This is a genomic window from Psychrilyobacter piezotolerans (assembly GCF_003391055.1).
Lineage (GTDB): Bacteria > Fusobacteriota > Fusobacteriia > Fusobacteriales > Fusobacteriaceae > Psychrilyobacter > Psychrilyobacter piezotolerans.
Genome location: NZ_QUAJ01000003.1, coordinates 1 through 115343, shown reverse-complemented (window position 1 = coordinate 115343; position 115343 = coordinate 1). Strand labels below are relative to the sequence as shown.

At 34.3% G+C, this 115343-nt stretch carries 109 protein-coding genes and 1 riboswitch (1 of these 110 running past the window's edge); of the genes, 31 read left to right on the top strand and 78 right to left on the bottom strand.

Annotated features, from left to right (window positions below; all coding sequences use genetic code 11):
* The 13 genes from DYH56_RS02835 to DYH56_RS02775 form a co-directional block, all read right to left on the bottom strand.
* A protein-coding gene (locus DYH56_RS02835; protein WP_114641341.1) for an ABC transporter permease crosses the window boundary here: on the bottom strand, positions 1-501 show its start. The gene continues 1005 nt to the left of window position 1, outside the view; the window shows 501 of its 1506 coding nt (coding positions 1-501); its start codon is at positions 499-501; its stop codon lies beyond the left edge, outside the window.
* 324 nt (positions 502-825) lie between these two features.
* A complete protein-coding gene (locus tag DYH56_RS02830) occupies positions 826-1782 on the bottom strand; it encodes a thiamine ABC transporter substrate-binding protein (protein ID WP_114641340.1) in 957 nt (318 codons plus the stop codon).
* Between the two features lie 10 nt (positions 1783-1792).
* The gene (locus tag DYH56_RS02825; protein ID WP_114641339.1) at positions 1793-2521 is read right to left on the bottom strand and encodes an ABC transporter ATP-binding protein; all 729 of its coding nucleotides are present in this window, start codon (positions 2519-2521) and stop codon (positions 1793-1795) included.
* A gap of 13 nt (positions 2522-2534) precedes the next feature.
* Complete coding sequence (locus tag DYH56_RS02820) at positions 2535-3488, bottom strand: ABC transporter substrate-binding protein (protein ID WP_114641338.1); 954 nt, start codon at positions 3486-3488, stop codon at positions 2535-2537.
* A gap of 31 nt (positions 3489-3519) precedes the next feature.
* Positions 3520-4284, bottom strand: coding sequence for an ABC transporter permease (locus DYH56_RS02815; RefSeq protein ID WP_114641337.1), 765 nt, complete (start codon positions 4282-4284; stop codon positions 3520-3522).
* Entirely contained in the window at positions 4253-4552 is a 300-nt protein-coding gene (locus DYH56_RS02810) for a thiamine-binding protein (RefSeq protein ID WP_114641336.1), read from the bottom strand. Before DYH56_RS02810 ends, DYH56_RS02815 begins: the two co-directional genes overlap by 32 nt.
* Positions 4553-5213: 661 nt before the next feature.
* Positions 5214-5447, bottom strand: coding sequence for a hypothetical protein (locus tag DYH56_RS02805; RefSeq protein WP_114641335.1), 234 nt, complete (start codon positions 5445-5447; stop codon positions 5214-5216).
* Positions 5448-5496: 49 nt separating this feature from the next.
* Positions 5497-6198: an NAD-dependent protein deacylase gene (locus DYH56_RS02800; protein WP_114641334.1), complete on the bottom strand. Its 702-nt coding sequence runs from the start codon at positions 6196-6198 to the stop codon at positions 5497-5499.
* Between the two features lie 154 nt (positions 6199-6352).
* Positions 6353-7225, bottom strand: a complete 873-nt coding sequence (locus DYH56_RS02795) for a radical SAM/SPASM domain-containing protein (protein WP_114641333.1) — start codon at positions 7223-7225, stop codon at positions 6353-6355.
* 104 nt (positions 7226-7329) lie between these two features.
* Positions 7330-8169, bottom strand: coding sequence for a sugar ABC transporter permease (locus DYH56_RS02790; RefSeq protein ID WP_114641332.1), 840 nt, complete (start codon positions 8167-8169; stop codon positions 7330-7332).
* Positions 8169-9458: a carbohydrate ABC transporter permease gene (locus DYH56_RS02785; protein ID WP_114641331.1), complete on the bottom strand. Its 1290-nt coding sequence runs from the start codon at positions 9456-9458 to the stop codon at positions 8169-8171. The genes DYH56_RS02790 and DYH56_RS02785 overlap by 1 nt, the downstream gene beginning before the upstream one ends.
* A 59-nt stretch (positions 9459-9517) precedes the next feature.
* Positions 9518-10795 carry a sugar ABC transporter substrate-binding protein gene (locus tag DYH56_RS02780; protein WP_114641330.1) on the bottom strand — a complete coding sequence of 426 codons (1278 nt, stop codon included), beginning with the start codon at positions 10793-10795 and terminating at the stop codon, positions 9518-9520.
* A 300-nt stretch (positions 10796-11095) separates the two neighbouring features.
* Positions 11096-11974: a DMT family transporter gene (locus DYH56_RS02775; RefSeq protein ID WP_114641329.1), complete on the bottom strand. Its 879-nt coding sequence runs from the start codon at positions 11972-11974 to the stop codon at positions 11096-11098.
* A 162-nt stretch (positions 11975-12136) separates the two neighbouring features.
* Here DYH56_RS02775 and DYH56_RS02770 point away from each other — a divergent pair, with 162 nt between their 5' ends.
* The gene (locus DYH56_RS02770; protein ID WP_158539026.1) at positions 12137-12589 is read left to right on the top strand and encodes a SoxR reducing system RseC family protein; all 453 of its coding nucleotides are present in this window, start codon (positions 12137-12139) and stop codon (positions 12587-12589) included.
* Between the two features lie 197 nt (positions 12590-12786).
* Here DYH56_RS02770 and DYH56_RS02765 read toward each other — a convergent pair whose 3' ends face one another.
* Positions 12787-13995, bottom strand: coding sequence for a tetratricopeptide repeat protein (locus tag DYH56_RS02765; RefSeq protein ID WP_158539025.1), 1209 nt, complete (start codon positions 13993-13995; stop codon positions 12787-12789).
* Positions 13996-14254: 259 nt separating this feature from the next.
* Between DYH56_RS02765 and DYH56_RS02760 the strand changes: the two genes are divergently transcribed.
* Positions 14255-14653, top strand: a complete 399-nt coding sequence (locus DYH56_RS02760) for a hypothetical protein (protein ID WP_114641326.1) — start codon at positions 14255-14257, stop codon at positions 14651-14653.
* A 122-nt stretch (positions 14654-14775) separates the two neighbouring features.
* On the opposite strand, the gene DYH56_RS02755 is transcribed toward DYH56_RS02760, so the two are convergent.
* The 3 genes from DYH56_RS02755 to DYH56_RS02745 all read right to left on the bottom strand — a co-directional run bounded on the left by DYH56_RS02755 (position 14776) and on the right by DYH56_RS02745 (position 17410).
* The gene (locus DYH56_RS02755) at positions 14776-16062 is read right to left on the bottom strand and encodes an NCS2 family permease (RefSeq protein ID WP_114641325.1); all 1287 of its coding nucleotides are present in this window, start codon (positions 16060-16062) and stop codon (positions 14776-14778) included.
* A 123-nt stretch (positions 16063-16185) separates the two neighbouring features.
* Positions 16186-16283: riboswitch (purine riboswitch) on the bottom strand.
* 185 nt (positions 16284-16468) lie between these two features.
* Positions 16469-16969, bottom strand: a complete 501-nt coding sequence (locus tag DYH56_RS02750) for a calcium:cation antiporter family protein (RefSeq protein ID WP_114641324.1) — start codon at positions 16967-16969, stop codon at positions 16469-16471.
* Between the two features lie 219 nt (positions 16970-17188).
* Positions 17189-17410, bottom strand: a complete 222-nt coding sequence (locus DYH56_RS02745) for a calcium:cation antiporter family protein (protein WP_114641323.1) — start codon at positions 17408-17410, stop codon at positions 17189-17191.
* 472 nt (positions 17411-17882) lie between these two features.
* Between DYH56_RS02745 and galE the strand changes: the two genes are divergently transcribed.
* Complete coding sequence (gene galE, locus DYH56_RS02740; RefSeq protein ID WP_114641322.1) at positions 17883-18890, top strand: UDP-glucose 4-epimerase GalE; 1008 nt, start codon at positions 17883-17885, stop codon at positions 18888-18890.
* A gap of 1 nt (position 18891) precedes the next feature.
* The gene (gene yfcE, locus DYH56_RS02735; protein ID WP_114641321.1) at positions 18892-19428 is read left to right on the top strand and encodes a phosphodiesterase; all 537 of its coding nucleotides are present in this window, start codon (positions 18892-18894) and stop codon (positions 19426-19428) included.
* Between the two features lie 44 nt (positions 19429-19472).
* Here the strand turns inward: yfcE and DYH56_RS02730 are convergent, their stop codons facing one another.
* The 25 genes from DYH56_RS02730 to DYH56_RS02610 all read right to left on the bottom strand — a co-directional run bounded on the left by DYH56_RS02730 (position 19473) and on the right by DYH56_RS02610 (position 46831).
* On the bottom strand, positions 19473-19760 hold the full coding sequence (locus tag DYH56_RS02730; RefSeq protein WP_147269585.1) for a hypothetical protein: 288 nt from the start codon (positions 19758-19760) through the stop codon (positions 19473-19475).
* Positions 19761-19829: 69 nt separating this feature from the next.
* The gene (locus DYH56_RS02725; RefSeq protein ID WP_158539024.1) at positions 19830-20453 is read right to left on the bottom strand and encodes a thiamine diphosphokinase; all 624 of its coding nucleotides are present in this window, start codon (positions 20451-20453) and stop codon (positions 19830-19832) included.
* Between the two features lie 4 nt (positions 20454-20457).
* A complete protein-coding gene (locus DYH56_RS02720) occupies positions 20458-21318 on the bottom strand; it encodes an endonuclease/exonuclease/phosphatase family protein (RefSeq protein ID WP_114641318.1) in 861 nt (286 codons plus the stop codon).
* Positions 21319-21452: 134 nt separating this feature from the next.
* The gene (gene efp, locus DYH56_RS02715) at positions 21453-22025 is read right to left on the bottom strand and encodes an elongation factor P (RefSeq protein ID WP_114641317.1); all 573 of its coding nucleotides are present in this window, start codon (positions 22023-22025) and stop codon (positions 21453-21455) included.
* 111 nt (positions 22026-22136) lie between these two features.
* Positions 22137-23678 carry a Tle-like phospholipase domain-containing protein gene (locus DYH56_RS02710; RefSeq protein ID WP_114641316.1) on the bottom strand — a complete coding sequence of 514 codons (1542 nt, stop codon included), beginning with the start codon at positions 23676-23678 and terminating at the stop codon, positions 22137-22139.
* A gap of 12 nt (positions 23679-23690) precedes the next feature.
* On the bottom strand, positions 23691-24404 hold the full coding sequence (locus DYH56_RS02705; RefSeq protein ID WP_114641315.1) for a diacylglycerol kinase: 714 nt from the start codon (positions 24402-24404) through the stop codon (positions 23691-23693).
* Positions 24405-24422: 18 nt separating this feature from the next.
* Positions 24423-24893, bottom strand: coding sequence for an rRNA maturation RNase YbeY (gene ybeY, locus DYH56_RS02700; protein ID WP_114641314.1), 471 nt, complete (start codon positions 24891-24893; stop codon positions 24423-24425).
* Positions 24894-25497: 604 nt separating this feature from the next.
* The gene (locus DYH56_RS02695; protein ID WP_114641313.1) at positions 25498-27570 is read right to left on the bottom strand and encodes an HD family phosphohydrolase; all 2073 of its coding nucleotides are present in this window, start codon (positions 27568-27570) and stop codon (positions 25498-25500) included.
* A 20-nt stretch (positions 27571-27590) separates the two neighbouring features.
* Positions 27591-30026 (bottom strand): ATP-dependent DNA helicase, encoded by a 2436-nt coding sequence (locus tag DYH56_RS02690; protein ID WP_114641312.1) that lies wholly within the window; start codon positions 30024-30026, stop codon positions 27591-27593.
* A gap of 153 nt (positions 30027-30179) precedes the next feature.
* A complete protein-coding gene (locus tag DYH56_RS02685) occupies positions 30180-30845 on the bottom strand; it encodes a tRNA1(Val) (adenine(37)-N6)-methyltransferase (protein ID WP_114641311.1) in 666 nt (221 codons plus the stop codon).
* Complete coding sequence (locus DYH56_RS02680) at positions 30845-31702, bottom strand: PSP1 domain-containing protein (protein ID WP_369927793.1); 858 nt, start codon at positions 31700-31702, stop codon at positions 30845-30847. The genes DYH56_RS02685 and DYH56_RS02680 overlap by 1 nt, the downstream gene beginning before the upstream one ends.
* Positions 31703-32112: 410 nt before the next feature.
* Positions 32113-32796 carry a RadC family protein gene (gene radC, locus DYH56_RS02675; RefSeq protein ID WP_114641310.1) on the bottom strand — a complete coding sequence of 228 codons (684 nt, stop codon included), beginning with the start codon at positions 32794-32796 and terminating at the stop codon, positions 32113-32115.
* Positions 32797-32809: 13 nt separating this feature from the next.
* Positions 32810-33859 carry a nicotinate-nucleotide--dimethylbenzimidazole phosphoribosyltransferase gene (gene cobT, locus DYH56_RS02670; protein WP_114641309.1) on the bottom strand — a complete coding sequence of 350 codons (1050 nt, stop codon included), beginning with the start codon at positions 33857-33859 and terminating at the stop codon, positions 32810-32812.
* Positions 33846-34448, bottom strand: a complete 603-nt coding sequence (locus DYH56_RS02665; protein WP_114641308.1) for a histidine phosphatase family protein — start codon at positions 34446-34448, stop codon at positions 33846-33848. The genes cobT and DYH56_RS02665 overlap by 14 nt, the downstream gene beginning before the upstream one ends.
* Positions 34441-35178 carry an adenosylcobinamide-GDP ribazoletransferase gene (gene cobS, locus DYH56_RS02660; protein WP_114641307.1) on the bottom strand — a complete coding sequence of 246 codons (738 nt, stop codon included), beginning with the start codon at positions 35176-35178 and terminating at the stop codon, positions 34441-34443. The genes DYH56_RS02665 and cobS overlap by 8 nt, the downstream gene beginning before the upstream one ends.
* Positions 35179-35199: 21 nt before the next feature.
* Positions 35200-35754: a bifunctional adenosylcobinamide kinase/adenosylcobinamide-phosphate guanylyltransferase gene (gene cobU, locus DYH56_RS02655; protein WP_114641306.1), complete on the bottom strand. Its 555-nt coding sequence runs from the start codon at positions 35752-35754 to the stop codon at positions 35200-35202.
* 65 nt (positions 35755-35819) lie between these two features.
* A complete protein-coding gene (locus tag DYH56_RS02650) occupies positions 35820-37313 on the bottom strand; it encodes a cobyric acid synthase (protein ID WP_114641305.1) in 1494 nt (497 codons plus the stop codon).
* A gap of 157 nt (positions 37314-37470) precedes the next feature.
* Positions 37471-38016 carry a ribosome hibernation-promoting factor, HPF/YfiA family gene (gene hpf / locus DYH56_RS02645; RefSeq protein WP_114641304.1) on the bottom strand — a complete coding sequence of 182 codons (546 nt, stop codon included), beginning with the start codon at positions 38014-38016 and terminating at the stop codon, positions 37471-37473.
* A gap of 169 nt (positions 38017-38185) precedes the next feature.
* Positions 38186-39253, bottom strand: coding sequence for a butyrate kinase (gene buk, locus DYH56_RS02640; protein ID WP_114641303.1), 1068 nt, complete (start codon positions 39251-39253; stop codon positions 38186-38188).
* Between the two features lie 150 nt (positions 39254-39403).
* The gene (locus DYH56_RS02635; RefSeq protein ID WP_114641302.1) at positions 39404-40309 is read right to left on the bottom strand and encodes a phosphate butyryltransferase; all 906 of its coding nucleotides are present in this window, start codon (positions 40307-40309) and stop codon (positions 39404-39406) included.
* Between the two features lie 95 nt (positions 40310-40404).
* Complete coding sequence (locus DYH56_RS02630) at positions 40405-41094, bottom strand: ABC transporter ATP-binding protein (protein WP_114641301.1); 690 nt, start codon at positions 41092-41094, stop codon at positions 40405-40407.
* A 109-nt stretch (positions 41095-41203) separates the two neighbouring features.
* Positions 41204-42370: an FtsX-like permease family protein gene (locus DYH56_RS02625; RefSeq protein ID WP_114641300.1), complete on the bottom strand. Its 1167-nt coding sequence runs from the start codon at positions 42368-42370 to the stop codon at positions 41204-41206.
* A gap of 97 nt (positions 42371-42467) precedes the next feature.
* A complete protein-coding gene (rpsO, locus tag DYH56_RS02620; RefSeq protein WP_114641401.1) occupies positions 42468-42725 on the bottom strand; it encodes a 30S ribosomal protein S15 in 258 nt (85 codons plus the stop codon).
* A gap of 133 nt (positions 42726-42858) precedes the next feature.
* Entirely contained in the window at positions 42859-45684 is a 2826-nt protein-coding gene (gene uvrA, locus DYH56_RS02615) for an excinuclease ABC subunit UvrA (protein WP_114641299.1), read from the bottom strand.
* Positions 45685-45799: 115 nt separating this feature from the next.
* Entirely contained in the window at positions 45800-46831 is a 1032-nt protein-coding gene (locus DYH56_RS02610; protein ID WP_114641298.1) for a TetR/AcrR family transcriptional regulator, read from the bottom strand.
* Positions 46832-46982: 151 nt separating this feature from the next.
* Between DYH56_RS02610 and DYH56_RS02605 the strand changes: the two genes are divergently transcribed.
* The 7 genes from DYH56_RS02605 (at position 46983) to DYH56_RS02575 (ending at position 52457) form a co-directional block, all read left to right on the top strand.
* On the top strand, positions 46983-47390 hold the full coding sequence (locus DYH56_RS02605; protein WP_114641297.1) for a hypothetical protein: 408 nt from the start codon (positions 46983-46985) through the stop codon (positions 47388-47390).
* A gap of 94 nt (positions 47391-47484) precedes the next feature.
* Positions 47485-48744, top strand: a complete 1260-nt coding sequence (locus DYH56_RS02600; RefSeq protein ID WP_114641296.1) for a phosphopentomutase — start codon at positions 47485-47487, stop codon at positions 48742-48744.
* 15 nt (positions 48745-48759) lie between these two features.
* A complete protein-coding gene (gene deoD, locus DYH56_RS02595; RefSeq protein WP_114641295.1) occupies positions 48760-49458 on the top strand; it encodes a purine-nucleoside phosphorylase in 699 nt (232 codons plus the stop codon).
* A gap of 166 nt (positions 49459-49624) precedes the next feature.
* Complete coding sequence (gene cdd / locus DYH56_RS02590; RefSeq protein ID WP_114641294.1) at positions 49625-50020, top strand: cytidine deaminase; 396 nt, start codon at positions 49625-49627, stop codon at positions 50018-50020.
* A 198-nt stretch (positions 50021-50218) separates the two neighbouring features.
* On the top strand, positions 50219-51124 hold the full coding sequence (locus DYH56_RS02585; RefSeq protein ID WP_233499985.1) for an RluA family pseudouridine synthase: 906 nt from the start codon (positions 50219-50221) through the stop codon (positions 51122-51124).
* Between the two features lie 24 nt (positions 51125-51148).
* Entirely contained in the window at positions 51149-51742 is a 594-nt protein-coding gene (gene ruvA / locus DYH56_RS02580) for a Holliday junction branch migration protein RuvA (protein ID WP_114641293.1), read from the top strand.
* A 79-nt stretch (positions 51743-51821) separates the two neighbouring features.
* Positions 51822-52457: a deoxynucleoside kinase gene (locus tag DYH56_RS02575; RefSeq protein WP_233499984.1), complete on the top strand. Its 636-nt coding sequence runs from the start codon at positions 51822-51824 to the stop codon at positions 52455-52457.
* Positions 52458-52524: 67 nt separating this feature from the next.
* Here the strand turns inward: DYH56_RS02575 and DYH56_RS02570 are convergent, their stop codons facing one another.
* On the bottom strand, positions 52525-53469 hold the full coding sequence (locus DYH56_RS02570) for a tRNA 2-thiocytidine biosynthesis TtcA family protein (protein WP_233499983.1): 945 nt from the start codon (positions 53467-53469) through the stop codon (positions 52525-52527).
* A gap of 44 nt (positions 53470-53513) precedes the next feature.
* Entirely contained in the window at positions 53514-54287 is a 774-nt protein-coding gene (locus DYH56_RS02565) for a tRNA 2-thiocytidine biosynthesis TtcA family protein (RefSeq protein ID WP_114641398.1), read from the bottom strand.
* A gap of 236 nt (positions 54288-54523) precedes the next feature.
* Between DYH56_RS02565 and DYH56_RS02560 the strand changes: the two genes are divergently transcribed.
* Positions 54524-55309 (top strand): APC family permease, encoded by a 786-nt coding sequence (locus tag DYH56_RS02560; RefSeq protein ID WP_199532958.1) that lies wholly within the window; start codon positions 54524-54526, stop codon positions 55307-55309.
* Positions 55219-55512 carry a hypothetical protein gene (locus DYH56_RS16095; protein WP_199532954.1) on the top strand — a complete coding sequence of 98 codons (294 nt, stop codon included), beginning with the start codon at positions 55219-55221 and terminating at the stop codon, positions 55510-55512. Before DYH56_RS02560 ends, DYH56_RS16095 begins: the two co-directional genes overlap by 91 nt.
* Positions 55513-55578: 66 nt before the next feature.
* Here DYH56_RS16095 and DYH56_RS02555 read toward each other — a convergent pair whose 3' ends face one another.
* From DYH56_RS02555 to DYH56_RS02515, 9 genes are all read right to left on the bottom strand, one after another.
* A complete protein-coding gene (locus tag DYH56_RS02555) occupies positions 55579-56721 on the bottom strand; it encodes a glycosyltransferase family 4 protein (protein ID WP_158539022.1) in 1143 nt (380 codons plus the stop codon).
* A gap of 174 nt (positions 56722-56895) precedes the next feature.
* Positions 56896-57528: an NUDIX hydrolase gene (locus DYH56_RS02550; RefSeq protein WP_114641290.1), complete on the bottom strand. Its 633-nt coding sequence runs from the start codon at positions 57526-57528 to the stop codon at positions 56896-56898.
* 73 nt (positions 57529-57601) lie between these two features.
* On the bottom strand, positions 57602-58207 hold the full coding sequence (locus DYH56_RS02545) for a class I SAM-dependent methyltransferase (protein WP_158539021.1): 606 nt from the start codon (positions 58205-58207) through the stop codon (positions 57602-57604).
* Positions 58194-58682, bottom strand: coding sequence for a DUF2147 domain-containing protein (locus DYH56_RS02540; RefSeq protein WP_114641288.1), 489 nt, complete (start codon positions 58680-58682; stop codon positions 58194-58196). Before DYH56_RS02540 ends, DYH56_RS02545 begins: the two co-directional genes overlap by 14 nt.
* Positions 58642-59628: a hypothetical protein gene (locus DYH56_RS02535; RefSeq protein ID WP_114641287.1), complete on the bottom strand. Its 987-nt coding sequence runs from the start codon at positions 59626-59628 to the stop codon at positions 58642-58644. Before DYH56_RS02535 ends, DYH56_RS02540 begins: the two co-directional genes overlap by 41 nt.
* A 25-nt stretch (positions 59629-59653) precedes the next feature.
* The gene (locus tag DYH56_RS02530; protein WP_114641286.1) at positions 59654-60238 is read right to left on the bottom strand and encodes an FMN-dependent NADH-azoreductase; all 585 of its coding nucleotides are present in this window, start codon (positions 60236-60238) and stop codon (positions 59654-59656) included.
* Positions 60239-60460: 222 nt separating this feature from the next.
* The gene (upp, locus tag DYH56_RS02525) at positions 60461-61084 is read right to left on the bottom strand and encodes a uracil phosphoribosyltransferase (RefSeq protein WP_114641285.1); all 624 of its coding nucleotides are present in this window, start codon (positions 61082-61084) and stop codon (positions 60461-60463) included.
* Positions 61085-61157: 73 nt separating this feature from the next.
* On the bottom strand, positions 61158-61367 hold the full coding sequence (gene rpmE, locus DYH56_RS02520) for a 50S ribosomal protein L31 (RefSeq protein ID WP_028856419.1): 210 nt from the start codon (positions 61365-61367) through the stop codon (positions 61158-61160).
* Between the two features lie 107 nt (positions 61368-61474).
* Positions 61475-62176: a DUF547 domain-containing protein gene (locus tag DYH56_RS02515; RefSeq protein WP_114641284.1), complete on the bottom strand. Its 702-nt coding sequence runs from the start codon at positions 62174-62176 to the stop codon at positions 61475-61477.
* A 240-nt stretch (positions 62177-62416) separates the two neighbouring features.
* On the opposite strand from DYH56_RS02515, the gene DYH56_RS02510 reads away from it, so the two are divergent.
* Positions 62417-63199, top strand: a complete 783-nt coding sequence (locus tag DYH56_RS02510) for a ribonuclease H family protein (protein WP_114641283.1) — start codon at positions 62417-62419, stop codon at positions 63197-63199.
* Positions 63200-63874, top strand: a complete 675-nt coding sequence (locus DYH56_RS02505) for a YwaF family protein (protein WP_114641282.1) — start codon at positions 63200-63202, stop codon at positions 63872-63874.
* Positions 63875-63937: 63 nt separating this feature from the next.
* Here DYH56_RS02505 and DYH56_RS02500 read toward each other — a convergent pair whose 3' ends face one another.
* The 7 genes from DYH56_RS02500 to DYH56_RS02470 form a co-directional block, all read right to left on the bottom strand.
* Positions 63938-64843 (bottom strand): YdcF family protein, encoded by a 906-nt coding sequence (locus DYH56_RS02500; RefSeq protein WP_114641281.1) that lies wholly within the window; start codon positions 64841-64843, stop codon positions 63938-63940.
* 9 nt (positions 64844-64852) lie between these two features.
* Positions 64853-65428, bottom strand: coding sequence for an outer membrane beta-barrel protein (locus DYH56_RS02495; protein WP_114641280.1), 576 nt, complete (start codon positions 65426-65428; stop codon positions 64853-64855).
* Between the two features lie 654 nt (positions 65429-66082).
* Positions 66083-67804 (bottom strand): proline--tRNA ligase, encoded by a 1722-nt coding sequence (locus DYH56_RS02490; RefSeq protein ID WP_114641279.1) that lies wholly within the window; start codon positions 67802-67804, stop codon positions 66083-66085.
* 183 nt (positions 67805-67987) lie between these two features.
* Complete coding sequence (locus tag DYH56_RS02485) at positions 67988-68752, bottom strand: DUF4344 domain-containing metallopeptidase (RefSeq protein ID WP_114641278.1); 765 nt, start codon at positions 68750-68752, stop codon at positions 67988-67990.
* A gap of 36 nt (positions 68753-68788) precedes the next feature.
* Positions 68789-69493, bottom strand: coding sequence for a metallophosphoesterase family protein (locus tag DYH56_RS02480; RefSeq protein ID WP_158539020.1), 705 nt, complete (start codon positions 69491-69493; stop codon positions 68789-68791).
* Positions 69494-69503: 10 nt separating this feature from the next.
* The gene (gene recG, locus DYH56_RS02475; protein WP_233499981.1) at positions 69504-71555 is read right to left on the bottom strand and encodes an ATP-dependent DNA helicase RecG; all 2052 of its coding nucleotides are present in this window, start codon (positions 71553-71555) and stop codon (positions 69504-69506) included.
* Between the two features lie 898 nt (positions 71556-72453).
* Positions 72454-72801: a toxin-antitoxin system YwqK family antitoxin gene (locus DYH56_RS02470; RefSeq protein ID WP_114641275.1), complete on the bottom strand. Its 348-nt coding sequence runs from the start codon at positions 72799-72801 to the stop codon at positions 72454-72456.
* A gap of 347 nt (positions 72802-73148) precedes the next feature.
* Here DYH56_RS02470 and trpS point away from each other — a divergent pair, with 347 nt between their 5' ends.
* Positions 73149-74111, top strand: coding sequence for a tryptophan--tRNA ligase (gene trpS / locus DYH56_RS02465; protein ID WP_114641274.1), 963 nt, complete (start codon positions 73149-73151; stop codon positions 74109-74111).
* Positions 74112-74293: 182 nt separating this feature from the next.
* Here the strand turns inward: trpS and DYH56_RS02460 are convergent, their stop codons facing one another.
* The 3 genes from DYH56_RS02460 to DYH56_RS02450 form a co-directional block, all read right to left on the bottom strand.
* Positions 74294-75721, bottom strand: coding sequence for a carbon starvation CstA family protein (locus DYH56_RS02460; RefSeq protein ID WP_114641273.1), 1428 nt, complete (start codon positions 75719-75721; stop codon positions 74294-74296).
* 200 nt (positions 75722-75921) lie between these two features.
* Positions 75922-76638 (bottom strand): LytR/AlgR family response regulator transcription factor, encoded by a 717-nt coding sequence (locus tag DYH56_RS02455; RefSeq protein ID WP_114641272.1) that lies wholly within the window; start codon positions 76636-76638, stop codon positions 75922-75924.
* Positions 76638-78311, bottom strand: coding sequence for a LytS/YhcK type 5TM receptor domain-containing protein (locus DYH56_RS02450; protein WP_114641271.1), 1674 nt, complete (start codon positions 78309-78311; stop codon positions 76638-76640). Before DYH56_RS02450 ends, DYH56_RS02455 begins: the two co-directional genes overlap by 1 nt.
* A gap of 322 nt (positions 78312-78633) precedes the next feature.
* On the opposite strand from DYH56_RS02450, the gene DYH56_RS02445 reads away from it, so the two are divergent.
* Entirely contained in the window at positions 78634-79512 is an 879-nt protein-coding gene (locus DYH56_RS02445) for an acyl-ACP desaturase (protein WP_114641270.1), read from the top strand.
* 41 nt (positions 79513-79553) lie between these two features.
* Here DYH56_RS02445 and DYH56_RS02440 read toward each other — a convergent pair whose 3' ends face one another.
* Positions 79554-80411 carry a MurR/RpiR family transcriptional regulator gene (locus DYH56_RS02440; RefSeq protein WP_114641269.1) on the bottom strand — a complete coding sequence of 286 codons (858 nt, stop codon included), beginning with the start codon at positions 80409-80411 and terminating at the stop codon, positions 79554-79556.
* 188 nt (positions 80412-80599) lie between these two features.
* Here DYH56_RS02440 and DYH56_RS02435 point away from each other — a divergent pair, with 188 nt between their 5' ends.
* The 4 genes from DYH56_RS02435 to DYH56_RS02420 all read left to right on the top strand — a co-directional run bounded on the left by DYH56_RS02435 (position 80600) and on the right by DYH56_RS02420 (position 84646).
* Positions 80600-80911 (top strand): DUF496 family protein, encoded by a 312-nt coding sequence (locus tag DYH56_RS02435; protein ID WP_114641268.1) that lies wholly within the window; start codon positions 80600-80602, stop codon positions 80909-80911.
* Between the two features lie 455 nt (positions 80912-81366).
* Positions 81367-82974 (top strand): ATP-binding cassette domain-containing protein, encoded by a 1608-nt coding sequence (locus DYH56_RS02430; protein WP_114641267.1) that lies wholly within the window; start codon positions 81367-81369, stop codon positions 82972-82974.
* Positions 82975-83137: 163 nt separating this feature from the next.
* Positions 83138-83755 carry a non-canonical purine NTP pyrophosphatase gene (locus DYH56_RS02425; protein WP_114641266.1) on the top strand — a complete coding sequence of 206 codons (618 nt, stop codon included), beginning with the start codon at positions 83138-83140 and terminating at the stop codon, positions 83753-83755.
* A gap of 90 nt (positions 83756-83845) precedes the next feature.
* Positions 83846-84646, top strand: coding sequence for a class I SAM-dependent methyltransferase (locus DYH56_RS02420; protein WP_114641265.1), 801 nt, complete (start codon positions 83846-83848; stop codon positions 84644-84646).
* A 531-nt stretch (positions 84647-85177) separates the two neighbouring features.
* On the opposite strand, the gene DYH56_RS02415 is transcribed toward DYH56_RS02420, so the two are convergent.
* Complete coding sequence (locus DYH56_RS02415) at positions 85178-85405, bottom strand: cyclic nucleotide-binding domain-containing protein (RefSeq protein WP_114641264.1); 228 nt, start codon at positions 85403-85405, stop codon at positions 85178-85180.
* A gap of 255 nt (positions 85406-85660) precedes the next feature.
* Between DYH56_RS02415 and recR the strand changes: the two genes are divergently transcribed.
* Positions 85661-86254: a recombination mediator RecR gene (gene recR / locus DYH56_RS02410; protein ID WP_114641263.1), complete on the top strand. Its 594-nt coding sequence runs from the start codon at positions 85661-85663 to the stop codon at positions 86252-86254.
* A gap of 92 nt (positions 86255-86346) precedes the next feature.
* On the opposite strand, the gene DYH56_RS02405 is transcribed toward recR, so the two are convergent.
* Both DYH56_RS02405 and DYH56_RS02400 read right to left on the bottom strand, forming a co-directional pair.
* Positions 86347-87249: a hypothetical protein gene (locus DYH56_RS02405; RefSeq protein WP_114641262.1), complete on the bottom strand. Its 903-nt coding sequence runs from the start codon at positions 87247-87249 to the stop codon at positions 86347-86349.
* 186 nt (positions 87250-87435) lie between these two features.
* Complete coding sequence (locus DYH56_RS02400) at positions 87436-88248, bottom strand: MerR family transcriptional regulator (RefSeq protein ID WP_114641261.1); 813 nt, start codon at positions 88246-88248, stop codon at positions 87436-87438.
* 116 nt (positions 88249-88364) lie between these two features.
* Between DYH56_RS02400 and DYH56_RS02395 the strand changes: the two genes are divergently transcribed.
* On the top strand, positions 88365-89702 hold the full coding sequence (locus DYH56_RS02395) for an MATE family efflux transporter (RefSeq protein WP_114641260.1): 1338 nt from the start codon (positions 88365-88367) through the stop codon (positions 89700-89702).
* A 129-nt stretch (positions 89703-89831) separates the two neighbouring features.
* Here DYH56_RS02395 and nifJ read toward each other — a convergent pair whose 3' ends face one another.
* The 5 genes from nifJ to DYH56_RS02370 all read right to left on the bottom strand — a co-directional run bounded on the left by nifJ (position 89832) and on the right by DYH56_RS02370 (position 99572).
* Positions 89832-93356 (bottom strand): pyruvate:ferredoxin (flavodoxin) oxidoreductase, encoded by a 3525-nt coding sequence (gene nifJ, locus DYH56_RS02390; RefSeq protein ID WP_114641259.1) that lies wholly within the window; start codon positions 93354-93356, stop codon positions 89832-89834.
* A gap of 505 nt (positions 93357-93861) precedes the next feature.
* Positions 93862-95055: an acetate/propionate family kinase gene (locus DYH56_RS02385; RefSeq protein WP_114641258.1), complete on the bottom strand. Its 1194-nt coding sequence runs from the start codon at positions 95053-95055 to the stop codon at positions 93862-93864.
* A 99-nt stretch (positions 95056-95154) separates the two neighbouring features.
* Positions 95155-96150: a phosphate acetyltransferase gene (gene pta, locus DYH56_RS02380; protein ID WP_114641257.1), complete on the bottom strand. Its 996-nt coding sequence runs from the start codon at positions 96148-96150 to the stop codon at positions 95155-95157.
* A gap of 230 nt (positions 96151-96380) precedes the next feature.
* A complete protein-coding gene (ftsY, locus tag DYH56_RS02375) occupies positions 96381-97487 on the bottom strand; it encodes a signal recognition particle-docking protein FtsY (RefSeq protein ID WP_238387363.1) in 1107 nt (368 codons plus the stop codon).
* A gap of 933 nt (positions 97488-98420) precedes the next feature.
* Positions 98421-99572 (bottom strand): MalY/PatB family protein, encoded by a 1152-nt coding sequence (locus tag DYH56_RS02370; protein ID WP_114641255.1) that lies wholly within the window; start codon positions 99570-99572, stop codon positions 98421-98423.
* 237 nt (positions 99573-99809) lie between these two features.
* Here DYH56_RS02370 and DYH56_RS02365 point away from each other — a divergent pair, with 237 nt between their 5' ends.
* Positions 99810-101156: an MATE family efflux transporter gene (locus DYH56_RS02365; RefSeq protein WP_114641254.1), complete on the top strand. Its 1347-nt coding sequence runs from the start codon at positions 99810-99812 to the stop codon at positions 101154-101156.
* Positions 101157-101180: 24 nt separating this feature from the next.
* Here DYH56_RS02365 and DYH56_RS02360 read toward each other — a convergent pair whose 3' ends face one another.
* The gene (locus tag DYH56_RS02360) at positions 101181-102464 is read right to left on the bottom strand and encodes an L-cysteine desulfidase family protein (protein ID WP_114641253.1); all 1284 of its coding nucleotides are present in this window, start codon (positions 102462-102464) and stop codon (positions 101181-101183) included.
* A 259-nt stretch (positions 102465-102723) separates the two neighbouring features.
* Between DYH56_RS02360 and DYH56_RS02355 the strand changes: the two genes are divergently transcribed.
* Complete coding sequence (locus DYH56_RS02355; protein WP_114641252.1) at positions 102724-103032, top strand: thioredoxin family protein; 309 nt, start codon at positions 102724-102726, stop codon at positions 103030-103032.
* Positions 103033-103174: 142 nt separating this feature from the next.
* Here DYH56_RS02355 and DYH56_RS02350 read toward each other — a convergent pair whose 3' ends face one another.
* From DYH56_RS02350 to DYH56_RS16325, 5 genes are all read right to left on the bottom strand, one after another.
* Positions 103175-103447, bottom strand: a complete 273-nt coding sequence (locus DYH56_RS02350) for a hypothetical protein (protein WP_114641251.1) — start codon at positions 103445-103447, stop codon at positions 103175-103177.
* 160 nt (positions 103448-103607) lie between these two features.
* The gene (locus DYH56_RS02345) at positions 103608-105389 is read right to left on the bottom strand and encodes a TIGR03960 family B12-binding radical SAM protein (protein ID WP_114641250.1); all 1782 of its coding nucleotides are present in this window, start codon (positions 105387-105389) and stop codon (positions 103608-103610) included.
* A gap of 206 nt (positions 105390-105595) precedes the next feature.
* Positions 105596-106015, bottom strand: a complete 420-nt coding sequence (locus DYH56_RS02340) for an HD domain-containing protein (RefSeq protein ID WP_114641249.1) — start codon at positions 106013-106015, stop codon at positions 105596-105598.
* Positions 106016-106031: 16 nt separating this feature from the next.
* Positions 106032-106886, bottom strand: coding sequence for a tRNA pseudouridine synthase A (locus DYH56_RS02335; RefSeq protein ID WP_114641248.1), 855 nt, complete (start codon positions 106884-106886; stop codon positions 106032-106034).
* Positions 106876-108132 carry a thymidine kinase gene (locus tag DYH56_RS16325; RefSeq protein WP_147269584.1) on the bottom strand — a complete coding sequence of 419 codons (1257 nt, stop codon included), beginning with the start codon at positions 108130-108132 and terminating at the stop codon, positions 106876-106878. The genes DYH56_RS02335 and DYH56_RS16325 overlap by 11 nt, the downstream gene beginning before the upstream one ends.
* 376 nt (positions 108133-108508) lie before the next feature.
* On the opposite strand from DYH56_RS16325, the gene DYH56_RS02325 reads away from it, so the two are divergent.
* From DYH56_RS02325 to DYH56_RS02300, 6 genes are all read left to right on the top strand, one after another.
* Complete coding sequence (locus DYH56_RS02325) at positions 108509-109345, top strand: undecaprenyl-diphosphate phosphatase (protein WP_114641246.1); 837 nt, start codon at positions 108509-108511, stop codon at positions 109343-109345.
* A gap of 26 nt (positions 109346-109371) precedes the next feature.
* Positions 109372-110214 carry an AraC family transcriptional regulator gene (locus DYH56_RS02320; RefSeq protein ID WP_114641245.1) on the top strand — a complete coding sequence of 281 codons (843 nt, stop codon included), beginning with the start codon at positions 109372-109374 and terminating at the stop codon, positions 110212-110214.
* A 424-nt stretch (positions 110215-110638) separates the two neighbouring features.
* Complete coding sequence (locus DYH56_RS02315) at positions 110639-112141, top strand: TolC family protein (protein ID WP_114641244.1); 1503 nt, start codon at positions 110639-110641, stop codon at positions 112139-112141.
* Positions 112142-112185: 44 nt separating this feature from the next.
* Positions 112186-113358, top strand: coding sequence for an HlyD family secretion protein (locus tag DYH56_RS02310; RefSeq protein WP_114641243.1), 1173 nt, complete (start codon positions 112186-112188; stop codon positions 113356-113358).
* Positions 113359-113375: 17 nt separating this feature from the next.
* Complete coding sequence (locus DYH56_RS02305) at positions 113376-114899, top strand: DHA2 family efflux MFS transporter permease subunit (RefSeq protein WP_114641242.1); 1524 nt, start codon at positions 113376-113378, stop codon at positions 114897-114899.
* Positions 114900-114973: 74 nt separating this feature from the next.
* Positions 114974-115343, top strand: a 370-nt coding sequence (locus tag DYH56_RS02300) for a transposase zinc-binding domain-containing protein (RefSeq protein WP_199532953.1), incomplete at its 3' end; no start/stop codon positions are given.

Here is a 115343-nt window from a genome sequence, read left to right as displayed (position 1 = left end):
TAATTTTATCTTTGTAAAAATAACCCACTTACTGGCCCCGCACTCTAAACCGGCTTCTATTACTTCATTGGGTATCCTCTTCATTCCCAGAGACAGATATTTTACAAATATAGGTGCATTGTAAAATACATTTGCAATTAAGATGGCTTTCAAACTGTATAAAATCCCTAAATCTTTCAACAGGGGCAGGTTGAATACCAATGAAAATGTTATTACTGTAGATATTACAGGAAAAAAGAAGGGGATAAATATAGTCCCCTCCATGAGAGTACTAAGTAATCCCCTTCTATAAGTCACATAATATGCAGGAAGGATGGCTGCGATAAAAGCTAGAATTGAAGATAAGATCCCCTGCTTAAAAGACATGAGGACGAGACCTGCGGTCTCACCATCCATTACCCCCATCAGATCTTCTAAGAAGAAGAAATCTCTTCCAAATATGTAGACAGGAAATATCCACAATATCAGGTATCCTATATTCAAAATTCCACCTTTTTTCATCTTTTTCTCCTCATTTTTTTACTATTTTTTGCCACTTTTTTTGACGCAGACTAAAATCTGACTTTTGAAGTTTATAGTCGTCTAACTCCACAATAAACACCTTACTAGTTTCGTTGCCACCAATCCACACCAATTAGATATACAATTATTAATTATTCATCCCAAAGAAAAGAGACAAAGAGTACCACAAAGTTAAATAAACCTGTATTAATCTATTTTCGATCTGTGTTATCTGTGTCCATTTTTTTCCATTGTCAATAATTGGTACTCATTGGTGGCTAATTTTTTTCTTCGTATCATTAGTATAATTCGCGGTTACTAATTTTATTTCTTCAATAATTTAATTAATTCTTTTTTATATTCTTCTATCTTCTCTAAATCACTAGGTTTCACTTTTACTAATTTAGCCGATGTCGGAACTCTGCTGTATTCGTCTCCTAATTTTATATCTGTTACAGGAAGCATATAGTTTTTTTCTGCCATGGCTCTCTGGAATTTATCCTCCAGGATATAGTCCATAAACAGCTTTGCCCCATCCTTTATATCTTTTTTAGCCACAATAGAAGCTCCCTGTACATAGATATATCCCCCTTCAGCTGGAATAAAACTTTTGTATGAACTTTTTTCGTCAAAATAAAGGTCGCTGGTTGCATAACCTACCATAAGAGGTGCTTCGTTGGTTGTAAACTTTGCCCATCCTTCACTCCATCCCGGAGCTACTGTTTTGATGGCAGGTTTCAATTCTTCCCAGAATTTCAGCCAGTTTTCACCATAGACTGCAACTGTCCACATCATGAATTCCTGACCAGTAAATGAATTAGGAGATAAAACTATCAACTGTTTTTTTAACTTCTTCAAATCTTCAAAAGATGCCGGCATCTTCTTTAACCCGTCTTTATTTGCATTTATAGCCAATGACCCGAAATCAAATGGAGTGGAATACCACTGGCTGTCTATGAGATACTCCTTTTTCATTATCTTTCCGGCTGTTTTAGGTTTATAGCTTGCTATTGTACCTTCTTTTTTAGCCTGAATCACATTTATCTCTGACAACCCCAAAACTATATCAGCTTTTGGTCTTCTTTTTTCTAATTTTAATCTGGCAGGGATTCCTTTTATTCCTACTATTTCTGCTTCTACCCCTGTTTTTTCATAGAAATCCTGTCCTATTTCATCCTGCAGAAAGGTCATAGAACTAGGTACATAGACCACTATTTTTTCCTTTGAAAAACTTGTTACTCCTAATAATACCATTAAAATCCATAAAATACTTTTTTTCATCTTCTTCCCCCTATTTTAATTTTTCTAATATTCTTCCCTTATATTCTAAAAAATCCTGTGACAGGATAACTTCTTTTTTTCTCGGCCTGGGAAATTTGATCTCCAGCTCATCTAAAAATCTGCCTGGTCTGGCTGACATAATATATACTCTGTCTGAAAGATAGACAGCTTCCTCTATATCATGGGTTATAAACAGGATAGAATGGTTATGTTTTTTCCAAATCTCCAAAAGCCAGTCCTGCATAGATGACCTGGTCAGAGCATCCAAGGCTCCAAAGGGTTCATCCAGTAACATTAAGTCGCTGTCGATTAAAAAACTCCTGAGAAGCCCTCCCCTCTGTCTCATCCCCCCGGACAATTCATGGGGATATCGGTTTTCAAATCCTGACAGTCCGAATTCTTCCATCAATGGAGTTATAATTTCTTTCCAACGTTCTTTTTTTACCCCGCTTATTTCCAGGGGGATAGCGGCATTTTCATAGAGGGTCTTCCATGGCAGGAGGAGATCTTTTTGAGGCAGGTAGGAGATAACCTTATTTTTCACCATACTTCCATCTATCCTGACTCTGCCTGTATATTCCGTCAAAAGCCCTGTAATTATCTTAAAAAGAGTACTTTTCCCGCACCCGGAAGGCCCCACTATGGAGATAAATTCACCCTTTTTTATATGTAAATTTAAATCCTTTATTATCTCTACATCCCCATACTTTTTCGATAGTTTTTCTATTTCTAATATCATAGCTCTCCTATTTTTAGTTTTTCAAAAATTTATTGGTGAAAGCTTTTTTCATATCTGTAGTCCCATCTATCAAATTGTTTTTATAGAGCCATTTTTGATATCTTTCCCATACTTCCAGCTTTTGATGTCCCCAGTAAGGAGCATCGTCGGTATATTTAGAAGCCAGATATTTTTGACTTTCTATAACTAAATTTCTATCCAATTCCGGGACCTCTTTTAAAAGAAGTTCTCCGGCTTTTTCCGGGTTTTTTACACTGTATTCATATCCTTTTTTCACAGCTCTCATTACTTTTTTTACCAATTCCGGATTTGTTTTTATAAGTTTTTCACTACTTGCAAATATCGGAGTATAATAATCTAAATCTTCTGAATAATCTCTAAGTCTGATATAGTTCAATTTCTTCCCCTGTAATTTAGCCTCTATATTTGTCCACCCTTCAAATACCCAGGCAAAATCTACATCATTTTCACTGGATTTGAAAAAGTCCATAGACCCGGTAGTAAGAATATTTATATCTTTAATCCTTCCTCCATCTTGTTCTATCAGTTCCTTTAAAGTGGCTTCCTCTACCGGTGATCCCCACCCCCCATAGTTTTTACCTTTAAAGTCAGCCGGGCTTTTTATTCCTTTTTCCTTCAGTGATGCAAAACCAGATGTATTATGCTGGATTATTGCTCCCAATGAAACTATAGGCAGACCTTCTAATCTGGCGAAAGTTACAGCTTCCTGATAGGTTACACCAAAATCAGCTCTTCCTGTGGCTATTAACTGGGTAGAAGTTCCATTGGCCGGCTGTAATATATCCGCCTCTATCCCCTCTTCTTTAAAATATCCCATCTCTTTAGCTGCATAGATCCCTGTATGATTGGTATTAGGTGTCCAATCCAAAACTATATCCACCTTTTCCAGTGCAAATATACTTACAATATTTAAAACTAACAATAAACTTATCACTCTTTTTCTCATCTTTCCCCCTATTTTTTTTAAAATTTCTTAATTACGATTTTTTATTTTTCCACGGCATAGCTGCTTTTTCTATATATTCTATTCCCTTAAAAATTGCCAGACTAAGGACAACTACCACTATTATGGCGGCAAAAAGATAGTCTGTTTTAAACGAGCTGATGGCTCTAGTCATATATATTCCCAGTCCGCTTTTGGCTCCCAGCCACTCCCCTATTACTGCTCCCATGATAGAATAAGTCGCTGCAATTTTTACTCCTGAAAAAAAACCAGGCAGACTTGAGGGCAGGATAACTTTAAAAAATATATACTTTTTACCGGCTCCCATAACCTGGAACAGATCCAGTATCTCCCTGTCCACTTCCTCTAATCCCCCTAAAAAACTTAGAAGCATAGGGAAGGTACAGATTAATATCACTATTATTATCTTAGGCAGGACCCCAAATCCAAACCAGATCAATATGACAGGTGCTATGGCTATCAACGGAATCGTCTGACTGATCAACAGATATGGATATAGCAATTTTTTTACCTTCTCAAAGGGATATACAATCCCTCCTATGACTAGAGCAAAAAAGATCGACAGGATAAATCCCGTCAGGGCTTCAAACAAAGTCACCAGAGAATGGCTGAATAAAACTTCTTTTTGGCTGTACAATGCCGCAATTACCCTTGTAGGAGTTGGCAGAATATACCCGGGTATCTCCAAGGCTCTGATTATCACCTCACAGCCAACCACCAATACCAATAAACTTATTAAAAATAAATTATTTTTTTCTGTATTTACCGACTTTTTCATCTATGGTTATCCCTTCTTTTTTATGATCAAATTTTGCTATAGTTGTTACCCTTTCAGCTCCTTCATCGAAACAAATTTCCTGGGCTTTTTCCAATATACTCAAAAGATCTTTAAACTCTCCCTCTATAGTTGTTCCCAGTCCTCCTACCTCATATTTTAACCCTGTCCCTATGATGTGTTCTATCACCCTGTCTATCACAGTATATTTTTCCTTTTCTCCCCCCTCTATGGTAGGCAGTATCTGAATATCCATGTTTGCCAATGCCATTTCCTTCCTCCTTTTAATCGCCTTTTGCGAAATTAATAATAATAATAATAATAATAATACGTATGGGTAATTCATGAATTGCCTTTAAACAAAAAAAAAGACCTCCCGAAGGAAGCCTTATTAAATATAAATATACTTATTCATACCCTATAAAAATTCATCCTACGCTAGCATTATCTAGATCAGGTTAACAGTCGAGACTATAACATCTCCTCTCAGCAAAAGCTCCTGCAATATTTATTTGTACTTCATTGTATCAGAATACCAAAAAATTACAACTAATTTTTTTTAAATAATATCTTTGACACTGATACACAGATTTTCTCTGATTATTAAATTCAAAACTTTTAATCCATAGAACGCGGATCAAATCTGATAATAGCTATGGTTATCACTGATATAAACCCTCTAGAACTCTGTCACGAATTACACGAATGATATACTTTAACGCTGCAACACAGAAGTCTTAAAAGACTTTCATTACTAAGCAACCGCTAGGGTTATCACCAAAGAACTATTAGTTTATTACATAAACATAGAACTTTGAGAAAAAAAGATAAAGAGCTGCACTAAGAAATTCTTTTTCTTTAGGTTTTAAAAACGAAGTTTATAGTCGTTCCACTTCGGCTGTACTATTTCTCTTTTCATTGTCAATTATCAATTATTGGTTGTGCCTTTTATACTGTGCCTTGGTTCCCTCTCTCCAGCTTTCACCTAGAATCTCTCCTGTTTCCTTGTTACAAGTAAGCATATAACTTCTTTTATCATAATCAAAATTCCAATAATAGTTATCTTTTTCTTCACTCATATCAATATCTATTTCACCATCTATCCCTGGTAATAATTCCTCTAAATATTCATTTAATTTTTCAACACATTCCTGTAAATCGTACATATTTTTCCTCCTATTATTTTAAAACTATTTTTAAATTTTCTCCAGCCTTTTATTTGATGGCCTTTAAAACTTTTCCTATTTTATCCGAGATAACCAGATCTGCTCTGGTGTCATACCTTGTGGAATCTTTATTTATCAGAATCAATTTGTCTCCCCTGTAAAGGTCTACCAGGGAAGCTGCAGGCTGGACTACCAGTGAGGTTCCACCAATTATTAAAACATCTGCAGCAGAAATATAGTGCATGGCTCTATCATAACTATCCATGTCCGGAATTTCTTCATACAGGGTAACATCCGGTTTTATTACCCCGTTACACTTGGTACAATGGGGTACACCTTTTCTAGCCATAATTTCATCTAAAGTATAGAAGGTTCCGCAGTCCATACAGTGATTTCTGTGGATACTGCCGTGAAGTTCTAAAACATTTTCACTTCCTGCCATCTGATGCAGTCCGTCTATATTCTGGGTAATAACCGCCTTTAATTTACCATTTTTTTCTAAATGTGCCAAGACCTTGTGGGCATCATTTGGTTTAACACCTGGATATACCAGATGTTTCTTATAAAATTCAAAAAAACCCTCTTTATTTTTATCAAAATATGTTCTGCTGACCAGATATTCAGGGGTATGGGAATATAAACCTGTTGCACTCCTAAAATCAGGAATTCCACTTTCTGTAGAAACACCGGCTCCTCCAAAGAATACAATATTATCACTTTCATCTATTATTTTTTTCAGTTTTTCATACATAGAGTTTCCTCCCCTTCGCCTTTGGCGAAATAACTTCATTCGTGTTCATTCACGTAATTCGTGGTTCAGTTTTGAATTTGTCAATATTAGTATTTATCCATGGCTAAATTTTTTAAGTCTGATTTTTTAATTTTTAATTTGCTTTTTTCTCCATTTAAAACTTTCCTTTAAAGGTACACTTTTTACACAGTTCCTCTACAGCCTTTTTATTGCTGAATCCATCATAGATAGCAGTGGCTCTTTTCCCCTCTATTATCTCCTTAAATGGCTTTTCAAAGATATTCCCGAGATTTACCACCCCTTCACCGTCTAAACAGCAGGGAATCACCGTCCCATCTACTAAGATCCCTATCTGAGTCCGGAGTCCGTAGCAAAATCCATCTTCATTTTCATCTTTGTCACAGAGTTCCGGCCATTTAAATTCCATATCTGTATTGAGATATAACCTGTCCTTTATCTTTAATCCCCGACCTGGAATCAGCTTATCCTCGATCTTATACTCTAAATCAAAATACCTTTCTATCTTACCTATAATTTTCCTGTTTCCTTCCATCTGAATCTCATTTTTATTACCCCCGTGGAAGTTCCATAATCTCAGGGAAATATAGGTATTTTCCAGAGAAAGTGATTTTTTTGTGAAATCCAATATTTTTTTCAGGTAGTCATCTTCATCGATCTTATCCATATCCCCGTCAAAGGAATGGAGGGAAAAATTAATCTGTCTGAATGCTTTTTTATCTGCTATCTTTTCTCCTACCCTGCCTATCAAGGTTCCGTTGGTAGTTATATTCACCTTTATATTCTTTTCTTCTGCAAGGTCTAAAAAACCAGCTATCTCCGGATGTGACAGGGGTTCTCCCTTTACATGGAGATAGATATAATCACTATAGGGCTTTATCTCATCTAAAATATGCCTGAATTCATCCACAGTCATAATTTTAGGAGTCCTGACCCCCTGGGGGCAAAAACTACACTTTAAATTGCACCTGTTGGTTATCTCTATATATACTTTTTTATATTTTTTCATAAATTTTTCACCTCTTCTATAGCCTCTATTATAACATAGGATAATAAAATAAATAATAAAAAACCTTCTGAATTATTGATCCCAATAATTCAGAAGGTTTTTGCTTACCCCTTAGTTGCACCGGCAGATAATCCTGCCACGATATGTTTTTGCAGATACATAAATAAAACAGCAATAGGTACGGCAATCAATATGGAAGCCGCTGCAAATTGTGTAAAATTATCATTTGCTCTGCTTGAAATCCATTCAAAAATTCCAACGGCAAGAGTTTTTTTCTCTGCACTTCTAAGGAGTAGTTTGGGAAAGATAAAATCAAACCATGGTCCAATAAAATTTGTCAGTGCAACAAATACAACTATTGGTTTAGTAATAGGCATGATTATCTTTATAAATATAGTCAGATGACCTGCCCCGTCTACTCTGGCTGCTTCATCCAAACTCTTAGGTATCCCGTCAAAATACCCTTTTACTAACCATGAATTATATGGGATTTGTCCGGCAATATATACCATTAAAAGTCCTGCATGGGTGTCCATAAGACCCATCTTGGTGATTAAAATATAGATGGCTGTCATGGCTAAAAAAGATGGAAACATCTGTAATACCAGCATCCCTATCATTGCTTGTTTTCTCCCCCTAAATTTGTACCTGGAAAATGTATAGGCTGTAAGGGTTGTGATAATAACTCCTAAAATCATATTCAGTGTTGCTATCTTCAATGTATTCATATACCAGATTGGAAAATCTGTTTTGGAGAACAAAGCTTTATAATGATCCAAGGTTAATGATTTCGGTAAGAAGGTGGAGCTGTACAGACTGTTTCCGACCTGCATGGATGACAATACAATCCATGTTAGGGGCAGAAGTACACTGAGTGTTATCAGTATTAAACCAAGATATGTTAATCCGTCTAAAATCTTATCTATTATTTTTGTCTTACTCATTACATCATATCCTCCTCTGTAAATGACTTGCTTTTCATAAATTGATATGTGGAAAATGATGCTATAAAAATAAATAAAATTATCGATATAACTGCTGCCATATAGAATTGACTTTGATCATTGGTTAATTTAAATATCCAGGTTATTAAAATATCTGTTTCTCCTGCATATCTGAGAGCTGAATTTGTCGGACTTCCGTTTGTCAACAGGTATATTGCTCCAAAATTATTAAAATTATATGCAAAAGTTAAGATTAATACAGGTGCAGTCTGAAATAATAATAACGGCAGTGTTATCTTACGAAATTGAACCCACTTAGATGCACCATCAATCTCTGCGGCTTCATAGATTGAACTTGAAATGTTAGTCAGAGACCCTGAGAGTAACACCATAAAATACGGTGCCCCGAGCCACGTATTGATGAGTATCAAACTAACTTTTGCCAGTAATGGATCGGTAAAAAAAGGTATTTTATCAAATCCGAAACTGACAATTAAATTATTAATAGGTCCAATTCCGCTAAATAATAACCTGAATACCAACAGAGAAATAAATGCCGGTACAGCATAGGGCAGGATAAATATAGTTCTCCAAAACCCCTTGAATTTAATATTTTTTCTGTTCATCATAAGTGCCATGATAAGCCCACACGAATAATTTAACAGCGTTGACAGGGCGGCCCATATGACCGTCCAACTTCCGATTTTTATAAATGTTTTACTCCAAATTTTTAATTTAAAAATATCTATAAAGTTCTTAAACCCTACCCAGTCCACTAAGTTTCTAGGAGGGATATGATCTGGTGCTGAATAATTTGTAAAAGCTACCAGGACCGTTACCATTATCGGTAACAAAATGAAAAATAAGACACCCAGTGTAGCCGGTGTTAACATTATAGACACAAAGCTGCGATCATATACCTTTATTAAATATTGTTTTGTTGACATATAAGATTTACAATTGTCCATCTCATGTCCTATTCTTTTGGCATCTTTAATATTCCATATATATAACCCCAACAAAATAAACAACATTATAATAGTTACAACACCCTCAATCAGTAAAAAAACTGAGTGATCTCCCTGTATAATTTGGAATCCATTCATTTTCTGAGTAGTTTCCCCCAGTGTTACAACACCCCAAATTCCTTTTATAATCCTTGGTATTTTTATAAGATATAATAATTCAATTATAAATAAAACTATTCCCTTAAGAAAATATTTATTATATAACTGTCCCAGTCCCATAAAAAGACAAGACAGCAACATTGATCTTTTTTCCCTATTCATCTCCTACCTCTTTTCTACATATTATTTGAGCACCTGGCAGGTGCTCGTTAAATTTATAATTATTTTCTAGTTTCCATCTGTTCCTTTATGATCTTAGTCATATTTTTTAACCCTTCTTCAGTTGTTACCTTTCCATTCCAAATATCTGTAACTGCTGCTCCTGCTGGTTCCCATATTAATCCCATCTCAGGAATCGCCGGCATAGGCACTGCATATTGAGCCTGCTCTAAGAAAGCTTTTGTATATTTGTGGTTAATAATCTCAGGTGCATCGATTAATGCCTTAACTGGCGGCAATTGGTTGGTCATCTTAAATCTCTCGATTAACATCTCATCAGAAGTTGCAAATTCAGCGAATAATTGAGCTGCCTTTGGATATTTAGTATATGAGTTTACCAATAAAGTTCTGATCCCGGAAAAAGAAGCCGGGTGTTTCCCGTCAAATGTAGGAATTGGTGCAACATCAAAGTTAACTCCTGATTTCTCTGCTCCTTCTAGTCCCCATGGCCCGTTTATAATAGCAGCTACTTTTCCTTCTGCAAATAAACCTGTCATAGCGTCATAACTTACATCTCCTGCATTTTCAACTGAGATGGGTTTTAGTAATAACATCTCATTTATTCCCTTTATAGCTCCTGCATTATCTAAACCTATATCGTCAGCATCTGTACCATTTTTTCCGAAAACATATCCCCCATCCATAGCCATGAACATATGAGCATAATAAAAGTTAGAAATGTCCCAGAAAATTCCAAATTTATTTTGAGATTTATCTGTAAAATTTTCTCCAAATTTAATTAAGTCTTCAAATGTCTTTGGAGCTTCAGTTAAGAGATCCTTGTTGTAGTATAGAGCATAAGTTTCGATAGCCATGGGGAATCCGTAAACCTTTCCTCCGTTTGTTACCCCTATACTTGCAGCCGCTAAAAAGTCATTTTTTACCCTGTCAGCACTCAATAAATTTTCCATGATAAGCCCTGATTGAACTAAGTTTCCAATCTGGTCATGAGGTGCAACAAAAACGTCTGCTGCTGTTCCTGCCGGTCCGTCTTGAATTACTTTATTTTTAATAGTAGATATATTATTTTCTTCTAAAACAACATGTACTCCATATTTTTCTTCATATTTTTTTGCTGCAAATTTAATATATTCTCCAACTGTTCCCTGTGATTCCCATATCTTTAATACTGCGCCTTCCTCTGGTACAATTTCATTAGTTGCTGTCGTTTGAGCAGTCTCTGCTTCTTTAGGTGTTTCTTTATTTTCTTCCTTTCCCCCGCATGCCATCATTCCAAATGATAAGATAAAAATTGTAATTCCTAAAATAATTCTCTTCATTTTTTCCCCCTTTTAAAGTTTTTGGAAACGTTTCATTTTGTTTCTGATATAAGTTTAATTCATTTCTTCAAAAATGTCAACCATTTAGTATCAAAATGATACAAAACATTTTTTAAACGTTCATCTTCATCATTTTGTGAGTTTTAAAGGTATAGTATGAAGCATCATACAACAAACTCATAATATGTCTAAGAGGAATTTTTGTGGAAAAAAAAAGCATTTCAATTTATTGAAGTGCTTTTTTAGTGGTTTTTTATATTTTTACAGACTACAGTTTTAAAATATAATCTATTTTTTAATTTATACAGTCATTGATCTTTTTCTTATACTCGGCAGTGTAGAAGCTGCTATGATAAAAATCATTCCTGTCATCTTAATAATCCCAAGTTCTTCTCCGTATATGAAAAAACCCAGACAACTAGCTACTATTACCTCAAAGTTAGCTACTATACTTACCCTTACAGGGTCTAAATATTTAATTGCCTTTATAAAAAATAAATGTGATAAAATAGTTGGAAAAAAAGCAAATCCTAATCCTAAAAGGATCAACAATTTATCTTGAAATAAGTTTTTTAGGCTTTCTTGGGGATTTATTTGAGGCACTATTACCAAAACACCGGCTACAAAACTATAAAACATAAGGGTATATGGATCTATTTCTTCAGGAAGATTTTTATTGAAGATAGGTAAAATTCCATAGGACATAGCAGCCAATATACCCAGGATAACTCCTACAACATCCCCATTAAAATGATCTATGGAACCATTGGTAACTATAAAAAAACATCCTGTAAAACATAAAATTATAGAAATAATATTTTGTTTACTTAGTTTAATTCCATTAAATATTCTGGCAAATAACATGGTAAAAATAGGAGCAGTATAGAGTAAGATAACCCCTGTGGTAATCCCTACCCTCACTATAGAACCAAAATAAAATAAATTAAACAATCCCTGACTTATTACTCCTACTAATAAACAGAACATCAGTTTTTTCCCGCTTATTTTAAATTTTTTCCTGTCACTAAAAAAAATATATATAAACATCAGAATACCTGCAAAAAAAAGTCTAAAAAATGAAATCTCATAAGAATTAAATCCTCCATCCTTCAGATAAGTTACCACTATTCCTAAAGATCCCCAAAATGTTGCTGCTAAAATTACAAATATATATCCCACTAATCTCCTCCTGCTAAATCCCCACTAGATTATCACTCCTTCCATTTTAGCAAAAAAAAAGTGAAATAACCATTAATATTATTAATATATATTGTACAAGTAAATTGCATATTATTAAAAATATGATATAATAAACTCATAATGTGTCTGGGGGGAATTTTTGTGGAAAATAAAGGTATCGTAAAAAAAATTGAAGGAAAAAACCTATATATAGAATTATTTAGAGACAGCTCTTGTGCTCACTGCTCCGGCTGCGGGAAAAAAGATAAAACCATAGCCGACCTGTATCACTATGAACTCAATGAGGATATAAAAATAAATGTAGGAGATCTCATAACCTTTGAGATCAATAATAAATTCATCTTGAATTTAGCTCTTCTCATCTATATCCTGCCTGTAATTTTAATGGTTCTCAGTTATATCGTAGCTGCTAAATTAGGTGCCAGTGAAGGACAGGGAATAGTAGTCAGTTTCACCACTCTGGTTGTATCATTTTTAGGTTTTTATATCTTTGATAAAAAAACCGGAAGTAAAATGATAAAAGAGGAGATCTCCATCAAGGAAGTTACTCCTTCAGATGAGATAAAGATTACAAGCTGCGGGCCAAAGGAATAAATAAAAAGAACCCTTAAAACCATAAATGGTTTAAGGGTTCTTTTTTAGTTTAGTTCAAATGTAATGTTAGATGTGTTAATTGGTACTTTAGGACTTCTTGCTCCCATTCCAGCAGTTTTATTAGCAAAAGTGATACTAAAGAGTAATAAAACACCTATAAGTATTAGCCATTTTTTTTCATCTTTCCCCCTTTAAATTTATAATTGTATTTTCCGAATAAGAAGATTAGCTTCGTATTCTAGAGAATTATTTATATAAAATTTTAATATATACAGAAAAAAATCGTAACACATCATTTTCTTGGGTATTTCACAGATTATTTTTATTAATTCCTGCTGTTTTAATGGCTGATGACCATAGAGTAAAACAAGTTGCTTGATAGAATCTAAATATTTAATTGAGTTAAAATGAAGATCATTAAAATTTATAGGAAATGAAATTTCTTTTTCAAATGCATTGACAGCCTTATTTGTCTCTCCTAAATATAGATAAGATAATCCTAGATTCCAATAAGTTTGATACAATGTTTCGTTTTTTAATTCTTTAAGTATATTTTCGAGTTTATTAACAGTAATTTTTACCAGCATTTCATTTTTCATTTCTTTAGCACAAGAAATAATATTGGTATAACAAATTTCTAAATCATTATAATTTAATGGATCACTTACACTTTTTTTAAAATATTCAACGGCTTTTTCATATTCTCTTAAGTTTTGATAACAAACACCTAGATTTTGATAAGAATTATAGTAATGCTTTGTAATCTCCTGCATATCAATAACAACTTCAAAACATGAGATAGCTTTACTCCATTTTTTAGTTTCTAAGAGACTCACACCAGTATTATAGGCTAAGAGTGCTTTTGTTTTATACGGAGCTCTATCGATCTTCTTCTGATATTTCAGGTATATTTTATAGGGAAGTTCTGTTTTTTCCAATCGAATTACCTCAATTAAGATAGAATAGAAAAAAACAGAGCAGGAAAAGTTGTTTAATAGATCGTAATAGATATTTAAAGCTTTTTCTTTCTTACCCATCCTTTGATTATGTTTGGCTATAATATACCGGTATTTACAGCTGTGAACTTCTTTTTCCCGTCCAAACAACTCTATCTCTTCCTGCTTTTCTTGGAAATAGATACTTTTATTTATAAGACTTTCAACAATTAATTGATCCAGTTCCTGCTGGGGAGTAATATACAATTCTTCCATAATAATAATCTTATCTATATTTCTTTCTTGAAAAATTCTATTGAAAGAATCAACCAACAAAGGTATATGTTTTTCTTTAAAAGAATTATGTCCTTTTTTTATTTTAGTGAGATAAGTGGCACTAATTCCTTTACACCCCAGTTCTTTTAACGTTATTTTATGTGTTTTAGCTATTTTAAAAACTTTATTTTCCATGTGACCTCCTAAAGTGTATCGATATTTTACATAGAACATTCAATTATTGCAAACAAAATTCAATTTATAGCAAAAATTGAATAAAAAATCACTTAAAAATTCAGTTTTCATGTTTTTTTGAAAAAAATTGATAGATTAGGTTTAAAAAGATAAGATACTACAGTAACACTTAGGAGAGAGTTATAAAGAAATCTCATACAGAGGTACTCCCGATCATGATTCGGAAAGACTTCACTAAAAATTATAGGATGTGAATTAGATGAAAAAAAAGATTGATGTGTTTGTATTAATTGTTATGATTATTTTTACATTAGTAAATTTAATGATTGTATCAATTGAGCCTTTAATAGAAAATCCCATTTTATTAAAGGTATTAGATTTATTTACAAATTTTGGAAATATAATAGTAATAATTAAATTTACTAAAGATCCTAATTATAGATTTGGTTATTTATTAAGTGCTGTTTTCGCTACAATAATTTCTAATTTTTTTATATTTTACTTTATAGATAACTACTCTGGGATTTCAAATTTATATTGGATAATATTTATTCAAGGTTGTATTAATGCTGTTCTTTATTCATATTTTTATCAATTATTTAAAGAATATTCACACAAACGGATGAAAGAAGAAAAATTATTTAAGCATGAAAAATAAGCTTGTCGCGAAAAAGATGTATTAATAATAAAGATTATCTGGAAGAGAAATAAAAAGAGAGATTAAAGCTAAAATGGAAGAATGAAAAAAAGAACTCCATGGAGTTCTTTTTTTATTTTTCCCTATACTACTAAACTTAAAAGTGAAAGTCCGCCTATTGCCCATAAAACCGGAGAAACTTTATTGTGTTCCCCTGTTCCCACATGGACTACGATAAATGATAAAAATCCAAAACTAAGGCCGGTACTGATACTGTATGTAAGGGGCATCATTATAACCGTAGCAAAGACCGGCAATGCTGTTTTAAAATCATGGAGATCCAGCTCCTTTAGATTTTTAAACATGTAGATCCCAACAATAATCAGAGCCGGTGCTGTGGCATAAGCCGGCACAATCCCTACAATTGGTGTAAATAATAATGAGAGTAAAAACAATATCCCTATTACCACCGATGCTAATCCTGTTCTGGCTCCTGCTGCTATCCCTGCTGTGGTTTCCGACAGTGTGGTAACTGTACTAGACCCTAACAACGATCCTACTATTGTAGAAGCTACATCTGTATGGATCATCCTTCCCAGTGATAGGATATTTCCATCTTCGTCTTCCATTCCCATCTCCTTGGCACAGGCGATAAGAGTTCCCAATGAATCAAACAGATCTACAAACATAAATGAAAATATCGGCCCGATCAGTGCAAATTTAAAGGCTCCAACTATATCTAATTTAAATGCAATAGGTGCTATTGACGGCGGCATAGAAATTATATGTGTAGGAAGGTCTACTACTCCTACTATCATTCCTAAAACAGTAGTGGTAATCATACCAATCAGCATTCCACCCTTTATTCCTCTAAGCTCCAAGAGAGCCGACACCATGATTCCTATCACTCCCAAAACAACTGTGGGAGTAAATTTCCCCAACGACACAAATGTTGCCGGGTTCGCTACGATGAGTCCCATACTTTTTAAACCTATAAAAGCTATAAAAAGTCCGATTCCAGCTGTGGAAGCTATCTTCAGTTCCACAGGAATTGCCTGTGCTATCCTCTCTCTTATCCCGCCAATTGACATGACTAAAAAGAATAATCCCGATATAAAAACAACACCCAATGCCGTTTCCCAGGGGATTCCTTTCCCAATAACCAATGTATAGGTGAAAAATGCATTAAGTCCCATCCCAGGTGCTAATCCCAGTGGTGCATTTGCCCAAAAAGCTGCTATCAAACTACCAATTGCAGCACTTAAACATGTAATAGTGATAAGAGCGCCCTTATCCATCCCTGTATCTGCCATTATGGAAGGATTTACAAATATAATATACGACATAGTCATAAATGTAGTAAGCCCTCCAATAACCTCTTGCTTTACACTCGTTTCCCTTTCGGTCAACTTAAACATTCTCTCTAACATTCTGCTTCCCCCGTCCTTAAATTTTTAGTAGATATAATCTAATAATTTTATAGTCTGTTAAACTAAAAAAGGTTCTATTTTCCATATGTTTCAGGAAAACAGAACCTCTATATATATTAAAATATTAGGTATCTATCTTCTTATAGTCAGCTGTTTAAGGTAGCTGGTAGAAACTTTTCGCCATATCCGAAATTTATATAAGATTTTGATTTAGAAGATTATATCATTTTTTTTTTAAAATTACAAAACATTTCATTTTTAAATATAGCATAAGTTATTTCAGTTTTTTTTTAACCGGTAATTTAATTGATTTATTTCAGACCATTCATCATGAGTTGTAATCCAATCGTTATACTCTAAACTTCAATAAAAGCTTTTAAATTTAATGGATCAAGTAAAATTTTTACTATATTGAGATTGCTAGGGACAGCAGATATCCACCTAATAGTAAAAAAGAAAGTTTTTCTTTTTTATAATACAGACCTATACTAAAGATACCTTGGGTTAAAACAGCTGCACCAGCAATAGAAAAGTTAAAACCTTCTAAATAATTATAGAGACTTCCCCTGGATATAAATTCAACTATCATAAGGGCAGCCAGATTGAATAAGTTGCTCCCTAAGATATTTCCCATAGCCATCTGAAAATCTCCTTTTTTTACTGCTTCTGTAGAAACTATCAATTCCGGAAGGGAGGTGGAAACAGCCAATAAAAAACCTCCTATTATTGATTGTCCTAAGAGAATACCCATTATTGGAGTAACAGCTAACTTATCTGCAGTTTGAGATAAAATATATCCTAAAATAACCACCCCTGCGGAATCGATTAAAAATATTTTTAATGGTTTTTTTATTTTCGTATAATCTAACTTCTTTTTTTCTTCTTCACTTCCACCTTGGGATTTCATAAAGAAAATATACCCAAGGAATATAAAAAGTATAAATGGACTTTGTCCTAGGATCTCAAATTCTTTAAAAAGTGAACCTAGTATAAAAATACCACTTAAAAATAAAGTGAGAACGGATAACTTTAATCCCTCCTTTCTATCTATATTTTTAATAAAAATAAATTTCCTTAAGATGATAAAATCTAAAATAAAAACTATAAAGACGTTGAAAGTATTGCTTCAAAAAATATTAGCTACAGCCATGGTTTGATTTCCCAGATTAGTAGAGGTGATCCCAGTGACTAACTCTGGTAAGGATGTGATAGATGCAAGTAAAACTACTCCTACCCATGAGGATTCCATCCCCAGAAATTTTCCCAGGTTGTCCCCTGAATGAGTGAGCCTTTTAGCAAAAAATACCATCCCGTAAGCAACGATAAAAAATAACATTAAATAAACCATATTTATTCCTCCTTTTTTATAGATCAAAATAAAAAAAGAGACTTCTGCTAGAAAAAAATTCTAACAAAAGTCTCACCATATACTGCAGTATATCGATAGGTCCAGGCCTTTAAAGCCATGCATGTTGAACCTACCTGCTCTATTGAGCCGGTTACTCCCCTTTGATCATTATCATGAAAAATAATACCATATTAATTTTTTATAATCAACAAATATTTTTGGTAAATTACAGGTTTAATTGTCCCTAGCTGATAAATACTCATTTTCCATTTCTATGCTCGTTAAACCTTTGAATATTTTTACTTACTATATCTTTCTATCTTTTCTCCTCTAGGTATCCATAGTCTTACTGACTATTTGCATTTAAAATTCCTATACAACTTAAGAATACCTTAAAAAAGTTTTTTATCTTTATGGTATAATAATTTCAAAGTCCATAATAAAATATTTGCCACAGGCAGGAGGTAAAGTTATGAAAATATTAGTAACTGGAGGAGCCGGGTATATCGGATCCCACACAGTGATAGAATTATTGAAGGAAAACTATGAGGTAGTTATTGCAGATAATTTTTCCAACAGTAATCCAAAGGTCTTGGATCGAATAAAAGAGATTTCAGGTAAGGAATTTAAGTTTTACGAAATAGACCTGTTAGATAAAGATAATTTAGACAAAGTTTTTGTAGAGAACAAGATAGATGCTGTAATTCATTTTGCAGGATATAAAGCTGTAGGAGAATCTGTAGCCAAACCCATTGAATATTACCACAATAATTTAACCAGTACATTTGTTTTATGTGAAGTAATGAAAAATCACGGTGTTAAGAAGATAGTCTTCAGTTCTTCTGCAACTGTATACGGATTAAATAATACCTCTCCATTATTGGAGACTATGCCCCTCAGCACTACAAACCCCTATGGGAGTACAAAACTTATGATAGAGCAGATCCTAAACGACCTGTATATCTCTGATGATCAGTGGGGAATTGCCCTTCTGAGATACTTCAACCCCATCGGAGCTCATGAAAGCGGAAGGATCGGGGAAAATCCAAATGGTATCCCGAACAACCTAATGCCATATATCACCCAGGTAGCTGTGGGGAAAAGGGAAAAACTAAGTATCTTTGGATCTGACTACGATACCCATGACGGGACCGGGGTCCGGGACTATATCCATGTAACTGACTTGGCTGTCGGACATATCAGAGCACTGGAAAGATTCCAGGATAATACTGGTGTAGAAGCATACAACTTAGGAACTGGAAACGGAATCAGTGTTCTGGATCTGGTAAATGCATTTATGAAAGTAAATGATGTAAAGATCCCCTATGAATTAGTAGGCAGACGAGCCGGGGATGTAGCTACCTGTTATGCCAACTCTGAAAAAGCTTTAAAGGAATTAAACTGGAAAACTGAAAAAACTTTAGAAGATATGTGCAGGGATTCTTGGAAATGGCAGTCCAATAACCCGGAGGGATATTAAGATGAAAATATTTGTTATGTCAGATATCCATGGTTCAATATACTATCTGGAAAAGGCATTGGAATGTTTTAAAAGGGAGGAGGCAGATTATATTCTCATATTAGGGGATATCCTCTATCACGGTCCGCGTAATCCTCTTCCCAGAGATTATAACCCTAAGTTAGTTGCTGAAAAATTGAACCTGTATAAGGATAAGATCATAGCTACGAGAGGTAACTGTGACAGCGAAGTAGACCAGATGCTTTTAGAGTTTCCTATTATGAGTGATTTCACCAATCTATTTTTAGGGGGTAAGCGTATCTTTGCTACCCACGGTCACTTATTTACAGAGGAAAAATTTCCCATAGGTAAGGGAGACATCCTCATCTCCGGCCACACCCACCTGCCATTAGCAGAAAAAGAAGATATCTATATATTTAACCCGGGATCCATTGCCCTTCCAAAGGGTGGTAATCCTAATTCCTACGGAATTTTAACTTCTTCCTCCTGGGATATTAAAGATCTGGACGGTCAAACCTTAAAATCCATTTTATATTAAAAAAAAAATCCCAAAATAGTAATCTACTATTTTCAGGGATTTTTTTAATTTGTATCCTCTTCATCTTCATTTTTAGTTTCAATACTGTCGGTATATTTTCGATCCTTTAAGATATAGTATACCAAGGTCAATACCAACTTGGCACCATTATCTGTTATTTTTTTAAATACCCCATGTTTTTTAGTAGCGACCAGATGAAGTTTATATCCTAATCTTAAAATTTTAAGAACATATTTGTCATCTTCCTCATAGGGTGTAAATACCAGTAGTGCCGACAAATAAAATATTATAATAGCCAATACTACCAATAACAGCGTAATATACATCATCACAATCACCTCCTAAGTCTATAATATATATATATACTATATTCTTCCCGTTTTTCCTATAAATTCAAGGAATTATTTCTGGATTATTCCTATAACAGAACCGTTATCGTACTTTATTCGAACATTTTCTTTATCTATGATGTTGCTCATACAAAGGGAACTGGATCTGGGAATATCAGCCCTGTCCAGAGGATAGATAAATCCTTCCAACGTCAACGAATCTATTGGCGTAAGAGGGATGAAGGAAATAGTTTTTCCCCTCTGACCACAAATTTCCATGTCTTTTTTCACCCAAAATATTACCTCATTCTCATCTTCATAGGTGATATTTTGGTATTTTTCCAAGAGGTTAAGGTTAGTTAAAAAATGATCTGTTCGTCCCCCTGATCCTCCCAATATTATAACATTTTTGTACTTAACTGTCACTTTATCTAAAATTAACTCCCCATCTGTAAAATTTTTAGATCCAGGAAATTTCTCAAATTTTACTCCTAAGTTTTTATAATGAGATCTTGCCTCCTCTGTGATAGAGTCCAGATCTCCCAATATCAGTTTGGGAATTACTCCTAAATTATAGGCATGATTTGCCCCCCCATCTGCACAATATATATCATACTCACTGTATTTTATATTCTTATAATAGTCTGCCTTTAAATTAACCCTTCCGCTTAAAAATATTATCGCTTTTTTTTTCACACTTTTACTCCTCTTGATCTTTTGCCATATTTACCTCTATAAATACAGGCAGATGATCTGATATTATCTTTCTTATCTCCCTATGGTTGTTGTCTGTAAAATCTACTACCCCGCTCCTACCTGTATACCAGCCTTTCATCAGTTCATAGGGGTAAAAGATGTGATCATAACTGGATACCAATCCATTTTTTCCTATAGTTGTCTTTTGATTGGGAGGTATTGCATCAACTATCAGATCAGAATGCTTTAAAAAACCGGAGAAAGCATGATCATAGGAAGGGATATTGAAATCTCCTCCAATTATAACTATATTTTTTTTATTTTCTCTATCATACTCTTCTTTAAACCAGTCATATACATCGGTCATCTGCATAGCTTCCAGCTGCCTCTCTGTTTTCTTATCTCCAAATATGGAATGTACCAAAATATAGGTGAACTCAAACTCTCCTATTTGAAATTTAGCCCCATATGGCTCCCTTATAAAGCTTTTTCCCCTGTCTTCTTCCGGATAAAATTCACCTTTTTTCAGGAGTTTTACCCTGTCTGTCCTGTAAATATATGCAAAATATTCCCGGTATTTCCTGCTCCCCACTGCATAGGGTGAAATATGGTATCTCCACTCTACCCCTGTCTGGGCTTTCAGTTCATTGGTCAGTTTTTTAACTGCATCTTTTTTCATAACCTCTTGGATTCCTGCCAGATCAAAAAGGGATATGATACCGGCGATTCCCTCTATTTTTTCCTGACTGTGATCGTTTTTCCACCCCAGATGGAGAGTGTTAAAACTGGCAATATTCGCCGTTGATCCAAAGGCAAATATACCAACAATCATAAATATTACTATTAATTTTAATATTTTTTTCAAAATTATCCCTCCCAGCGGCCTGGCTTATCTTTCTGGCGTTCTCCCCCTCGACAATCGTAGAAACATATCTATTTTAATTTAACTTCTGTTAAAAAAAACCTAGAAAATTAAAATTTTCTAGGTTTAAAAATCTCTTACTTGGCTCTTTCTACGTATTTACCTGTTCTTGTATCTATTCTGATTAATTCATCCATTTCAATAAATAATGGAACCATTAATTCATATCCAGTTTCAATTGTAGCAGCTTTAAGTGCTTTTCCTGTAGTATCACCTTTTAATCCAGGCTCTGTATAAGTTACTCTGAATACCATGTGGTTTTCTAATTCTACTCCTACCGGTCTTCCTTCATAGAATAAGATATCGATGATAACTTCTTCCTTTAAATAGTTTACAGCACCATCCAGGTCTTCTTTTTGTAATCCGATTTGCTCAAATGTTTCCTGGTTCATGAAGTTATATTCTCCACCGTCTTCATATAAAAACTGCATAGACTGCTTATCTAACATGATGTCGTTCATCATATCAGATGCCTTTACTGTAGTTTCACTTATCCTTCCACTGATAAGATCCTTTACTTTAAATGTAATTTCTGGTGCTCTTTGTCTCTTTCCAGATGTTGATTGGAATCTCTCTGCCTTTAATATTAAAAATGGTACTCCATTATCTTCAAATGTACTTCCTGCTCTTAATTTATCTGCTGATTTCATCTTTTATTCCTCCATATTATTTTATCTTTTTTCCTGCCTGCTAATCTTTTCAGATTATCATTTTTAATTAATTATACAATAATTCAGAAGAATCTACAAGTAAAATAAGGCTTATTTATGCCTTTCATGGAAGGTTATCAGGTCATATATATCTTTTTTTATATAGGGACTTCCAACCTTCTTTCGAACTTTTTTCCATAAATCTTTAAATTTTTCAAAATTCATCCTTTTTATAATTATAATCGATTCCTTTAAATATTTTATATCTGCCTTGCTCATTCCCATCCCGTGGAGGAGGTTTTTTTTGATCTTATAGTAATTTTCATTATCTAATTCAAGACCATTATAGTAAAATCCTAAAAATTCATCGGATAAATTGTTTTCCTGATAGATAACTCTCCTGACCTCAGTAGCTATATAATCAATACTCAATTCTCTTCTTATCTGCCCTCTGTCTTCACCTTCAAAATTAAAGAAGGGTAAAAATACCGAGTACATATGATAACTTCTTATGGATTTGGTAAATGCATACATTTTTTTTAGAAGGGGGTGTAATTTTTCCTCTGTTCTAACCAATCCTTTATCTATTTCATAGGTACTTCCTAAATGCGGATAGAGTGTAATTGTAAAATCTTCAGAATGAACAAAATTAATTACATGTTCATCATACCTATTATTTTTTTTAAATTTTTTAATAAATTTTCTTGCTCTGATCAATTCCTCATAGATCATATCTTCATTAAAAAAGTCATCTATAAAAACTTTAGGACTTATTATCAATTCATTTTTTTGTTCACCTTTTTTATTAAAGAAAGGCAGGAGGGGTTTATTAGCTACTGTAAATAGACTCTCTAATCTTTTCTTCATATCCTCATCCAATTCCACTTTAAACTCTAATTTAGATATTTTTTTTATACTCTCTTTATCTTTGATATAATTGTTTTTTTTCAAAAGTTTAAAAAGGTAACTATAGTAATAACTTTTTATCCTTTTATACAGAATTTTATTATTTTTTAAAGATGGACATTTCCTCTCTGCTATAGAGTCAAACTCTAAAAAATCCTCTAAACTTAAGATCCCCACCTTATTGATCCCAAAAGCATTCCAGGTATAAACCTTTGGGATCCCATAGTCTTTTAAATCGGAGATTAATGCAACATATTGAGCTATTCCTCCACCCAGGGAGTGCCCGGTCAAAGCTATACTTTTGTGTTCTATTTTTAAAATTTCTTTATAAAATTCTACTCCCTGTTCCAGCTGTTTTGGTTTCTTATCCACACCTATCAGGAGATCTGTTTCTATAAAATCTTTATATGCTTCGCCAAATGAGCTGACTTCTGTACCCCTGTAGGAGATGACTATCTGTCCGTGTTTTTCAAAAGCTATAGCATAGAAGCCTGTTTTTTCTGTCCCCTGTCTATAGGTATCATTCATTATGCCTATAACTTTCCATTCACATAAAAAAGTATGAAATGTTTTTTCAAATATTTCCCTTCCCCCATAGGACCAGACCTCATTGGGAAAAGAAAGCAGTCTTTCTTTAGATTTATTGTTTAAAAACAATATTTCCTCCAAAGAAAAGCCTATATCCTCATCTTTAAAATCACCATATGAAAGACCACTGAGAACTAAATAGTCTAATTCTGTTATCATAATTCTACCACCTTAAAATATCAATTTTAATAAAATATACGTAACAAAGGTTCCTAAAATACTTCCTGCAAGGACCTCTTTGGGAGAATGAATCCGCCCCTCTATCCTGGACTGAGCCACTAAAAGAGCTATCCCAAAAGTTAATATTGTTACCACTATATTTTCTGTGGCGTAGGAGACTCCTATCCACAATCCAAAAGCCAGGGCAGAATGCCCGCTGGGCATACCTCCATGCAGCAATTTCCCTCTTTTATAATAAGATTTGATTATAAAGACTCCTATTATTACTATACACAATACAAATAAAACAGTGTCCACATAGGAGGATTTCAACAGTCTAAAGATCTCAAATGTATCTTTCTTTATTTTTTTACTAAAAATTATATAACCTATAACCAGAGCATTGAGAGATACTACAAGTACCGCTCCTGCTGCTACATCTTTGGCTTTTTTAGCCAGCGGATGGTACCTGGTTGTAGTAATATCTACTGCAGCCTCTATAGCAGTATTCATAAGTTCAGCAAAGAACACCAGGGATACTGCAAAAGACAGGCTTTTTAAATCCGATCCTGTCACACCAAACATAAGGCTCAATATAGCTACCAGGATAGCCATAAATATATGAACCCTCATATTTCTTTCTGTTTTTATAGCTGTAACTATTCCCTCCAGAGCATAGTTTATACTTTCACTGAATTTGCCATTTTTAGTTATTTTTTTTGTCATAACTCACCCTCATTAACTTTATATATCTCTGCTATACCCGTGTTTTTTTAGGATCTCTTCCTCTTTTTTTCTCATTACCTTCTTATCTTCATCCTCAATATGATCATACCCCAACAGGTGTAAGATCCCGTGAGTTAATACATAGTAAAACTCCCTTTTAAAACTATGGTTGTAATCGCTGGCCTGATCTTCCACCCTTTCCAGAGATATCACTATATCACCTAGAGTCAGATAAGGCCCCAGTTGAAAGTCATCTTCATTATCTAAATAAGCAAATGAGATTACATCTGTAGGCTGATCTTTCCCCCTGTAATCCCTGTTTACTATCTGTATATTTTCGTTATTTGTCAATAAAAGCGACATATATACATCCCTTTCATTGCTGTACTCGTCCTCTATGACTGTTTTTATGTAATCCTCTACAGTCTCTACATCTATAAATTCATCATAACCTTCTATACCCTTAGTTAATTCTACCGTTATATTCATAAGAATATTTCCTCCCTGAAAGCTCCCCCGGGAACCGTTTTTTATTTTTTAATCTTTTTTTGTCACGAATTACACAAATAAACACGAATTTTATAAGCATTTTTTTGGCACAAACCTCTATGGATCAAAAAGCCCTTTAACATAGACTAGATTCTTCTTTTATTTAGACTTTTAAGCGAAGTTTATAGTCGTCCAGCTTCCACAGTAAATACCTTACGAGTTTCGTCGCCCCCACTATGCCCGTCAGGGATCCCACTAAGAAACGGGAATCACTGGTACTTGCCCGCTAAGACAAGATGGTTTTAGCTTCGGTTTCTCTTACGAAGAGAAACCATAAAAAAGAAGAGTATAAACCTTCTTGACTTTCTTTCGCCTATTTCTTGTGTCAAGACAAGAAACAGACCCGTATTAAAGAGGGACTCTTTAGAACCTTCGATTCATGATTATTAAAATTATTTATACTCAATTAATAACTTTAAATATGTGTCGCAGATTACACAGATTTTAAATCCGAATAACCCAATTTCGGTTTTCTATATAAAGTTCTTCCTTTTGATCAAGAGGAAGATGTCCGATAGGACAAAAGGAGTCTAGCTTCCAGTTATTACTTCTGCCCCGGATATTTTATCCTCACATGGTGGATACTCATGAGTATCTTTGTAAAACTCTGGATTATAATTTCAATCTCTTTAAATGTAAGATCCGCATCTGAAAGCTGCTGCTCCTCTATCTTTGAGCCTATAATTTTTCGGAGCATCTTTTCTATTGTTACCGGTGTTTTTTCATCCAGTGATCTCACTGCTGCTTCAATGGAATCTGCCAGCATTATTACTGCCGACTCCTTGCTTCTGGGCTTTGGTCCGCTGTATCTGAAATCACTTTCCTCTAAATGCGGGTTGCTCTGCTTTGCTTTATTATAAAAATAAGCCAGCAAAGTCGTCCCCTGATGTTCATACATAATATCCCTTATTTCCTTAGGCAGGTTGTATTCCCTTCCCATCTCATCGCCGTCTTTAGTGTGTGATGTTATTATGAGAGTACTCAGACTAGGACTCAGATTATTATGCGGATTTACTCCATCAGCCTGGTTCTCTACGTAAAACTGAGGCCTTTTCATCTTTCCTATATCATGATAATAAGATGCTACTCTGGCCAATACATGGTTACCACCTATAGCTTCTGTAGCCTGCTCCGACAGAGTCGCTACCATCATAGAGTGATGAAATGTCCCGGGAGCACTTACCGATAATCGTCTGAGGAGAGGCTGGGACAGATCCCCTAATTCCAGCAGTTTTATATCTGTCAAAATATTAAAGGTCCTTTCAAAATATGGGAGGAGAGCTATGGTTAACATCCCTGTAAAAGCTCCCGACAAAAATAATACCCCACTTTTAATCAAACTGTCTATAAATTCCATATTCATACCAACTGCCATGGTTAACACTATAAACACCTTAGTCATCCCTATATATATACCTGTATTGATAATATTAGTTCTATTTTTTATTTTTGTAACCAGATATAATGAAACCATCAAACTAAATATTTCTATAACTAAATATTCTATACTAAATCCATTTAACGGAATAGCATAGAGGATCAAAAACCCACCTATAATTAAACTGACTTTTATATTTATCAGGATTCCTAAAAGGATAAATACAGTTTCTATAGGTAAGATATATTTCCAGTTTGGATCTATAACCCTAAAAGATATGATCCCCACAACAAGGGACAGCATTATAGCGCTGTAGTAACTTTTTTTTCTTATTTCATCAAACATAAACTTCGTGCAGATATTTTTAAATATTATGGATAATATAAATAGATAAATAAGGGTCCCCATAAATTTTATTATCTTACTGGTTTTTCCATAAAGTCCTGCATTTTTTAATATGACTACCTTACTCTCTGAAACAGCTTCACCTTTTTTTAAAATTACCGATCCGGCTTTTATACGAATCGGTACATCTTTAACCTGTTCTATCTTTTCTTTGAGCAGTCTTTCAGTTTTTTCACTGTCTAAGATATAGTTCGGTTTGATAAAAGTTTCTATAACACTTTCCTCGTAAAAATCCGAATCCTCAATCTTTTCAAATACATTATTCAGTCTCAATAAATTCCCATCTTTTTTTACTCCGTGTTTATACAAGGTTTTTACATCTTTTAAATATTTATCTTTTAGATTATCCAGTTCATAGTCTGGTTTTTCAAATAAATATGTAAAAACTTTAAATGAAATCTTCACATCAAACTCATCTCTTATTTTTTCATAAGCCAGATCTAAGTCTAGATTTTTATTCTTTTTTATTTGTTCAAAAAATATCTCTATCCTCTGTAGGGTTTCTTCCTCTACATTTTCTACACTTATATATTCCTTTTGAGAACTTGTCAGTATCTCAGAAATTATTCTTTCCTTAGCAGCTCTATCGTTATAAACTATATCTGTAGGAGCTATTATGTCCTTTCTGGCCACATCTCCTAAATTCAGATAACCATTGAATAAATATGTATTTGCACTGGCTACAGTAATCACCAAAATTAAGATAAGATATATTACTTTTTCATTGACTACTTCTTTTGTAGATAATCCCGTATCTTTAATTTCTTTTTTTATTTTTTCCTTCTTTTCAAATCCAATTGTCAATCTTCTACCAAAAAGCTCAATTTTTTTCATCATCTGCCTCCAATATCAGCCTATATGATATCATCTTTGTTTTTTATATGAATATTCCTTGTTGGAATTGAGTCTATAAATAGACTTCCATATCGTTTTTTTATAATTCTATTATCTAAAATTGTTATTACACCTCTATCATCACAGCTCCTAATAAGCCTCCCTATTCCCTGTTTAAATTTAATTATTGATTCAGGTATCTGGTACTCCATAAAGGCATTTTTCCCTTCATCATTTAGATTTTCTATGATGGCTTCTACCACTGGATCACTGGGTACTTTAAATGGCAGCTTTACTATGATTACAGAGCTGAGTTTATCTCCTTTCACATCTACCCCTTCCCAAAATGATGCTGTCCCAAAAAGTACAGGTTTACTGCTTTTTTTATACATATCTACCAGTTGATTTCTCGGTGCCTGCCCCTGGATAAACAATTCATATCCTTCCTCTTCCAGTCTGTCCTTTAGCATGAAGTACAGGTAATTCAATGTAGAATATGAGGTAAACAATAAAAATGTATTTCCCTTTGTTCTCTTTATAAGTTTTTCTACAAAATCTTTCACCCCATCTAAAAAACCGCGATCTGTAGGAGATGGCAGATCTTTTGGAATATACACCTTCATCTGCCTGTCATAATCAAAGGGTGAATCAATTATCTTTTCCAGGACCTCCTCATGGAGTCCTATGGATTTTTTAAAATATTCAAAACTGCCGTTAATTGCTATGGTTGCAGATGTAAACACCATGTGTTCCAGGTTAGAATATAAGTTTTCATCCAGTTCATCACTTATTTTTAACGGTGTTGCTACAAATTTTACATTACTCTTTTTTTGATTTAAAGATATCCAGTAGATAAAGTTTTTATCGTCCATCTCCTTTATGAAATTATAGTTGGAAAAATATGTTTCCAGCCTTTCACTATATTTTGTAAAATCACTTATTATTCCTGTTTCATCATCGATATCTTTTATCACACGAATTAAACTCTTCAGCCTTCTCATATATGCATTGTAGGTTAGGAGCATCTCCTCCTCCAGTCCCTTTAATGTTTCCCAATGTTCCCAATGTTTTAATTCTTCCTTTCGCAGACGAAGACTTATATTCCCCTGAGACTGTCCTGCAAAGGCTTCTATAACCTTTAGATAGTACTCGTTCCCACGGTTAGCCAGATCTATGTGCCGGGATATCAGTTCCTCTATGATCTCTTTTTTTATAGAATCATACCCCTTATATTTTATATTTCTCAAATAATTTAATAAACCCGTATACTTACTGGAATCTTTTTTCTTTCCTATATGATGGATATTGTTCATAGTTTTATTGAATGAATATTTAGATGCCTCATAGGAAAAATAATCCCGAGCCACATTTTCTATATTGTGGGCTTCATCAAATACTACCAGATCATAGTCTGGAAATATGGAATAATCTGTATTAAATCCCACTTCCTTTCGAATAGATAGGTCGGCAAAAAACATATGGTGATTGGTGATCAAAACATCAGCTTTTTTCTTCTCCTCCCTGGATTTTAAAAAGAAGCAGCTTTCCTTGAAGGCACACTTGCTCCCTGCACAGATATCTGTCTCACTCATAAATTGTTCCCAAACTATATAATCCACCTCAAATGGGAGTTCTCCTTTATCTCCGTTTTCAGTGGATTTAAACCACTTCAAAACATAACTCACCTGCTCTTTTTGAGAGCTGCTCATATCATCGATCTCTGAACTTCCTCCGATTCCTATATTAGCTGCCTTTCTATTGCACAGGTAGTTCCCCCTGCCTTTGACCAAAACATAGGTGAATTTTTCAGGCAGTAACTTTTTAACTATGGGGATATCTTTGTGGAGGAGCTGCTCCTGTAAGTTTATAGTATTCGTTGTAATTATAACTTTCTTTTCATTTTTTACAGCCCACTCTATACTGGGTATTAAATAGGCAAGGGTTTTACCAGTTCCTGTCCCTGCTTCTACTACAACCTTAGTTTTATTGTTGAGTCCCTCCTCAATGTGTTTAGCCATATGAAACTGTTCTTCTCTATACTCAAAACCCTTAAATATTCCTGCCAAAAGACCTTTTTTCTCAAAGTACGGCCCTATATCTATCTTTTGAATCTCCGTTTTATTTATCTCTACCATGACATAGATATCATCTACAGCATTATTTACAATATATGAAGCTCCGTCTTTTTGATCGGAATACATAGAGGCCACAGCTACATCTGCATCGGAGGGATATAGATAGCCCGAAGGATGGTTGTGGATTATTACTTCCCTTTTCTTCATCCTCTTGAGGAGGGCAGGAACCGATCCTTTATTCCCTCTGGCTATGACCTCTATCTCATCTACTATCCCGTCACTGTTTGGGATACCACGAAAAAACACCTCATTCCCATGGGCGTTCTCAATCTCTTCTTTCATCTTTTCTATTATATTTTCTGAAATTTTTTCTAATATCATTATTTATTCACCTTCTATTCTCCTATTATACCACAAAATAAAAGAAACGTGATTAATCAAAAAAAAGAGGCAATGCCTCTTTTTAAGTTGAAAATTGAATATATATAGTTTAAAGTTTTACTTATATAAACTATATAATATTCTACATCTCTTTTATTTTATATACAGGGGTTCCAAAAATTCAAAACCTTTATTTTTCCCCTTGACAGCTTCTATCATAAAAAGTTTTGAAACTTTGGTATTTTCACTGAATATATTTTGTATCCTCTTTGGATAGAATCCCAATTCCGATAGATTATTTAACAGCTCTACCATCCTCTCGCTCCTATATATCAGTGTCAGACTTCCTCCTGGTTTTAGGAGTCTCCTACTCTCGGTTATCAGTTCCTTTAAATTTAAAGTTATCTCGTGCCTTGAGATGGCTTTCATAGAGCGGGGATTCACCTTTCCATTGGAACTTTTCATATAGGGAGGGTTGCTCACTATATAATCATAGGTGTTCCCCCTGTTTAAATTTTTTATATCTATATTGAGAACTTCTATCTTCTCTGTAAGGTCATTTTTTTCCACACTTCTTTTGGCCATTCCAGCCATCTCTTCCTGGATCTCTACCGATGTTATCTTATCTATCTTGGGATTACGAGACAGGATCAGGGAAATTATTCCCGTCCCTGTACCTATATCCAGAAGCTTCCCGCTTTTAGCAGGGGTAAAAAACTCCGCTACCATGACAGCATCTTCTCCAAATCTGAATCCATCTTTTTTCTGTAAAATAACCATCCCATGATCCAGGGGTTCTAAATTTTCATCTGCTCTCATTATTTTGCTTCCAATCCTTTCATAGCTGCTTCTTCAGGGGTTTTTTTCTTGGATTTATGTTGTTTTCTGGCTTCTTTTTTATCAAAACTTACCTCATCCAAGTTCAGTCTCATTCTGCCTTTCCCCTCTACATCTACATACAGATATTCATTCAATGGATTTATCCCAACGACCCTGCCTTTGCTGTTTTCCACATTTACTGTCTGACCCATACTCGGGCATTTTAACAGGGCATCGGCATATTGCTGATATTCATATTTAATACAACAAAGCAGTCTGCCGCAGGCCCCGGAAATTTTTGAAGGATTTATTACCAGCCCCTGATCCCTTGCCATCTTAATGAGGACCGAGTCAAATTTATTGATATAAATTCTGCAGCAAAGTTCCTTCCCGCAGATTCCTAAGCTCCCTAATATTCTGGCTTCGTCTCTCACTCCTATTTGACGCAGTTCGATTCTAAGCTTAAATATAGTAGCTAATTCCTTTACCAGGTTTCTAAAGTCTATCCTACCCTCTGCTGTAAAGTAGAAGATTAATTTCGATTTATCAAAAGTAAACTCTGTGGCTACTAATTTCATAGGCAGCTCATGTTTTTTTATCTTTTCTTTTCCTATATTATTGGCTTTTTCTGCCTCTGCTTTAAGAGTTTCAAATTGTTGGTTGTCCTCTGCCGTAGCTTTTCTGATCACTGGTTTTAACGGCAATACCAAAGATTCTTCACCCATCATTTTAGGAGCCATATATACTAAACCGATCTCCTTACCTCTGGCAGTATCCACTATAGCCCTGTCTCCTATTTTATAATCAACTTCATCTACTACTTCAAAGTAATATCTTTTTCTGGTTATCTCAAACATGATCCCCAAGATCTTATATTGTTTTTTTTCCTTTTTTTTCTTATCTTCTGCTGCTTTCTTTTCAGCTTCCCATTCTTCATCTAAGATTTCTCTATTTAATTCCTCTTTAGCTTCTTTCTTTTTTGCACAGTTTTCATCACAGGGTTCTGTCCCACAGGGAGCAGGAGCTGGCATAGCTAAGTCTTCCTCTTCAACTTTTTTTTCTTTCTTTATTATTTCTGGTTTAACTATTTCTTTTTTTACAGGTTCCGACTTACTCTTTGCCTCATTTTTTTTATTCTCTACTTTATCTTTAGGAGTTTCATCTATTATTTCTCTACTTAGATTTTTTTTGCTGTTTTTTTCCTTTAATCTCATGGCCATCTTTTCTTCTATAGTCATCTTGTTAGATTTATTCATTGTAGCCTCCTCTATATAATCCCCTCTTCTAGAAAACTATAATATTTTTCCGGGGTTATAATTATATGGTCTAAAACCCTAACTTCCAATGGTTCTAGTATTTTTTTTAGCTTTTTGGTCATCTCAAGGTCTGCCTGAGATGGTTTTGGATTTCCCGACGGATGGTTGTGGGAAAATATAACTGATTTTGCATTATATTTCAGCACACATTTCACTATCTCCCGGGGATATATCTGGCTCCTGTCTATTGTTCCTAAAAATATAATTTCATCTCCTAAATACTTATTGTCAGCACTTAAAAATATAATTTTAAAGACTTCTTTTTCTAAGAGGCCTATACTGCTTTTTAAATAATCATATGCAGCTTCTACAGAGTTTAGAATAGTGCCTTCTCTGAATCTCTCCTTATATAATTTTTTATTTAAATCATTTAGGAGTTTAAAATAAACACAGGTATTTTCGGTTATTCCTTTTATTTTTAACGACATTATCTCATCTTTGGACGCATTCAAGGTCTTCTCCAGCGTTTTAAATTCTTTTAAAAGCTGTTTTGCCGGCTCCTTGGTGTCTTTCATTGGAATAGTATAAAATAATAATGCCTCTAAAATTTCATAATCTAAAAATCCATCTAAACCATTCTTCAAAATTTTAGATTTAATCCTGTCTCTATGCCCTGAATATTCTTTAGATTTCACAGTATTCCTCCTGCTATCCTAAGATTTTATAGACTTCTTTTGGAGTTTTCATCCTTTTCATCACCTCTAAAGCCGATGTTACTATTGGGTAGGCTAGGACTGCTCCTGTTCCCTCTCCCAGCCTCATATTCATATCCAAAAATGTTTTTCTTCCCAAAGTTTTGCTTATTATTACCATTCCTGGTTCTTCACTTCTATGGGTAGCTATCATATAATCCACTGTATTAGGGTCTATCTTCTGGGCAACCAATGCTGCCACACTGGATATGAAGCCGTCTATCAATATTGGTTTGGAGTTAGCTGCACACCCAAGGTAGATCCCTGCCATGCAGGCAATATCCAAACCTCCTACACATCGGAGGATCTCTATGGGATCATTTTCAAAGAGATTATATTTCTCCACAGCATCCTTTATCACCTTTTTTTTCTTCACAAGACCACTATCACTGAGGCCACCACCACGGCCTACAATCAGATCCAAGTTTTCCCCTGTCAATGCATAGAGGATAGCACTGCTTGTGGTAGTGTTTCCTATCCCCATTTCTCCATTGGAAAATATATCATAATCTAAGTTTTCTTCCACAATTGATATTCCTACTTCTATAGCTTTTATGCACTCATCATAGGTCATAGCCGGCTCATATACAAAATTATTGGTTCCTTTCTTTACATTTTTCCTGTATAGATTCGGGTATTTTCTGTCTATTTCCCCTGCTATCCCTATATCTATTAATTTGAAATCAACATCCAATGTATCACATAAAATTCCGATAGCGGCTACCTTAGACAGCATCGCTTCAGAAACAATTTTGGTGTATTCAATAGGGCAGGATGAGACTCCCTCCTCCACTATTCCATTATCTGCCGAAGCCACCAGGTGTAATTTTTTTAAAATAGTATTATCCAGCCTTCCGGTTATTCCAGAGATTTGAATAGCCAGTTCTTCTAATTTTCCCAGACTGCCTAAAGGTTTCATCTTTTCATCCAATATTTTTTTGGCTTCTACGGCTACCTCGGTATTTGCGGGTTTTATCCTCTTTAATGTTGCCTTATATAATTCCATCGACATCTCCTATATTAATCCCCTTTAAGATTGGATATCCATCTGTAAATTCTATAACTATTATTCCTGCGTAATTAGGAGCAAATTTCCAGTATCCATTCAATCCACCAGAAAAATAATGACTTAGGATACAGTTTATTACCCCCCAATGACATACTGCCACTATATTTCCATCAGATAGATCCAGTGATTCTACAAAATTTACACATCTTTCCTGCAATTGCCGGACACTTTCCCCTGTCCGATAGTCATATGTCTGCCAATTTTCTTTCCATTCCACAGCATCTTCAGGATGTTTTTTTAGGATCTCTTCATAGGTAAGCCCCTCTAAGATCCCAAAGTTTAACTCCTTCAGCTCCTCAACAAAATTCAAATCAGATTTTTTTATATTTATTATCTCAGCTGTTTCTGCTGCTCTTTTTAATGGGCTGCTGTAGATTTCTTTATAGTCTATATTAGATAATATCTCCTTCGTTTTCTGAGCCTGGCTCTGTCCTTTTTCTGTAAGTTTAGGATCCAGATGCCCAAAAAAAATATTTTCCATATTTAACTGGCTCTCTCCATGTCTTACTAAGATTAATTTACCCATTTATGGCTCCCACTATGAGTACAATTATTGTAGACATCTCAACTACAGCACCAAGGGTATCCCCTGTTATCCCGCCGATCTTTCTTTCCATCAATTTAGCAAAATATATTCCTAGGATACTTACTACTATAAGGGCGTATATCCCTCTCATCCCTACAAAGTAATATGAAAAAGCTGCCGTTATAACAAATGAGATCAGTACACCTATCATATTCGTTTCCTCTACTATAGATTTCCCCATCCCGCTGGGTCTGGCATATTTTCCTACCCCGCAGTTTAAAGTACTATTAAACCTTGCTATCACAGGCATTACAAGTAAAAAATAGGGTGATTCATCTATAGATATAACCTCTTTTAAAAGCGTTCCCTTCAAAGCAAAATAAATTATCAGTGATAGTGCTCCATTACTTCCAATCCTGGAGTCTTTCATTATCTCCAGCATACGTTTTTTACTTCTATAACTAAATATCCCGTCAAATGTATCCGCTAAACCATCTAAATGCAGCCCGCCTGTAAGTACTATATCTATTAATATTATCAATATTGCTATTACCTCTGGGCTGTCAAAATATTGATTTAAAACTATAAACGAATAGTATAAAATCACCCCTATTATCATTCCAACTATTGGAAAAAATTTCATAGCCTTTCCTAGTTGTTTTGGTTCATACTCCATTTTTGGAGTAGGTATCCTTGTCATAAACTGTAAAAGAAGTAAAAATCCCTTCATCCCATTCCTCCTATTAATTCTCTATTTTAATTTAACCTTGAGCCCTGAAACCACCATATAGGCTTCATGACTTTTTTCAGCTATCCTCTGATTTATCCTGCCTGAAATATCTCTAAAATATCGTCCCAGTGGATATGGCGGCACCAGTCCCATCCCCAATTCATTGCTGACAATTATAAAGTCCCCTCTGTGTGAGTTTATACAAGCCAAGAGATTATCTATCTCTAAAATTATTTTAGCCTCCATCTCATTTACCTCTGAAGGAGTCACCATATCCCAGTCTACATGATTATCCAAAAGAAGGTTACTTACCATATTAGTCAGACAATCCAGGAGAACCACATCACTTCCCATCTTACCTTCTAAAAGTTTAGATATATCTTTATATCCCTCTACAGTTTCCCAATTTTGTCCCCTTTGAATCAGGTGTTTATCTATCCTGTCTACCATCTCATCATCATATGGAATTGCTGTGGCAAGATATGTTCTTGTTTTATAATTATTCAGAGCTATATTTTCAGCCAGTGTACTCTTCCCGCTTCTAGCTCCCCCTGTTATATATATGATTTTTCCCATTGTTCCCCCTATGTACAAGATTGAAGCTCTAGTTTTAGTATATCACTTATAGACCGACATTTCAATTAATGGGAGATCCCTATTATCTCATATAATTTCTCCATATCCACCGATTCTTCTACGACTTTAGCTAATTTATCATATTCCTTTTCTTTAAATTCCTCAAAACTAATTGTAGCATCTATTCCGTCCAAGCCTTTTTGCATCCTTATATTATTTAAGAAACCACGGGTAAATTCTGTATTATCAAAAATTCCATGGATATAGCACCCAATTATATTATTTTTAATAACTCCATTTATATATTTTTCTCCATCTAAAAATATGCCCTTTTCCTTACCATTGGTTACCCCTTGATGGATTTCATATCCCTTTATAGGTTTCCCATAAAGCCCCTCAAATAATCCGTCATCTGTTAATATTTCGCCATGATATTGGAGGGTGTTCTTTGATCTTTCCATGGTAGTAGTAAGGTCTAGTAATCCCAGTCCAGATATTTCACTTACATCCCCTTCTAATTTCTCCGGGTCCTCTATCTTGCCACCCAGCATTTGATACCCGCCACAGATCCCGAATATTATAGTTCCGCTCTTGGATAGTTTTACTATCTTCTCCGCTATCCCTATTTCTTTCAGTTCTTTTAAATCAGCTATTGTACTCTTAGACCCGGGAATAATTATCATATCTTCATTTCCTAAGTCTTCTACCCTGTCAACATACTTTATAGATACATCTTCATACAGGTTAAATGCGTCTAAATCTGTAAAATTAGACATATGTTTTAATTTTATTACCGATACTTTTATATCTTTATCTGTTGTTTTCCTTTTAAATTTATCCGTTACCCCGTCTTCATCCTCTATATCTAATTTTGTATGTGGCACTACTCCTAAAACGGGAACCCCGATAATTTCTTCTAACTGTCTGAGTCCAGGTTCCAATATCTTCACATCACCCCTGAATTTATTTATAACTATCCCCTTTACTCTGGCTCTTTCTTCAGGGGTAAAAAGTGTCATAGTCCCTACTACACTGGCAAATACTCCTCCCCTGTCTATGTCTGCTACCAGGATTACAGGTGAATCTGCCATATGAGCCATTCCCATATTTACGATATCTCCCTTTGTAAGGTTGATCTCTACCGGGCTCCCTGCCCCCTCAATTATGGATATATCATAGTTTGATTTTATATAATCATAGTTTTTTAAGATTTCTTTTTTCAATCCCTCTTTGTACTCTGAATATTTCACGGCTCCCATATTTTCTACAACTCTTCCATTTAAAATCACCTGGGATTTTCTGTTGCTGGTAGGTTTTAATAATATTGGATTCATGTATACCTCTGGTTTTATCCCACAGGCCTCTGCCTGTACTACTTGGGCTCTTCCCATTTCCAGCCCATTTTCAGTTATATATGAATTAAGTGCCATATTTTGTGATTTAAACGGACAAACACTGTACCCCTTCTTATATATCAACCTACATAATGCAGTAGTTATCAAACTCTTCCCCACTGATGATGCTGTTCCCTGAACCATTAGATTTTTGTGTTCTTTCATCTTTTCTCCCCCCATCGCCTACGGCAAATTAAAAATTTAATTTTTTTTTATCTTAATATTTATAACACATCAAAATATACCACGATTTAAGGTTTATTTATAGTGATAAAAGCAAGAAAAAAGGAGTTAATCGGTAGATTAACTCCTTTTTTTATTTCTATTCCCATCCAGCTTCTACGTGGCTGTAATCTCCGTCTCTTCTCTTATATACTACATTTAATTCCTCTGTTTCAGCATTCATAAATATATAGAATTTTTTTCCCATGGTCTCCATCTGTAAAATAGCCTCTCCTACTTCCATCGGCTTGGCCATTATCCTAGTAGGAATGATCCTGCTTGTTTTTTCCCTTGTTATACTTCCAGTTTCAACATTATAGTCAAACTTCTTGAGACCTGTAGCATGGTTATTATCTCTTAATTTTTCTTTATGTTTAGTTAATTGCTTTTCAAGCACATCTACTACCTCGTCGATGGCAGCATATAGATCTATATCTTCCACTTTAGCTTTTATTTTAGAACCATTTACATACACTAATACATCTGCTGTATGAACCTTACCTGTTTTTACGTGTTGTGCCGAAAGAGTGATATACACCTCCGCTATTTGATCAAAATATTTTTTTATCTTCCCTATTTTTTTCTCAGCATGTGCTCTTATTCCCGGTGTAACTTCTAAATGTCTCCCGCTTATAATCATTCTCATAGACTTCACTTCCTTTATTAGAAATTATGTACTAAGAGGTATTTAGTATCTCCTCTTAATTTAAGTATACCTCATTTTTTTGATTTTCCTAGTTTAATTTTAAAAAATAAATTTCTATATAAAAAAAGGGTTCCTATAAGGGAACCCTTCTCCTGTTAAATTTTATACATTAGTATTTTTTAGGAGCTTCTTCCCCTGTCAATACTCTTAATCCACCTTCAGCTAAAGCCAGCATCTCATCTTCTCCAGGATATACCTTTACTTCTCCTATAAATGAAATTCTATCTGTGATATCTCCTACTATTTTCTTAGAATAAGCGATTCCTCCAGTTAAGATTATTGCATCTACCTTTCCAGAAAGTACAGCTGCCATGGCTCCTACCTCTTTGGCTACCTGGTATCCCATAGCTTCTACAATAAGAGCTGATTTTTTATCTCCATTTTCAGCATTATCAGTAACTTCTTTCATATCATTGGTATCTAAATATGCTACTACTCCGCCATTTCCTTTGATTCTTTTTTTGATGAAGTCCAGATCATATTTTCCGCTTGTAGCCATCTTTAACAGATCTCCAATAGGAAGCTGCCCGGATCTTTCAGGTGAAAATGGTCCATCTCCATCCAGTGCATTGTTTACATCTATAACTCTGCCATTTGAATGAGCTCCTACACTGATTCCCCCTCCAAGATGTACAACAATTAAGTTTAGCTCATCATAAGATTTTCCCATCTCTTTAGCGGCTCTTCTAGCCACGGCTTTTTGGTTCAATGCATGGAAGATACTCTTTCTCTCTAATTCAGGAATACCAGATACTCTAGCTACCTCATCTAACTCGTCTACCACTACAGGATCTACTATGTATGAAGGTTTTGAGATAGTAGAAGCTATCTCATGAGCTATCCTTCCACCTAAGTTCGATGCATGTTCTCCCAATACTCCTACCTTTAAATCTGCCAGCATTTCTTCATTTACTTCATAAGTTCCGCCGGCAATTGGTTTTAACAACCCGCCCCTACCTACGATAGCCGCTAATTCCTCGATCTTTATTCCTGATTCAGCTACTGCATCTAAGATAACTTCCCTTCTAAATTCCAATTGATCTGAGATATTTTTAAATGGTGCTAACTCCTCGTTTGTATGTCTCAGAGTTTTTTCAAAGATCTCCTTTTCATTTTCATAGATAGCTATCTTTGTAGATGTAGACCCTGGATTGATTGCTAATATTTTATAACTCATTTTTTTTACTCCCCCTAACGGCTTTTAGCCGAATTAATAATTAGTAATTGATAATGAATGATTGTTCAGCAGCATAACCACTCTTATAAAATAATCGTCTTAAAACTTTTACTTTAAGATGACTTTCACCCTTCTAATTTTCAATTGCTTTTATAACTTTCCTGCTGTCATTGCTCCTAATATTATTGAATTTAACTTAGTTTCTTCACTGTCTGCCCTGGAAGTTAAGATAATCGGAGCTGCAGCTCCTACTATTAACCCTGCTCCCTTAGATCTTGCAAAATAAGATATAGATTTATATAGAATATTTCCACCTTCGATATCCGGAGCCAACAAGATATCTGCCATTCCGGCCACTTCATGTTCAATTCCCTTATGTTTAGCTGCCTCTATTGATACAGCATTATCCAAAGCAAAAGGTCCTCCTACTATACAATTTTCTATTTCTCCCCTTTTACTCATCTCTTCCAGTTCATGTGCATCCACTGTATCCGGCATCTTGGGATTCATTTTTTCCTTGGCACAAATACAAGCCACCTTTGGAATCTCTATGTCCAGAGCACGAGCCACCTTTACAGAATTATCTATTATTTTTTTCTTAGCTTCCAGGTCTGGTGCTATATTCATAGCCGCATCTGTAATAAAAAACAACCTGTCATAGTTTTCAATCTCAAACACAGCAACATGAGACAGTATTCCGTCTCCTCTAAGACCGATTTCCCTGTCTAATGCAGCTTTTAAAACTACACTTGTATCGACCAATCCTTTCATCAGCATATCTGCTCTTCCGCTAGACACCTCTATTACAGCCTGTCTGGCAGCTTCTACATCATCTTTTTTATCGATGACTTTGTAGTTAGACAGATCTATATTCAGCTCATCTGCTACCTTTTCTATCTTGGCAGAATCTCCTACTAATATTCCGTCTACTACACCTTTTTTTCTAGCTTCTTCCACAGATAACAGTACTTCCCTGTCCTGAGCTACAGCTACAGAGATAACTTTTTTTTCCCCCTGCTGTTGTGCTTTAGCCAGTATTTCTTGAAAATTTTTCATCATACGCCCCCCGGTTATATTTCATACAGATTAAAAACTTATAACTACTTTATCCAGTAATTATAAGATTTCAATCTGTAATTTTATTTTTCAAGCTAATCGGTTACCAATTCTAATTTCCCCTTAGTCAGATGATACCTTTTATCTGTGATATTTGCCAGTTCCGTACTATGGGTCACCACTATTATCGTCTGGTTCTTCTCTCTGCATATTTTTCTCAAGAGATTGTGGATCACCTCACTGGTTTCTTCATCCAAATTTCCTGTAGGCTCATCGGCTAATATTATCTTAGGTTCATTTATCATTGCCCGAGCTATGGCTACCCTTTGTTTTTCTCCTCCAGACAGTTCGGTTGGTTTATGGTCCAACCGATCTCCTAACTGCATCTCTACAAGGAGTTCTGCTGCTCTTTTCTTTACCTCTTCACGATTTTTTTTCTTCCCGATAAGGCCCGGAAGCATGACATTTTCAAGAGCTGAAAATTCTGGCAGGAGGTAATGAAATTGAAATATAAATCCCAACATCTCATTTCTCAGGAGATCTATCTTTGAACTATGTGCCTTACTCACATTCTGGCCTGCATAGTAGACATCTCCTGAATCCGGCCTGTCCAACATCCCAATCATATTTAAAAATGTAGTTTTTCCCGAACCGGATTTTCCCAGGACCGAAACAAATTCTCCCTTGTTTATTTCAAAATCCAAATCATTTAATATATGGATATCTCTTTTTTTATCTTTATAGTGTTTATTTAACTTCTCTATCTTTAATATTATATCAGACATTTTTCATCTCCTATTTTTCAAAACCTTTTTTTACCACTAATGTCACGAATCCTCACGAATATTCTTTCTGATTTTTCGCTTTCGCATAATTCGTGGTTAAGTCTTCAACTTAATCGTACTTCAACGCTTCCACTACCTGTAATTTTGCAGCTTTGTAAGCGGGGAAAATACTGGATAAAAATATAATAACTATATTTGCTCCTACTATTACCAACACTTCCTTAGAAGTTATTTCCACAGGTATCTTATTTAAATAATAAATATTAGTTATTTGATTTATCGTGTTGTCCTTTACATACCAAAGGACCCCCCCTGATATAACGAGCCCAACTATGATTCCTAAAGACCCCAGGAAAAGTCCTTCCAGCATAAATATTCTCATTATATTTTTACTGCTGAACCCCATAGACCTCATTATCCCGATATCTCTCGTTTTTTCCTTAACCAGCATATTTAATATTACCCATACTACAAATCCTGCAATGATGACTATCAATGAAAACACCAGGATCATCACTGTTTTTTCAAGGGACAGGGCCGCCAGTAAATTCCTGTTCAAGTCTCCCCAGGTCCTGGTACTCATATTGGTTTTTATCTGAATCTGTCCTGAAAGTTTATTTGCACTATATACATCATCTAAGAACACCTCTAAACTAGTTACCGTATCACCGGTATAGGATAAAATCTGTACTGCACGGAGTGGTACTATTATCATAGTGGTGTCATATTCATAGTATCCCGACTGGAACACTCCTGTTATTGTCAGATGCATCTCCCTGTTGTCAGCAGATACCACAGTAATTTTATCCCCTAATTTTGCTCCCAGCTGATTAAACAATTCCTTTCCTATGAGAAATTCTGTAGGTTTTTTTATATCCATTGTCCCGGCAACTATTTTTTTATCCAGGTTCATGGCTGTCTTGGCATCATCAAAGTCCAGCCCATTTATCTTCACTCCTGATATATAAGAACCAAAAATCCCCTTATACTTTAAGATCCCCTGGGTGGATATCTGGGGCACTACACCCTTTACACCTTTTACCGACTCTATCTGTGTCTGTAATTCCCTATAATCATCTATAGCTTCACCATCTTTTGTGGCCACTATATGAGAACTTATAGAGAGGATGCTGTTTACCATATTTTTATCCAGTCCATTGGCTATTCCTATGGAAACTGTAAGTACCGTTACACCAATAGCCACCCCTAATATAGCTATTATACTCTGTCTTTTTCTCTCTAAAATATGTTTTTTGGCTATAAAAAATTCGATCATATTAATGTCAATCACCCTCCGTCTGTTACCAAAATTATACAACATAAAAACTGTTTGTACAATAAAAAAAAGACAGGTCAAAGACCTGTCTAATTAATTACTTTCTTATTCCTAATTTAGAGATTAACGTTCTGTAACCATCTAAATCTTTCTTGATCATGTAGTCTAATAATCTTCTTCTCTTACCAACCATTTTCATTAATCCTAATCTAGAATGGTGATCCTTCTTGTTAGTTCTTAAGTGATCAGTTAAGTGATTGATTCTCTCAGTTAATATAGCTACTTGTACCTCAGTACACCCTGTATCTGTTGCTGATTTTCCGAAATCTTTAATGATTTCTGCTTTAGTTCTCATTGCCATTGTTTGTTCCTCCTAAAAATTAAATTATCCAAACCAAGCCAAGGGCGACACCCCAAAACCTAGATATGAATTCAAAGTATTATAACAAAATAATAACATTTTGTAAAGCTGGAGTTTTTTAAACTTCTTAATCCAATATTTTTTTCAAATATTTCCCTGTATAGGAAGTTTTGGATTTAATTATCTCCTCAGGTGTTCCAGTAGCTATGATCTCTCCGCCGCCGTCTCCTCCTTCAGGACCAATGTCTATCACATAATCCGTTGTTTTTACCACATCCAGGTTATGTTCGATTATAATCACGGTATTTCCCTTATCCACCAGTCTGTTGAGCACTTCGAGTAACTTTCTTATATCCTCAAAATGAAGCCCTGTAGTAGGTTCATCCAATATATAGATGGTATGGCCCCTGCTCATCTTAGACAGTTCTGTTGCCAGCTTTATCCTCTGGGCTTCCCCTCCGGACAGGGTAGTTGCAGGCTGGCCTAACTTTATATAGTCTAAACCTACATCTATCAACACCTTCAATCTTCGTTCCAGAGATGGGATCTTGTTGAAGAGTCCGTAGGCATCTCCTACACTGAGATCCAAAATTTCGGATATATTTTTCCCCTTATACTCTATTTCCAAGGTTTCACGGTTATACCTTTTTCCCTTACATACTTCACATTCCACATATACATCGGGCAGGAAGTTCATCTCAATCTTAATGATCCCGGCTCCCTGGCAGGCTTCACACCGGCCCCCTTTCACATTGAAGGAAAACCTCCCTTTTTGATATCCCCGGAGTTTAGCTTCACGAGTTTCAGCAAATATTCCACGAATATCATCAAACATCTTGGTATAGGTAGCAGCATTTGATCTGGGAGTCCGGCCGATGGGACTTTGATTTATATCTATTACCTTATTTAGGTGGTCCACACCCTTTATTTTTCTGTAATCAAGGGGATACAGCTTCCCTTTGTTCAAACTGTTGAACAGTATAGGATACAGGGTTTGATTGATCAGGGTGGACTTACCACTCCCGCTGACTCCTGTGATGGCTGTCATTATCCCCAGGGGTATCTTCACATCTACATCTTTCAGGTTATTCCCGCAGGCTCCCAGCAGCTCCAAACATTCTTTGGATCTGCGTCTTTTTTTCGGAATCTCTATACTAATCTCCCCTTTTAGATATTTCCCGGTGAGAGATTTTTTGGATTTCATAATCTGTTTAGGAGTCCCCTTGGCTACTATCTCCCCGCCAAATCTTCCAGCCCCAGGCCCCAGATCAAAAATATAATCCGACTGCATCATGGTGTCTTCATCATGCTCCACAACTATTAGGGTATTTCCCAGCTCTTTCAGCCTGTTGAGAGTCTTCAGTAATTTATCATTATCCCTCTGGTGGAGACCTATACTGGGTTCATCCAATACATAGAGCACCCCTGTCAGTCCGCTTCCAATCTGAGTAGCCAGCCTGATCCTTTGGGATTCTCCCCCGGACAGTGTTCTTGTCTCCCGGGCAAGACTTAGGTAATCTAAACCTACATTTATCATAAAATTCAGACGTTCCCTTATCTCCTTCAGTATATCCTTGGCAATAATCTCCTCCTTAGGATTCAGACTGAGTTCATTAAAAAATACTAAACACTCCTTTATACTTAAAAAACTCACATCCATGATATTCATCTTATTCACTGTAATAGACAGAACTTCATCTCTGAGTCTCTTTCCATGACAGCTGTTGCAGGTTCTACGCATCATATATTTATTTTCTATCTCATCTTTCATAGATTCGGAGCCGGTCTCATAGTATCTTCTCTCTAGATTTTTGACTATCCCTTCAAAACTCTTCATCCCGTTATAGCTGAATTCCCGTCCAACATAGTCAACTTTAAATTTTTTCCCAGAACTTCCATAAAATATGGTATTCTTTTCCTTTTTTGTTAACTGTTTAAAGGGTTTATCCAGATCTATCTTAAAGGCTTTGGCCATGGCAGAAAATATTGTCCACACATAACCTTTGGAACTTGCAGCTCCCGGGATATAGATCCCCCCATCGTTAATAGATTTATTTTCATCCATGATCAGCTTATTTTCATCTACCTCCAGTTTTTTCCCCAATCCGTTGCACTCTGGACAGGCACCATAGGGAGCATTGAATGAAAATAACCTGGGATTAATATCAGGGATCTCTACATCTTCATGATTGGGACAGGTAAAGTTTTCACTGTAAGAATGATCTGCCCCATTTATATTTGCTATGACTCTGCCTTCAGATAATCCTATGGAACTCTCTATCCCATCTGTCAGCCGGGTTAAAAACTCAGTTTCTTTTTTTATTATCAATCTGTCTATAACAACCTCTATATCATGTTTTTTATTCTTATCCAGGTCTATCTCATCTTCCAGGTATAGAATCTCTCCGTCTACCCTGGCTCTTACAAACCCTTTTTTTATCAGGTTGATAAATAGATTTTTATGGGTACCCTTCTTATCTTTTATAACCGGTGACAGGAGGAGAAGTTTGTCTCCTAACCTCCCTTTTTCCATAATGGTGTCCACAATCTCATCTACACTTTGTTTTTTTACCGGAGAATTACATATTGGACAGTATGCTGTCCCTATATGAGCATAGAGTAATCTCATATAGTCGTATACCTCGGTCATGGTCCCCACTATTGATCTTGGGTTTTTGTTGGTTGTTTTCTGTTCGATAGAGATCGCCGGGGACAACCCTTCTATACTGTCTAAATCTGGTTTTGTCATCTGTCCTATAAATTGTCTGGCATAGGCTGACAGACTTTCCACATACCTCCTTTGTCCCTCCGAATATATGGTGTCAAAGGCAAGGGATGACTTCCCACTGCCGCTTACCCCGGTAATAACTACGAATTTATATTTTGGTATTTCTAAATTTAAATTTTTAAGGTTATGCTCACGTGCTCCCTTAATAATAATCTTATTACTCACAATTCCCTCCTGCTTTCTTTATTTCTATAACCATATTACACCATTCATATTTAATCTTACAAATAAAAAGGACCTAAAAAAGGATACCCTTTAGATCCTCCTAATTTTAATTCTTTTATTTTTGGTATACGATTTCATCTATCTTTGATTTAATTGCGGCGTAAGGCATGGATTCTTTTATAGAAATAAATTCAATCTGTATGGTGCAAGGTTCTCCATTGGAATATTTTTCTTCCATCCCTTTAAACATTTTTTTCATTCTTTTTTCAATGGACTTTTCCACTCCCTTCCCGCCTATCTTTTTCATATATATAATAAAATATATTTCATTTAGAAGACCTATGACATCATCTGATTTTGTATCTTTTTTCAAAATATCCGCTATTCCCTTTAATATTGAGTCTGAAAAAAAATCTTTTTTATTCATTTTCAGCCTGGGCGGGTAGACCACAAAGAAAGCTATGTCATTCATCTCATTGGTCAAGGTTATCTCTTTCAAAAAATTAATAAAATATTCCTCTGAATATACACCTGTCAAACTGTCATACTTGGTGGTATTTTCAAAATGCAAGTTAAATATAGTACAGGTCGAAAGTGCCAGGGACGTCAATATTTCAGCTTTTTTTTTCGTACTTTTAGCATTTAAATATTCTATTTTTTTCCCCTTTATAAGATAAGCCATGTATGTTTTAGTCTGGATATTTATCAGAGATACTATTATATCTAATTGTTTTAAATTTATAGATTCTTTCAAAAGAATTATCTTGATATAATGGGATAAAATTTCATCATATTCCCTTATAATTTTAATCGTTGTATCTTTAAATCTGTTGGTACTTCCTTCAACTTCTTCCTTTAAAATATACAGCGGCATCATATTTTTTACAAAATTAATATTTGTGATAAAAAAATTATTTAATATTTCTGGCAAATTTCCATCTATATTTATAACTATTTTGAATTCCCTGTTTAAAGTATTTAGCTGCTCCCTCAAAATTTTATCTAAAAGTACCTCTTTAGAGCTGTAGTAAGTATAGAAATTTCCCGTAGATATCCCTATATCATCTGTTATATCGGAGATCTTAGTTTTAAAATAACCATTTTTATAAAATAATTTTTTCCCACTAATCATAATTTGATTTTCCATCCTACTATCCACCTCCTAATATAGGAAATATACCAAAATTTAACCTTATTCCTTCTTCAAATAATTTTTTAAAATAAATTCTTAATTTTTATAAAAAAAAAGAGTAGAATGTAGTGCAGGTTAAAATATTCTTTATAAGGGAGGATTTTAGGTGAAAAAATATTATCTATTGAGAAGGGACAAGGAATGTAGGGTCACGGAGAAAAACTTGACTGTATGGTCAGATGTTTTTGATGAAGTAGGTGATAGGATAGAAATATCGTCTAGAGAGTGTAGAAAAGACTTTAAAAATATCAAAGAAGGAGATGATGTGATCTGTTTTGACTCTGAAAATATAGACCTTGTGTGTACTGCTACTGTGATAGAAAGCAGTTATAAAAAAATGCAGGGTATGGGAGTAAAAAGTAGATGTATCATCCTTGAAAAAGTCTCTAAAAAGATTACTTTAGATAATATGAGCCCCGATGATTGGCCTATGAAATTTATTAAAGGTGCCGACCCCAATCTTTCCCTCGTTGAAATAGAAAAAAATGAATATTTAAAATTTTTAGGTGAGTAGATACCAATCTGGAAAAAATAAAGACATTTGTCCTATATATCATAGATCAATCATTATAGAATGATTAAAAGAATTAAAATACAAGGAGGTAGTTATGAACAATATAGATAGAGCTATAATCATAGTACTTGATAGTGCTGGTGTAGGAGAATTACCTGATGCAAAAGATTATGGAGACTCAGGATCAAATACCTTTGGTCATATTGCAAGTTCTACAGGGGGGATCAATCTGCCAAACATGGAACAGTTAGGTCTAGGAAACTTGACAGATATAGAAGGGGTAGCTAAGACTACAGATTGTTGTGGAGGAAAGTCATTGGGAGCTTACGGTAAAGCCAATGAAGCTTCCAAAGGAAAGGATACTACAACAGGTCATTGGGAGATTGCCGGAATAATCAACGAAACACCCTTCCCAACATATCCAAATGGATTTTCAAAGGAAGTCTTGGATGAATTAGAAAAAAGAACCGGAAGAAAAGTTCTTTGTAACCTGCCATATTCAGGGACTAAAGTCTTGGATGATTATGGAGCCGAACAAAAAAAGACCGGCGCTTGGATAGTCTATACTTCAGCTGATCCGGTACTGCAGATAGCAGCTCACGAAGAAGATATTCCTCTGGCAGAACTATATAAAGCCTGCGAAATAGCACTGGAAATATGCAATGAGATGGCCCCAGTAGCCAGGGTAATTGCCAGACCCTATCTTGGAGACGAGTCAGGCAGCTATGCGAGAACTTCTAACAGACACGACTATTCAGTGGTCCCACCAAAGGCAACACTTTTAGACATGATTAAGGATAAAGGGCTGGATGTAGTAGCTGTTGGAAAAACCAACGATATATTTGCAGGTGTAGGAGTAACTGATACTCGTGGAACAAATACCGACAATATGGATGGAATCAATAAAACTATAAAGGCCATCAAGGAAGATACTAAGGGTCTTATTTTTACAAACTTAGTTGACTTTGATATGCTTTTTGGACACAGAAGAAATGCAGAAGGATATAAATACGCACTGGAAGAATTTGACAATAAACTGCCTGAGATTATTGGAGCTATGAAAGAGGGAGACCTTTTAATCTTAACTGCTGATCATGGGTGTGACCCGACCTATGAAGGAACAGATCATACCAGGGAGTATATTCCTGTCCTTACATACGGACACGGATTAAAAAAAGGAGTTAACTTAGGTGACAGGGAGTCATTTGCTGATATAGCTTCTACCATTGAAGAGCTGATCTTAGATACTAATGAACTGCCGGGAACTAGTTTTGCTAAAGATTTATTTAAATGTTGTGGCAGTGGAAAACACCACGGCCATCATGGAAAAGACCATAAGTGTAAATGTAAATAAAAGGGGGAAATAGAAATGAGTATACATATAGGTGCAAAAAAAGGGGATATTGCAGAAACGGTATTACTACCGGGAGATCCGCTTAGAGCAAAATGGATTGCTGAAACATTTTTAGAGGATGTAGTGTGCTATAATGAAGTAAGGGGAATGTATGGATATACTGGTACTTATAAGGGTAAAAAAGTATCTGTTCAGGGAACTGGTATGGGTGTTCCATCTATCTCTATCTATGTAAATGAATTGATCCAGGATTATGGAGTAAAAAACTTAATCAGAGTAGGATCTGCCGGATCTTACAGGGAAGACATCAAAGTCAGAGATATCGTTTTAGCTATGTCAGCTTCTACAAACTCAGGATTAAACAGGATCAGATTTAATGGTGCAGACTATGCTCCTACGGCTGATTTCGATCTGATGATGAAGGCTATTAAGTCTGCTGAAGAAAAAGATATTAAAGTAAAGGCCGGAAATGTGTTTACTTCAGATGAATTTTATGGTGACAACTTCGATGACTATAAAAAATGGGCATCATACGGTGTACTGTGTGTAGAGATGGAAACAGCAGGTCTATATACTGTAGCAGCTAAACACGGAGTAAAAGCTCTGACTCTGCTTACTATTTCTGACCACTTAGTAACAGGAGAAGAGACTACCTCTGCTGAAAGACAGACTACTTTTAGTGAGATGATTGAAGTAGCATTAGGTACTTTATAAAAAAAATATGTTATAATAATAAAGGGCATACCAATATGGTATGCCTTTTAATACCCTTAGGCAACGTGACGTTGCATCCAGTTAGGCATAATTTAAATTTTTGTAAATTTTAGTCCGTTCAATAAAAATTTATAATTTCCTAGATAATAATAAAAGAGGTGAAAGTATGTTAAATGAGAAAGAAATATTGGAATTAATCGATGAGGCCATCACAGCTCGTGAAGGTGCATATGCAAAATTTTCAAATTTTAAGGTAGGAGCTGCCCTAATCGACGATAAAGGAGATCATTATACAGGATGTAATGTAGAAAACTCATCTTATGGATTATCCATGTGCGGGGAGAGAAATGCTGTCTTTCATGCTGTCTCCAAGGGAATGAATAAGATCAAAGTTATAGCTGTTGTAGGAGATACAGAGGGTCCTATCTCACCATGTGGTGCCTGCAGACAAGTTATAAATGAATTTGCCACAGAGGATACTCTTGTTATCATGGCAAATATGAAAAAAGAATACAAGATGGTAAAATTTACCGAGATATTCCCCTATGGATTCAGATTATAGGGTGATTTAGCTGTGAAAAAGCCTTAAGTTATTATGGTCGACATTATGACTTATAGTATTAGAGCTAAATAATTAAGAATATAAAAATGCTGGTGGGAATCACCAGCATTTTTATATTCTTAAAATTTCATGGCTAAACTATTGATAAAATGATATAATTATAGGTAAATAAAAAAATGTAATACAAGGAGATTTATTTTGAAAAAAAATATGAAAATAAAAAGAGACACAGTCTTAAAAGTAAAAGAAAAAATGGAATTAATGGATTTTTTATCTTTCCACCTGCAGGGAAAAAGTAAAAATAATTTAAAATCACTGCTTACTCATGGTCAGATAACTGTAGACAGCCAAATGGTAAGTCAGTTCAATCACATCCTAACTGTCGGTCAAGAGGTAAAAATCAACTGGAATAAGGATAGAGAGATAAAGAAGATGCAGGGTGTTCAAATTTTATTTGAAGATGACAGTATCATCGTTGCAAATAAAGATGCAGGTATTCTTTCAGTATCTACCGGCGGCAGAGATGAAAATACTGCTTATAATAAATTAAAGGACCATGTTAAAGCAAATAACCCCACAAACAAGATCTTCATTGTTCACAGACTGGATAGAAATACCTCTGGAATAATGATGTTTGCTAAAACTGCTGAAGCTCAGCAGCTCCTGCAAAGTGACTGGAAGAAATATATTCTCAGCAGAAAGTACTCTGTATTAACAGAAGGAAAAGTTGAAAATGATAAGGGAACTATCACATCTTGGTTAAAGGAAAATACCGCATTTGTAGTTTATTCCAGTAAGACGGATAATGGCGGAAAAAAAGCCATCACAAACTATGAGGTAATCAAGAAAACTAATAACTTTACGTTATTAGAAGCATCCCTTGAAACTGGAAGAAAGAATCAAATCAGAGTACATATGCAGGATCTAAAGCATCCAATTGTAGGAGATAAAAAATACGGTGCTACTGGAAACCCAATTAAAAGACTGGGATTACATGCCAGAGTATTAGAATTTATCCACCCAATAACAGGAAAAGAGTATAAGTTCGAGACTCAGATCCCAGCTAGTTTTGAAAAGGTATTCAAGAGAATGAGAAAGAGATAGAACTGTAAAGGGAGAGGTGGGAAAATGTTTGAATATTTAGATGGTAAGATTACCATAAAAAAAATGGGCTATGTTGCCATAGATGTAAATGGTTTAGGTTACAAGGTATTTGTATCCCTCCAAACTTTAGACAAGATCAAACTAGGTGAAACTACAAGGTTATATATCTATAATCATGTGAAGGAAGATATGTTTAAATTAATTGGCTTTGCTGAGGAAAGGGAAAGAGATTTTTTTGAGATCCTCATCAATGTAAATGGAATAGGGATGTCACTTGGCTTGGCTATCCTGTCTACTTTTTCTATCAATGATCTGAAACAGATAATAGCCAATGAGGATACAAAACTACTGACTAAGGTCCCTAAATTAGGAGCTAAAAAATCACAAAAACTCATAGTTGATGTGAAAGACAAGATGAAAAACCTTCAACTTGTAGACAATATAGATAGTGGTACTGGCAGTATCAAGGCCCAGTTAGAAGAAGATATCTACCTGGCTTTAGGTGCTCTTGGATACTCTAAAAAAGACATAGATAAATTCGTCACTCCTAAAGACTTGGATTCATATGACAGTATCGAAATGGCTATAAAAGATATTTTAAGAAAGATAAGTAAATAATTTTATATTAATAAATTTTGTGAGGCAAATGATGTATTATAAAGAATATTTTAAAAAAACGAGATTGAATGGAGATGATATGAACGGAATTATTTGTATTGATGGTGTTGTAGGTGCTGGAAAGAGTACTTTAGGGGATATTTTAGCTAAAGAATTAGGAATTTCATTGTTTGAAGAACCTGTTCTAAATAATCCTATTTTAGATAAATTCTACTATGATAAAAAAAGATATAGTTTTCCCCTTCAAATATTTTTCTTAAATAAGAGATTTAAGATGATAAAGGAAGCTAATTTATTGGATGGCTGTGTTATGGACAGGAGTATCTATGGTGATGTTATCTTTGCCAGGATGCTCATGGAAGACGGGGATATGGCACCTGAAGAGTTTGAACTTTATGAGGAACTCCTTCATAATATGCTGGAACACCTGTCTCCTCCTAAACTAATGATCTATTTAGAATCATCTGTAGAAGGTGCTGTCGATAAGATCGGCAGAAGAGGCAGAGACTATGAAAAGATCGTTCCCAGATCTTATTGGGAAAGCTTGAACCAGAATTATGAAAGCTATTTTAACTCTTATAATCTTTCAAATATTTTGAGAATCAATGTGGACAATGTAGATATAAAAGAAAATCCTCAAGATAGAAAATGGTTTGTAGATACAGTTAAGGCCAGATTAGATGAGATAAAAACCGGACAAACAATAAATAAATAATAATTTTAAAAGAGGTATTTTCTGTTGTAGAAAATACCTCTTTTTGATTTACTATAAACTTCAGAATTTAGTCTTTCAATAACGGCTTTATACTGTTAAAAATTACACTTCTGATATTTTCACTTTTTTTACTCAACTCTTCTATCATTTCTTTCATTTCTAATCTCTTGGAATCTTTACTTGTCTCGTACTGACATTCAGATTTTAATATGGGCAGTTTTATCCTACGGGCATACCTGATTATGGTACTTTCCTCGATATATGCCATGGGTCTGACAACTTCTACCCCATGTTCCTTCGACATATACCTGGGTTTCATCACTCCTAAATTTCCCTGATAAAAGGTATTGAGTAAAAATGTCTCGATAATATCATCCTTATGGTGTCCCAGGGCTAATTTATTTATATTTTTTTCCTTCATCAGTCTGTAGAGGATTCCCCTCCTCATTCGCCCGCACATAAAACATGGATTTTTCATCTTATCTTCTCCAAATAAGATATCCTCCAGATTGGTTTCTTCTATGATCAGTTCCAAGCCTAAAAATTTGCAATAGTCCTCAATTTCATTTGTTGCAATACTTTTTTGCTTGGGATGGATATGGATAGGGATTATCTCAAAATTCACCCTGGTTATCATCTTTACACGAACTAATACGTTTAGGAGGGTAAGACTGTCCTTACCTCCGGATACTCCTACAGCTATCCTGTCCCCCTCTTCAATCATCTTATAATCACACATAGCCTTCCCGGCCAGACTCCAGATACTCTTATTGAACCCCTTGGATTCGATATATGATGTGATCTCCCTCCCGTCCAACTTTGAAAATTTTAATTTTAAACCTGTAAGCTTTTCTATGGAATCGGCAATTTTTATCCTTCTTTTTTCACTTAAGGAGAACTTTATCTCATATTTCTCCCCGATATTTTTTATAATCAATTCATCCTCTATAATTTGAAACCTGAAATTTTCAAATTTCAGACCATCTAATTCTTCAATTTTTTCTATTTTCATTCTGACTCCTTGTCCTTTGGGCATTATTTTTGAATTGGCGGTTTTTACTTATCCTTCTTATTTCCCCTTGTATAGTCCAATACATAATCCAGGTTTATATTTTTCATAGAATTAAATATACTCTGCTTTATATTTGGGTTTGCAGTTTCCAAAGTTTCCAATAATTTTTTTATTTCTGCTCTTTTAGAATCTGTTTTTTCACCTTCTACAGGGCACCCGCAGCTCATGGGTTTTATCCCGTTTCTCTTGGTAAAATTAATTATTTCAGACTCTTTTATATATACCATAGGTCTTATTAGAGATAGTTTCCCACTGGTAGAACTGACCTTAGGTATCATAGTTTTTATAGTCCCAGCATAAAACATATTTATCATAGTAGTCTCTATCACATCATCAAAATGATGTCCCAAAGCTAATTTATTACACCCCAGCTCCTCTACTTTTTTATATAGAACTCCCCTTCTCATCTTTGCACATAAAAAACAAGGGCTTTCCGGATTTTCTTTAAAGGCTACTTCCCATACATTGGCATCAAATGTTTCACATGGGATCTCCAATTCCTCCAGGTTTTTTTCAAACTGCTCTATATCCATAGCTCCAAATCCCGGGTTCATAGAGATAAATTTAACCTCAAAGTTTTTAGTCCTATCTTTGGCTAATTCCTGAAATAACTTACAAAGCAGCAGACTGTCCTTACCACCTGAGACTCCTACAGCTATCTTATCACCGTCTTCAATCAAATCAAAATCCTTTACAGCTTTGACAAATTTTCTCCATATTTTTTTTCTATAGGTTTTTCTCAAGCTGTCAGTAGCCATCTCCCCACGACTCTCAAATCCATTTAAATCTGCATTTTCTACATCCAATATCTCACAATTTTTATTCAAATTTCTTCCTCCATAGGTAATTTAAGACCCCATCCTTTTATATTTAAATCAGGAAAAAACAAAGTAACTATAGTTTACTTTTTCCTCCTTTGATTTAAAAGAAGACTGAGGTTTAATTTTCAATTATATTTATTCCTATTATATCATACCCTCTGAAAGTTGACTAGATTAGGAAAGATTTAATTAAAAGTGTAAACCCTGTCTTATTACAGTCTATCGTTTTAATAATTTTTATAGTTTTCCTTTGGATTGCTTCCCGTGGAATAACTTCTCTAAAAAGGATTGGAGCACTGGCAGGAACAGCAATGTTTATAATGGGAATCCTATATATCCTGATGATGCTGGCAGCACCATCCCTTGTAGATCTTAAATCTGCTACAACAACATGGAATGCATCTACACTTATGCCTTCATTTGACTTTAAATATTTCACTACTATATCTATGTTAGTATTTGCTGTAGGCGGCTGTGAAAAATTATCTCCCTATGTTAAAGAGATCAATAAACCTTCTAAGAACTTCCCTAAGGGGATGCTTGTCTTAGCCATCATGGTGGGAATTTCAGCACTATTGGGATCGGTAGCCATGGGAATGATGTTTAACAGTAACATGATCCCATCAGACCTGAAGATGAACGGACAATATTATGCGTTCAAATTATTGGGAGAATATTATGGTGTTGGAAATTTCTTAATCATATTATTTGCAATAGCAAACACATTAGCTCAAATCTCAGCTCTTATGTTCTCTATAGATGCTCCTCTTAAGATCCTTATAGGAGATGCAGATAGAAACTATATTCCTGCATCAATTGCCAAATTAAATAAATATGGAGCACCTATCAATGGGTTTTCCTGGCTTATATGGCTCTTAGAGGATTTCAGAGAAATAAAGACCTGTCTAAAAATAGTGATTATGTATTTATTAAAAATGATAAGGTTGCCTACCTTGTAGGAGCTTGGTGTTTCGCCTTTACAGCCTCTGCCTGTTTAATGGGTGTTTTCCCAAAGGGACTTGTATTATTTTCATCTGAGTGGTTCTTCCAGATCACACTTAATATTCTAACGCCTGTGGTTTTAGTGGGTCTGGGATTTATCCTGCCTAAGATCGCAAAGAAAGAAAACAAACTAGAAGAAGCTTTAAATATTGAAGGATAGACAAAAATAAAAAATAACCAAACTAGGTTTTTATAAACCTAGTTTGGTTATTTTTTTACCTAAGGATCAATTAAGCCATTTCTTTAATTTATCCAGGTAAACACCTACTACCATATTTTCAGAGAATTCATCTATCATCTTCTGTCTCCCTAATTTACCAGCCTTTTCCCTTCTTTCCTCAGACAGGTTGATAAACCACTCCAGTTTTTGAGCCAGATCTTTAGATTCCCCAGGTGTGCAAAGATATCCAGTTTTCCCATCATCCACCAATTCACGGCATCCAGGAACATCTGCAGCTATTACAGGTTTACCCATGGATGCATTTTCCATGATTACTCTGGAAATTCCTTCCCTGTATGAGGGAAGTACAAAACAAGAGGATCCTTCAATCACCGGGGTTACATCTCCTACTCCCAGATAGTTAATTGTCCCCTCATTATGATATTTTTCCATGTACTCCCTGGGAACGGCTAAGGGATTGGGCAATCCTACACCCCCTAAAAACAGAAATTCTATCTCCTTATCCCTATGTTTAGATTTTATAATCTCGGCTGCCTCACAATATTCCTTTACCCCTTTATCCCAGAGAGCTCTGGCGATCATCAAAAATTTTATTTTACAATCTGATCTTGTTTCTTTTAGAGGTTTAAAATGATCGGTATCGATCCCCTCACCGTTTAAGACAAATGTTTTATTGGAATCCACTAATTTTCTTTCTAAAAATATCTTTTTATCATTTTCATTTAAAAACCAAACTTCCTTAGCAAATTCAAGGGAAAATTTGTATAATTTTTCAACTACATTGGTTGCTTTTCCCTCCTTTATAAATCCATAGCCCAGGCCCGTTGTCACAGCTATTGGTATGACTTTGGCCAGTTTAGCGGCAATAGTTCCACAGATTATAGGTTTTTCAGTATAGTTAAAAACTATGTCTAATTTTTCCTTCTTATATATATTATGGAGGGTAAGTATCAATTTTAAATCTTCTATTGGATCGGTTCCCTTGGAATTTATCTCAATATCTACTACCTTGGCTCCTAAATTTCTCAATTTTTCAGCAAATTTATCTGTAGAGGCAATAACAACAACTTCATACCCCTCTAATATCAGCTTTTTTATCAGTCCGCCCCTGAAGTTATACATATTCCAAGTTTCATTTACTACCATTCCTACCCTTTTTTTCTCACCTATTCCCTTTCTTTCCTTCATATTATTGCCCCCCTTCCCAAAACTACTACACCAGCAGTTTTCAATAAAATCATTAAATCTCTCCCTGCAGTCTGACTGCGTGTCGAAGTGGAAAAGTGGTTCTACAAAACTCATCTTCCCTTTATTTTTCCTGTCCCCTAATAATTTACGAAAATTAATTTTTTTTCCTAGCCTTTAAATTATTTTATTTATAATTTCATAAATTATATCTGCTGTAATTCCCCAAATAACTTCCTTATGATACTCATATATATATACCTCCCTTTCCCTTCCATTCCAAGGTTCATGATATTTTTCAGGCAAATTATAGTATTTGGCCGGAAATTTTACCCTTTTCCCGTCTAATTCATAGTGGGGGTGCATCTGTACCGTTATTTTTTCCACCTTAGGAGGATTATCTCTAAAATAATCTACAGGAATTATCAAAATTTCTTCCACTTCCTTTAAATTTATGTTTAAATCTTCTACCCTGCATAAAATCTCACCTACATATACCTCTATCAATACACCTGCAGGTATTATCAGAGTTCCCAGTTTTCCCAGTACCTCTATATTTTTAGGGAGTACCCCCAGTTCTTCTACAGTCTCCCTTATGGCTGTATCCTCAAAGTTTTTATCCGTTTTTTCCCATCCTCCTCCGGGAAAACTAATCTCTCCACCCTGGCTTATGTTTTTTGATCTTTTTTCTAAAATAAAATTATACTCCCCATCTATCTCTATGATACTAGCCAATACTGCACTATTAAAATTTTTTTCTCTTCCTATTATCCCATCATTTAATTTTTCCCGTATTTTTTCCCTATCCATTGAAACACCCCACCTTTATTAAAAAAAATTAATAGTTTATCAAAAAAAATCATCCAATTGAGGATGATTTTTCCTATTTTTTTTTATATTCTGACACAAATAACCAAGGAGATATTATAGAAAAATTTTGATTTTCAAACCCCTCTGCACTAAAGATTTTATCTAAACTTTTCTTAGAATACATTTTATAATCTCCGCTCCTGCTATATGGCAGATATAAATTAATTATCTCTCTGATAATTGGCAGGGTAAATATATCCCCTATTACTACCCTTCCATCTGAGCTTAAAACTCTTTTTATCTCTTTTATAGTCGAACCCGGAGTCGAATAATGATGAAATGAGTTCAGGCAGACTATTAGGTCTATACTTTCATCACCATAGGGCAAATAACTGCTGTCTCCAAGAGTAAACTCACACCTTTCAATCTTCTTAGAACTGGCTATCTCCAGCATTTTTTCAGATATATCCAGCCCATAGAGAATATTATTTGAATTTAAACCCCTTAACTTTTGTAAAAACCTTCCATCTCCACACCCTAAGTCAAGGACGGTTGTTTCATCGTCTATATCTATATTTTTTAGGATATACCTGTCTAATTTTTCTGAATTACCATAATTAGTATCTGCAACCCTATCAAAAAAAATCTTAGATCTTTCACTATAACTATTTTTTTTCATCAGTCTGTATTCCATATTTTTCTAGGTTCACTACCCTTTTAGCCTTTTGACTCAATCCGAGAATTCCCCACTTGTCGAATGACCCCCTTAATTTTAGAGTATTTTCATCCAATAATTTAGCACTCCCATGATACAGCTTTCCATTCCAAGAGTCATAGATCCATCCATCCTGTAATTTACCATTTTTTTCAAATAATTCTCCTACAACTGGCAGTCCCATAACTTTTCTGCTTTCTATTCTCAGGGTTTTATCCGGATTGTTCCTATCATACTGCTCTATCCCTTCCATCTTGTCTCCCACAGGGTAATACAGATCTTTCAGCCAGGCAACATGACCTACATATTCATTGTTTTCAGCCTTTTGGATATGGATTATAAATTTACCCTCCGGCATCATCCAATACCCTGTATATCCATCTTGTGTAAATGTTAAACTAGTCATTAAAAGCATAAATCCCAAAATTATTTTTTTCATCCTCTTCCTCCCTTTTATAAATATCCCAAAGATCTTCAAGTCCCCTTATCTTAAATAGATGAAACAGCAATTTCATGCCTAATTTTTTATTGATTGGATAACCTAACTCCTCTAACATCCTAAAACTTTCCATGGAATAACTCATAATTTCCTTTAGGTACTCCTCTGCAGCAGGAGTATCTAAAATATCCAAATTAACAGCAGTTTCCTCATCCACCTGTAATCTATCCATGAAAAATGAAGTGGCTAAATTTATCTTTCCGGCATAAAAATCCTCTTCCATATCACAGAGGTCATCTAATCCCTGTAAAGATAGTCCTAAATTATATAGTACCTTTGATACATCTTTAAATTTGTCATTTTTTTCCCTATGTAGTGGAACAAGAACACCTATTTTTAGGAGTTCTCCTCCTATCCCGCTGTGAATCTCATGGGAAATAAAATTATAACCTGGGTAGTTCCCGTATATAGCCCGGTCTCTCATCCCCTCGCTTTTAGCTATCAAATATATACTTTCGAGTACCGCATTACTTATCCCTGTATTTTTTACATCTAATTCAAAGATAATTTTTTCTAGATTTTTTTGAAGTATAAGGGTCAACAGGGTATTTTCTGTTGTTTTTTCCTTTATCCCGTTTAAAAATATGGCTCCCTTACTCTCATCATCTATAATATTATCTGTACAGGTGATTATTCCTCTAAGATAGAATAAACATTTTCCGTATTTGACCACATCTTCCCTTTCAGCTTCTAAAAACTCTATCAAACTCAGCATAAATATAGAAAAAAAGTTATTTTTAAAATTTTTTTTAAAATTCTCTTCCTGGACCTCTATTTTATCAAAAAAAGAGAACTCATAAATATCTTTTTTTATATCTTTTACCACTGTGTTGTACATTTTATTTGATTTTAAAAGGTGTTTCATAAATTTACCAGTTGTATACATCAATTACCGTCCTATTCTCTGCATATTAAAATTTTCTTGCCAATTTTCTGACTTTCTCTAGATTGTTTTCAAAATTTTGTTTTGTTTTTTCTGGTGATTTATCTACATTTTCAAGGATGAAACTTTTAAAGTTTTTTATCCCTATAAATCTAAATATATACTTTATATATCTCATATCAAATGCAATCAGGGAAAGCGGGAATGGATATCCCCCTCCTCTGGATCCTAAATAGACAGTTTTTTTACCCTTTGCAAGACCAATAGGAATTCCTAATTTACTATATTTAAAAGTAATTCCTTTTACAGTGATGAGATCTATATAGGCTTTTAAAATCGCTGGGATTGAAAGGTTCCACATGGGAGAACTTATTATATATTTATCGTATTCCATAAATTTATTCGCCGTTTCCATCATCAGTCCCTTTCCTTCAAATGAATCACACAGGATCTCATAATCTACATATTGGCATCCCTCATCATGGAGATTTAATTCTGTCACTTCATCCTTTGGATTATTTTTTTTATATTCTTCTATAAATGCTTCAGCAATTCTATGGGAAGCTGATTCATCCTTTGGTTTTGGGCTTGCTTTTATATACAATACTTTCATTCGATCTTCCCCTCATTATTTTTTTATTGATTTACTAATTTTTATAATTTTATTATCCTATGCCCTATCTTAATTCTTTTTAACAAGATATAAAAAATATATTTGTTATGGTTACATTATTAAGAATAACACAAAGTTCTTAAATTTCATAATAAAAACTTTTAAAAAAAAAAGAACTCCCCCTAAGGAAAGTCCTTTGAAATTATGTTATTTTATTTTTTATTACTTAGTTCCGAATATTCTGTCTCCACAATCTCCTAATCCCGGATAGATATATGAATTTTCATCTAATCCCTGATCCATTTTTCCTACAAAGATATCTACATCAGGATGCTTTTCGATTACCTTGGCAATCCCTTCAGGAGCTGCTATGATACACATAAATGAGATATCTTTTACACCTGCTTCCTTAAGGTAATCAATTGAATAGATTGCTGATCCACCAGTGGCAAGCATAGGATCCACTAATAAAACTTTCATCTCAGCTATATTTTCTGGTAATTTACAGTAGTAGTATACTGGTTGCAATGTTTCTTCATCTCTGTATACTCCTATATGCCCGATTTTAGCCGTTGGGATAAATGTCGTAACTCCTTCTACCATTCCTAATCCAGCTCTTAGAATAGGTACTACAGCTACTTTATCAGCTAAAATTTTAGCTGTTGTTTTCATTATAGGTGTTTCTACTTCTGTATCCTTTAATTTGAAGTCCTTTGTAGCTTCATAGGTCATCAATCCTGTTATTTCCGTTAAAGTTTCTCTGAATAATTTTGTTTCTGCATCTTTATTTCTAAGCAAAGTTAATTTATGTTGTACCAATGGGTGATTAATTTCTATTACTGACATTTTTTTCCTCCTGAGTTTTGTATACTTTATTTTTCCCTAAAAAAATAGGACTTTAAAAAAAGTCCTATCTTCATTATTTCTTAAGGTTGTATCTTTTGTTAAACTTATCTACTCTACCAGCAGCATCAACGAATTTCGCCTTACCTGTATAGAATGGATGACACTCAGAACAAACAGCTACATTTAAAGTTTCTTTTGTATATGTTGATCTAGTTTCAAATTTGTTTCCACATGAACACTCAACGTTAATTAAGTGATAATCAGGATGAATACCTTTTTTCATTCTAGTCACCTTCCTTTATAAAAAATTTTTTATTCACGAGAGTAATTATATCAGAAAAACCACAAAAATTCAAGTGTTTTTGTAAATTTAATTTACTTGACACAAATTTAAAGATTTAAACCATTTAACCCCCAATTATAGTCCAGATATTTTATTTTCTTATCCTCAGAAATACCTAAATATTCCCTAATATTTCCAAAATCCTCCTTATACCATTTAAAAATTTTAGACAGGTATACAATATCTCCCTCTCTATAGATTCCCTTATTTTTTTCCTCCATAAATTTTAACTTCTGTTCCAAAAGCTGCCTATCCAACTCCTCACCACGGTAACCACTCATTTTTAAATCCGGGCACGAGACCGACGCACATACTATGGCAAAATGGATAAGTTCATCTCCGGTCCTTCTCAAAATTTTATTTTCTATTTCCCCCAAAGAATATATCTTATCTCCCACCTCTATAATTTCTTTATTCCAAACCGATTTAAATACCGATCCTGCATCTTTGATCCCGTCTATAGGATAGTTATCCACTATCATCTTAACAGCTCCTATATTATAGGTATTTATCCAAAACGCTTTTAATTCATCTCCCTCTATTTTTTTAATTTCCACAACCCTAACCTCTTTTAATAATTTTTCAAACTTAAGATCCTGCTTTAATCCCCTATAATCTACCACTACTAAAGTTACGCCGTCTTTTTCTCCAGCCGATGCATATTTTTGCAGGAGTTCATCCCAGGTATCCAAATAATCTGCCATAGTCAGACTTGTCACAATAAAAAATAAAATCAGTATTTTTTTCATCTTTCCACCTCCAAATTTTTACTCTTGTTTTTTCTATCAATATTTCAATTTTCCTTTTTAATAATTTTTTTGCCACCAATGAACACCAATTATCACTGATAGAAAGATTTTTTTTTGATTTTTAAATATAATGGTATAATAATTATAACCGATATTTTTGGATAATGCGAAAATTCAGTTATAAATAAATTAAAATAAGAAAGACCAAAAAAACCTTTAGAATTAAAATAGGAGAGAAGAATGGCAAAAAATAAATATTATGCATATGTAATTGAAAATATAAATGAAACCGGTATATTGACATCTTGGCCAGAATGCCAAAATAAAGTCAAAGGAAAAAAAGCCAGATATAAGGGGTTTGTAACCAAGTTAGAAGCAGAAAAGTGGTTAGGTGCAGGGGGAAACTACGAAAAAAAACTGGATAAGTTTTATGCCTGTTTTTATACCCATTCAAATACCGGGGTGATCACCAAGGATTGGGACGAATGTAAAACCCTTACCCGTGGCGGAAATGTCCGTTATAAGTCATTTAAAAGTCGTAAGGAAGCTGAAAACTGGATAGCAAATGGAGGAATCTACGAAACCAAAGAGATGCTCCAGGAGAAATTACCCTCAGGAATATATTTTGATGCCGGAACCGGTCGCGGCATAGGTACCGAAGTCAGAGTAACTGATAAATACGGGAATTCCATCCTCCATCATTTTGTCCCCCGGGAAAAGATCAATCAATTTGATAATTATCTCACCAAGCCAGGAAGTACTAATAACTTCGGTGAACTTTTGGGATGTTATATTGCACTGAATATAGCTCTAAAAGAGGGGAAAAAAAATATATATGGAGACAGTAAGTTAATCATAGAATATTGGTCAAAAGGACGGATAAAAGCAGAAAATTTAAGTACCGATACTGTTGAACTGGCTAAAAAAGTAGCAAAACTCCGGAAAGAGTTTGAAAAATCAGGAGGAAATATTGCCCATGTATCGGGAGATATCAATCCTTCAGATCTAGGATTTCATAGGTAGGTGATTATAATCAGAGAATTTACATTATTTGGTATAGAACACTTTTTTTATATCTTCGGTTACGGCGGCTTAGCTGTTTTAGCTTTTTATCTGCCTAAAATATTTAAATTTAATATCGATAAATTTGCAAAATTTTCAGGATATTTTATCCTGACAGAAAAAATTATCGAGTTAATTTACAGGTATATGGTTTTTAATGAGCCATTTACCAATCTTTTACCATTTAATATGTGCAACTACACCCTGGTTTTAGCAGCTCTTATGATGATACTTAGATCAAACAAAATCTTTAATCTTGTCTATTTTTGGAGTATAGGAGCCATCTTAGCTATTCTCACCCCGGATATTAGAGTCGCTTTTCCAAATTACTCAAATATTAGTTTTTTTACGACACATTACTATATCTATTTTGCTGTTTTTTATTGTTTAAAATACTTTAAATTCACCATTACTTTTGATGCTTTAAAAAAATCATATATATATATAAACGGAATAATGCTGGTGCTGTTTCCACTTAATTTTTTATTGAATACAAACTATATGTTTTTAAAGAGAAAACCTCTAAGAAGTCCCATGGATTTCTTAGGTCCCTGGCCGTATTATATAATCTCTTTAGAGGTGGTGATGATAGTTTTATTCACCCTAATGTATCTGCCATTCAGAAAAAAAAACTGAAAACAATATAGTTTTCAGTTTTTTTCTTCTCTCCCATCAAATTCTATCGGTACAGAAAAATCTTTAAATCTTATAAGTCTCCAGACATACATAATATTTTCTCAAAATATCCCGTCTATTTTTATAGAGATCATGGTATAGGAGCATTTGATAAAAAATACTGGTTTCATCTACCTTGAAATTATTTTTTTTCTCCTCCTTCAAATTAACTATATTAAATATTCTGTCGGATCTGTAGAGTGATTTTATCTCATTTTCAACAATCTTCCTTGTGGTTGCATCGTTACTAACCTTATTCAGGTAATAATCATGCCCCCTGATCTCAAAGGAGATCTCCTTTGGAAAAACTCTGCTGAACAAAGAATGAACCCTGATCACATGAAAGGGGGACGTAACCACAATTATTTTTTCTATCCCGGACAATATATTCATTTTTTTTAAAAGGAGCTTTGAAAAAACAATATTTCCCAATGTATCCAAGGAGTCCTCTTCCAAAATAATAAGTTTTTCATCAGCTTTATAATTTTTTTTTAACTTTTCCAGCATCTCTCCGGCCTCGGTCTTTAAAACGCCCATTCCTCCTCCAGAAAGCAAGACCCTGGCTTCAGGAAATTTTTCCACCAACTTCCCTAAGACCTCTACCCTTTTATCTAAAAATCCCAGTGTATTACTGCATCCCAAACCAATAATCAGATCAGGGTCTTTTATTTTTTTTATTTCCCTATTGTTTTTTAAATATTCTATATAGTAATCAACTATCCTTTCCCTTAGTTTCCCCAGCATATTTAGGAGTTTTTCGGGAATAGGTGATCCCAGTTTTTTTATCTCCCTTGCCCACCTGATCTCATTAAATATCTCCCTGAACTGTTCATCCAAGATCCCTTCCCGCAATTGGTAAAAAAACATGTCATAGTCATATATTTTATATAGATTTGTTATCTTATCTATCCTACACCGATAATCTACCATGACAGCCTCCTATATATCCAGCCGGTATCCTATTCCCAATGTTAACCTGGAGAATTCTACCCTACCATCATACCGTCCTTGAAGTTCATTCCTATTATACTGGTAACTGAGATCAATTATCATATTTTTATACTCGACTCCTCCTCCCAGGGAATAATAAAACCCTGTTTCTGCTGTTAAACCAGCTCTGTCTAAGTCTGATCTAGTATAGGGTATAGATACTCCTAAGTTTAATTTTATATATGGTTTATATACCCCCTCTTCATTGAACCTGTATTTTACAGTTGCATAAACAGGTATATTATCAATTATCTTATAGTTTGTTCCATCTATCCTTACTTCACTGGCCCTTTGATAGCCCGTTCCTAAACCAGTTATCAGATTTGGAATGGGTTCGTGAACCAATTCCACAACAAATTCATAGCCGATTCCCTCTGGTTCACTATCTGTCTTAAAATCCGTTGTATGAACCTCTTTATATCTCCCTCCTAAATTTACCCCCATTCTAAATTCCAGCTTATCTGTGTTTTCTGCCAGACTCACAATAGAACATATAAAAAACATCAGTATATATAATATTTTCATAATATCTCCCCACTTTTTATTTTATTTAAAATATCCTCAGATTCCAGAATAAATACCTTTCTATCTAACTTATTCTAAAGTCACTCTAATTTTCCTTTAAACAAAAAAACTAAAAAAAAATTTGACTTTTTATTTTTTTTGGTGTACTACTGTAATAAGATAGATAGTTGATAGTTTCAAAAAGTTAATTTAATTTTGGTTAATGTCGGTCATTAAGATTATCATTATTAGAAGTTAAAGTTTTTTGTTAAAATGTATCTTGAAAATAGCAAGGGTAATAGAATAAGTAGTAAGTTGTAGTGTAGTAAGTAGATTATGATAAACCAACTAGTTGTAGATAAAAAGAAAGGAAAAATTTACAAATAACAGATAACTATTGAGAGTTATTCGTTATAGTTTCGAGGTTTAAAAATAGCCCCTTTTAGAAAATGGTTATTGATTTAAAATATAAAATAACAACCAACTAATTGTAATATTGTGAGCTGGTTATTATTTTATTAAGTAGAAATTTATTAGAAATTAGATAGTTAGAAGTATTAGAGTAAAAAAGTTCGAAATGAAAAAATTATTGTATTTCTATTAGTATATTTAATGTATTTTTTAAACTATCTATCTATGAAAAAAGGAACTCCTCAGAGTTCCTTTTTCATTTATTTAACCTTTAGCTATTAATTCTTCAATAAATGAAATTACTTCTTCTGCTTTTACTTCGAAAGCTTCATTAGTTTTTCTAATCTTAACTTCTACTAATCCATCCTTAGCTCCTCTTCCAACTATTAATTTAATAGGGAATCCGATTAAGTCTGCATCTTTAAATTTAAATCCTGGTCTTTCTTTTCTGTCATCGATTACAGTATCGATATTTTTATCATTTAATTCAGCATATAATTTTTCTGCTAATCCTAATTGATCTGCATCTTTTATATTTGCAGGAATTACATCTACTAAGTAAGGAGCTATTGACATAGGCCAGATAATTCCATTCTCATCGTTATTTTGTTCTATTGCAGCTGCCATAGTTCTAGAAACTCCGATACCATAACATCCCATAGTCATTATATTTGTCTTTCCATTTTCATCTAAATATGTAGCTCCCATACTTTCAGAATATTTCTTTCCAAGTTTGAACACGTGACCGGCTTCTATCCCTCTGGCACTTTCTAATTCTCCCTCATTACATCTAGGACATCCTTCTCCAGCTCTTACGCTTCTAACATCTCCTACAATATGAGCTGTATAGTCTCTGCCATAGTTTACGTTCACATAGTGTGTATCCACTTTATTTCCACCAGCAGTGTGGTTTATCATCTTAGTTACACTCTCATCAGCAACAAGTATGATATCACCTAATTCAACATTGTATGGTCCCATATAACCTTTTATTAAGTTATGAGCAACTAAATCTGCATCACTTAACATAACCAGATCAGTTTCATCTACTAAATTTTTAAGTTTAACTTCGTTTATCTCGTAGTCCCCTCTCTGTAAAACCATGTATACCTTTAATGATAAAGTATCCATATAAGTGATAGCTTTTACAGTTTTAGAAGCAGGAATTCCAAAGTATTCGCAAACGTCGTCTATCTTAGCAACATTAGGAGTATCTTTTAATTCTACTTCTGCTAATTCCTCTTTAGTTTCTACTATCTCTTCTTTAACAACACTCTCTGCTTTCTCAAGGTTAGCTGCGTACCCGCAAGTATTGCAGTAGATTATTTCGTCCTCACCAGATTCAGCTAATACATGAAATTCTTGTGATCCGCTTCCTCCGATAGCTCCTGAATCTGCTTCTACAGATCTGAATTTAAGTCCGCATCTTTCAAAAACTCTAGTATAAGCAGCCTTCATATTTTCAAATTCTTCATCTAAAGATTCATCGTTTGCGTGAAATGAGTAAGCATCCTTCATTAAGAACTCTCTTCCTCTCATAAGTCCGAATCTGGGTCTTCTTTCGTCTCTAAATTTAGTCTGGATTTGGTAAAGGCTAAGGGGTAAAGATTTGTATGATGATATATCATTCCTGATTATATCTGTGATTACCTCTTCATGAGTAGGACCTAATATAAAGTCTCTGTCATGTCTGTCTTTAAGCCTCATCATTTCTGGTCCCATTGCATCCCATCTTCCAGTTTCTTTCCATAATTCTGCTGGTTGTAATACCGGCATAAACAATTCTTGAGAACCTGCTCTATCCATCTCTTCTCTAGTTATTTTTTCCACTTTTTTTAATGCTTTATACCCCAAAGGAAGGTATGTATACACTCCACTTGCTAATTTTTTTATCATTCCTGATCTTAACATCAATTGATGACTGATTACCTCAGCATCTTTTGGTGTTTCTTTCAATGTTTTTGCGTACATCTTACTGAATCTCATATGATCTAATCCTCCTAATATTTTGATGAAAGACTACCCTTCATCAATAATTTTAAATTAATAAATTATTTTATCTTGTAATTTTTCTTATCTATCATTATATCAAGTTTGTTTTGGTTTATCAAAGCTTTTATTGATATAAAATAATTTTGTGAAAAAAATCATTTCATAGTCTATGATATTTTATTCAAATTCTTTATATGTTTTTAAAAGAATTCCATCTTTTAAATGGGGTTCTAAAAGCCTCAACCAATTTATACTCTGCTGTTCAAACAACTTCTGAGACATAAGACGCATATCTTCATCCATCTTCAGGTCTTCTGCTATATCCTCATATTTTTCAGGGTTACTTCCATATACCAGGCTGAGACTCCTATATCCCCTCTGGTCATCCAAACTGTGTTCATCCATCAAATCTTCAGAAGAATACTCTTCTACCTCCATCCCCTCCATAAAGAAAAGTTCAGCTGCTGAGATAGCCCGTTCTTCTCCATCTTCCGATGTCAAGATAAGCATAATTATTCCAAAATCATCTACAGCATCTTCCTCTTTCCCCAGGACAGGTATGTTTAAAAGATCTACCAGAGCATGACCTAATTCGTGATAGAAAGTGTGTTCTATTGAATCCTTTGCATAGATTTCCCATTCTTTCTCATATTCATCTTTAAACCTTTCCCTCACTTCCATTACAAAATCATAAGTTATGACTATCTCACGATTTTCAGAATTATAGTGTACAGAATCTCCATCTCCTACCACTACCAGAAGCTCTTCTTCTATTTTTATCTCTTTATTTACAGTGTCTACTAAATTTTCAATCACTCTGTTTTTTATCATCCATTCCCTTACTTCTTTTTCTTTCTTCTCAGTTGGAGGAGAATACCTTAACTGAACTTCTCCAAAAACAACCATAATATTTAACATGAATAACACCAATACTTTTTTCATTTTTCCTCCCAGGTCATTGTTTTTAGTGGTTAAGCCTTATCTTTTTTTAAAATGCTGATTCAGATATATATTTAACCTATGTGTATTTTCATATATAATCTCCATACTTTTCAGCTCTATAGCTCCCACAACTCCGGTGTTATAACTCCCGCAGTCTATAGATATTTTTTGGTCATCCACAAAATGGATCTTTCCGTCCAGGTTGGGAGTATGTCCGTAAACTATAATTTTATCGGTTTTTAAAAGGGGATGATCTATAAAATCTCCCCTTATCCATGTCATCTCATAGGAAGTCTGCTCCTCAATGGTTTTTTGGGGGTTTATTCCTGCATGAACCACAAAATATTTCCCCAGGTCAACTGCCATAGGCATATTTTTTATATATTTTAAGTGTTTACTCAAAATTTCATATTTTTTCTTGTAGGAATCGACAGTCTGTCTCCCCCCATTTCTATACCAGGCGAATAATTCCCCGTCTTCAATGGCGTTGACCATGAGATCTTCGTGGTTGCCAAAAGTATGAATTATATTTAATCCGCCGTCTATGAGTTTCTCTATCGTTTCATACATCTCAAAGCTGGAAGGCCCACGGTCACAGGAATCACCGTTTATAATCAACAGATCTTTTGCCGTCAGTTTAATCTTATTCAATAATTTTAAAAACAGATCATGGTATCCATGGATATCACTTATAACCCATATTCTGTCATAATCTTCCATCTTTAACTTAACTATATTCATAACTTCACTCCTATTTAATCTCATCCACTTTGAATTTTTCCACTATATCCATCCTCAATGTGTTTTCCCGTATCTCACCCCTGTATTTTTTTAGATATTCTATGGAGATATCCCTGACTAACTTTATTGTTTTTACGTCGTGAACTATGTCTACAAATTTTAGATCCGACATCCCGCTCTGGCGTGTTCCGAATATCTCCCCCGGCTTACGGAGTTTTAGATCTTCCTCGGCTATTAAAAAACCATCTGTAGTTGACTCCATAACTTTTAATCTGGATTTAGAGATATCATTATCTGTCTTGGCTATTAAAAAACAATAGGATTTATGCTCTCCCCTTCCTACCCTTCCACGAAGCTGGTGCAGTCCTGCCAGCCCGAATCTGTTGGCATTGGTTATCATCATAATGGTAGCATTGGGGACGTTCACTCCTACCTCTATAACTGTAGTGGATACCAATATCTGCAACTTATTTTTCTTAAACTTAGACATGGTTTCTTCTTTTTCTGGATTTTTTATCCTCCCATGGAGGAGGCCTATCTCAAATTCAGGAAATCTCCTAACCATCTCTTCATAAAGTTCTGTAGCAGAGGTTACAGCCATTTTTTCACTCTCCTCAATAAGGGGAGCTACGATATATGCCTGCCTTCCCTTGACCAGTTGTTTTTCGATAAAGTCATAGGCTTTTTCCAGATCATTATCCGACTCTATCCACTTGGTCTTTATAGGAGTCCTCCCTGGAGGCAGCTCATCTATGATGGACACATCCAAATCCCCATAGATGCTGAGAGCCAGGGATCTGGGGATAGGTGTAGCACTCATAACCAATAGATTAGATATTTCCCCCTTATCTCTCAGTTTTTTTCGCTGTTCCACTCCAAACCTATGCTGTTCATCTACCACAATTAATCCTAATTTATGAAATTCCACATGATCTTCTATAAGGGCATGGGTTCCCACCACTATATCGATGACTCCCTCCCTTATCTCAGATAGGAGTTTTTCTCGTTTTTTTCCCTTTATACTTCCGGTTAGGATCTCCACCCTCACTCCTAATTCAGCCAAATCATCTGCCACCGACAGATAATGCTGGACAGCCAGGATCTCTGTAGGAGCCATGATTACCCCCTGATAGGAATTTTCCACAAGGTATAGGAGCATTAAAACAGCTACAATGGTTTTTCCCGACCCTACATCCCCCTGGATCAGCCTGTTTACAATCTTCCCCCCTGCCAGATCTTTATATATCTCTGTAATTACTTTTTTTTGTGCCCTGGTCAGCTCAAACCCCAGGCTGTTCAGATATTTTTTCACCATATGCCTGTCATCATTTAACTTATATTTAGAGGTGTTATCGGCATCCAATTGGAACCTTTTAGACAGGATTCCTAATTCCAAGATTAGGAGTTCCTCCACAGCCATCCTGTTTTTCGCTTCCTCTATCTCCCTCAGGTTTTTTGGCAGATGAATTTTCAGGATTGCCTCCTTCCTCCCCATCAATTTATATTCTTGAAGTATCTCACAGGGTATATTCTCCTCTATATATGGAATATACTTTTTTATTGTATCCCTTATTATTTTCCGCAGCCCATTTTGAGATAAATTTCTATTGCTGCTGTAGACAGGTTTTATCTCCTCACTTAATTTACCGCTGTATTTCCTGTATTCCGGTCCCACAATCTGAAAGTTATATCCCCTCTTTACATTCCCGATAAATACATATTCCTCTCCTATCTGCAGACTCTTCTTAAGATACGGCATCTGAAACCACACCAGATCCAGCATCCCTGTCCCGTCGGTAATACGAGCTGCAGTCATGGTTTTACGGGTTTTAGTTTTCCTGTTTTCTATTGAGACGATCCTTCCGATGACCACCACATATTCTTCCGATCTGATCTCACCTATTTTTTTTATATTGGATCTGTCCTCATAGGTCCGGGGGAAGAAATATATCAGATCCATGATGGTGTTTATTCCCAGATTTTTTAGGGCAGCTATGGTTTTTTCTCCTACACCCTTAATATCCAGATTTTCTATTTTATTGTATAAGTTTTTGTAATTCATGAGTTCCTCCATTCATTCTTTGCTTGTCCAAAGAACGGAATCAAGAAAAGACACCCGTAAAAAAATTATTATTCCATATCTAATTATTTATAAAAAATCGAAACTCACTTCGTTCAGACAATCGAATATTTTTATAAAATAATTACAATACTTCATTTAACATAATTTTTTTAATGGGGCTAATTTCTTTTTTTCTTTTTTAAAAGCTAAGATTTTTTTATCGTGGTTCAAATTATCTAACATTTCTTTTATATTCCACTTTCTAAATGTTTTCCAACTTCTCAGTAGAATTTAACTAAGTCGTCGTGCAAATTAGGTTCCGCAGTGTAACGAGGACGGTAGCTGTAAAAAGACTAAAATAACCTCTGTCTTACTCAAATAAACATTTTTTAGAAAGTGTGAGCTTTTCTTTGGTTCGTTTCGATTTATGATTATTGATTTTTTTCATACTCAAAGAAAAAAATTAAATATGACTCATCAAAAGTAAATGAACCCGTATTAAAGATGGAATCTTTAGAACTTTTTTTAATCTTATAACAAAAATAACCTAATATTTACTACTTTGGGTTCCTTTACGAAGTTCACATTTAAAATTAAGTTTTAAGTACACTTAATTTTTATAATCATGAAAAATACCATAAGAAGAAGAGTTAGATTTTGAGTCTAAAGAGTCCCTCTTTAATACGGGTCTGTTTCTTGTCTTGACACAAGAAATAGACGAAAGAAAGTCAAGAAGTTTCTAATTGTCTTAGCTAAGTAATACACAATCGTCATTGTAGAAACACTACTGCCGAAGCAGAACGACTATAAACTTCGATAAAATGCTAACTATTGTTACATTGGTTTCTCCCTGGTAGGAAGCAACATAAGAAGATGAGGGTCTAGGAAGAGGGTCTCTTTAAATCTCCTTCCCATCTCTATAGTTAACTTCCCCCTCTACTTCCCCGTTATGAAAATAATAAATCCACAGACCATCCATCTTACCGTTTAGGTAGCTTCCCTTTCTCTTTACCTTTCCGTTATAAAAATAATATGTCCACTCCCCGTCGGACTTCCCATTTTTAGAATAACCCCTGCTCTCTATATTAGAGTCATCATAGTATAAAACGGCTTCCCCTGTGTAGGGCATATCTCCGTTGTGGGTATAGATAAGACCTTTTCTAAACTCTATTTTTTCCGCTGACCCCTTATCGCTGCATCCAAATAAAGTTATAACTGCCAGTAATATTGTTATAATTTTTTTCATCTCTCTTCTCCGCCTTTTTTAGTTATGAATTTTACCTTTAAAAATTTAGATTTTTTTATTCTTCTCCTAGTATACCACAAAGTTTTTTTGTTGACATTCCCCCTTAAAAAGGTTATTATTTATTCAAAATAATCTATAAAGGAGGTAACTGTTGTGTCAAAGGGATTTACTTGGTGGTGGAAAAATTTATCTAATAATTTTAATACTGTTTCATCTAAGTAGACTGACATCTAATCAATAGTTATATCTTTTTTATCCTTTAATTCATATTTTAATATAGAATAGAGGAAAATTATATATACTTGACCAGTCATCTCGGCTGGTCTTTTTTATTATAGGAGGGAACCATGAAAAAAATAATATCAGGAATACAGCCAAGCGGGATCTTACATATAGGAAACTATTTTGGTGCAATACAACAATTCATCAAATTCCAGGAAGAAAACGACTGTCTGTTCTTCGTAGCAGATTACCATGCTCTTACATCTTCTACAGATGCAGATGCACTGCGTAAAAACACCAGGGATGTAGTTTTAGACTACTTGGCATTAGGAGTAGACCCTGCAAAGGCCAGTATCTTTATCCAGTCCCATGTACCGGAACATACAGAGCTTATGTGGATTTTATCAAATCTTACTCCTATGGCTCTTTTAGAGAGAGGTCATTCATTTAAGGATAAGAGTGCTCGTGGAATCTCTTCCAACACAGGGTTATTTACATACCCGGTATTGATGGCGGCAGATATCTTAATGTACGATGTAGATATGGTTCCAGTTGGAAAAGATCAAAAACAGCATCTGGAGATGACCCGGGACATAGCTACAAAATTCAATGAAAAATACACTGAAATTTTCAAACTGCCTGAACCTATGATCGTAGAAAGTACAGCTGTGGTCCCCGGGGTAGACGGGGCGAAGATGTCTAAATCGTATGGTAATACCATCGATATGTTTGCATCTAAGAAGATATTAAAGAAACAGGTAATGAGTATTGTAACAGATTCTACACCACTGGAAGACCCGAAAGATCCGGATAACAATGTAACTACCCTGTATAAATTATTTGCTACTCCTGAAAAGTTAGAGGAGATGAAAGAAAAATTCAGAGCCGGTAACTACGGATATGGTCATGCTAAAAAAGAACTTTTAGAAGCTGTCCTGGAGCACTTTGCAGAAGCAAGAACCAGACGTGAAGAATTAGTGGCTAACCCTGAATATGTAGATAAAATTTTGGCTGAGGGTGCAAAAAAGGCTCAGGCAATAGCTAAGGCTAAGATGGTAGAAGTTAAAAAGGCGGTAGGACTGATATAAATAATCAATGATTTATTTATTCCCAACTAGTCTATAAACTAAAAGAGAGAAGACCCATATGGGTCTTCTCTCTCTTTTTATATTATCTACTTTCCCCCTCCCTACGAGGTCTACATTTAAAATTAAGTATAATAAAAACTTAATTTTAATATTCGTAGAACCTGACATAAGAAGGAAGGGGTCTATACTGTTACTTTTTTACCTTCTTTATTGTATACCTTATCTTTTACTGCTAAGAATACTACTCCTATACCTACTGCTAAGGCAATTCCTGTATATTTAGACATCATTACCGGTAATCCAAATCCAATTGGTGCCATCATGATGAATGCAATACATACAGATGTCATGAATACTGCCGGGATAAATGTAATCCAGAAATTTTTCTTTTCCCTTACAAAGTAAGCTGTAGAAGTCCATAATACGATAGTTGCTATCAACTGGTTAGTGAACCCGAAATATCTCCATACAATGTTGAAGTCTACCTTTGAAAGGAAGAATCCAATGACAAATAACGGTATAGCTACTAATAATCTATTTTTCATAGAGTGCTGTTCAAAGTTAAGTGCATCTGCTATTGTAAGTCTGGCACTTCTGAATGCCGTATCTCCAGATGTGATAGGTGCTGCTACTACTCCAAATACTGCCAATGCTCCTCCAACTTTTCCTAATAACGAGTTAGATATTACATTTACAATTGTTGCTGCATTCCCGTCAAATCCTGCTAATCCTTTTACTCCTCCAAAGAATGCCATTGCTGCTGCTGCCCATACTAATGCTACTACACCCTCTGCAATCATAGAACCATAAAATACATTCTTACCCTGTTTTTCATTAGTTAAACATCTTGCCATAAGCGGTGATTGAGTTGAATGGAATCCTGATATTGCTCCACATGCTATTGTGATAAATAACATTGGGAATATAGGAGTTTTCATAGGTGATGCCTGCATATTTGTTATATTCCCAAATAATTCCGGGATCTCAAATCCTCCTACAAATAACATAATTCCTACACCAGCTGCCATGAATAACAGTGCTGCTCCAAACAATGGATAGATCTTAGCTATTATCTTATCTACCGGTACCAATGTTGCTATTAAATAATAAGCGAATATGATATAGATCAATACCTGTACATTTAATCCTGTTAATCCATGTAAGATAGTTGCAGGCCCTGCTACAAATACCACTCCTACTAATACCAATAGTACTACAGATATAACTCTCATTGCCATTCTATAAGGTTGTCCTAAATATTTTCCAACTAATTCCGGTACAGATTTACCGTCATTTCTAAGGGATAACATTCCTGACATATAATCATGTACTCCCCCTGCAAATATTGATCCAATTACAATCCATATAAATGCTACCGGACCGAATAAAGCTCCTGCAATTGCTCCAAATATTGGTCCTAATCCTGCAATGTTTAAAAATTGAATCATAAATATTTTCCAGCCTGGTAATGGTATAAAGTCTACCCCATCCTCTAATTTAATTGCCGGTGTTTCCGCTTTTGGATCTACTCCAAATACCTTCTCAACAAACTTTCCATAAAAAAGATGCCCTAAAACCAATAAAACTATCGATAATAAAAAAGTAATCATATCGTCCTCCTAAATAAATTTAATATATTTGATATATTTTGATATGATCATTATACATCTATTAAAGATTCAAGGTGTAGTTTGGAGATAAAATACAAAATTCTAAACATTAAATACAAATACTCGTCATGAAATACATTTTAAAGTTCCGAGTTTTATCAAGTCACCCAGTTTTATTTCAGAACGTTTGGTTTGTTTTTCTACTTTATATTCAATAAAGTTCTAAATTCTTTTATCTTATTCCGGCTCACAGGAACTTCTATCTCCAAGTCTTCTATCTTTAGATTATACGTACTGTTGAACCAGGGTATTATTTCTTTTATCTTATTTATATTCACTATATACGATCTGTGGGTCCTAAAAAATATATCTGGAAGTTCTCCCTCCAGATCAGATATCTTCTGCTTGGAAAAATATATTTCCCCCCTGGCATATACCTTGGTTTCCCTTTCACAGGCTTCAAAAATATAAACTTGATCCAGGGATAAAACATACATCTTTTCCCCCTTCCAAAGGGTTAATCGGCTTATATTTTTGCCTTCTTTAGGTTTTTCTGCTATATTTTTTTCTATTAAACTGTCTAAAGTTTTTATTATCCTCTCCTCAGAATATGGTTTTAATATATAGTCAAAAGCCTTTATACTGAAAGCATCCACTGCATATTCACCGTATGCAGTAATAAATATAATCTGTGGTTTAGTTTCAAATTTTGAGATCAACTTGGCTAAGACCATCCCATTCATGTTCGGCATATTTATATCTAAAAATATTACATCTACACTATTTTGTTCAAAAAAACTAAGAGCAGACATAGAATCCTCAAACTCCCCTACAATTTCTAACTCTTCATATTTTTCTATAAAATACCGAAGCTCCATCCTTGCCGGATATTCATCATCTATTATTATACACTTCATTATTCCTCCCTGATATCAAAAGTTATCCTCGTTCCCTCCTCTAATCTTTCTATTTTCAGCCCTTTTCCATAGATCAGTTTTATCCTCCGATGCACATTATACAGCCCTATCTTGCTGCTTTCAATGCTGTCACTGTATATTTTATCTATAACTTCCTGATCTATACTCCTACCATTATTTTCTATGACCACACGTATTTTTTTATTATCTACCCTGTATATTTTGAGATAGATCTCTTTTCCCCCTGTTCCATTTAACAGCCCATGCTGTATTGCATTTTCTACCAGGGGCTGGATTGTCAGACTTGGTATCTTTATCAGCTTAACATCTTCATCTATCTCATAGTGCATATTTATTTTATCATGAAATCTCGCTTTTTCTATATTCACATAGGCTTTGACCTGCTCCAATTCCATCTCTATATCCACCGGTTTATTTCCATTGTCTAAATTATATCTGAGATAACTTGCCAGATCAATAATTGTACTTCTGGCCTGAATAGGATTTATTCTCACAAAGGAGGTTATTGTATTCAGTGCATTGAATAAAAAATGAGGATTGATCTGGGTCTGTAATGCCCTTATCTCTGCATCTCTGGCCATCTCTTCCAATTTTTTTATCCGGCTTATCTCCAGCTGGGTAGATATAAGTTCAGATAATCCAAGTACCAGGTTTTTATTTCTCTCAGATATATAGGAATTTTCCGAAAAATAAACTTTTAATGCTCCGGTTACTTCGGTTCCTGATTTGAGAGGCACTATTATAAATGAAATAATATCGTCAGAGATACAGTCTAACCTTATCTCTTCCTCATCCTCCTTGTTAACCACCCTGAACTTACCTGTTCTGAGTACTTCCTTTGTGACATTTCCTTTGATTTTTCTATGCATTATTTTATAGTTTTCATCCTGGCCGCAGTATGAAATTATATTCTCCATATCGGTAAATACCACTATTTTGGCTCCTAAAGATTCCAATATAGTCCTGCATACATTTTTTAATGAATTTTCATTTACTTCCCTGAAGTACGGGAGTGTTTTATTGGCTATCTCCAAAACTAACCTGGCCTCTTCTCCTGCTACCCTGTCTTCCTCCAGCATCATATTTTCTGTTATTAATAGTACTATGGATACTCCCAGAGCATTTACTAAAACCATGGGAAAATAGATAGTTTCCACTATATTTAAAGCCAGATAAAATGGTTTTGACATGACTAATATCAGCCCCATACTGATATTTTCAATAATAATCCCACCTATAAATCCCAATATATATTTATTTTTTACATTGAGTTTATTTAAGTATCCCAGTCCCCAGCCCCCTAAAAAAGTGGCTATACCACAGGGAATTGCTGTTATCCCATGGGGATCTATCATAATCCTGTGGATTCCTGCAGTTAATCCCGTGATAAGTCCGATCATAGGACCCCCTATAATTGCTGCTACAACTACACTGATATTTCTAGTATTGGCTATGGCACCATTATAGTCTGTCCCCATATAGGTCCCCCCTATAGCCAGCACAGAAAATATCAGAGATAATAATACCATATCCAGTTTTTTATACCTTTCTTTCTTGATTAACCGCTTAAATCCCCTGGCTCTCGACAGGAAAAATGCTATGGTTATAATATAACCTAAACTATTTATTAAATTTCCAACAAGCCCGAACATAGCTCCTCCTTTATATTAATATATTTATATAAGTTTATTTTACACTATTAGTAAAGGTGTTGCAAAAAGTTTATAAATTAAGAGGTTAATGGCTATAAACTTCGAAATTCAAAATCGAAATACATTTAAATTTTCTTTTAGTTATAAGAAAATTTAATACTCGTATATCAGTCAGACTTTAGTAATTAGTAACCTCTGATGTCAGACATACACAGAATATAAATAAAATTTCAGGTGTTATTATATTTTTATTGACAATTCTTTACTTATCAAGTAAACTTTAGGTGTGAAAAAATATTAGCTTAATAATTGGAGGTAATCTATGAATACAATAAAAAATAAAGATTTAGAACAAAAAATAATGAATTTATATTTAAGACACCAAAAACAAAGTGAGTCCATGGAATGGAATTTCTACGAATATATGCCCTGGGATAAAGGACAGTCTTTTTCTACCCTGCCCTATGATAAGTCGCAAAATACCCTCCCTCGTGAGTTGATCACAGCAATAGAAACTTCTATGCTGACAGAATTAAACCTTCCCTGGTATACTACTTTTTTAAACAATATGTTTACAGGCAGTTTGGAGCCGCTGCAAAACTTTGTACGTACATGGGTAAGTGAGGAAGATCAGCATGCTTCAGCTTTGGAAACTTATTTAATTTTGACTAGAAATGCTGATCCTAAGGATCTTACAGTGGTAAAAAAAGAGATTCTTACCACTGGCTGGGACTCTGTCTTATCAGAACCCCTTTCATCCATGGTCTACACCTCATTACAGGAGCTGGGAACAGTGGTGTTCTATAGAAATATAGCGAAATATGCAGAAAAATACGACTCTGGGCTCAGTGATCTGCTCCTTCGAATCGCCAAAGATGAATCCTCTCACTACGCATTCTATAATCAAGTAGTCGATGCACACCTGGAATTAAATCCTGATTTAATAGTCCACGTCTGGCCTGTAATTAAAAACTTCAAAATGCCTGGAGGATCTTTGAGTGATTTTGATGACAGGATGAAAATCATTCAAAAAGCCGGATATGGCCCGGATGAATATGTCAATCAGGTTTTAGAAGTTCTTATTAAAAGGTGGAAAATTGCTAAATTGGAGCCTGCTACCCCTGAAGGGAAGGAAGCCCAGATAAATATTTTAAAATATTTAGAAAAAATCAAAAGAATCAATGCGAGATTAAAAAAGTAACGTGAAATAGAAAAAGCCATCTGAATTTTAGATGGCTTTTTCTATTTCCTTACCTTCAGTATCTTTACTGTCTTTGTATTTTTCTTTGCTAAACTCAGGTTTTTTTCATAATTTATCTTACTGAGGAGGATAAATATTGCATCTATCACAGTCAGCTGGGTTATTGTAGACGAAATTGCCGTCAGTCTAAAATTAACATTCTCAGCCACAGTTTTAATGGCTATGTCCGCCAGCTTACTCAGTGGATTTTCCACTACCTTAGTCAGGGTAATTATCTTTGCCCCATTTTTTTTGGCTATCTCCACAGATTTGATTATCTCATATGTCTGTCCGCTGTGGGATATGGCAAAAACCAAATCATTGGGAGTGGTATTATTCATACTGGTCAGCTGTATATGGGTATCGTCTAGATAACTGGCACTTAGATCTATCTCCAATAATTTATACATGAAATTCTTGGCCACCAAACCTGAAAATCCTGCTCCTAAAATATAGATATTCCTGGCTTTACATATGGCATCTACGGTGTTTTCCATATCCAAAACATCTATAATAGAAGTGGTATTTTTTATAGCTTCAATATTTTGATAGGCTACTTTTTTTATAACTTCTGAACTTGTATCGTCCACTGAAATCTGGTCATGTACTATCTTAGTTTTCTTTGATTTTTTCCTGATTATTGCCTCACTTAGAGCTATCTTAAATTCTGGAAACCCCTTATATCCCAGTTTTTTAGAAAACCTGATTATACTGGGCTGGCTTATTCCTATTAATTCTCCTAATTCCTTAGCTCTCATCCCCTTTATATTTTCTAAATTTTCCAAAATATATTGAGCTATCTTTTTCTCAGTTTTGGTAAATATCTCTTGCATTTCCCTTAATTTTGTTATACAATCCATTTTTATTCAACCCCTTTTGTAAATTATAAAACATATTTAAAATTTGTGCAAAATTTTATTTTATCTTTGAAATAAAATTACAAAAATCTTCTAAATATACTTTATCCTTTATATCTTTAAATATTTACAGGTGATATGTTATAATATTGGGGTAGTAATAATCAATTAATTTATAGGAGGGACAAATTATGGATAACGCTTTAGTAATCGTAAGAAATATGAGAAGAAAAAATAAAATCAAAAGAGAAGTGACTGATGTTGAGAAAAAAATAAGAGACAACAGGAAGAGAGTTGAGTTATTAGATAACTTATCATCATATATCAAAGATAATATGACTACATCTGAGATAAAGGATATCATTCAAAGTATGAAGAGTGATTATGAGGACAGAATCGATGATTTCATCATCAAAACTGCTGAATTTTCAAAGGAAAGAAGAGATCTTAATAAAAATATCAAGGAATTGATGCAGGCTAACCAGCTACAGGAAAATAAGTAAATAATAGTTATAAAAAAATGAAGGGAAACCTTCATTTTTTTATGGAAAGGTTTTTCTTTATTAGTTTTTCTAGTTTTCTGAAAACAAATGAAGTATTGTTTTTATGAATGAGGAGGCAAAACTCTTATCTGCGAACCGACAACATTCCAAAGCCATAAGCAATTAGTTTACAAAATAGAGAGTTTCATAGAGGTTTTAAATTCTACTAAAGATAATTTAGTTATGGTCGAAAACTTATGTGGCTTGAAAAATCATTAAAAAAAAGTAGAAGTTCTAATTAACAGAATAAATCTGTTAAATTTATCTGAGCATATTTTATAGTAAAATCTGGATTTATAACTCCATTCTAACAAAACAACATAGCATTTTTATATTTTAATTTTGGATTTTTTCAAATATACGTTATAATAGTATTTAGGTTATTTATAGCGAATTGTTAAAACAGGAGAAGATATATGAATATTATTGAATTTAAAGATGTAGCAAAATCACATTTAACTCAAAAGTTATATGAAAATGTTAATTTAGAGATCAACAAGGGAGACAAGATTGCTATTGTTGGTAATAATGGAAGTGGAAAATCAACTTTATTAAAATTAATAAATGAAGATGAATATCCAACTTATGGAGATATAGTAATTGAAGAGGAAGCACAAATTGCTTACTTTGATCAATTTGGAGAAACAAGTTTAGATAAATCGGTAAAAGAGTTATTAGATTCACCATTTGAGCATATAATAAAAGCTCAGGTTCACTTGGAAGAAGTTTCGACTCAGTTTACTGGTGAAGCAGACAATGATGAAAAAGTAATGGAAGAATTTCAAAAAGCTTCAGACCTTTTTGAAAGTTTAGGAGCATACGACTATATTCATTTACAATCTGAATTTATAGATGTATTTGAATTAGATAGTAAGTTAGATAGAGAATTTAAAGATTTAAGTGGTGGAGAAAAGCAATATGTAAGACTTGCAATAGCTTTATTCAAAGAATCTAACCTTGTAATATTAGATGAACCATTATCATATTTTGATAAAAAGAAAACTGCTTGGTTAGCTAACTTTATTTCTAAAAGTTCTAAAGCATTTTTAGTAGTTTCTCATAGTATTGATTTTATTAGATTATTTTCTAATAAATTCTTTGATGTAGATAATTTTAAAGTAACTACATATGAAGGGGATTATAGAACCTACCAAAAGGACAAAAAGATACAACTAAAGGAAGAGAAGAAAGAAAATAGAGAAAAAGAATTTGAAATAGAAAAAACCCGTGAAAGAATTAAGAAAAAAGAAATATTAGTACAAGGAGTCGGAAATAATCGTTCTCATGCTGTAATCTTAAGAAGGATGGAAAGAGAATTAGAAAGATTAGAAAAAGGGAAAAATGTACATTCTAAAGAATCTGAATATACTTATAATTCTAGCCCTGAAGAATATCTTACAATTAATAAAGATATTGGGGATGTAATAGCTTCAGTTAATAATGTTTCTAAGGAGTTCCCTGAAAAAACATTATATAAAGATGTTAACTTTGATATATTAAAGAACAGTAAAATATGTATTGTAGGAGAAAATGGCGCTGGAAAATCAACTTTATTAAAGATGATTTTAGGAGAAGAAGTACCTACTACAGGAACTATTGATATAAACCCTAAGGCAAAATTCTCTTATATAGAGCAAGAAACTATCTTAGAAGATGAAAATATGAGGATTACAGAATATATTCAGGATAAAACTGGTCTAAACCAAGACTTTATTGAAGGAGCTATTGACTCTCTTTTCAATTACGAAGAAGAATTTAGAAGCAAAAAATTATATATGTTAAGTGGTGGAGAGAAAAAGAGATTAGAAATATTTACTAATATCTTAGCTGAAACTCACTTGCTTGTAATAGATGAACCTTCTACTTATATGGATCGTTACTCTAGGTCTACAATTGCAAATATGTTAAATGAATATCACGGTGCCGTTGTCTTAGTTACTCATGACAAAGAATTATTAAGAATGATTAATTTTGAAATGTTTGATATTAGAGATAGATTATTTAGAGAGAAAGAAAGAGGTTAAAAATTGAAATAAAAAAATGAAGGGAAACCTTCATTTTTTTATGGAAAAGAAGTTTTCTGGAAACAAATGATGAATTGTTTTGTTATTTAAATTTATTATTAGTATAGTGCTCATTCAAAAAAACTGCTTTATATGATATATTTAAAATAAAAAGGAGAAATTAATGAAACAAATACTTTATGGTACAAGAAATGATGCCAAGGTAAAACAGATGAAAGAGGCGTTAAATGGTATGGATATTGAAATCATTGGGTTAAACGATATTAAAAAAAAAATACCTGAAGTAATTGAAGATGGGAAAACTCCATTAGAAAACGCCAAGAAAAAAGCTGAAGCATATTTTCAAGAATTTAAAATTCCAGTTTTTTCTTGTGATACAGGACTCTATTTCGAAGGAATAAAGGATATAGATCAGCCTGGAGTTTATGTAAAAAGGGTTAAAGGAAGAGAACTTTCTGACGATGAAATGATAGAATATTATTCAAAAATTGCGAAAAAGAATGGTGGTGAAATTATTAGTTGTTATGAAAATGCTATCTGTCTAAAAATAGATGAAAATACTAGCTTTGAATATCAAGGACCGGAGATATCTGTTAATAAATTTATAATATCAGAAAAACCTTATGACAAAAAAATAAAAGGTTTTCCGCTAGATTCATTATCTAAAAATATTATGACTAACAAATACTATCTTGAAGAGAAGAAACCAGATGAGCAAGAAAATCGTATGAAAGAAGGAGTTAGAAATTTTTTTAAAGAAAGTTTTAAGCACACTATTTAAAATAGTGTGCTCAACTTGACATTCATTTCTTATTGTAGTATATCTGATACTATAATTTAATAAATTTTAGAACTATGGGGTGTAAAGAAAATGGAAACAATAATTAACTACTATAATAAGTATGATGAAGAACCAAGGCTCATGAGAACAAAAGCTAATACATTGGAATTTGAAACAACTAAATATCTTTTAAAAGATTATATTAAGGAAAGTGATACAATTTTAGAAACAGGTGCTGGTACCGGGAGATATTCTTTTTATTATGCTAATGAGGGAAACTGTGTTACTGCTACAGATCTGGTTCCTAGACATATAGAAATCATGAAAAATAAAGCTTTAGAAAAAAAAATGAATAATCTTACAATAGGATTAGCTAATGCAACTAATTTAGAGGAGTATGCAGATGAATCTTTTGATGTTGTTCTTTGTCTTGGCCCAATGTATCACCTGACAGCCATGGAAGATAGAGAAAATTGTATAAAAGAAAATTTAAGGGTTTTAAAGCCAGGAGGTATTTTAGCGGTAGCTTATATAAATAAACATTATATTCTTTCAAACCTTCTTTTTGAAGATAAAAAGTTTTTAAATAATTCTTTTATAGATAAGGTTCTAACAAAAGGATATTTAAGTGAAAATGATGGATTTAATTTTTGGACAGATTCATGTTATTTCACTCCTAGAGAAATTGAAGAATTCCTGGTGAAATTTAGCATAAATAAATTAGAAAACGCTGCTACAGATGGTTTAGGAAGGCTTCTTCCGGAAAAAGTGAATAATCTTACAGATCAAGAATTTGAGATATATAAAAACTATCATTTTAAAAGTTGTAGAGAAGAATCACTTGTTGGTTATAGTAATCATGCACTTTATATAGGAAGAAAAAGCCTATAAATACTTATTATCTTTTAATTATAATGAATCATATATAAATAAAAAAAGAAATTCTAATATCCAAGAGACAAAAGCACACTATTTAATGGTGTGTTTTTTATTTTGCAAAAACAAGATCTTTAAATTTTGCATAAAATTCAAAAAAGTTTAAGTAATGAAAAAAGAGGAATATTAACTCCTCTTTATCCGGTCTTTAACCTAAAGACCTGTTTTCTATCCTCAAGTATCACAATCTTTGGAGGAATTCGTACTACCTTTAAGATTATTTTTCTTTGTAATATCTTTTTTTCCGCCCTTCTTAAACAGTCTTAACCTCAAGACTTTTAAAAGAGGTCAGTTTCCACTTTTGATCTTTTCTAATACGCTCATAATTACCCCCCCTATATTTATTTATATTATTTCATAAAAGAGTCTGAATTTATGTGACTTTGTCACATTAGATTTAATTTATTAATTTTTTTAGGGCATCAATATCTTTTACAAGAACACTCTTTCTTTTTAATTCGACTATATTATTCAGCTGCATATTTTTTAAACTTCTTGAAATAACTCCCCTGGAAGGATATTAAAGAGAGTTATCTCCCTTCCGTTGTTGGCGATTAGATATACCCTGAGCTTTCCCTCTTTAACAAGCAGAAGACCAGGGCAGGAATCCACGTCAACTCCCTCCTTATTTCTTAATTTTTTTTGTTGTTTATTTTGTAAAAATTGAAGTTTTTCCTCGGGCTTTAATATTTCTAATAATTTTTTTTCAGTCATCGACCTATTCTCCTCTATTAATTGGCAGTCCAGTATTACTTATTACTTCCAATGTATTTTACACTATTTAATTTTTTTATAACTCCTTTAAATTCATATTCAAGTACTATACTATCATTTATTCTCTATTTTTAATATTTTTTTAGATTAATATAGTGGAAAAAAGATTAGAGTGCTATTTTCTTTAGGATGAAGTTTATTGTTTAAAATGTTATAATAACAGATATAATATTTTAATTTAAAGAGGTGAAAAAATTGGCAACGAAAAGTATAGAAAAATTAACAGACTATTTTTATAGATTTCCGGGGATCGGGAAAAAATCTGCCAGCAGACTGGCATTCCATATCCTGGAGATGGAAAAAAATGAGATAGATGAATTTGTAAAGGCTGTCTACGAGGTAAAAAACAACACTGAAAAATGTACAGTCTGCGGTAACTTAAGTGAATCTTCGGTCTGTGATATATGCAGTAATGAAAGTAGAGATAGTTCTGTCATATGTGTTGTAGAAGATAATAAAGATATTATCGCCTTGGAAAAATCGAAGTCATACAATGGTAAATACCATGTTTTAAATGGTAAGATAGCTCCCCTCAGCGGGATAACCCCTGATAAATTAAATATCAAACCACTTTTAACCAGGGTAGCTGCTGAAGAAATAGATGAGATTATCTTAGCTCTTAATCCTGATTTAGAGGGGGAGACTACAGCTATGTATCTCATGAAATTACTCAAACCATTTGGTGTAAAGATTTCTAAGATTGCCAGCGGAATCCCCATGGGTGGAAATATCGAATTTTCTGATATCGCTACAATCAACCGGGCATTAAATGACAGACAGGAGCAGTAGACAGGATAAAAAAACTCCTAATTATTAGGAGTTTTTTTTGATATGCCTTCTAACCTGTTTTAATAAATTTGAAATAAAATATCTTATTCCTATTATTTCTTTCTTAATAAAAATTTTATATCCACTGCATATACATTTGTCCTCTTGATCTTATCCATAACAGTCCTTCCATTGGCTGCAAGGTAAAGTACGTTATCTTTCAGAGCAGGAGTTGTTACTATATCTCCATTTACTATAAATTCAAATAACTGTTTTTTAGAATGAATATCTTTAATATATAATTTATCTCCTATAACTGAGATTTCTAAGTCTTGATATTTTATTTTTCCTACCTTCCCCTTAAAAGGTTTAAACTCTTCAGGAAATTTATACCCTGCTTCTACATCTGTTGTTTTCCCGCTGTCTCTATCAAGAACATAGGTCTGAGGGAAATCATAAAAATTTCTCCTCAAAAAATCATCATTAGTTAAGAAAGAAATATTTTTCTCTGAAAACTTCAGATCAGAAGTTATTCCACTGGGAACTTTTGCTACCCATTTTACTTTATTTTGACAGTTATAAAAAATCATAAAATAAAAGTTTGACACAAAGAATACAAGAGTTATTAGATTAAATAAAACCTTCGAAGGACTCCTCCTCACAACTCTTTTCCTAGTTTTTGCTGCCATAAGATATACTCTGAGTCCCAGGAGGAGGATTAGTCCTCCTACTCCCATTGGAAAACCTTCACTTTTATTGTTGAATAACAGTGCTACCATACTCGGAAGGAGAAGAAATAAAGGAGATAAAATATCCATCTTAGGAGATTTTACTATCCCATCAAACCTTTTTTTGGCTAAGATAAATTCAATAATTCCTATCAGGAAAAATAAGTATATTGCCTTAGGAGACACCACTAGATAGAGACCTATATTTATGGTAAATAATACAATAAATATAGGAAATGATAGGATGTATTTTGAATTCCCTCTGCTCCTTTTTAACTCTTTAAACATTTTCTTCCCCCTACTTTAATTTTATCGATAAACTCATTCCTCTTTTTTAAACAATCACTACATTTATACTGCTTTTTATCCACTTAAGCAAGATAAATCTTAAATTTTGATAAAAACATTCTTAAAAAAATAAAAAAAGAACTAGAAATTCCAGTCCTTTTTCTATACATCTGCTTTATTTCCCTCCTAATCTGTATTATCTTTTATTGGTATTTGAATCTCTGTCACAAATTCATCTTCTTCATCTGTTTCATGGATATCTATCATATATATCTCCAATATTTCTCCATCTATTTCTAAGTTATTTTTACCCATATATTTTTTTATCTTTTCATAATGAATATTCATCCCTTCATATGGTCCTTTAAAAATCAGAGAAATATACCTTCCTTTTTTCAGTCTGTCTTCCCCCGAATCATCCATCAAAAAAGTCCCCCTATACTTCGTATATTCTCCTGATTTATATTCATCTATTCCTAATATTGCCCCTCCCCTGCTTCTTGCGAAATTCTGGCCTTCATCTGTATTTGTTCTGTTGGTTAGTTTTTTTAATTCTAAATCTATTTCCCAGCCTGTGCCTATATCGCTGTACCTTTTATAACACCTTCTTTCAGGGAGGGTAACTTCAACAATTTTATTATATTTGTCGTTATCCCCCACCTCATTGAGATATTTTTTTTTCGAATTTAATTGTTTTTTTAGTTCTAAAAGCTCACATAGTTTTTCCTCTATTACCCCCAATTGAAAATCAATTAATTCCAAACTTTTCCCCACACTTCTTTCCTCTATATATTTTTTTATTTCTCTCAAAGAGACGCCTAAATTTCTTAATCCTCTTATGGTACTTAATTTCCATATCTGCTTTGCACTGTAATATCTATAACCATTTTCTCTTATTTCCTGCGGCATAAGCAGTCCTTCTTTTTCGTAATACCTCAGTATATCTGTACTTATGTTGTAAAGTTTACTTATTTCTCCTATTTTATAGAGTTTCATCATATCACCCCCATAAAAAATAACACCTTTACTTATTTTAGTCAACTACTATAAAAAAATCCTCTATTGACCTTAGAACGGTTCTAAGGTTTATAATTAATTAAAGGAGATGTTTTTTTATGAATATAACTATCAAAAAAAAGGGAATTACTAAAACCCTTTTCAAATATGCCTTCCCATCTATCCTGTCCATGTGGATATTTTCTCTATACACCATAGTTGACGGGATCTTTGTTGGCCGGGGAGTAGGAGCAGAGGCCCTGGCTGCAGTAAATTTATCCATGCCTTTTCTAAATTTTTCTTTTGCCATATCTATTATGATTTCAATAGGGGCTTCTACCCTGATCAGCACCTGCCTGGGCAGGGGTGAACTTAAAAAATCCAGGGAATATTTTACTCTATCCCTTTGTTTTTTAGGGTTAATTGGATTTATCATTTGCAGTGCTAGTTTTATCTTTCGATACGAATTAGCTAATTTTTTAGGGGCTCGCAGAGAGATGATCCCCCTGGTTGTAGAATACCTGAGTACCCTATTATTTTTCAATACATTTTACCTGATTGCCTATGCCCTGGAAGTCCTCATCAAGGTGGAAGGAAAACCAATGGTTGCAATGTTTGTAGTGGGGATAGCCGCTGTTACCAATATTATTTTGGATTATTTTTTAGTAATTGTATTTCCCTTAGGTCTTAGGGGAGCTGCCATTGCCACAGGGTGTGCCCAGGTTATTCAGGGGATTATCCTTGTTTCTTTCTTCCTAAAAAAAAATTCTACCTTGAAATTTATAAGGATAAAATTAAGTTTAAAAAAATTATTTCGACTGATTAAAATCGGAATTCCGGATTTTATCACAGAACTTTCCGTAGGATTTATTTTATTTGCATTTAATAGGGTTATCTTTAATTCCTACGGTACCGATGGTCTCGCAGTTTTTAGTGTCATAGGGTATACAAACAACCTCGTTCTCATGACCATGCTCGGCCTCACTCAAGGGATGCAGCCTATAATCAGTTATTTAAATGGACAAGAAGATTTTAAAAGAAAAAAACAGTTACTCTTTCTCACTTTAAAGGCTGCATGTATAATTGGAATTTTTTCCTATGTAGTTGTTTTATTTTTTAGTAAATCTATCAGTTCCCTTTTCTTAAACGATTTAAATCTTATAAGATTAACTGCAGAGGCAAAAAAAATATTTTCTCTTTCTTTTATAATGGTCGGGATCAATATTGTAACTTCTGGATTTTTCACTGCCATTGAACACCCTAAAAAAGCCAGTATTATCTCCTTGGCCAGGGGGGTTATCCTAATCTTAATATTATTGATTATTCTGCCTTATTTTTTCGGAAAACATTCGGTATGGATAGTGACTACTGTCTCTGAATTATTCACATTATTTATTTCCATAACACTTATTAAATTCTATAAAAATAAAAAAGTTATAACAATTCCAGTTCTATAAATTAATGTATATTAAAAAAAAATAATAAAATTAAGCTTAAAACATTGAAGAATGAAAAAAGGACTGGAAAATTCCAGTCCTTTTTCTATACATCTACTTTATTCTCACTCCTAAGAGGAAGAGGATAAATTATAGACCTTGAGAGTAGTCAAGTGCAGCTAATCTCTTATAGTGTCTGATTTTCTTTTGAGCTTCTGATTTATTCTTAGCGAATAATTCTTTTGCTCTTTCAGGATTAGACTTAGTTAATGTTAAGTATCTAGTCTCTCCTAATAAGAACTCTTCATATTTGTCCCAGTTAGGTTCTTTAGAATCGATTTGTAATGGGTTCTTACCTTCTAATTCTAATTTAGGATCAAATCTGAATAATGGCCAGTAACCACATTCAGTAGCTAATTTCATTTCTGTTTGAGAGTGTCCCATACCTTTTCTTACACCATGAGAGATACAAGGTGCGTATGCAATTATGATAGATGGTCCTTTATGAGCTTCTGCTTCTTTAACAGCTTTTAAGTATTGAGCTTGGCTTCCACCCATAGATACTTGAGCTACATAGATATGCCCGTAAGACATGCAGATAGCAGCTAAATCTTTTTTCTTTAATGGCATTCCAGCTGCAGCAAACTTAACTACTGATCCAGTTGGTGATGCTTTTGATGCTTGTCCACCAGTATTTGAATACATCTCTGTATCCATTACTAAGATGTTGATGTCATCAGATGTAGCTAAAACGTGATCTATTCCACCGTAACCGATGTCATTTGCCCAACCGTCTCCACCGAAGATCCATTGTGATTTCTTAGTGATGTAGTCTTTTAATGATACTACTTCTTTAGCTTCTTCTTTACCTTCGATTAATGGTAATAATTTAGTTCTGATTTCCTGAGTCTTCTCTCCATCAGTTCTATTTTCTTTCCAATCTTTGAATAATTCTGCTACTTCTGGAGTAACTTTATCCATGATTTTTTCCATTTCTACTTCTAATCTATCTCTTAATGCTTCTACAGCAACGTGCATTCCGTATCCGAACTCTGCATTATCTTCAAATAATGATGATGCCCAAGCTGGACCTTCTCCGCAGCCGTTTGTACAGTAAGGAGTTGATGGAGCTGATCCACCGTATATTGATGAACAACCAGTTGCGTTTGCTACCATCATTCTATCTCCGAATAATTGAGTGATTAACTTGATGTATGGAGTTTCTCCACATCCAGCACACGCTCCATGGAATTCGAATAAAGGTTGTGCAAATTGAGAAGTTTTAACATTTGCAGTTCCCATGATTTCTTTCTTGTAAGTTACTTCGTTGAATAAGTAATCAGCGAATTTTTGCTCAGGCATTTCTTCAGCAATTGGAGTCATAACTAAAGCTTTTCCTTTAGGAGCCGGACATACGTTGGCACATACTCCACAACCTGTACAGTCAAGTGGTGAAACTTGTAATCTGTATTCTACACCTTCAGCTTTTCCAATAACTTTTAAAGTTTTCATACCTTCTGGAGCATTGGCTTTTTCTTCTTCATTGATTAAGAAAGGTCTGATTACTGCATGTGGACATACGAATGAACATTGGTTACATTGGATACAGTTCTCAGGAACCCAGTGAGGAACGTTTACTGCTACTCCTCTCTTTTCAAATGCTGTAGATCCATTTTCAAATGTACCGTCTTCATATCCATCAAATGCTGATACTGGTAAATCATATCCTTTGATAGCGTTTACTGGTTTAGCGATTCTTTCTACAAATTCAGTACCTTTGTAAGCTTCTTCAGCAGTTTCATATTGTAAGTTGATCCAAGCTGGGTCTACAGTAACTTCTACTAATTCTCCTGCTCCTCTATCTATTGCTTCATAGTTCATGTCAACGATATCTTGACCTTTTTTGATGTATGACTTATAAGTATACTCTTTCATATATTCTTGAGCTTCTTCGAACGGGATTACGTTAGCTAACTTGAAGAATGCTGATTGCATTATTGTGTTAGTTCTGTTTCCTAATCCGATTTCTGCTGCTAATTTATTTGCATTGATTATGAATAATTTAGCTTCTGCTTTAGCTAATTTAATCTTAACTGAGTTAGGTAAGTTTGCAATTGTTTCCTCTGCATCCCATACACAGTTTAATAAGAAAGTTCCACCTTTTTTCAATCCACTTGTCATATCATACTTACCTAAGTAAGAAGGAGTAGAACATGCTACGAATGAAGGTCTGTTGATTAAGTAAGTTGATCTGATAGGGTCTTTACCGAATCTTAAGTGAGATCTAGTAACTCCTCCAGATTTCTTTGAATCATATGCGAAGTAAGCTTGAGCATAAAGATCAGTCTTATCTCCAATGATTTTGATTGAGTTCTTGTTAGCTCCTACAGTACCGTCAGATCCTAATCCGAAGAATAAACATTCTTTTACGTTCTCAGCAACTACTGATACAGCTTCTCCTACTGGTAATGATAAATGAGTAACGTCATCGACGATTCCTACTGTGAATCCTTCTTTAGGAGTATCTGATTTTGCATTTTCAAATACAGCTACTATTTGAGCAGGTGTAGTATCTTTAGAAGATAATCCGTATCTTCCTCCAACGATTTTTGGTGCATTTTTGTCATCTTTGAATAACTCAACTACGTCAAGGTATAAAGGTTCTCCATTTGCTCCAGGTTCTTTAGTTCTATCTAATATAGATATTGTTTTAACTGTTTTTGGTAATACGTTCATGAAGTATTCAGCAGAGAATGGTCTGTATAAGTGAACAGATAATAATCCTACTTTTTCTCCATTTGCTACTAAATGATCTACAGTTTCTTTGATAGTCTCTGTAACCGATCCCATAGCTACTATGATTCTTTCAGCATCTGCTGCTCCATAGTAAGTGAATGGCTTATATTCTCTTCCTGTAATCTTTGAAATTTCTTCCATATATTCTGCAACTGCTGCAGGTACTGCATTATAATATTTATTTTGAGCTTCTCTAGCTTGGAAGTAGATATCATCGTTTTGAGCTGTTCCTCTAGTCACTGGGTGGTGAGGGTTGATTGCTCTGTCTCTGAACTCTTGTACAGCTTCCCTATCTAATAATCTATCTAAATCTGCATAATCCATAACTTCTACTTTGTTGATTTCATGTGAAGTTCTGAAACCATCGAAGAAATGCATGAAAGGTATTCTTGTCTTAAATGTTGCTAAATGTGCCACACCTGCAAGATCCATTACTTCTTGTACAGACCCAGATGCTAACATTGCATAACCAGTTTGTCTTGCAGCATATATATCTGAGTGATCTCCAAATATAGATAATGCTTGAGCTGATAATGATCTAGCTGATACATGGATTACTGAAGGTAATAATTCTCCAGCGATCTTATACATGTTAGGTATTTTTAATAATAATCCTTGTGATGCTGTATAAGTAGTCGTTAAAGCTCCTGCTTGTAACGCTCCATGAACTGTTCCTGCTGCTCCTGCTTCCGATTGCATTTCTACTAACTTTACAGGTACTCCAAATAAGTTTTTCTTACCTTGAGCTGCCCATGAATCAGTGTATTCTGCCATTGGTGATGATGGTGTTATAGGATAGATTCCTGCTACTTCTGTGAATGCGTATGATACCCACGCTGCAGCTTGGTTTCCGTCCATTGTTTGCATAGTTTTAGCCATTTTTGTGACCTCCTGAAAATTTTAATTATATTTTATTGGTTTCAGTAAAAATAAAATATCTTTCATGTACAATTTTACTTCACTAGCAATATTTTGTCAATAAATCATTGTTTTTTTTTACCATTTATCTCTTTTTACACTTTTTTCGTTCTCAAAACGTTATATATAACCACTTTAAAACAGTTAACTACTTTTTTCACTTAACATTACAGAGGTTAAAACCTTTGATCCTCTAAGTTTTTGTATGATTATACTTTACAAAATTCTATATATTCCCGTTTTTATGGACATTTTTTAGAATCATAATAATTTCAATACAGAGAGACAATGATCACTATGCACAGCATCAGCTTTTATTTTTTTATTTTGTCGCAGATTACACAAATTTTATAAGCTTTTACAGTCATAAGGCAGAAGGTTTTTCGTTTATTCTTTACATCGGTGTTAATTAGTAGCTAAATTTAAAACAAAAAAAACTACCAGATTAATCTGGTAGTTTTAAAAATTATTTAACTATTGCTAATGTATCTCTAGCAATTACTAATTCTTCATTTGTTTGGATCTTGTAGATAGCTACTTTAGAAGTCTCTGTAGATAATTTTACAGATCCTTTCTTTCTTACTGAGTTAACAGCTTCGTCTAATTCTACACCCATAAATTCTAATCCTTCTAAAGATTTAGATCTTATTAAGTTAGAGTTTTCTCCAATTCCACCTGTGAAACAGATCATGTCTACTCCACCCATAGCTGCTGCATATGATGCGATATAAGCTCTGATTCTGTAAGTCATCATATCGATAGCTAATGCTGCTCTTTCATCTCCACCTTCTCTTGCAATTTCAAGGTCTCTACAGTCAGATGACTTTTCGAAGATTCCTAAGATTCCAGATTTTTTGTTCATTCTAGCATCTATCTCTTTATCAGTTAAATCTCTCTTAGCTTTAATAAATAATGCTGCTGCTGGGTCGATATCTCCACATCTAGTTCCCATCATTAATCCTTGTAATGGAGTTAATCCCATTGAAGTATCTACTGATTTACCATCTTTAACAGCTGATATAGATGCTCCGTTTCCTAAGTGACATACGATTACTTTTGAGTTAGCTGGGTTTCCTAATAAATCGTTAGCTAATCCAGCAACAAATTTATGAGAAGTTCCGTGGAATCCATATTTTCTTACTTTTAACTCAGTATAGTCAGCATATGGTAATGGATACATAAATGCTTTTGCTGGCATAGTTTGGTGGAATGCTGTATCAAATACTCCTACATTAGGCTTTCCAGGAATAAGTTCCATACAAGTTTTTACACCTAATAAGTTAGCTGGGTTATGTAATGGTGCTAAATCATTGTTAGCTTCGATTCCTGCCATTACTTTTTCATCTAATAATACAGATGTCGTGAATTCTTCTCCACCATGTACTATTCTATGTCCAACTGCGTCAACTTCGTTGATATCAGCAATTACTCCATGCTCTCCTGTTAATGTATTTAATACTAATTCTAAAGCTTCCTTATGTGTAGGCATATCATGCTCTAACTCTAATTCGAAATCTGTAGCTGGTACTTCATACTCAAACTTAGATCCGTGGATTCCTATTCTGTCACATAGACCGATTGCGAAAACCTCTTCAGTTGATGGGTTGATAAGTTGGTACTTTAAAGATGAACTACCACAGTTAATTACTAAAACTTTCATTAATTATTTCCTCCTAGATTTTATTTTGATGATATATATTTCACTTATCATCTATATTATTTTTGTAGGAGCTATTTCTAACCCCTACTATTTTATCTATTAGTTAGCTTGTACTGATGTTATTGCTGTTAAGTTTACTATATCAGATACAGAACAACCTCTTGAAAGGTCGTTGATTGGTGCTGCTAAACCTTGTAATAATGGTCCGTGAGCTTCTGCTCCAGCCAGTCTTTGTACTAATTTATATCCAATATTTCCTGCTGCTAAGTTAGGGAATATTAAGATGTTGGCATTTCCTGCTACTTTTGATCCAGGTGCTTTTTTAGCTCCTACTGCGGCTACTAATGCTGCATCAGCTTGTAATTCAGCTTCAAATTCGAAATTCACATTACTTTCAGCTAATATTTTTCCTGCTTCTGCTACTACATCTACTGAATCATGTTTAGCTGATCCCTTAGTTGAGAATGTCATCAATGCTACTTTTGGCTCAATCCCTGCTACTGATCTAGCTGTTTCAGCTGCACCCATGGCAATATCAGCTAATTGTTGAGAGTTAGGTTCTGGTATTACTGCACAGTCACCAAATATTAAGATGTTTCCATACTCTTCAACTTTATTTTTTAATTCCATGATGAATACAGATGATACTGTTTTCATTCCCGGCTTAGGTCCTATTACTTGGAATCCAGCTCTAAGTACGTTTGCTGTAGGTGAATCTGATCCAGATACCATCCCGTCTGCATCTCCTAAAGCTACCATCATAGCACCAAAGAAGTTAACATCTGTAGTTAAAATCTCTTTAGCCTTTTCTGGAGTCATTCCTTTTTTAGCTCTTCTTTCTACTAATTTCGCCACATAGGCATCTATATTTTCAAAAGTGTTTGGATCAATTATAACAGCTCCCTCTAAGTTAGCTCCTACTTTTGCCGCTTCTGCATTTAAAGTTTCTGCGTTTCCTACCAATACAACTTTAGCCAATCCCTCTTTTACGATTTCTTGTGCTGCTTTCAACACTCTTTCATCTGTTGCTTCCGGTAAAACGATAGTCTTTTGCGTCATTTTAGCCTTTTCTTTTATTTGATTAATGATTCCCATTAGTCATCCTCCCTGTATATATATAGTTAAATATATATTAACATATTTTACTCTAGTTATACAAACGGTTTTTTTAACCACTACAACCTTACTGTTTTCGGTGTTTTGTTTTCAAACTTTTATTTCTATAAACAGATTTTTATACTGTTTTTTTTCCAACACAACCATTATATTATTTTTACGCTTATTTTAAAAGCTTTTTTTGATTTATTTTTGTCCAATTCTAAATTTTACTCAAAAATAGCATCTATATACTCCTTAGATTTAAATTCACGGAGGTCTTCTATCCCTTCTCCTACCCCGATAAATTTAATTGGTTTTTTTAGCTCTTCAGAGATTGCAAATACTATTCCACCCTTGGCTGTTCCATCTAACTTGGTAACTACGAATCCACTCAACTGAGTTACCTCATTGAATACCTTAGCCTGACTCAATCCGTTTTGACCGGTAGTCCCGTCTATCACCAATAGACTTTCATAGCTGGTATCTCCTACATGTTTTTTTATAATGATATTTATCTTCTCTAATTCTTTCATAAGATTATTCTTATTGTGCAGTCTTCCTGCTGTATCTATTATTACTACATCAGCATTTCTATTTTTTCCTGCTTTTAGTGTGTCAAACACCACTGCACCCGGGTCACTTCCCTGCTCATGTTTTATGATATCGGCACCTGATCTATCTGCCCATTCTTCCAGCTGCTCAATAGCTGCTGCTCTAAATGTATCTCCTGCACCTATTACTACTTTTTTTCCTTCTTTTACAAATTTCGCTGCTAACTTTCCAATGGTAGTTGTTTTTCCTACTCCATTTACTCCTACTACCAAGACTATATTCATCCCGGGTTTATTCACTTCCAGCTCTGTTCCCTCAGCTATCAGGAATCCTTCCATTACATCCTTTAATACATCATAGACTAAATTAGGATCTTTGATCCCTCTTTTTTTCACTTCTTTTTCCAACTCTCCTACAATTTTTAAAGTCATATCCATACCAATGTCCGACTGTATCAATAGATCTTCCAATTCCTCATACATCTCGTCATCTATTACACTTCTACCGGAAAAAAGAGTTTTCATCTTTCCGAACAGACCTTCCCTGGTTTTTACAAGTTTTTCCTTCAGGGATTTAAAGAACCCTTTTTTCTTAGAAGCTTCCTCTTTTTTCTTTAACTCTTCAAATTCTTTTCTTTTGGCTTCTTTCTCAGCCTCTATTGCTGTTCTATTTTCTTCTTCAATTTTTAATTTCTCTAATTCCTTTCTTTCCTCTTCCTCTTTTTTCTTTAACGCCTCTAATTCTTTTCTTTCTTCCTCCTCTTTAATTCTTAGTTCTTCCAGCTCTTTTCTTTCTTTCTCTTCTTTAATTCTTAGTTCTTCCAGCTCTTTTCTTTCTTTCTCCTCTTTAATTCTTAGTTCTTCCAACTCTTTTCTTTCTTTCTCCTCTTTAATTCTTAGTTCTTCCAACTCTTTTCTTTCTTTCTCCTCTTTAACCCTTAATTCTTCTTGTTTTTCTAATTCAACCCTCTCAGCTTCTTCCTCAATTTTTAACGCATCTAATTCCTTAACTTTCAGCTCTTCCTGTTCTTTTATTTTTAACTCTTCACTTTCAACTTTGATTTTTTCATCAGCTTCAGCTTTCTTCTTCCCAAATCCAAATAATTTTTTAAACATCTTTTTCCTCCTGGCATTTCATTGATTTTGTACTCAAATATTAACATATTTTTTTTTTTTTGTCATAAAACCAAGTTTAAATTCTTCTATTTCCATTTTAATCTGAACAATCTGCCATTAAAAACCTTTTTTTCTTTGTCACGAATTACACCAATTCTCACTGACAAATCTCTCTTTTGACACAGATTACACAGATAAATCATCTGATTTTCACAGATTTTCTAAACCAAAACCCTTACACTAAGCTCACAAAGAAAAGACTCTTAATTTATGAAATAAATTCTTAGAGTTTTGGTGGTACCCACTTCGGGTAGAACTTTTACGTCTCATTTTCTTTCAAGAGAAAAAGTAACCCCGTCAAGGATGGAATCCTTGGAATCTGACTTTCTGTCGCAGATTATACAGATTTTCACAGATTAAGAAAATCTATAAGCTTTTTCTGTCACAAATTACGCGAAGGATATGCTTTACTGCTACAATACAGAAGTTTTTTTAACACAGAGATTCACTGAGGTTTCTCTGGGTAACTCTTCTTCTCTCTGTGTTCTCCGTGTCCATTTTTTTATTGGTTAGAACCTTCTCTTTATTTTCAATTATCGTCTATCCAAAAGCCTTTTTCAACCTCTCCAATCCGTCTTCCAGCATATACCTGGGACAGGCTATATTCATCCTTGCAAATCCGCTGCCCATAAAACCTCCTCCCATTGTCAGGGCCAGGCCGCCGTCTTCTACCAATCTTTCTTTTAATTTTTCATCATCCAACCCAAATTTCCTCAGATCCAGCCAAAGCAGATAAGTAGCCTCAGGTTTTTTCACTCTGATTTGGGGAATATTTTTTTCTATATAGTCTACAGCAAATTCTATATTTCCTCTCAGATGATCAAGGAGCTTCTCCAACCACTCTTCACCGTGATTATAAGCAGATATTACCATGTCCATACAAAAACTATTAGGCTCATGAACTCCTATGAGAGATAGTTCCTCTACAAAGTTTTCTTTTTCCTTCCTTGTTGGAAAAACTACAAATGAACTCTGAATTCCTGCCAGGTTAAAGGTCTTAGTTGCAGAAAGACAGGTATATACAAGGTTCTCCACTTCCCTCCCCAGGCTGGCTATGGAAATATGTTTCCCATCTAAAATCAGATCACTGTGAATTTCATCGGAAATAATCTTAACTCCATATTTTACACAGATCTCTGCGATTTTTGATGATTCTTCCCTCGTCCAAACCCTTCCAGCAGGATTATGGGGGTTACACAGGATAAATACCACCGAGTTTTTTACCTTCTCCTCAAAATCTATAAAATCCATCTCATATCCATTCTCTTTTTCAACCAGTTCATTTATAACTACTTTTCTGCCGTTACTCTCAATCTGTTTTACAAACTGAGGGTAGGTTGGAGACTGGATCATTATCTGATCCCCCTCATTGGTCAGGATCTTTATCAACAGGTTCAGGCTCGTTACCACTGTGGGAGAGTGAGCAATTCTCTCAAAAGATAATTTAGACCCGTGTCTTTTTTTCACCCAGTTTACCAGACTACCAATATATCTTTCATTTTCCATGGTATAACCAAATATTTTTTGATCAGCCTTGTTTTTTAAAGCTTCCACTACCACATCTGGAGCTTCTATATCCATATCTGCTACCCACATAGGCAGTAAATCTTCCCTTCCAAAATATTTTTTTCTCCCAGCCCATTTTCTCGAATCATTTTTACTTCTATCTATTTTTTTATTAAAATCAACCATTTTTATCCTCCTCTTTTTTTTTACATTATACTTCAGCCATTTTCAAAAAGATATAAATATCTATCCAAACTTTTCTTTCTTCCATTTAATTTATTCCAAGGAATTTAAATTTTCTTCTAGTATAGTATACCTATCACAATATTTTATTTTAGAAAATTAATAACATGAAATTTATCTTGGTAAATACAGATCCCTGCAAAAAAGATTTGGAGAAAATTCTAAAAAAGGAGATGAACTATGAGTAAACATCTAGATCTAACTCAAGGAGACATCAGATCTCTCATTAAAAAAATAGCCATCCCTTCAAGTGTTGGATTTTTATTCAACACCTTATTTAACATCGTAGATACCCTCTATGCCAGTTATATAGGATCTGATGCAGTTTCAGGGCTCACCCTTTCATTCCCTCTTTTTTTTATCCTCATATCTATCGGGGCTGGAATGGGAACCGGTACTACAGCTCTTATCTCCAACCTTTTAGGGGAAAAAAATATGAAAAATGCCAGGGATACATCTGAAGATTCTATAGGTCTTGGAATTATCCTGAGTTTTTTCGTTACCTTTTTAGGATTAATATTCACAAATTCTATGTTTAAATTTTTAAATGCTCCTGCTGAAACCACAATTTATGGTGTCCAGTATATCCATATAATTATAGGAGGGAGTCTCTTCTTCATTTTGAACAGTTCCTTCAACGCCATTCTTTCTGCCCAGGGAGACACTAAACCATACAGAAATTTTCTTATCCTCGGGTTTTTCTTAAATTTAATCTTAGACCCTCTATTTATATTAGTTTTTAATATGGGTATTGCAGGTCTTGCTCTGGCTACAGTTGTCATCCAAATAACAGGATCTTTTTACCTCCTGAAAAAAGTTATAAGATCCCACTTATTTCTAAAGGTCAAACTGCATCTGAAGAAGCCTGATTTTCATCACTATTTAGACATTTTAAAACAAGGGTTTCCGGCTAGTCTGAATATGATGAGTATGGCTTTAGGAGTTTTTGTGATCAACTATTTTGTTTTAGATGTAGGAGGCAGTTCTGCCGTAGCAGGTTATGGAATTTCTATGAGGATTGAGCAAATGGCTCTTCTGCCGACTATTGGATTAAATATCGCTATTTTAAGTATTACAGGTCAAAACTTTGGTGCAAAAAATTTAGATAGGATAAAAAAAGTTTATAGATTAGGTCTTATCTACGGACTTATCATAATGACCACTGCCATGTTTATCATCTTCCCCTTTTCAAAATATTTTTTAAGGTTGTTTACAGATGACCTGGAAGTTATAAAATATGGTGTTACCTACCTCAACATAGAAACCTTTGCATTTAATTCCTACGTTTTTCTAAACATCTCTGTGGCTGTCCTCCAGGGTATTAAAAAACCAAATTTTGTTATCTTCATCGGTATTTATCGGCAATTTTTACTCCCCCTTTTATTATTTCCTGTCCTGATAGGTCTTTTACCAAACCCAATATACGGTATTTGGGTGGGGATCCTTGTGGTGAATTGGAGTGCCGTTATCATCCTTGTTTTCTATACCAGGTATATGTTAAAAACCTATGAAAAAGATACTCACTAGTATCTTTTTCATAGGTTTTTTTCTTTAGTATTTATTTGTCATTATTCCCAAGATCGTTTGATCTGTTCCATCCATCCCTATTTGAGATAGGATCCCGATATTTTTTATAGTCTTTTCTATATCTTCACCTACTATCCCCTCACCATTGGACAATACTTTTTTGGCCTTTGAAAGGTGTACTGAATCAAATGCTGCATAAATTCCACTGGCTATCTTCATGGCACAAGATGCCTTGGCTCCATCACAGATCATCCCAGAGACATTACCCAAAGTATTAGTTATTGAGTCAGCTACTACTTCCAAACTTTCTCCCATTACGAAAGCTAAAGCTCCGCTGACACCTGCTGATGCACATATAGCCCCGCAATAAGCTGATAATCTGCCTACGTTTGTTTTTATATGAATACAGGCTAAGTGAGAAAAAGCCAGTCCTCTGATTGTTTCCTCATAACTCAGGTTATTGTCACTGCAATGCTGGATTATCGGCAGTGAAGCTGTCATCCCCTGATTCCCGCTTCCGCTGGTAGTCATTACCGGTAACGGGCACCCCGCCATCCTTGCATCTGACCCTGCTGCTGCAAAACTGGCACTTCTATTTTTTTGATCATTTCCGTATATTCCTTTTTCCATATTTTCACGGATCATAGATCCCATATTCACACCATATTTTTTAGTTAATCCCTCTTTGGCAATTGCAGAATTATAATCTACTACCATTTTAAAAATATCTTCTATCTCAGATAAATTTACAGTTTTAGCAAAATTATAGATCCCTTCAATTGTAAGGATTCCTCTGTCTTCGTCTGTGGAAGTGAAGTTTGTATCATTACAGGCTCTATTTATCAAAACTTCTCTATTTTTTTCTACCTTTGTTATATTGGTATGGAGGTGTTTTATCTCAACACTTGCAGATTCCTCCCCATTATAGGCTACAACCCTTGCATATAACTTTACATCTGTTTTTTCATGGATTACATTTATCTCTTTATTTTTAATAAATTCCTTCACTTCCTCCAATTGTCCAGGAGTAACACTGCTGATAACCATTAATTCTGCATCAGCATTTCCGGCAACAGCTCCCATAACAGCAGAGACCTCTATTCCTACCATTCCTCCACCATTTGGAACATTTACACTTTTAACATTTTTTATCATATTTCCAGAAACATATATATCTAATCTAGTCGGCTTCTTACCTAAAATCTCTACGGCTTTTGCTCCTACATATGCTATAGCAATAGGTTCAGTACACCCCTCTGCCGGTACTATTTCTTCATTTAATATTTTTACAACCTTTTTAACGTTCATGACTCCCCCTGCAACTACGCGTGATAATTTTTTATTATATTACACAGGGATTGTACACCTAAAGATAAAAAAAATCAACATTTTATGTTCATAATAATGTTTTTTAACCGTTTTTTAGTACAATTTAATTTTTCTATCACAAGAGATAATAATTTTTTATTAAAATTTGAATTTAATACTCAAAACCCATCTTTTTTTACAACAATTGTGCATCCAAGCAGATAATAGGGTATAATTTTATAAAACTAGGAGGTTTCCCATGAATTTAGATAAACTCACTAAAATTATAAAAGATGAAGAAATTGTTATTTTGTATATCAAAAGCAGGAGCTGCAGTGTCTGTACCGAGCTTTTACCCAAGGTAGGAGGAGCTGCAGAATCAGAAAAAATAAAGTTTATAGATATCTATATTGAGGATAATAGAGAAATCGGAAGTAAATATAATGTATTTACTGCTCCTACTATCATTATGTTCGTTATGGGAAAGGAAGTTTACAGGGAAGGTCGATTTTTGAGGGTCTCAGAATTAAAGGATAAAATTTATAAATATAAGGAGTTATTATTATAAATAGAGCAACTTGACGCTGTCTCCAGGTAGTTTTTATAACCTCTGCCACCTGATGGCAGGTATAATTTCTTATATAATAATAAAGAGGCTGGTTTAAACCAGCCTCTTTCCTAAGTTTAAGTTCCTGCATTACAAAAACAGCTTATAAAGTTTTATTGTGGTACCCTTTCATTATTTCTGTTGGTTTGAAATTGCAGTATCTATAATTATGAGCCAGTCTTGCCCCATCTTTTATCCTTATTACAGTAAAATAAGGATGAAACTCTTTTTCATGCTCGATTAAGTGGATTAAATTTTCATCATCTTTTTTTATCAACAGATAATCATCCCCAATCTCAAGATCATGTACACCAAAAATTAGAACATCATTTATTTTTACTGCATCTCCGTTAATTTCTACTTGCATTTTTTTCAAATTACTCCCCCCTTTTTCATCAGTTAAATAAATTCAACTACTCTCATTAACTTTTTATTGAAAATAATGTTTTTTCCTTTTTTTATTTTTAATAAAAATAAAAAAAACTCCCAAGCAGACACCAACTACAATAGTTTTTGTCCCCTTGGGAGTTTTTATATTATTTTTTCTTTAAATTATCGGAGATAAGCTCTCCACACTCTTTAATTCTTCCCTTCATTCCACAGCCCGTACACTTATCACGACAATCTGGAGTAAGTGCTAACTCTTCAGCTTTTTTCAATTCATCGATATAGAATTTATCCGATACACCGATATCCACCATATGCCAAGGCAGTTCTGCATGGGTTGATTTTTCCCCCAGATAATCTTTTTCATCTAAGTTCAACTCATCTATGGCTTCCTTCCACCTGGAAAATTGAAAATTTCTCCCATGATCTTCCAATTTGGCACCTTTTTTCCATACATTTTCCAATAGATCACTTATTTTTTCATCTCCACGGGACAGGAACCCCTCTAAATATGATTTTTCTCTGAAATGCATCTTTAAAGTCGTATGTCTTGCCCTGTAAAAAATATCTTTTAGGAGCTGATGTTTCCTCTCCATCTCAGCTATGTTCATTTGCTCAGCCCATTGGAATGGCGTATGAGGCTTTGGTACAAAATTAGATACACTGACTGTTATATTTAATTTCTTTGTAAATGGTTTACATGCTTTTACTACCTTCATTACTAATTCATGCATACCTTTTAGGTCTTCATCGGTCTCAAAAGGCAGCCCTATCATAAAGTAAAATTTCAGTGTTGCCCACCCGGCTTTCACCGCTGCAACTGCTGTTTGTAAAATATCTTCCTCTGTTACACCTTTATTAATAACATCTCTCATCCTCTGAGTTCCTGCTTCCGGCGCAAATGTAAATCCTGTTTTTTTACCACTCTGGATCTGCTCTGCAACTTCTACAGAATATGGGTTCATCCTTAGAGATGGAAGCCCTATACTCAAATTATTGTCACCGTGTTTTTTCTGTAAATTTGATAATAAAGGATTTATCTTACTATAATCACTACTGGATAATGAAGATAATGAAACTTCATTATACCCGGTAGATTTAAGTGTTTTTTCTATGAGGGCCAGATTTTTTTCCAAAGTTCTCTCTCTTACAGGTCTATATGTATATCCAGCCTGACAGAACCTGCATCCTCTGGTACACCCTCTTTGAATCTCTACCGACACCCTGTCGTGAACTATATTCACAAAAGGCACTATTTGATCGGTATAAAATTCTGTATTATCTAAATTATGAACTACTGCTTTTTTGATTTTTTTATCCTTATGCAGTTTGGGAATATATACCCCGTCTATGTCTTTTATCAATTCTAATTTTTCTGCCTTAGTTTTATGACTATTTGCCACAAATATTTTTGCTATTTCCGGCATCACATCTTCCCCGTCACCAATTACAAAATAATCTACAAATTTACTCATGGGAGCCGGGTTTACTGTACATGTTCCCCCTGCCATAATAAGCGGATCATCTTCTGTTCTGTCATCTGCTCTAAATGGTATCCCTGCCAAATCCAGTGCATTCAGTACATTGGTATAACTCATTTCATATGAAAGAGAAAACCCTACCACATCAAATTCTTTCAGTGGAGTCCTGCTCTCCAGGGAAAACATTGGTATATTATTTTCTCTCATGACAGCTTCCATATCCTCTTGGGGAGAAAATCCTCTTTCCAATGAAAATCCATCAACTTTATTTAATATATCGTATAATATTCTTATACCCAGGTTAGACATCCCTACCTCATAGATATCAGGGAAAAATAAACACATATTTGCTTTATACTCACTCTTGTGGACACTGTTTACCTCATTTCCCATATATTGTACCGGTTTCTCTACTGAAAGTAGATATTTTTCTATATCAATCATAGTCATTTCTCCTTTATTTCTTAATTACCCTCTCTCGGCTAGTGCCACTTTCGCCCTCTTACTTTTATAACTTCTCATTTCACAAATATTCTAGCAATAGTTTTCTTTGATTTCACATTTAGAAAATTCTTTTTAACTATAAGATTTTTTTAATATTCGTGACCTCGCGAAAACGATATCAGGGAAAGAGTTAGGCAGATTCTCTAAGAGGGTCAGTTCCTATCATCTATCTCCTGAAATCTCTTTAATTTTTTGTCTCCATCCAGCCCGTGGTGGTTTAAAATTAAGTCGGCCAATTCCAAATCTATCTCTTTTAATTTTTCATAACCCAATTTAGGATGCCTGTCCAACAGTTTATCTCCTACTAAGACTTTTTTCATCCTGGTCGGAAGAGATATTTTCTCCTTCCCGCAGTCATGCAGAAGGGCTAATTTCAGATATTTTTCATCTCTATTTAATATCTCATCTCTCTTTACCATCTGATAAACACCTATACTGTGTACTTTATCATAATTATCCATATTTATAAAAATTTTATATTCTTCCTCTGTTAACAGTAATTTGATTTTTTCCAGCTTTTCTATTTTAGGTTTTGCAAACAAATAATTTAGTCCCTGTTTTATTCTGCCCATGACACCTCTCCGGAAGTTAGATCGTCTTTATTATTATCTGCCCGTATTTTTTTCTTAAACTTTTGATATTACCGGCATTCTTTCCGATAACTTCACCTTTTTTATTCTTAGCTACGTAGAAAATATAGATATCTTTTATTTTTTCTATTTTCAAGATATTTTCTTCAGAAATATCATTAACCTCTTCTATTATCATCTCCTCTAATTCCCTGGATAAGATCATTTTTTCCAGAGTCAGGTATTTTCCCGGCAGAATTTTTTTCTCACCGGTTAATATATAGCCGGACATGATCCTTACCTGCTTCGGCATAAATGAATTTCCTGAAAATACCAGACTACCCCTGTCGTACGATATTTCCACCCTTCTTATTTTTTCCTTTAATTTCTGTCCCTTACTGTCGGTGAATTCACTTACATCGTAGGTTCCTGTAAGTTCATCACATCTTTTTAATATCTCTTCCTCAGCAGCCTTTATCTTATCTGCCGGATAGGTATACCTATAGACCCTCCCTTCCATCATCTCAGGAATAGCTAAGTTAGGCAGGGTTTTTTCTATCTTTATGATCTTCATCTCATCTATTTTTTTGTTGAATTTTTCCTTTAATGAGATTTTATCTATCTTATTGTTTGAATTTATATAGAGGATATTTTCTTTGGCACTTACCTGACCATCGGTTCTCCCGCCTTGCTGGACCCCCTTAGCCCAAGTGACTCCTAATTCCCCTAATATCTTTATAAATTCACCCTTTACAGTTTTCTTTGTGGAACTTTCATCTTTATTTTCATCAAAAGAATGAAATTTTGTACCCCTGTATGAGATATAAAATAAATATCCAAATTTTGTTGTTTTTTCTAAACTTCTAAAATTCACCTGTGCCTCCATCATACCCCGTGTTTTTTAACACCTTTACACCACTTAATTTCTCGATGGTTTTTATGTTATCCTCCAATAAAATTTCATCTGTATTATTATCTTTATTGTTGAAGATAATCCCCTTTATCATAATGTCATTTCTTTTCAATGTTTCTATCGTCAACAGGGTGTGGTTTATTGTCCCCAAAGAGTTGTTGGCCACCACTATTACCTCTGATTTTTTTCTGTAATCTACCAAAAGATCCAAATATGTATACCTGTTATTATATGGAACCAACAGACCTCCTGCACCTTCAACATACAAGGTTTCATGGGTTTTAATCTCTTCGTCTATCCTATTTTTTATCTCATTAATTAATATTTGTTCCCCATCTAACTCTGCTGCAATATGAGGAGACATTGGCTTTTTAAAAAAATATGTATTTATTTCTTCCACACCTTTTCCTAAAAGATCCGCATATTTTTTGGTATCCGACCCTTCTAAATTTTCTCCAAAAATTTCCGACCCTGTTTCTATAGGCTTCAATGCCATAATATTTTTTTTGTTTTTAAGGTCTTCCTCTATTAATTTTAAAGTAACATGGGTTTTCCCGATCTCAGTGCCGGTTCCCACTATAAAATAAAGGTTTCCCATATTTTCATCTTTATATTTTATTCTATGGCACTTCCTGCACCTGGGCTCATATGATTCTGTAGCTCCAACCAATACAATGGGATCATCGTAATAAGCAGGTTCACCATCTATCAGCCTCTGGGATACTGTAGCAGGATTTCCGCACACAGCACAAATAGCCTGAAACTTGTCTACATATTCAGCCCTGGCCAAAAGTTCATCCATAGGTTTAAAAGGTTCACCCTTAAAATCCTTATCCAATCCTGCTACAATTACTCTTTTTCCCATGTCAGCCAGATCTTCACAAAATTTTACAACTTCAGCACCAAAAAACTGCACTTCATCTATTCCTATTACCTGTGCATCACTGTATTTTTCAAAGAATAATTTTTCCATCTCTTCTACACTGGCAACCGGTACCCCCTCTATAAAAGACTGGCTGTGTGAAGCTAATTTTGCATCATCATACCTCACATCACTGGCATGTTTAAAAGCTACTACTTTTTGACGTGCGTATTTGGATCTTCTCAATCTCTTTATGAGCTCCTCACTCTTCCCTGAAAACATACTTCCAGTTACAACTTCTAACCATCCCATTCCTTCTGTTACTATAAATTGCAAATTTCTCACCCCATCTATATAATCCGATAAAAAAATAGGGCCCCTGCTCTCCTGAAAACACCCCTACTCTGTTTAAGATCTCGTTTTTCCCTGCCAGATTACTGACAGATAAAAAAACCATTGATTTAAACTTCCCATCATATTTTTTTTATTCCCTCTTACTTATTTTTCTAACTTCCCTTCTTTAAATACAGACTAAATTGTAGCATATTTTCTACCTTATTTCAATTTAGCATTTCTTCAAATAGTTTGAATTTTTTGATTTTTTGTTCCAATTCCATCTATACTCTCAGCAGATAAAACTACAGGTTCTGCTCAAGGCAGATATTAAGTAAATTTAAATTGTGTTATAATGTATCGAAATTTACTTTAGTAGGAGGCGTGCATGGATTTTTTAGAGATTATAAAAGTAATTATATTGGGTGTTGTTGAAGGGATTACGGAGTGGCTGCCTATCAGTAGCACAGGACATATGATATTGGTAGATAAATATTTAAGCCTTAATGTAAGCAGTGCATTTAAAGAAATGTTTTTCGTCGTTATTCAATTGGGTGCCATTTTTGCAGTGGTGATACTTTATTTTAATACGTTGTTACCTTTTTCTTTTAAAAATGGATTTTCAATAAAAAAAGAGACTATGTCTATGTGGTATAAAATTGTTGTTGCATGTATTCCGGCGGGTGTTGTTGGTATTTTATTTGATGATAAAATCAACGCCCTTTTTTATAATTATCAGACTGTAGCTATTATGCTCATTGTATTTGGTGTATTTTTCATTTTAATTGAAAACTATAACAAGGGTAATCAGCCAAAGATAAAAGCAATTTCAGAAATAACTTATAAAACAGCCCTAATCATAGGCCTGTTTCAGCTTATAGCAGCTGTATTTCCAGGGACATCACGTTCCGGAGCAACTATTCTTGGTGCACTTTTGATCGGGGTTTCAAGAACGGTTGCTGCAGAATTTACATTTTTCCTTGCTGTACCTGTCATGCTAGGAGCCAGCTTTCTTAAATTGTTAAAGTTTGGTTTGAGTTTTACTGGTTCGGAAATTATAATACTAATAATTGGTATGCTTGTTGCTTTCATAATATCTATTTTAGCAATTAAATTTCTTATGAAGTATATTAAAAAGCATGATTTCAAGGTTTTTGGTTGGTATAGAATCGCACTCGGTATAATTGTTATTTTGTATTTTGGTATAGGGACTGTCCTGTCGTAAAATAACGCAGATAAAGGAGCCAGTTTATGAATTACACACCTATATTAAAGGAGATCATCGATTATGTTGAAAACAACATCTACAGACCCATAACTTTAGATGAGATTGCAGCTAATTTTTTTATCTCAAAATTTCATTTCCACAGGATATTTAAAGTTTATACAGGTATTTCCTTTGGCCAGTATATGGGTAAGCGCAGGCTGCAGCATATTGGCGATGATATTTTAAAAGACAGAAGTGCAGAAATTTGGAAGGTTGCCCTTAAATACTCCTATACCCAGCCGCAAATTTTAAATAGAACCTTTAAAAAATACTATAATATTACTCCTACACAATATAGGAAAGATAATATCAGAACAATCATACAGGATAAGCTGGTCATCCTGGAAAAGGAGACTATCTCCCTGAATGGAAAAATTATGATCGATCTTTCTTTGGATTATCTTGAAAAAACAAAGGTTTACGGAGTTACCTACTCTATTGATCTGACTAAAACACCCCTCACTGAAGAGGAAATTGTAGGTTTTACCAAGATGAAATCCCAGGATTTTATCGGGATCCCTCAGTTAAGAAAAATGTATTATGTTTCCATCAAAAGAACCAAAGACATCTATACCTTTGGATTTTTTACCGATAAAAAACTTGATTTTTCAGAACATTTCACCATCCCTTCAGGCTTATATGCTCTTCTGCACTATTCCGGTGACAGGCTGTATAACTCCCTGGATGTTGTAATAAACGATATACAGAGTATCTTTGACAAGGAGCACCTCACTCCCAATAGGGATATTCTTGAGGTAGTCCAGCAGTTTTTTATAGAAAATCCGGCCCATTATTCCATCATTATTCCTGTGGAAGTCAGCAAATAAAAGCAATAAGCAGTAAAAATTCTAAAAGGCGATATATATCTATGGCCTTTTTTTAATGCAGTAAAAATATTAAAAGGGATCTTTGCATAAGTCTGAATCATGTAATATAATTTAGTATTAAAGTTAAAGGGAAATTAAAATAATAAGATAAGACTAAAAAAGCAATATGACGTTGCATCCAGACAGGCATAATCTAGGATTTTATAATTTTTATAATTTCCTAGATTATAAAAATTTAAAAAAAAAGACCTTATTTTTCAAAGGTCTTATGTCTATGGCCTTTTTTTAATGTAGCAAGAATGGTTTAACTTTTTTATAAAAAAAATGTTAAAATTTAATTAAAATATTAGTTTGACCCTTAGGTTGACTAATTTTAAAAATTTTCGTGTGTACACATACACATTTAGAAAATAGGAGGATATAGATGAAAGCAAAAAAAATAATATTAATTTCATGGCTGCTCCTGATAACCGGATGCTCCAGCTATGTTCGAGAGACCCATGAAGACCTCATGCAGACAAAAAACGATATTCAATTACAGGGTAATTTTACCTCAAGTGAAGATCAGAACTTAGTTTTTGTCCATGAAAAATGGTGGTCAAACTATAATGACCCGGATCTGAATAAACTCATGGAGATTGCATTAAATTCAAATGCAGATCTAAAAGTGGCTGAATTTAACATCCAGGCTGCCAGTGCAGCTATTGATGCAGCTGAACACAGTGCTTTTCAAATGGGACTCTATGCAGGTGCAAGTGTTCACGGCACCAGTAAACCATATACAAAATCAAAAGCTGTCTCAAAATCAATATCTATACCAGGAGGACCTACTCTTACTTCTACATTGTTACCTGAGGATGCCCTGGCAGGGGAAACTGCTTATGCAGCCGGGGCAGGGATTAGTGCTAACTATAATTTTGATTTCTATGATAAATATGAAAACTTAACAAAGGAGCAGAGGTATCTGGCTGAAAGTGCTAAATTTCATTCAAAACTAGTTGAGCTGAATATCACTACAAATATTGCTAAACTTTACGGATACTACATCTATCTCCAAGGGGAAAAAATAAATCTCCATAAAAAGCTGGCTATATTAACATCCATCCAAGATAAGGTAAGGGCAAGGGTTGAATTTGGCGGAGGAGAAGAGGAAGACCTGCTAATTATCCAAAATAAGATCCTTACTTTAAAAAGATATATAAATTTAAATGATTTTCAGAAAGAATCTACTGCAGAAATTATATATTCATTGTCATCTTATAAAAACAGAGACAGGGTAGAAAAAATATTAAAAAATGCTGAAGTTTCCCGCCTTATGGAACAGGAGTTTATCATTCCAAATAAGATATCCTCCGATGTTATTGTAAATCGTCCCGATGTACAATATTATCTGATGATGATCAAATCCCAAAAAGCCAAGTTAAAGTCACTAAAATCAGATTTTTACCCACAAGTTTCAATTGGTGGAGATGTGGGATATAGAGGGGTAGGGCTGGACAATAGTTTTAAAGATTTTTCATCTTTAATGTGGTCATTTGGACCCAAAGTTTACCTCCCGGTCTTTAATCTATCCGGTATCAAAGCTAATTATAAGATTGCCGGCATTCAGGTGAATGTATTTATTGCAGATTACAATAAAACCATTAATAATTCCATCCAGGATATCAACACAAAGTTAAGCAGTGCCAAGATATCAAAGATTAACTATATAAACTTAGATCATATTGAAAAAAATGAGGGAAAAATCTATAAAAATTCAAATTTTAAATTTAAAATCGGATCTATTTCTGAATATGAAAATTTAAAGGATCACTATATCTATCTGGATTCTTCCCTCTATAAAACCCAGCAAGCCTATAAACTTTACTCCGATCAAATCGACCTGATCAACAGCTTGGGAGGAGTGTATAAGAGCAGGGAACAATGAAAGAAAAAAGCTAAATAAAATTCAAAACTAAAGGAGTTATATATATGTCGGAAATTATAAAAACAAATGACAACTTAGAAGATAAAAAAGATATAAAACAGGAAGACAATAAGGGAAAGGCTAAGAAAAAAATCGCAGCCTTTATAGGTGGAATGGCAGTTGTTGGAATTCTTTATTCTCTCTATTTTTTCCTTTTCCTTAACGGCTATGAAACTACTGAAAATGCCTATGTTACAGGTAATCAGACTGCTGTAACTGCTCAGATAGCAGGACGTATAACCCAGATAAATTTTGTAGATACTGCCCAAGTTAAAAAAGGTGATTTATTGATTGAGTTTGAGGATACAGACTACCAGCTGGCTCTGGAAGGAGCAGAGATTGCCCTGGCTCAGGCAGTGAGGGACTACTCTTCCCTTGAAACTAATGTTTCTGAATGTGAATATGCCCTGGGAGAAACTATGAATAATCTGGCTAATGTGAAAAGAAATTATGACAGAAATTTCAAATTATTTAATGCCGGTATCATCAGCAGCCAGCAGATGGATGGAAGCACTACCCAGTTAAAAAATGCAAAATTAGCAGTATCCCAGAGAAAGGAAGCTCTTTCAAATGCAAAATTACAGGCCAGCTCAAAGGATGCTTATAGTCATCCTGCTGTTCGAAATGCCATTTTAAAATATAAACAGGCATCTCTAAACCTGTCCAGGACAAAAGTTTATGCCCCTGTAGACGGCATTGTAGCTAAAAAATCTATCTCCCTGGGACAGAAAATCGGAATTGGATACCCGTTATTTTCCGTAGTGGACCTGAACAATGAGTGGGTAGAGGTAAATTTAAAAGAAAATCAGATGAAACACGTCAAGATTGGAAATACCGTAGAATTAACAAGCAGTTTAAATGAGAAAGTCTATAAGGGTTATATCGTTGGTGTCTCTGCTGGTACCGGAAATGCTTTTTCCCTCCTGCCACCTCAAAATGCAAGTGGTAACTGGATCAAGATCGTTCAAAGACTTCCTGTAAGGGTAGCCTTCGATAAAAAAAGTTTAGAAGATAATGGAGTGCTTCCCCTGGGAACTACCATGGAAGCTGAGGTTGATACCAAAATAGTAGAAGATAGTCATCCCAATATTGAGATCAAATCTTCCAATCCATATACTTTAGATATCCAAAAGATAAAAAAAACAATAGATCATATAGTTAAGGCAAATTCATATTAACTGTGCAGGAGGGTTGTATGCCGGAAACAAATGATAAAATCACAGGAAAAATAATTTTTATAACTATAGCCCTTGCTACGGGTTCATTTTTAAATATGTTAAACGCCAGCATAGTCAATGTATCTCTCACGCATATTGCCGGAGATTTCGGGATCGCCACCAGCGAAAGTACATGGATCATCACGTCCTATTCCGTCGCCGAAGCCATAGTATTGCCCCTTATCGGGTGGCTGACACTGCAGTTTGGAACTGTCAAACAGTATATCTGGTCCACAATATTATTTGCCATAGCCAGTTTACTCTGCGGAATGAGTTTTTCCCTCTCCTCCATGGTTGCTGCCAGACTGTTGCAGGGAGTTGTGGGAGCCAGTATGATCCCCCTTTCCCAGACCCTGATCATGAAAATTTTTCCCAAGAAAAAACAGGGAATCGGGATAGCTATATGGACCATGACCCTTATACTTGGTCCTATCTTAGGCCCGGTCATCGGAGGAGCTATTACCGATGGAGCATCCTGGCGATGGTGTTTTTACTTTAGTATTCCCCTCTGTCTTTTGTCCAGTGGCATAATCTACTATATGTTTAAGGAGGAGTATGCCAGTGAAAAATTTACAAGGGTCAAAGCTGATTTTATAGGTATCTTCCTACTTATCAGCGGTATCGGGTCTCTCCAAGTTTTTTTAGAACAGGGCACAGACTTAGACTGGTTTTCCAGCCCATCTATCGTCATGCTGGCTATCACCTCATTTATGTCGTTGGTTATCCTGGGAATTTGGGAGTGGTATCATGAAAACCCGGTTATAAATGTCAGGTTATTTTTAAATAAAAACTTCACCATAGGAGTAATTTCCCTCCTGATTGTATCTGCAGCATTCTATATGACTGCCGTTATTCTGCCCTTTTGGCTGCAAAATGTCATGGGATACACAGCATTTATAAGTGGTAAAACCACTGCTACCCTGGGTTTACCCATATTATTTTTATCTCCTATTATAGGTAAATACACCGATAGAATTGATAACCGGCATATTGCCATTACGGGATTTATTATTTTTGCCATAGTTTCGTTTTTTACCGCTAATTATAGTTTAGATGTCACATCCGGCTATGTCTCATATACCAGAGCTTTAAGCGGTATCGGCCTTGCATTTTTCTTTGTAGCTTTAAACAATGTATCTCTTGGGAGTATAAATCCCGTTCAAATTGTGGCTGCAGCCGGAATTTTTAATTTTATGAGAAATCTGGGAAACAGTATCGGCAGCAGTCTATTTATACCCCTATGGAATCATTCTCAGGCTTACCATCACGAGGTATTAGCCAGTCATATCCATACAGGTAATCCAAGTTTTTTGCCGCTGATTAATTCCGTTCCAGGTTCTATCCAGGCTAAATTAGTTGTGATAAATGGTTTGATCACAAAGGAAGCAGCTACCATGGGGGTCAACGATGTCCTCTTGGTTGCCGGCCTTATTATTTTGGCTCTGGTTCCATTTATGCTCTTGGCAAATAGAGCTGTAGGTTCTGCTCAGGGGGGGCATTAAGCTGCACTAAAAAAAAGCTAACGCTTCTTCAACCCCCAGCCCCCATCTTGGGGGTTTTTGGTATAATAACTATTATGACTACTATTACACTTAAAGATATTCTTACCAACGACAACCTAAAAGCTTTTTTTAAGCATCATTTTAAATTCTTTTTGAATTTCCCCAAGAGTTTTCTTCACTTTATCAAATCTACTCTCGTTGCTGCACAAAATTGTAGAGAGTTTGCTTTTGCTAAATCTGTATTTTCTTGCCCTACTTGCTCTCACTATACTTTTAGACCCGTTACTTGTAAGTCAAAATTTTGTTCTTCTTGCGGTAAAATTTATGCAGAAAAATGGGCTCATAAACTATCCTCTCAATTAATTGATAAAAAACACAAGCATATGATCTTTACTCTTCCTAAAGAAATTTGGAACTACCCAATTATTAAAAGAGATTTATTAG

Bases quoted from the DNA above. Each gene is read 5' to 3' on its own strand.
- rpmE (WP_028856419.1), bottom strand. From the start codon at position 61,367: ATGAAAAAAGGTATTCATCCTGATTATCACTTAATTAACGTTGAGTGT.
- DYH56_RS02345 (WP_114641250.1), bottom strand. From the start codon at position 105,389: ATGACTATGATTGATATAGAAAAATATCTACTTTCAGTAGAGAAACCG.
- DYH56_RS02430 (WP_114641267.1), top strand. From the start codon at position 81,367: ATGAATATTATTGAATTTAAAGATGTAGCAAAATCACATTTAACTCAA.
- DYH56_RS02680 (WP_369927793.1), bottom strand. From the start codon at position 31,702: ATGTTTGAGATAACCAGAAAAAGATATTACTTTGAAGTAGTAGATGAA.
- DYH56_RS02635 (WP_114641302.1), bottom strand. From the start codon at position 40,309: ATGAAAAATTTTCAAGAAATACTGGCTAAAGCACAACAGCAGGGGGAA.
- DYH56_RS02600 (WP_114641296.1), top strand. From the start codon at position 47,485: ATGAACAATATAGATAGAGCTATAATCATAGTACTTGATAGTGCTGGT.
- DYH56_RS02685 (WP_114641311.1), bottom strand. From the start codon at position 30,845: ATGAGAGCAGATGAAAATTTAGAACCCCTGGATCATGGGATGGTTATT.
- DYH56_RS02490 (WP_114641279.1), bottom strand. From the start codon at position 67,804: ATGAGATTCAGTAAGATGTACGCAAAAACATTGAAAGAAACACCAAAA.
- DYH56_RS02545 (WP_158539021.1), bottom strand. From the start codon at position 58,207: ATGAAAAAAAATAGTTATAGTGAAAGATCTAAGATTTTTTTTGATAGG.
- DYH56_RS02565 (WP_114641398.1), bottom strand. From the start codon at position 54,287: ATGGCTACTGACAGCTTGAGAAAAACCTATAGAAAAAAAATATGGAGA.
- DYH56_RS02665 (WP_114641308.1), bottom strand. From the start codon at position 34,448: ATGGGTAAATTAATCTTAGTAAGACATGGAGAGAGCCAGTTAAATATG.
- DYH56_RS02625 (WP_114641300.1), bottom strand. From the start codon at position 42,370: ATGATCGAATTTTTTATAGCCAAAAAACATATTTTAGAGAGAAAAAGA.
- DYH56_RS02455 (WP_114641272.1), bottom strand. From the start codon at position 76,638: ATGAAGTGTATAATAATAGATGATGAATATCCGGCAAGGATGGAGCTT.
- DYH56_RS02315 (WP_114641244.1), top strand. From the start codon at position 110,639: ATGAAAGCAAAAAAAATAATATTAATTTCATGGCTGCTCCTGATAACC.
- DYH56_RS02425 (WP_114641266.1), top strand. From the start codon at position 83,138: ATGAAACAAATACTTTATGGTACAAGAAATGATGCCAAGGTAAAACAG.
- DYH56_RS02385 (WP_114641258.1), bottom strand. From the start codon at position 95,055: ATGAAAGTTTTAGTAATTAACTGTGGTAGTTCATCTTTAAAGTACCAA.
- DYH56_RS02365 (WP_114641254.1), top strand. From the start codon at position 99,810: ATGAGTAAACATCTAGATCTAACTCAAGGAGACATCAGATCTCTCATT.
- DYH56_RS02310 (WP_114641243.1), top strand. From the start codon at position 112,186: ATGTCGGAAATTATAAAAACAAATGACAACTTAGAAGATAAAAAAGAT.
- galE (WP_114641322.1), top strand. From the start codon at position 17,883: ATGAAAATATTAGTAACTGGAGGAGCCGGGTATATCGGATCCCACACA.
- DYH56_RS02800 (WP_114641334.1), bottom strand. From the start codon at position 6,198: ATGTATGAAAAACTGAAAAAAATAATAGATGAAAGTGATAATATTGTA.
- ybeY (WP_114641314.1), bottom strand. From the start codon at position 24,893: ATGAATATAACGGTAGAATTAACTAAGGGTATAGAAGGTTATGATGAA.
- DYH56_RS02755 (WP_114641325.1), bottom strand. From the start codon at position 16,062: ATGTTAGAGAGAATGTTTAAGTTGACCGAAAGGGAAACGAGTGTAAAG.
- DYH56_RS02550 (WP_114641290.1), bottom strand. From the start codon at position 57,528: ATGGATAGGGAAAAAATACGGGAAAAATTAAATGATGGGATAATAGGA.
- DYH56_RS02395 (WP_114641260.1), top strand. From the start codon at position 88,365: ATGAATATAACTATCAAAAAAAAGGGAATTACTAAAACCCTTTTCAAA.
- cobU (WP_114641306.1), bottom strand. From the start codon at position 35,754: ATGGGAAAAATCATATATATAACAGGGGGAGCTAGAAGCGGGAAGAGT.
- efp (WP_114641317.1), bottom strand. From the start codon at position 22,025: ATGAAATCAGCAGATAAATTAAGAGCAGGAAGTACATTTGAAGATAAT.
- DYH56_RS02805 (WP_114641335.1), bottom strand. From the start codon at position 5,447: ATGTACGATTTACAGGAATGTGTTGAAAAATTAAATGAATATTTAGAG.
- DYH56_RS02400 (WP_114641261.1), bottom strand. From the start codon at position 88,248: ATGATGAAACTCTATAAAATAGGAGAAATAAGTAAACTTTACAACATA.
- rpsO (WP_114641401.1), bottom strand. From the start codon at position 42,725: ATGAGAACTAAAGCAGAAATCATTAAAGATTTCGGAAAATCAGCAACA.
- DYH56_RS02820 (WP_114641338.1), bottom strand. From the start codon at position 3,488: ATGAGAAAAAGAGTGATAAGTTTATTGTTAGTTTTAAATATTGTAAGT.
- DYH56_RS02610 (WP_114641298.1), bottom strand. From the start codon at position 46,831: ATGGAAAATCAAATTATGATTAGTGGGAAAAAATTATTTTATAAAAAT.
- DYH56_RS02650 (WP_114641305.1), bottom strand. From the start codon at position 37,313: ATGAAAGAACACAAAAATCTAATGGTTCAGGGAACAGCATCATCAGTG.
- DYH56_RS02765 (WP_158539025.1), bottom strand. From the start codon at position 13,995: ATGGAAAATAAAGTTTTTAAAATAGCTAAAACACATAAAATAACGTTA.
- DYH56_RS02510 (WP_114641283.1), top strand. From the start codon at position 62,417: ATGGCAAAAAATAAATATTATGCATATGTAATTGAAAATATAAATGAA.
- DYH56_RS02495 (WP_114641280.1), bottom strand. From the start codon at position 65,428: ATGAAAATATTATATATACTGATGTTTTTTATATGTTCTATTGTGAGT.
- DYH56_RS16095 (WP_199532954.1), top strand. From the start codon at position 55,219: ATGGCTCTTAGAGGATTTCAGAGAAATAAAGACCTGTCTAAAAATAGT.
- DYH56_RS02570 (WP_233499983.1), bottom strand. From the start codon at position 53,469: ATGAAAATAGAAAAAATTGAAGAATTAGATGGTCTGAAATTTGAAAAT.
- DYH56_RS02500 (WP_114641281.1), bottom strand. From the start codon at position 64,843: ATGGTAGATTATCGGTGTAGGATAGATAAGATAACAAATCTATATAAA.
- nifJ (WP_114641259.1), bottom strand. From the start codon at position 93,356: ATGGCTAAAACTATGCAAACAATGGACGGAAACCAAGCTGCAGCGTGG.
- DYH56_RS02815 (WP_114641337.1), bottom strand. From the start codon at position 4,284: ATGAAAAAGTCGGTAAATACAGAAAAAAATAATTTATTTTTAATAAGT.
- DYH56_RS02785 (WP_114641331.1), bottom strand. From the start codon at position 9,458: ATGAATAGGGAAAAAAGATCAATGTTGCTGTCTTGTCTTTTTATGGGA.
- DYH56_RS02460 (WP_114641273.1), bottom strand. From the start codon at position 75,721: ATGATTACTTTTTTATTATCGATAGTTTTATTGGTTTTAGGGCATCTT.
- deoD (WP_114641295.1), top strand. From the start codon at position 48,760: ATGAGTATACATATAGGTGCAAAAAAAGGGGATATTGCAGAAACGGTA.
- buk (WP_114641303.1), bottom strand. From the start codon at position 39,253: ATGAGTTATAAAATATTAGCAATCAATCCAGGGTCTACATCTACAAAG.
- DYH56_RS02530 (WP_114641286.1), bottom strand. From the start codon at position 60,238: ATGAAAGTATTGTATATAAAAGCAAGCCCAAAACCAAAGGATGAATCA.
- cdd (WP_114641294.1), top strand. From the start codon at position 49,625: ATGTTAAATGAGAAAGAAATATTGGAATTAATCGATGAGGCCATCACA.
- DYH56_RS02445 (WP_114641270.1), top strand. From the start codon at position 78,634: ATGAATACAATAAAAAATAAAGATTTAGAACAAAAAATAATGAATTTA.
- DYH56_RS02540 (WP_114641288.1), bottom strand. From the start codon at position 58,682: ATGAAAAAAATAATTTTGGGATTTATGCTTTTAATGACTAGTTTAACA.
- DYH56_RS02790 (WP_114641332.1), bottom strand. From the start codon at position 8,169: ATGAGTAAGACAAAAATAATAGATAAGATTTTAGACGGATTAACATAT.
- DYH56_RS02320 (WP_114641245.1), top strand. From the start codon at position 109,372: ATGAATTACACACCTATATTAAAGGAGATCATCGATTATGTTGAAAAC.
- DYH56_RS02695 (WP_114641313.1), bottom strand. From the start codon at position 27,570: ATGAAAAAAATTGAGCTTTTTGGTAGAAGATTGACAATTGGATTTGAA.
- DYH56_RS02825 (WP_114641339.1), bottom strand. From the start codon at position 2,521: ATGATATTAGAAATAGAAAAACTATCGAAAAAGTATGGGGATGTAGAG.
- DYH56_RS02555 (WP_158539022.1), bottom strand. From the start codon at position 56,721: ATGAAGGAAAGAAAGGGAATAGGTGAGAAAAAAAGGGTAGGAATGGTA.
- DYH56_RS02305 (WP_114641242.1), top strand. From the start codon at position 113,376: ATGCCGGAAACAAATGATAAAATCACAGGAAAAATAATTTTTATAACT.
- DYH56_RS02440 (WP_114641269.1), bottom strand. From the start codon at position 80,411: ATGGATTGTATAACAAAATTAAGGGAAATGCAAGAGATATTTACCAAA.
- upp (WP_114641285.1), bottom strand. From the start codon at position 61,084: ATGTCAGTAATAGAAATTAATCACCCATTGGTACAACATAAATTAACT.
- cobS (WP_114641307.1), bottom strand. From the start codon at position 35,178: ATGAAGGGATTTTTACTTCTTTTACAGTTTATGACAAGGATACCTACT.
- DYH56_RS02360 (WP_114641253.1), bottom strand. From the start codon at position 102,464: ATGAACGTTAAAAAGGTTGTAAAAATATTAAATGAAGAAATAGTACCG.
- DYH56_RS02485 (WP_114641278.1), bottom strand. From the start codon at position 68,752: ATGAAAAAAGTATTGGTGTTATTCATGTTAAATATTATGGTTGTTTTT.
- DYH56_RS02710 (WP_114641316.1), bottom strand. From the start codon at position 23,678: ATGATAACAGAATTAGACTATTTAGTTCTCAGTGGTCTTTCATATGGT.
- DYH56_RS02470 (WP_114641275.1), bottom strand. From the start codon at position 72,801: ATGAAAAAAATTATAACAATATTACTGGCAGTTATAACTTTATTTGGA.
- DYH56_RS02405 (WP_114641262.1), bottom strand. From the start codon at position 87,249: ATGTTTAAAGAGTTAAAAAGGAGCAGAGGGAATTCAAAATACATCCTA.
- DYH56_RS02630 (WP_114641301.1), bottom strand. From the start codon at position 41,094: ATGTCTGATATAATATTAAAGATAGAGAAGTTAAATAAACACTATAAA.
- DYH56_RS02325 (WP_114641246.1), top strand. From the start codon at position 108,509: ATGGATTTTTTAGAGATTATAAAAGTAATTATATTGGGTGTTGTTGAA.
- DYH56_RS02340 (WP_114641249.1), bottom strand. From the start codon at position 106,015: ATGGGCAGAATAAAACAGGGACTAAATTATTTGTTTGCAAAACCTAAA.
- DYH56_RS02535 (WP_114641287.1), bottom strand. From the start codon at position 59,628: ATGTATACAACTGGTAAATTTATGAAACACCTTTTAAAATCAAATAAA.
- DYH56_RS02480 (WP_158539020.1), bottom strand. From the start codon at position 69,493: ATGAATATAGTTAAGTTAAAGATGGAAGATTATGACAGAATATGGGTT.
- cobT (WP_114641309.1), bottom strand. From the start codon at position 33,859: ATGGAATTATATAAGGCAACATTAAAGAGGATAAAACCCGCAAATACC.
- DYH56_RS02760 (WP_114641326.1), top strand. From the start codon at position 14,255: ATGAAAAAAAAGATTGATGTGTTTGTATTAATTGTTATGATTATTTTT.
- DYH56_RS02370 (WP_114641255.1), bottom strand. From the start codon at position 99,572: ATGGTTGATTTTAATAAAAAAATAGATAGAAGTAAAAATGATTCGAGA.
- DYH56_RS02435 (WP_114641268.1), top strand. From the start codon at position 80,600: ATGGATAACGCTTTAGTAATCGTAAGAAATATGAGAAGAAAAAATAAA.
- DYH56_RS02745 (WP_114641323.1), bottom strand. From the start codon at position 17,410: ATGGTTTATTTAATGTTATTTTTTATCGTTGCTTACGGGATGGTATTT.
- ruvA (WP_114641293.1), top strand. From the start codon at position 51,149: ATGTTTGAATATTTAGATGGTAAGATTACCATAAAAAAAATGGGCTAT.
- recG (WP_233499981.1), bottom strand. From the start codon at position 71,555: ATGAATTACAAAAACTTATACAATAAAATAGAAAATCTGGATATTAAG.
- yfcE (WP_114641321.1), top strand. From the start codon at position 18,892: ATGAAAATATTTGTTATGTCAGATATCCATGGTTCAATATACTATCTG.
- hpf (WP_114641304.1), bottom strand. From the start codon at position 38,016: ATGAGAATGATTATAAGCGGGAGACATTTAGAAGTTACACCGGGAATA.
- DYH56_RS02795 (WP_114641333.1), bottom strand. From the start codon at position 7,225: ATGAAAAAATATAAAAAAGTATATATAGAGATAACCAACAGGTGCAAT.
- DYH56_RS02420 (WP_114641265.1), top strand. From the start codon at position 83,846: ATGGAAACAATAATTAACTACTATAATAAGTATGATGAAGAACCAAGG.
- DYH56_RS02575 (WP_233499984.1), top strand. From the start codon at position 51,822: ATGAACGGAATTATTTGTATTGATGGTGTTGTAGGTGCTGGAAAGAGT.
- DYH56_RS02415 (WP_114641264.1), bottom strand. From the start codon at position 85,405: ATGACTGAAAAAAAATTATTAGAAATATTAAAGCCCGAGGAAAAACTT.
- DYH56_RS02450 (WP_114641271.1), bottom strand. From the start codon at position 78,311: ATGTTCGGGCTTGTTGGAAATTTAATAAATAGTTTAGGTTATATTATA.
- pta (WP_114641257.1), bottom strand. From the start codon at position 96,150: ATGGGAATCATTAATCAAATAAAAGAAAAGGCTAAAATGACGCAAAAG.
- DYH56_RS02810 (WP_114641336.1), bottom strand. From the start codon at position 4,552: ATGGCATTGGCAAACATGGATATTCAGATACTGCCTACCATAGAGGGG.
- DYH56_RS02750 (WP_114641324.1), bottom strand. From the start codon at position 16,969: ATGAAATCCCAAGGTGGAAGTGAAGAAGAAAAAAAGAAGTTAGATTAT.
- DYH56_RS02515 (WP_114641284.1), bottom strand. From the start codon at position 62,176: ATGAAAAAAATACTGATTTTATTTTTTATTGTGACAAGTCTGACTATG.
- DYH56_RS02830 (WP_114641340.1), bottom strand. From the start codon at position 1,782: ATGAAAAAAAGTATTTTATGGATTTTAATGGTATTATTAGGAGTAACA.
- DYH56_RS02690 (WP_114641312.1), bottom strand. From the start codon at position 30,026: ATGATATTAGAAAAAATTTCAGAAAATATAATAGAAAAGATGAAAGAA.
- DYH56_RS02705 (WP_114641315.1), bottom strand. From the start codon at position 24,404: ATGACAAAAAAAATAACTAAAAATGGCAAATTCAGTGAAAGTATAAAC.
- trpS (WP_114641274.1), top strand. From the start codon at position 73,149: ATGAAAAAAATAATATCAGGAATACAGCCAAGCGGGATCTTACATATA.
- DYH56_RS02780 (WP_114641330.1), bottom strand. From the start codon at position 10,795: ATGAAGAGAATTATTTTAGGAATTACAATTTTTATCTTATCATTTGGA.
- DYH56_RS02355 (WP_114641252.1), top strand. From the start codon at position 102,724: ATGAATTTAGATAAACTCACTAAAATTATAAAAGATGAAGAAATTGTT.